Source organism: Mesorhizobium sp. 131-2-1, assembly GCF_016756535.1.
GTDB lineage: Bacteria > Pseudomonadota > Alphaproteobacteria > Rhizobiales > Rhizobiaceae > Mesorhizobium.
Genome location: NZ_AP023247.1, coordinates 2,179,160 through 2,289,829 on the forward strand (window position 1 = coordinate 2,179,160; position 110,670 = coordinate 2,289,829).

Below are 110,670 nucleotides of genomic sequence, written 5' to 3' on the forward strand. Positions count from 1 at the left end.
GATGACGATGCGGGCGCCGAACTGCTGCGGCACCTTGCGGCTCGGCGTCGACGGCAACTGGTCGCTGACCAACTCGGCGAGCCCCAGGATGGTGGAGATGCCGACGGCGATCCAGTGGCCCATGAAGCTGGCCCAGGTGCCGGCGACCGGCAGCCAGCCGAGCCAGGCACCCCAAGCGGTGACGGCAAGTGCCGTTCCTGCGCGGAGCCCGGCAACGACCCCGATCAGCAAAGCAAGCAGATAAAGCATGATTGACCCCCTCGATATCAGGACCTCGCACAGTCCGGCGCGAGCAAGCTAGCATAGGCGGTACATTTGGCCAGCCGGCTTTCGCCCAACAAAGGATTGTGCTTTGGCAGTAGTTCGATGGAGATGCAGCCATGACGGCAAGTGAACGCATGAAGATGGCGGCGGGCGAGTGGTACACTTGCCTCGATGCGGAACTGGAAGCGCTGCGCATTGCCGCGCGCGATGCGGTGTTCGAACACAACAGCCTGCCGCCCCGGCAGCGCGGCGATATCGGGCCGGCCTTGCGGTCATTGTTGGGAGGCGCGGGCGAGGGGGCGCGCATCGAAGCGCAGTTCCATTGCGCCTACGGGTTCAACCTCTTTCTCGGCGATGGCGCCTTCCTCAACGCCGGCTGCACCATCCTCGACACGGCGCCGGTCCGCATCGGCAAGGGAACGCTGCTCGGTCCCAATGTGCAGATCTATTGCGCCGAGCACCACCGGGAAGCCCCAGGGCGGCAGGCTGGCCTGGAGATCGCAAGGCCGGTCGCGATCGGCGACAATGCCTGGATTGGCGGCAGCGCGATCATCCTTGGCGGCGTCACGATCGGCGAGGGCGCCATCGTCGGCGCCGGCGCGGTGGTGACGCGCGACGTGGCCGCGAACACGACGGTCGTCGGCAACCCGGCGCGGGCGATCGCGAAGCGCTGAACGACCAGAGAGAGCTATCTACAGCAATGGCGAGTAAGTCATCCGGTCCGGCGGAACATTCCTCGAGAATTCGCGCCTGTATTGCATCGGCGAGGTCTTGAGCCGCGCCGAAAAATGCTGGCGCAGCGACGTGGCGCTGCCGAAGCCGGCCTCGAAGGCCACCGCTTCCATCGATTTCTCCGTTCCCTCCAGCAGCCTTTGCGCCAGCGCCACACGCTGATCGGCCAGCCAGTCGCCGAAGCTTGCGCCGATCGATTTCTGGAAGCGTCGCGTGAAGGTGCGCCGGGTGAGCCCGGCCGCATCGGCGACGCTGTCGAGGCTGTGCGCCTCGCCGAGTGTCGCCCGCACCTTGTCGAGGGCCTGCGCGAACCGGTCGGCGGTCGGGGTCGGCGCCACGGGGCGTTCGATGAACTGCGCCTGACCGCCTTGCCGATGCGGCGACAGCACGACATGCCGGGCGAGCCGCAACGCTGCCTCCGCGCCATAGCGGGCACGCACGATATGCAGGCAGCAATCGAGTCCTGCGGCGACGCCGGCCGATGTGACGATGTCGCCATCGTCGACATAGAGCACGTCGGCATCGACGGCGATGTCGGGATGAAGTGCCTGCAGCCTCTCCGTATAGGCCCAATGCGTGGCCGCCTTTCGTCCGCCGAGCAGTCCCGCGGCGGCGATGGCGAAGGTGCCGAGACATAGCCCGACGACCAGCGCGCCGCGGCGGTGGGCGCGGACCAGCGCCTCCCTCATCGGCTCCGCAAGCGGAGCGTCGAGATCCTTCCAACTCGGGATGATGACGATATCGGCGTCGTCCAGCGCGGAAAGGCCGTGAGGCACGGCGATGCTCAACCCGGCGTCGGTCTGGATCGGTCCCCGTTCGATGGCGCAGACGCGGAAGTCGAAGCGCGGCAAGCCTAGCCTTGTGCGGTCCGTGCCGAATACCAGGCAAGGCACGGAGAGGTGGAACGGGCTGATGCCGTCGAAGGCGATGACGGCGACGATCGGATCGGCCATGGGATCTCCGAGGGACACAGCTGGATTGTCCCAATTCTTTCGAACGATGTCAATCGGGACACTTTTGGCACGCCGGAGCCTGGCCTAGGCTCCTTGCATCAACCCGGTCGAAAGGAGATCGCCATGTCCGCACCAGCCAATACCGCCCAGCCGCGCCGCGCGCTTGTCGTCATCGACGTCCAGAACGACTATGACGGCGGCAACCTCGCCATCCAGCATCCGCCGTTCCGCGACAGCGTCGTCAATGTGGCGCGCGCCATGGACGCGGCGGCGGAAGCCGGCGTCAAGGTCGTGGTCATCAAGCAGATGGCTCCCGAGACCTCGCCGATCTTCGCCAAGGGCAGCCATGGCGGCGAGCTGCATCCCGAGATCGCCAGGCGAAACCGCGACCACTATGTCGAGAAGCTGCTGCCCAGCGCCTTCGCAGGCACCGACCTTGAGGCGTGGCTGCGCGCCAACGCCATCGATACGATCGCCGTCGCCGGCTACATGACGCACAATTGCGATCTGTCGACCATCATCCACGCCGTGCATATGGGCTTTTCGGTCGAGTTCCTCGCCGACGCCAGCGGCTCGGTGCCCTACGCCAACAGCGCCGGCTATGCCTCGGCCGAAGACATCCATCGCGTCGTCACCATCATCCTGCAGTCGCGCTTCGCGGCGGTGCTGAAGACCGCCGAATGGGTCGACTGCCTGAAGACCGGCGCCCTGCCGGAACGCGACACGATCTTTGCCTCGAACCAGCGCGCGCTGGCGCGCAATGCCGCGTAGTCGGGCTCAAATCCGCAAATGAAAAGGGCGCCGCGAGAGCGGCGCCCTTTGGTTTTTCGCAACCGAAAGAATGCCTAGAACAGGCCTTCGATCTGGCCGGCCTCGTTGAGGAAGATCTTTTCCGAGGACGGCGCCTTGGGCAGGCCGGGCATGGTCATGACCTCGCCGCAGATGATGACGACGAAGCCGGCGCCGGCCGAGAGCCTGACCTCGCGCACCGGCACGGTGTGGCCGGTCGGCGCGCCGCGCAGGTTCGGATCGGTCGAGAAGGAATACTGGGTCTTGGCCATGCAGACCGGCAGGTTGCCGTAGCCGGCCTGCTCCCAGGCATGCAGTTGGTCGCGGATCGACTTGTCGGCGATCGCCTCGTCGCCGCGGTAGATGCGCTTGACGATGGTGTTGACCTTCTCGAACAGCGGCATCTCGTCGGGATAGAGCGGCGAGAACTGCGAGGCGCCGGATTCGGCGATCTCGACGATCTTCTTGGCCAGGTCCTCGATGCCGGCAGAGCCCTGGGCCCAGTGCTTGCACAGGATCGCCTCGGCGCCCTGCGCCTTGACGAAGTCCTTCATCGCCTGGATCTCGGTCTCGGTATCGGTGGTGAAGTGGTTGATCGCCACCACTGCCGGCACGCCGAATTGCTTCACGTTCTCGATGTGGCGGCCGAGATTGAGGCAGCCCTTCCTGACCGCCTCGATATTCTCCTTACCGAGGTCTTCCTTCTTGACGCCGCCGTTCATCTTCATGGCGCGCACGGTGGCGACGATGACGGCCGCGGCCGGCTTGAGGCCCGCCTTGCGGCACTTGATGTCGAAGAATTTTTCCGCACCGAGGTCGGCGCCGAAGCCGGCCTCGGTGACGACATAGTCGGCGAGCTTGAGCGCCGTGGTGGTGGCGACCACCGAGTTGCAGCCATGCGCGATGTTGGCGAACGGGCCGCCGTGGACGAAGGCCGGGTTGTTCTCCAGCGTCTGCACCAGGTTGGGCTGCATGGCGTCCTTCAACAGCACCGCCATGGCGCCGTCGGCCTTGAGGTCGCGGGCATAGACCGGCGACTTGTCGCGGCGGTAGGCGACGATGATGTCGCCGAGGCGCTTCTCGAGGTCCTTGAGGTCGGTGGCGAGGCACAGGATCGCCATGACTTCCGAGGCGACGGTGATGTCGAAGCCGGCCTCGCGCGGGAAACCGTTGGCGACGCCGCCGAGCGAGCAGATCATCTCGCGCAGCGCGCGGTCGTTCATGTCCATGACCCGGCGCCACACGACGCGGCGGATATCGATGCCGAGCTCGTTGCCCCAGTAGATGTGGTTGTCGATCAGTGCCGAGAGCAGATTGTGCGCGGTGGTAATGGCGTGGAAGTCGCCGGTGAAGTGGAGGTTCATGTCTTCCATCGGCACGACCTGCGCGTAGCCGCCACCGGCCGCACCGCCCTTGACGCCGAAATTCGGGCCGAGCGAGGCTTCGCGGATGCAGACGATCGCCTTCTTGCCGATGCGGTTGAGGCCATCGCCCAGGCCCACGGTCGTCGTGGTCTTGCCTTCGCCGGCGGGCGTCGGGTTGATGGCGGTGACGAGGATCAGCTTGCCGTCCTTGTTGCCCTTCACGGACTTGATGAACTCGGCCGAGACCTTGGCCTTGTCGTGGCCGTAGGGCAGCAGGTGCTCGCTCGGAATGCCGATCTTGGCGCCGATCTCCTGGATCTGTTTCTTCTTGGCGGCGCGCGCGATCTCGATGTCGGACTTCACTTCGGCCATGACGGCTTTCCTCTGGATTGGTCGGTGGAGGGGACGGGTTTGATCAACTGTGCATGTTCGAGACGCCGCGCGGACGCAAGGGCATGTTCTAACCCTGTCGCTGCCACGGCGTCAACTTTCATGCAACTATGTTTCCTGCGAAGAAAGAGTGTTCCTGCTGCCGGGCCTCTTCCGGTCGGTTGTTTCGAGCCCGGTCGTTGCGCCGTATAGAAGCCAGAGCGGATGCCGCGCCGCCGTCTCAAAACAGCCGCGCAATGCACGGAATGCGACAGCGACGACGGCGCAAATCCGCCAGCGCCCCCCGGGGCAGGGATGCGGTTACTGCGTCAGCACGTTGCTGATCTCGACCATGTTCGAGCGCACCCTGAGGACATAGAAACCCATGGTGGTCAGGTGCGTCGGCAGCAGCCAGCCGTCCTCGCGGCCATTGGCGATGATGAAGGGCTGGATGCGCAGCGCCGAGACAAATTGCGAATCCATCGTGTCCCACAGGTTCTGCAGGTGCTTTTCCTTGATCACGTCGTCGAAGTCGGCCTGGGCGCCCTTCATCAGCCCGTAATAGCCATAGAGCTGGCCATAGGCGAACCAGAAGCGGTCGTCGGCGCGGGTATCGAACCAGCCAGCGTTGTGGTTTTCCGCGCGCTCCTTGAGGATGGCCGAGGTCGAGCCGATGTCGGACGAGATGCGGTCGACATACTGCTTCAGATTGTCGGCGCGCGCATCGAACGTCGCCTGGCAGGTGGCCAGCCTTGCGTTGAAGGAGCGCAGCTTGCGCACGGCGTCGCGATAGTAGCTCGGCGTCGGCGTCTTGGGGCCGAACGGGTTGAGGCCGAAATACCAGGTCTCCTCGTCGAACTGCAAATTGCCGCGCGCATCCTGGAGATCGGCATCGATCTGTGAGGTCGTGCGCACGCGGCCCAGATTGTCGGCAAGCTCGGTCGCCGTACGCCTCACCGCCTGGTTGATGCCGCGCTGGAACGAGGCCTTGTTGTCCATCCACGGCGTATGGTCCCAGTCGATGCCGAACAGGCCGAGCTTGTAGAGGATCATCGACGAGATCCAGGCATTCTGGTTGACATTGAAGTCGGTAAGGTCGGCTGCCACCTGGGCGATCGCCGAGTTGCCGCAGGTCTTGGCGGTATCGGTGCCGGCGCCGGCGGAGACTTGCTCGCCCGCTGAAATGCCACGCTTCTCGAATGTATATTTGTCGACGTAGTTGGGGTCAAAATTGGTCCACCACTGGGTGGCGTAGAAGAAATTGGCATAAAGGCCGGCCAGCACCAGCAAGGCCAGGCCGACCACCGCTTTCAGGATCCAGCCGCGCTGGGTGTACCAGCGACCGGCCCACATGAACGGCCACAGGATGATGCCGACGAGGAGACCGATGCCGCGGCCGATCCACTGGAAAATCCGGGTGAAGAAGTTCACGATCGGATCAAGCATGGCTGTGTCACCCCTCAATCAGTCAAGCCGTAGAGGCGCGTGCGAAACGCCGCCTTGTCTTTCAAATATGTGGTTTTCAGAACGTCCACAACATGCGATCGCCAGGCGTCGCTGAAGCCGTCATAGTCTCTGTAGAAGCCGGGCTTGTTGAAGACGTAACGCGAGACGAAGTCCTGCGGCACGAAGTCGGAGATCAGCTGGTTGGTCAGCCAGGCGTCCGGATGATCGGGCTTGGCGCGGATCACCAGGAAACGCTGCTGCGGGAACACGTCCTCGATCTTGAGATGGCCATACTGGGCGATCTCGCGCTTGGCGGCGTTGAGGAAGGGGAAATTGCCGTCCTTGGTGATCAGGTCGGTGTGGCCGTGGATCCAGGTCTGCAGCCAAACCTTGTCGACGTCGGTCAAATTGCGGTTAGGCTCGGTGTCGCGGATCAGCGCGCGCACCACCATTTCGGCGCGATGCTCGAGATAGCCGGAGGACTCGATCCAGGAGGCGCGGGGCAACTCGATGCGGCCGGTCGCGGCGAGGAATTTGAACACCTTGTCGGCGTCCCTGATCGATAGGTAGCTCACCTGCCACGGCCGCGAGCGGCGGAAGCCGGGCGCAGCCGGGTCACTGATCACCGTCGTCATGTCGGGATCGACGAAGACGTAGAGGCCGCCGAAATGGCTGGTCCAGTAGGCGTTGTGGCGGAAGATCACCTGGTCCGGCACCAGCGCATTCTCGCGGATGTCGCCGCAGACCTTGGCGAGCTCCACCATGCGCTGCAGCATGGCATTGTCGCGCCAGGCGTCGGGCTCCTGCTTGAGCCGGTCGACCAGCTTGCCGAGCTCGGCCGCCTTGCCCAGCACATCTTCGGCCGACAGCACCTTGAACTCGACCTGGTTGATCGACAGCAGGTCCTCGATGTCGTTGACCTGGGGAACGGAGTCCTCGATCTCGCCGTAGATCACGTCCTTGATGGTCAGCGCGTCGATGGCGCGCTGGTTCTTGGACATGAACTCGAACATCAGCTGCGAGGTGTTGGAGAAGGCGGTGTGGACCACCGGCAGGTCGATCTGCGACGGGGTCAGGATGATGAAGCGGCGGTTGACCTCATTGGGGTCGAGATAGTCGTAGTCGCCGCATTCGTCGGCGACCTCGGGCGAGAAGCCGGTGCGGTCGATCTGGAAGCTCGTCAGCTTGGTGGGACTGAGGCCGAAGGCGACGAGCGCCTTGTTGTAGCGCTGGATGAGATGCGGCTCGTCGACCGTGAGCAGCCTGCCGTAGATCAGCTCGTTGTCACGCAGAAGGTCGGGTTTCTTGGCCATTATTCCTTCTCCCCGTTCACGGGGAGAAGGTGCCCGAAGGGCTGATGAGGGGCGCGACCTCTCCTTCTCCCCTTGTGGGAGAAGGTGGATCGGCGCGAAGCGCCGAGACGGTTGAGGGGTGGGTGACGGAGTGCCGTCGGCGCCAAGCTGGAACATCCCTCATCCGTCGCCTTCGGCGACACCTTCTCCCACAAGGGGAGAAGGGGGCGTCGGCGTGCTTTACGCATTCCATAGCCCCTTCTTCTTCATCTCCTCGATTTCGCGCACGGCGCGGTCGCGCAGCCGGGTGTCGCGGATCATCTTGGTCACCGCGGCGTCGTCGGACTTGTCGGAGTAGCGGAATTCCGAGTCGGCGTAGCGGTTGATCTCCTGCATGACCATGTCCATCGAGAACGGTCCGCGCAGTTCCTCGATCATCGCCTTCTTGTCGTCGTAGCCCTTGTGCATGAAGGCTTCGGGCTTCTCGAACCATTCGTCCGGCAGCTCGATGTCCATGGCGCGCATCTTGATGGCGTCGGTGACGTTCTTGATGGCGCGGCCGGTGAAGCGCGGCTCGGCATCCTTGATCATGTGCAGGTAGGTGCCGATATCGGCCATCGATTTCGGCGTGCCGTTCTCCTTCATGTAGCGCTCGTAGACCTTGATCAGGCCGTCTTCCTGCGGCTTCTCGTGCTCCTCATAGGCCTCGGTCACGGCGCGCTGGATTTCCTGCGCCGCATAGAGCTTGTGGTCGCCGAGCGGAATCTTGTGGTTCTTGCCGGCGAGCAGCACGAAGATGTCGATGTAGTCGTCGCGGCTCTGCGGCCCGTCGACCAGCCAGCGGGCGCCGGCGCGCTGGCGCAGCGCGTCGTCGACGTTTTCCGGATAGTTGGAGAACATGCCGAAGGCGCAGTTGCCGCGCACCACCGTGCCGGCGCCGGCAAAGGCGTCCATCAGGACGCCGGTGATCTCCTGCTGGCCGGCCGATGCCCGATCGTCGGAGCGCCGCGCCGCCACCTGGTCGATGTCGTCGATGGTGCCGAAGCCGATGACGCGCGGATTGAGCACGTTGTTGATGAACTGGCGGCAGTTCTGGCCGGATTTGCCCTGGTAGGACGAGATCTGGTCGACACCGAAATTCTCGTAGGCGAAGGGATAGCTGGCGACCTGGCAATAGTCGTTGACGAGGCCGGCGATCATCTGGATCAACGTCGTCTTGCCGGTGCCCGGCGCGCCGTCGCCGATGAAGGTGAACAGGAAGCCGCCGAGTTCGACGAAGGGGTTCAGCTCGCGCTCGAAATCATAGGCCATCAGCATCTTGGCGAGCCTGACCGACTGGAATTTGGCGATGTGGTTGCCGACGACCTCTTCAGGCTTCTTGAAGGTCATCACCAGCGGTTTCGAGCGCTTGCCGGGCGCGACATCGAAGCCGTCGAGGGTGAAATCGTCGACATCGATGCGGATATGGGCGTTCTCGAACGGACCGATGCCGTCGAAGCGGCCTTTTCGCGCCAGGAGGCCGTCGATGGCGACGCGGGCGAAGGCGCGCGCCCGCGTCGTCAGGTCGGCGTCGTCCTTGGAACCGGCGATCGCCTTGTCGAGGCCGGCGATGATTGATTTGACCGCGTCCTGCTGGGTGTCGAACAGGAAGTCGGGCTCAGCGATGTCATTGGGCGCCTCGCCGTCGCTGTCGATCAGCTGGAACAGGTAGGAAGCCAGGCTGAAGGCGGAGATGTAAGCCGAGGCCGACAAGAGTTTCTTGAAGGTCGCGGCTTCGTCACCTTCGAGCGGTGCGCGGGCGTTTTTCGCCTGCAGGCTTTCAAGATCCGAGCCTTCGGCGAAGACATCCGAGATGGCGAGCGCGATCGCCAGGCCGCGCCGGGCGCGGAACAGAAGCGTGTGCTGCGGAATGGTGAGCAGCTGGTCGTCGGGGTGGACGGCGGCGACCGTCTTCGACAGCTCGACCTCGCGCGTGCGGCGCACCGAACCGACCGAGACCGTCGAGACGAAGCGGCGATTGGTGCCGGCGAGCGCTGTGCCGGATTCGCGTGACGGGTCCTCCAGCACGACGATGCGGGTGATGAAGCTCTGCGCCGTGGCGCGGTGCTTTTCGATCGCGGCTTCCGAAATCGTGGTCAGGCCGGTGTCCATGAAGGATGCTCCGCGGTTTGACGGTCAGACGTCGCTGATGACCTGTCCGTTGGACAGGATGTGGACCTTGTAGCCGGAAAAGATCTTTTGCGCCTCGCCGGCGGCATAGAGCGCTTGATAGGCCTCGTGCGGGATCAGCGCATGGTTCTCGTAGCTCGACACGCCCTGGCGCGCGGCTTCCAGATCGTCCGTGTTGATGAAGAATTCCTGCGTCGTCTTCTCGCTCGAAAACAGGCCCTTGCGGCCGGGTTTCTCGGACTTCGAAAACACTTCCTGGATCGTCCAGGTGAGCAGCCAGGCGTTTTCCGGCTTGCGCACCTTGGCCAGCACTTCCGTCACCGTCGAATTGTTGTCGGTGATCCCCGCCGAGTAGAAGGGGCCGAGCACGACGCGCCGGAGCTGCTTGGGATGCAGCGGCTCGAAATCCTTGTCGAGATTGACCGCGATGGTCGCCGGCGACAGCGTGTAGGCGGAATTCTTCTCGGTGAAATCGTCGAAGCGGTGGGCGAGCTCGGGGTTGAGCAGGCCGTCGACCGGCAACGGGATGTCGACCTTCTCATTGAGCTTGCCGTTGGCATCGACCAGCTGGCGCACCATGCTCTCCGAGGAGTCCTCCACCGTCACCATGTAGATCAACGGCAGGTTGGCGCTGCCGTCGAAGCAGGCCCAGTGGACCAGGTAATAGGGCCGAAAGGTCTTGGGGTTGACCGAGACCTTTGCCGTCTGCGCCAGCGTGAACGGGCCGAAGGTCTGCTCGCTCCTGACGTCCTCCAGATAAAGCCGCTCGGCCATCGACTTCTGCAGCGCCTCGGGGAACTCTTTGTGGCGCAGGATGAAGTCGGCCATCTCCTCGCGCAGTTCGCCGGCCTGCGGGATGTTGGCCAGCCGGCTCTCTGCCTGGCGACGGTCGTTTTCGAGTTCCAGCAGGTTCTGGAACACCGGATAGCCGCTGTCGGCGCGCGAGATGCGGAACGTCTCCATGAAGCCGAGCCGGTTGCGCCAGCAGGCAAAGGATTTGTCGAGCCGGGCGATGTACTCGGCGACGATCCTGGCGACGATGCCATGCCGGTAGAGCGGCGAGCGATCGTCGCGCATAAACACTTCCAGCCCGCTCAGTGCCGCCGTGATGGCGGAAAAATAGCGCGCCGCCGCTTCATTTTCGGGGGTCATGGGACTGCCTTGGAGACGAAAGCCTGCCGCCAACTATTGCTGCACGTAGTTGGCGGAATTGTGCTTCTTCATCACCTCGTCGAAGCGGCGCGCGAAGGCATCGTCGGCGAGCTTCTTGCGGCGCTGGATGTCGGCCGAGGCCACCATGTTCTTCTCGTGCATTTCGAGCAGGTCGCCAATGTGCTTCTGCGACGCGGCGCCAATGCCGGCCATGGTTTCCTCGGCGGTGTTGTCGACCTGGCTGCCCAGCGTGTTGATCTTATGGGCGACGTCCTGCTGGGCGGCGGTCTTCAGCGAGTCTTCCAAGGCCTTGTAAAGGACGATGCGCTGCTCGGTGTCGATGGTCAGCTTGTTGATCAACGTCGACTGCGCCGCGATTTGGTTGTTGAGCGAATCGACGAAGGTCTGGAACATCGAGGTGTAGCGCTCCAGCGTCTGGCTTTCGGCCAGCAATTCCTGCTCCTTGGCCTGCTTCTCATTGTATTCCGTGGCCATTTTCGAGCGCTCGCCCTCAAGCTGCGTGCGCTCCTTCTGGCTGGTCGAGGCAGCGATCTTGTTCTCGATATCGAGCAGCATCGGGTTGAGCTCCTCGATGCGCTTCTGCACCGCCTCGAGGTTGGACATGGTGGTCTTACGGCGCTCGATCACCTGCGACAGGCTGGCCTCGGAGGTCTTGTAGCGATGGTCGAGCACTTCCTTCTGCGCCTTGAGGATGCCGACGATGGTGTCGGACTTGGCCAACAGTTCCTGCAGGTTGCCCGCCAGCGACATGTTGCGAACGCGGTCGGTGCGCATGCGCTGCTTGCGCTGGGCCGAGAAGACGCCGACGAAGTTCTCCCAGCCGGTGTAGTTCTTCATGCTCTCGAATTCGGCGCCGAAGACGTTGGTGGCGTCCTCCAGGCCGATGATCAGGTCGGCGATGTTGCCCTCCATGACCTTCTGCTGCTTGAGCACATCCTCGATGCGGGCGTTTTCGATGTCGAAATTGGCGTCGCCGATCTTCTTGTCGGCCTGGGCGAGCGTGTCGAGCACCGTTCCGGACTGCTCGATCTTCGTGCGCATGTCCTGAACGACCTGCTTGGTCTTGGCAATCTCGGCATCGAAATTCTGCAATGTCGCCATAGGGGCCTCCCGCATCGGCATCGGTTTCGTGTCGGCGCGAATATATGTGGAGCATCCGGGGATTGAAAGACGCAAGACAAGAGGCGCCGCGAAAACAAAAGGTTTCGTTTCTGCCTTGAAAGACAATCGAACCATGCGCATGGCGAGACTAGCAGCCGGCCGGCGCATTTTTCTTGCAGTTCGACTTTCACGCGGGCGGGTCACTGGCGAAGCATTCGCTTCCCGCCGGAAGTGTCGTCTTGATATTCGGCAAACAATTGCGGTGGCCCCCCGGCGGCGGCGGCCGGACGGAGACCTGCTGCGGGAGCTCAGGGCTTGGGGTCGGCCTTCAGATAGGCAATGACGTTGGCGATGTCGGCGTCGTTGGTCAGACCGCTGAAGCCCATCTTGTTGCCGGGCACCTTCAGCTTGGGCGCGCGCAGGTAGAGCGCAAGATTGGCCTCGTCCCAGACCAGGCCGCCGGCGCCGGCATCCTTCATGGCCTGCGAATAGTTGAAATTCGCGGCCGTGCCGGCGGTGCGGCCGACGACGCCCAGAAGATGCGGACCGACCTTGTCGTGATCGGTCGTCGCGTCGTGGCAGGCCATGCAGCGGTTGAAGACCTTCTTGCCAAGCGCGGCGTCTCCTGCGGCGTGAGCGGCGCCGATGCCGGCGAAGACAAGGATAGCGGCAGACGAAATGGCTCGAAGCATGGCGGACTCCTGGCTGAAGGCACCCTGAATAGGACCCATGCCTTAACAAACGCCGCACATGATGGCGGGATTGCGGAAACGGCGCTCAGTCCGGCCGACGCGCCATCAGATCCGCGGCGGCTTGCAGGATTTCGCGGCCGATCGCGGCCGAAGAATGCCTTTCGCGCACGAAGGCCCGGCCAGCAGCGGCCATTTCGGCGGCTGCCTCGGGCCGAGCGGCGAGAGCCAGGATCTTTGCGGCCAGTTCGCCGGCGTCGCGGGCGGCAAGAAAATGCCTGCCGGCCTGCAGGCCGAGCCCCTCGACGGCCTTTTCGGTGGCGCAAACGACCAGCCCCGCCGCCATCGCCTCCAGCGCCTTGATGCGGGTTCCGCCGCCGTAGCGGAGCGGGATCGGGGCGTAGCCGGCGGAGGCGAGCAGGTCGGGCAGCCTCTCAGGGTTTTCGACAAGGCGAAGGTCGTGTTCCGCGCATACCCGGCGCACGAGATCGTCCGGGGTCTTGCCGGCAATGGTGATCGACCAGTCGTGGCCCGACGCCGCGAGGCGTGGCGCCATCCTGCGGCCGATCTGCTTTACGGCGTCGATGTTGGGGAAGTAGCCGAGATGGCCGACGAAGCAAAGGCGGAGCGCCTCATAGCGACGGCTTGTTACCGGCAAGGAAAGCACGCTTTCATCGGGGATCGGGTTGGCGATCACCCTGACGTCGCCTGCCGGGCCTAGCGCCGACAGCAGCGCCCGGTCGATCTGCGAACAGACCCAGACCTGGTCGGCCACCGCTGCCGCATGGCGGTCGGCGTCCCGCGCCAGCTCGATCCTGCGTCTGTTCTCGCGCAAGTTCCGCAGCCGCTTCAAGACCGGCAGCCCGGTAATGCCGTCCGCCACTGTCTTGGAATCGATGTCGTGCAGATCGATGACGACGCGCGCGCCATGTCGTGGCGCCAGGTCAAGCAGTTGTGCCAGCACGATGTTCTCGATCACCACCAGATCGGGTGCGAAGGCTCGCCAGAGCGCGCTGGCTTCGGCCAGTTCGTCGGCCGGCATTATGCGCATGGTCGGATGTGGCCTGTGACTTTGCCAGGTGCCGTTGCGGCGCGCCGACTCGATGACGAGGTGCTTGACATTGGGGAGCGAGGTTTGGGTCGGCGAGCCGGCGAAGCTTACGGTCAGTACCTCGCCGAGCGCCGAGAGCGCCCGCGCATTGGCGGCGCTCCTGATCTCGCCGCCGGACAGCGGCGGAAACGGACAAGTGAGCGTGAACTGTAGGATTTTCATGTTGCCCCCGCGCACGATAGTAGTCTGAGCTGCATGAGGCCGGAATAGCGCAAGTCGGCCGGGTCAGGCCCTGGTGAAGCCGATGAAGTCGTCGGGCGTGGCGCGGCCCATTTCCTCTTCCCAGTGGCGCCGGCAAAGCGAGACATAGACGTCCTTGCCGATCGCGACCTGCTCGCCCTGCCTGGCCACCTTGCCGTCGGGACCCAGCCGCACGACCATCGTCGCCTTGCGGCCGCAGCGGCAGATGGTGCGCACTTCGCGCAGATCGTCGGCGATCGCCAGCAAGGCGCGCGAGCCGGAAAACAGCTTGCCCTGGAAATCGGTGCGCAGGCCGTAGCACATGACCGGGATGTTCAGCCGGTCGGCGATACGGGCCAGTTGCCAGACCTGTTCCTCCTCGAGGAACTGCGCCTCGTCGACGAAAATGCAATGAACCGTGGTGTGCTCATGGTGCTCGGCGACCCGGGCGAAGAGGTCGTCGCCATCGCGGAACATCTCGGCCTCGGCCTCGAGGCCAATGCGTGACGAGATCAGGCCGCCGTCGCCTTTGCGATAGTGGCCGGCGACGAACAGCATCGTCGTCATGCCGCGCTCGCGATAATTGTAGGACGCCTGCAAGAGCATCGTCGTCTTGCCGGCATTCATCGTCGCGTAGTTGAAGTAAAGCTTGGCCATGCCGCCCTTTAAGGTGTGTCGGTATTCAGGTGATGCCGGCCTGCAAACGACGGCTTTCTGCGCTTCCGGTGCTCACGGACCCAAATGTCCGCTGCGCTCCGGTTCTCGAAACCACCGTTTTCGGCTCGGCCTGACCTGAATCTCGGGACACCTTAAGCCGACTTGTCGCGGCGCGGGGAGGGGGCGCCCGCGCATTCCCCTGAAAAAGCCGCCGGCCATCAAAAAAGCGGCAGCCGTGTCGCTGATCGGCCAGTGCGCGCCGTTGATCGTGATTGCCTTAGTGCTTGAAACCGCTTCAGAATGGTGTTTGGCTGACGAAACCAAGGCGGAGACACAAACCGTAACTTCGCCGTGCCAAAAAGAATTGCAATGGGAGAATATCTATGTCGCGTATGAATTCCTTCGTCGCCGGGCTCGGCCTGGCGGCTTTCCTGTCCACCACCGCTGCCTTTGCCGGCGATCCTGAAAGCTGCAAGGCAGTGCGCCTTTCCGATGTCGGCTGGACCGACATCCAGGCCACGACCGGCGTCGCTTCGGTGCTGCTCACCGCGCTCGGCTACGAGCCGCAGACGATCCAGCTGTCGGTCCCGGTCACCATGGCGTCGCTGAAGAACAAGGACCTCGATGTCTTCCTCGGCAACTGGATGCCGTCGATGACCAACGACATCAAGGACTACACCGCCGACGGCTCGGTCGAGACGATCAGCACCAACCTGACCGGAGCCGGCTACGGCATCGTCGTGCCGACCTATGTGGCGGACGCCGGCGTCAAGACGCTGACCGATCTCGGCAAGTTCAAGGACAAGTTCAACGCCAAGATCTACGGCATCGAGGCCGGCAATGACGGCAACCGCATCATCCTCGACATGATCAAGAACCCGAAGGACAATCTCGAAGGCTTCGAACTGGTCGAGTCCTCGGAGGCCGGCATGCTGACGCAGGCCGAGCAGTCGATGAAGAACAATGAGTGGATCGCCTTCCTCGGCTGGACGCCGCATCCGGTGATGGGCGCCATGAAGATCACCTATCTCGACGGCATGGGCGACAGCGGCTTCGGCGCCGCCACCGTCTTTACCAACGTGCGCAAGGGCTACACCACCGAATGCCCGAATGCCGGCAAGTTCATCGCCAACCTGAAGTTCAACCTGGACATGGAAGGCGAGATGATGGACGCCATCCTCAAGGGCGGCGATGCCAACACGGTCGCGACCGACTGGCTGAAGAAGCATCCGGACGCCATCGCGCCCTGGATCGCCGGCGTCACCACCTTCGACGGCGGCGACGCGGCCGCCGCGATCAAGACCGCGCTCGGGAGCTGAGCCGGCTTTGGGTTCGGCATGACCGATCAAGAAGGGCAGCCATCTGGAAAAGGCTGCCCTTTTTCATATGCTGTGGGACAATGACCGTCCGACAAGGACGGCGAAGGCCGAGAGGGGCAGATGGATCCGATTTCGAAATTTCTGGTCGCCTACAAGATTCCCATAGGTCCCTGGGGAAAAGCCTTCTTCGGCTTCCTCACCGACAATTTCGACACCGTCTTCAGGGCCTTCTCCAACGGCCTCAATTTCCTGCTCGACGGGCTGGTCGATATCCTGCTGATCCTGCCGCCTGTGCTGCTGGCGCTGGTCATCGCGGGCATCGCCTGGCTCCTGCAGCGCTCGCGGCCGCTGGCCATTGCCGTCTTCATCGGCCTGATCTTCATCATCAACCAGAATCTGTGGAAGCAGACGGTGCAGACGCTGGTGCTGGTGGTTGCAGCCGCCGCCATGGCGATGGCCATCGGCGTGCCGCTCGGCATCTGGGCCGCGCACAAGCCGAAGGTCTACCGCATCATGCTGCCGGTGCTGGACCTGATGCAGACGCTGCCGACCTTCGTCTACCTGATCCCGGTGCTCACCCTGTTCGGCCTCGGCAACGCGCCCGGCCTGATCGTCACCATCATCTTCGTCATCCCGACCGCGGTCCGCCTCACCCATCTCGGCGTCGTCTCGGTGCCTAAGGCGATCATCGAGGCCGGCGAGGCGTTCGGCGCCACCAAGAGCCAGCTTCTGTGGAAGGTCGAGCTGCCCTCGGCGCTGCCCACCATCATGGCGGGGCTGACGCAGTCGATCATGCTGTCGCTGTCGATGGTGGTGTTCGCCGCGCTGATCGGCGCCGGCGGCCTCGGCACGGAAATCAACCGCGCGCTCGGCTCGCGCCGCATCGATCTCGGGCTTGAAGCCGGCCTCGCCATCGTCGTGCTGGCCATCGTGCTCGACCGGATGACGCGTATCGGTGTTGGAGGCAAGAAATGACCGTCGCCGTTGATTTCAAGAATGTCGATATCGTCTTCGGCGCCGACCAGGCTGGTTCGCTGGCATTGATCGACGGCGGTGCGACCCGCGCGGAGATCCTCGAAAAGACCGGCAATGTGCTGGGCTGCGCCGGCGCCAGCCTCACCGTGCATGAGGGCGAGATCTCCGTGCTGATGGGCCTGTCGGGCTCCGGCAAGTCGACCCTGCTCCGAGCCGTCAACCGGCTCAACGTGGTGTCGCGCGGACAGGTCCTGGTCAAGGACGGCGACCGCACGGTCGACGTCGTCACTTGCGACGAGGCAACGCTTCGGCGCTTGCGCCAGAAGCAGGTGGCGATGGTGTTCCAGCAATTCGGCCTCCTGCCGTGGCGGACGGTGGAGGAGAATGTCGGTTTCGGCCTCGAACTCGCCGGCGTGCCGGAAGCCGAGCGCAAGGAGCGGGTGAAGAAGCAGCTGGAGCTCGTCCATCTCGACCAGTGGTCGAAGAAGTACGCGCACGAGCTCTCCGGCGGCATGCAGCAGCGCGTCGGCCTGGCCCGCGCCTTCGCCACCGAGGCGCCGATCCTGTTGATGGACGAGCCGTTCTCAGCGCTAGACCCGCTGATCCGCACCAAGCTGCAGGACGAATTGCTGCAGCTGCAGGCGGAGCTGAAGAAGACCATCATCTTCGTCAGCCACGACCTCGAGGAGGCGCTCAAGATCGGCAGCCACATCACCATCATGGAAGGCGGGCGCATCGTGCAGACCGGTGCGCCGGAAGACATCGTGCTCCGGCCCGCCAACGACTATGTCCGTGACTTCATCGCCAATGTGAATCCGCTGTCGGTGCTGACGGCCTGGAACGTCATGCGCGACCGCCGCGACCTCGAACATGGCGAGGATGGCTGGGTGTGGCTCGACCGGCGCAAGACGACGCGCTTCAAGATCGACGATCACGGGCTGGTGGCGGCCGCCGAACGCGACGGCAAGCCGGCGGTGTGGGTTTCCTGCGCCGATGTGGAGCGGCAACCGGAGGAGACCGCGCAAGTGTTCTGGGCGACGCCTGGCACCTCGCTGAAGACGGTGATGCTGGCCATGCACCGCTCGCAGACGGCGCCGGTGGCGCTGTTCGACGAGCAGTCGCGCTTCGTCGGCGCGATCGGCATCCGCGACGTTCTGAGCGCCGTGCTGCGGCGCTAGGCTTGTAGCCGTCAGAAGCCGTCCTCGGCCCGGCCCGGCTGCAAAAGCGGTCCGAGCATGCAGTGTTGCCAATTGTCTATACTCGCGGGGCAGGGCACAGCCCATGCCCCGCGCAACCTTGCCTTTCGCCCGTGGCGAGCGCAGAATCCAGCTTCCGCAGGCGCAGGGGACGGCATGACATCCACGCCGCGCAAGGGGACCTGGTCCGTTGTAGCCGCCGCGGCTTTCGCAGCGATGCTGTTTGGCGCTGGCGTCGCCTTTTCCCAGAGTTTCACCGTCGGCAACGGCCAGACCGCCGGCCAGCAGACGATGAACAATGCCCGCGACACCGGATCTGTCGCCACCGGTGGAACGATCCAGACGTTCAACGCCGGCGAGAACGCGGTGCAGATGCTTGGTTCCGGCCAGCGCCTGACCAACGCGGGCAGGATCGGAACGTTTGGCGGCAACGCCTGGGATGTGAATTCGCAGGGAGACGACGCGACCATCATCAACAACGGTCTCTTTCTCGCGGTGGGCGATGCGTCGATCGGCATCGTGTCCGCGGGCAGCAATGCCAATATCGTCAACAACGGCTCGATCGAGGCCGTCGGCAACAACGCCACATTCGGCATCATCAGCGATGGTTCCGGTGCCAAAGTGGACAACCGAGGTTTCATCGGGGTTTCCGGTACTGCGTCGGTAGCCATTATCGGCGACAAATCCGACCTGACCGTTTCGAACAGCGGCGCCATCGAAGCCGAAGGTTTCGCTGCCTCGGGCATCCTATGGGGAAGCGTCGGTCCCTTGAATGATGGGCTGCGACTGACCAATTCCGGTTCGATCACGGTTTCCGGAGATGCATCCACCGCTATTGGCGCCGGGGGCAATGACATCGCCATCACCAATACCGGCGATGTCTACGCGTCGGGAACCTCCTCGACGGGCATCCTCACGCTGTTCGGCAACGCGGCGATCACCAATTCCGGCTCGGTGATCGTCAGCGGGGCGAATTCCGTCAGCATCGCGGCAACTGGCCCGAGTTCTGTCATCACCAATTCAGGACGCGTCTTCAACGACCAGAGCGCAGCGATCTTTTTCGGCTCGTCCGACGCGACGCTCAACTTGTTGGGGGGCACAGCCATCCAGGGACCTATCGTTTTCAGCGGTTCCGGAAACACGGTGAGCTTCGGGCCGGGGTTGAACGCGGTCATGTCCTTTTCGGGAAGCGGGCTTCCGCAGACCATCCTGACCGGCGGCCGGCCCTTCGTCGCCAGTGGCGGCACGATAGCGGTTGTCGACATCACCGGGTTTGCCAGCAGCGCGCCGCTGGTCGAAGACCTTGTCGACGGCATAGGAAGCGTCGCCGAAGCTCGGATGTTCGCCCCGCAAGCCGACATGCTTGCGCCGCGCAACGGTCCAGACGCGTGGCTCGCCACCTTTGGCGGGATCCGCTCGCAAGCCGGCTCCGGTCCATTCGCCGGCTTCAGCCAAGCGCTGGGCGGCGTGGTCGCCGGGGCCGAAAGACACTCGGGCGACGGCTTTCTGGGCGGCGTGTTCGTTGGAGGCGCCGCTGGATCGACCGAGGTCGACGACGATGCGCAGGAGGTCACGCATCGCAGCGTATTTGCTGGTGCCTATCTCGACTATGACGGAGGCGCGCATTTTGCGGGGGTGACTTTCATTGCCGGTGTGCTCGATGAACTGAGTCGCCGCCGCGTCGCGAACAACCTGGTGCTCGGTGGCGTCGAGACAGCGCGCGCCGACTTCAACGGCATCTTCGTCAGCCCGGCGGTTACGTTCGGCACGCGGCTGCCGGTCGCGGCCGGCACACTGATCCCGAGCATGAGGCTGCGTTATACGGGTCTCTTCGTAGACGATTACACTGAGACCGGTTCCGACGACGATCTGGCGGTCTCACGGCGCGACGTCCATTTGTTCGAGATGCGCGGCCAACTCGCGCTGGCCCTCGCGCCAGTCAGGAAGCAGGGCCAGACCTGGCAAACCACCCTTCGCGCCGGGATCGACGCCTTGGCGCAAAACAGCGAGGACGTATCGGCGACGCTGCTTGGCCAGGACATCTCTTTCGCCGCCGGTGGCCGAAAGACGGTGCTGCGCGGCTTTGCCGGCGCGGACCTCACGGCTGATGTGGGCGCCGGCATGACGCTCGATGCGGGTTTTGAGGCGGGTTACGGGAGCGACAATGCCTTCACCGTGCGGGGGCAGGCGCGCCTGAGCAAGGCTTTTTGAGAGACGCTCGACAGATCCCAGTGGCATTTGCCGGGGCCGTCATGGACCGTGTAGGCCTCCCGGAGGAGGCGCAGTGAGGCGGATCTGGAATTGGCTGTCCCGACCAGGAGCCGCGCAAATCGCGCTTGGCTTGCTGCTGGTGATCGCGATGCGGTCGATCCTCGAATTCTTCAGGATCGGCGGCGGAGTCGGCGTGCAGCTTAGCGGCGAGCAGATCTTCTATATCGAAGGGGCGCTTGCCGCCGTTGCTGCCGGGCTGCCAGTTCTTGTCCTGCATGCCATCGGCTGGCATCGCTGGGCGACCCTATTCGCTGTGGCGGCAATCGTTGCCCTGCTGGCATGGAAGATCGTGGCGCTCTATTGAAGGCCAGCGAGCGGCGGCACTATCCGCTTGGCCGCAAGGCACCGAAATCCTAGACTGCGCATCAGGCTCGCGGATCATTGCGCCCGCGAAAGGCCAGCGAAATGCAGCGGGGTACGTCGTAGCATGATCTTCCGACAACTCTTCGATTCGGTTTCGGGGACCTACTCCTATCTGCTGGCCAGCCGCCGGGGAGGCGAGGCACTGATCATCGATCCGGTGCTGGAGAAGGTCGAACGCTATCTCCAACTGGTCAACGAACTCGACCTCAAGCTGGTCAAGGCGGTGGACACGCACCTCCACGCGGACCACATCACCGGCCTCGGCGCGCTGCGCGACAAGACGCATTGCGTGACCGTGATGGGCGAGCAGACCAAGGCCGATGTGGTGTCGATGCGGCTCGCCGACGGCGACAAGCTCGCCATAGAGGGGCTGGCGCTCGACGTCATCTATACGCCCGGCCACACCGACGATTCCTACAGCTTCATCCTGCCGGACCGGGTGTTCACCGGCGACACGCTGCTCATCCGCGGCACCGGCCGCACCGACTTCCAGAACGGCGATCCGCGCCAGCAATATGAATCGATCTTCGGTCGCCTGCTCAAGCTGCCCAACGAGACGCTGATCTATCCGGCGCATGACTACAAGGGCGAGACGGTATCGACCATCGGCGAGGAGAAGGCGTTCAACCCGCGCCTGCAGGTGAAGTCGGTGGATGAGTATGTCGAGATCATGAACAATCTGAAGCTCGCCAATCCGAAGATGATGGACGTTGCCGTGCCGGCCAACATGAAGGTCGGGCTGCACCAGGATGACATTGCCGGACGCGGCTGGGCCGTCAGCGCGGAGGCGGCGCTGGCGCTCGTCGGACGGCCGGACGTGGCGTTGATCGACTTGCGCGAGAGCGGCGAGCGAGAACGGCACGGCGTCATCCCTGGCGCCATCCATCTGCCCTATCCCAGGCTGCAGGAGAACATCGCCGCCGGCGGCATGCTCAATGAGCTTGCCAGGTCGACCAGCAAGCGGCTCCTGTTCTACTGCGCCTTCGGCGAGCGTTCGGCGATGGCGGTTCAGGCCGCCCAGGACGCCGGCATCGCCAGCGCGCGCCACATCCATGGCGGCATCGACGCCTGGAAGAAGGCGAACGGACCGCTTGTGCGGTAGGTTCCGCGCGGACCGAATTTCAAAAAGATCAATTCAGGCCGATGCGCTTGGCGCCCTGCCGGAACAGGGCCTCGGCGTCCCGGTCGAAGCGGAAGGTGGCGATGAAATCGTCGGCGCGGTAGTCCGGCAGCGTCTTGCGGATGGCGGCGGCGAAAGTTCGTGCCTCGTCCGGCCGGCCGGCCAGCGCCAGGCAATGCGCGGCGATCGCCAGGATGATGATGTGGGCGTTCGGGCGGGCCGCCGCCTTCAGCGCCCATTCCGAAGCCTCGTCGAACTCTCCGAGGCGGGCATGGGCCATGGCACGTGCGCCCATCATGCCGAACAGCAATGGGTCGAAGGGGCTGAGATGGCGCGAGTGATCGGACGAGCCGATCGCCGAGCGCGGATCGCCTGATTGCGAGTGCACGAAGGACAGCGCGTAGTGGCCGAGCGCGAAGTTGGGGCTGAGGTCGACGGCCCGTTCCAGCTCGAGCAGGGAGCCGTCGCGCTCGCCGCGTAGCCACAGCGCCCGGCCCATGGCCCAGTGCGCGGCCGGATTGTGATCGTCGACCAGCAGGCTTTGCCCGGCGCTCTCGAAGGCAAGAGCCGTTTCCCGGTCGCGATCGCCCCAGCGCTGGAAGGCGTTCTGCCAGTGGGTGAAGGAGAGGCCGGCATAGGCGCGGGCAAAGGTCGGGTCCTGCTTCAGCGCGATGTCGAAGAACTGCTGGGCCAGCTCGTTCTCGGCCCGGGTGAAGCGGTACATGTGCCAGAGGCCGCGATGATAGGCCTCCCAGGCGTTGAGCGAATTGGGCGCCTTCAGCATCGCGCGGTTGCGCTCGACCGTGGTGACCTCGGCGGCGATGGAGGAAACGATGCTGTTGCCGATGTCATCGAGCACGACGAAAACGTCGTCCGGCCTATGTTCGAACGTCTCGGCCCAGACGATCCTTGCCGTGCGCACCTCGACCAGCTCGACCGCGACGATGATCCTGCCCGACAGGTTGCGGACAGAGCCGGTTGCGACGTAGTCGACATTCAGCCGGCGCCCGGCATCCTCGGGCGAGATGTCCTTTTCCGCCAGCGCAAAAACCGAGCCGCGGGCGATGACGAAGAAATCCCTGAGCTTGGCGAGGCGGGTGATGATGTCGTGGGTCAAGCCATCGGCCAGCCCGCCGCGAAAATCCGAGGTGCCGGCGTGCTCGACGAACGGCATGACTGCGAGTGAGGCGCGGCGTGTCGCCGATGTCTCCGGCTCGACTGGAAGGACCGGCGGCTGGGGCGCCGCGGACGCCGGCGCGGATCGCGAGGATTGCGCCGCGCCGGACTGACGGGCTCTTATCTCCTGCCATGCCTCGCGCAGGGGGGTAAAATCGAGGTCCTCAGACTCGAAGAGCTGCGCGGCGGCGGTGAGATGCTCCTCGCAGGCGCCGATCTGGCCGCGCTGCGCGCGGTTTTCCAGCAGGGCCAGATGGGCGCGGCTGTCGAAGGGGGCGAGCTCCAGCCATTTGTCGATATAAGCGCACGCCTCGTCGGACTCCGCCGGGAGCAGGCCGATGAGATGCTCCAGAACGGCGACATGGCATGACCTGAAACGGCGGCGCTGTGCCGTCAGCCAGCTGTTGAAATGCGGGCTGCGGTCGAGCTCGAGCCCGTCGAGGAAATCGCCGGCGAAAAGGTGCGAAAGCGTCCTGAGCCGCTCGAGGCCGAGCGTCTCGATGCCCTCCGCCACCGCCGCGGCAGCTTCCACGGCATCGACGGAGACATTGGCAAGACGAAGCGCGACCGTGTCGCCTTCGGTCTCGATCCTGTGCAGGCCCGGCTCGTCGAGCGCGCCGCGCAGCTTGCTGAGGCACCAGCGAAGCTCGCCGCGCGGATCGTTCGGCACATCCCATAAGAGCTCGCACAGGCGGCCGCGTCCGACCGGGCGCGGTGCCAACGCCAGATAGGCAAGCAAGGCACGCAGCTTGCGCGAGGACGGCAACGTCACGGGAAGGCCATCGCGTGAAATCGCCAGCTGCCCGAGCAATCGTACGGACAGGCCAACGGCCGCCCCGTTCAGGCTGGCCCGGGCGGACTCAACGCGCGTTTCCACGCTCTCTCCCACGCTCTCTCCCACGCTGACCAAGCTGTCCATGTTCTATCACCAAACCTGACAGGGCGCAGCCGGCAGCGAATTTCCATGCCGGACAGAGCCTTTGCCGAACCATCGGCACGTCAACTTAGCGCGGCAAGGTCTCGAAACCTCGCCGCCGAGCCCTCCGGTTTGTAACCGGATCGTGAGGATCAAGAGGAGACCAGACATGTTGCAGCAGTTGAAGATCAGGACCACCGCCGGACGCGGCCGTTTGTTCGACAGCATTCTCGACACGGTCGGCGATACGCCGGTCATCCGCATCAACAATCTCGGCCCGGGTCATGCGACGATCTATGTGAAGGCCGAGTTCTTCAACCCGGGCGCGTCGGTCAAGGACCGGCTGGCGCTCAACATCATCGAGGAAGGCGAGCGCAGCGGGGCGCTGAAGCCGGGCCAAACCGTGGTCGAGGCGACCAGCGGCAATACCGGCATCGGGCTCGCCATGGTCTGCGCGCAGAAGGGCTATCCGCTGGTGGTGACGATGGCCGACAGTTTTTCCATCGAACGCCGCAAGCTGATGCGCATGCTGGGCGCCAAGGTGGTGCTGACGCCGCGCGCCCAGAAGGGGTTCGGCATGTACAAGAAGGCCGTCGAGCTCGCCGAGGCCAATGGCTGGTTCCTGGCCCGCCAGTTCGAGACCGAAGCCAACGCCGCCATCCATGAGGCGACGACGGCGCGCGAGATCATCAACGATTTCGCCGGCTCGCGGCTCGACTACCTGGTGACCGGCTACGGCACCGGCGGCACGGTGGCCGGCGTCGGCCGAGTGCTGCGCAGGGAGCGGCCGGATGTCAGGATCGTGCTCGCCGAGCCCGCCAACGCCCAGCTGATCGGCAGCGGCAAGGCGCAGCAGCGCGGTGCCGGCGGCGCGCCAGCCGCGAGCCATCCGGCCTTCGAGCCGCATCCGATCCAGGGCTGGACGCCGGATTTCATCCCCAACGTGCTGCAGGAGGCGGTCGACAAGCACTATTACGACGAGGTGATGCCGATCGCCGGCCCGGAAGGCATCAAATGGGCGAAGGCGCTGGCGCAGCAGGAGGGGATATTCACCGGCATTTCCGGTGGCGCCACCTTCGCGGTGGCGCGCCAGATCGCAGGCACGGCTCCGGCCGGCTCGGTGATCCTGTGCATGCTGCCCGATACCGGCGAGCGCTACATGTCGACGCCACTCTTCGACGGAATCGAGGCCGAGATGGACGCCGACGAGATGGCGCTGTCGCGTTCGACGCCGAGCTGCCAGTTCGACGCCTAAAGACAGAAACCTGGCGCCGCCGTCCTTCCGGTGGCGGCGCCACAAGTTCAGATTCCGGAGAAAATCACATGGACACCCTGGGGGAGGCGTCAACAACCGCGGCCGTGGACGAAACGCTCGATCCGCCTGACTGGGCGGATGTGCAGGCCCTGTCGCACCGCATCATGGACGACGCCATGGGCTATTTGCGTGATGTCCGCGAGCGCCCGGTATGGCAGGAGATGCCGGCCGAGGTGCGGGCCTTCTTCACGGCGCCGCTGCCGCGCTCACCGTCGCCGCTCGCCGACGTCTACGGCGATGTCTCCCGCAATGTCATGGCCTATCCGATGGGCAACGTCCATCCGCGCTTCTGGGCCTGGTACATGGGGTCCAGCAACTTCACCGGCGCGCTCGGCGATTTCCTGGCGGCGATCCAGGGTTCCAATCTCGGCGGCGGCAACCATGCCGCCGGGCTGATGGACAGCCAGGTGGTCAACTGGTGCAAGGAGATGCTGGGCTTCCCGGCTTCCGCCAGCGGCACGCTGGTCAGCGGCGGCTCGATGGCCAACATCATCGGTCTCACCGTGGCGCGCAACACCAAGGCCGGCATCGACGTGCGCGAGCATGGCGTTGCCGCCATCCCCAGGCCGCTGCGTTTCTACGCCTCGGACCAGGTCCATTCCTGCCATCGCAAGGCGATGGAAGCGCTCGGCCTCGGCAACCGCGCGCTGCGCCGCATCCCGACCGATGCCGGCTTGCGGATCGACATCGCGGCGCTGCGGACGGCGATCTCAGAGGATCGCGCTGCCGGTTTCAAACCCGCCTGCGTCATCGGCACGGCGGGCACGGTCAACACCGGAGCGATCGACGATCTGCAGGCGCTCGCGGCGCTGGCGGCGGAGGAAGACCTCTGGTTCCACGTCGATGGCTGCATCGGCGCGCTGATCGCCATTGCGACCGGGAACGCCTCGCTCGTTGCCGGCATCGAGCAGGCGCATTCGATCGCGCTCGACCCGCACAAATGGCTGCATGCGCCGTTCGAGGCCGGTTGCGCGCTGGTTCGCGACGCCGAGGCGCACCGCGGCACCTTCGCCGTCACGCCGGAGTATCTGGAATCGGCGCCGCGCGGCCTCGCTTCCGGGCAATGGCTGCATGACTACGGCCTGCAGACGTCGCGCGGTTTCCGCGCCCTCAAGGTGTGGATGGCGCTGAAGCAGCATGGCGTCGAGAAATTCGGCCGCCTGATCGACCAGAACATCGCTCAAGGCCGCTATCTCGCCGGTCTGATCGCGGCCGAGCCGGCGCTCGAACTGACCGCGCCGGTCACCATCAACATCGTCTGCTTCCGCCATCGCGGCGGCGGCCTGTCCGGCGAGCGGCTGAAGGCGCTCAACACCGAGATCATGCTGCGGCTGCAGGAAGAGGGCATCGCCGTCCTCTCCGACACCACGGTGCATGGCCAGCATTGTCTGAGGGTGGCGATAACCAATCACCGGACGCGGCGCGAGGACCTTGAGATGCTGGTGCGCGAAACGCTTCGCATTGGAAAAAACATCTAAGCTGCAGCGTCGCCGGATCGTACAGTGCGCGGCCAGGATGTGTCATTCGGGCAGGCCGGCCAGCCGCAGCGCCTCGACATATCTGCCGAAATAGTCCGGTCTGATCAACCCCACGCGATGCTTGAGGCTGGAAAGCGTCAGTTCGGGATCGAGCAGCAGCGAGCGCGCGATATGCTTGCTTGCGGCATCCAACCTGCCGGCCATGGCATTGCTGGCGGCCGCGACGCGCAGGCCAGTGAGATAATATGGCTGCGCGCGGGAAGCCGCCTCGGCAATTGGCCAGGCGGCTTCGTTGCGGCCGGCCACGAAATGGGCGAATGCGGTGAAGCACTGCATGAAGAAGCTCAGCGGATCGAGCGGGCTTAGCCGACTTGCCCGCGACAGATGCTCGATGGCGATGTCCGGATCGTCGTGGCAGGCCTTGAGGCAGCCGCTGGCGCTCCAGGCGGCCGCGCAGTTCGGGTTCAGCACGAGCGCACGGTCGACCAGTGCCGAGCCGGCCTCATAGTCACCGATGACATAGCCCAGCGCCAGGCCGCTGAAGGCCAGCGCCACCGCGTCGTCCTGGCCGGCAATGGCGACGTTGCCGGCCAGCCGGGAGACCTCGGCGGCCTCCTGCTGCGGGTCAGTCATCCAGCCATTCGCCATCCGCCAGAAATAGCACCAGGCGGCAGCGCCTTGCGCGGCGGCAAAATCGGGGTCGAGCTCGATGGCCTTGTAGAATTGCGGCAGTGCCTCCTCCAGTCCCTCCCGCGTCCAGCGGTAAAGGCTAGCCATGCCGCGCAGATAGTGATCGTAGGCGTCGAGACTTTCAGTGGGTTTGCGCTTGGCGCGCGCCATCTCGGCCTGTTCGAGCCTGGGCGAGATTGCACCAATGACGCTGGAGGCAACGAGGTCCTGCAGTTCGAACACCTCCGAAACGCTGCCTTCGAAGCGGTCGGCCCAGAGATTCACTCCCGACGCCGCCTCGATGAGTTGGCCGGCCACGCGCAGCCGGCTGCCGGCCTTGCGGACGCTGCCCTCCAGCACGTAGCGCACACCGAGCTCCCGCGCTACGCGCGTGACGTCGACCGCGTGGCCCTTGTAGGCGAAGGCGGAGTTCCGCGCGATCACGAACAGCCAGTTCACATGCGATAGCGCCGTCGTGATCTCCTCGACCACGCCGTCGGTGAAATATTCCTGCTCAGCGTCGCCGCTCATGTTCTGGAACGGCAGGACCGCGATCGACGGCCTTTCCGGCACCGAAACGGTAGGACGGGGCGGCTCCGCCTTCGCGTCCAGGCGGGATGGTTCCACCTCGGGCGGGCCGCCGTCGGCTGTCGGCTCCTTCAGGCGCTCCATGCTCGGCGCTTCGATGCGTTCGACCAGCGCCCGCGTCGCTTCTTCGGGTTCGACGCCGAGCTCGCGCTTCAGTGCTTCCTTGCAAGCCAGGAACTGGCGGAAGGCATCGTTGGTCTTGCCACGGCGCTGGAAGATGCGGATCAGGGCGCGATGGGCCTGCTCGGCGCATGGGTCGAGGCTCACCAGCCGTTCGGCCAGGGTTTCACAGGCCTGTTCCTCGCGCGAACCCAGCTCCGGCAGGAGGCTCAGCCGCTCGGCCAGGTCCAGCGCCTTGCGGGTGTAGTTCGCCCGAAACGGCGCAAGCCATTCGTCGATCTCGTGCGGGAATGACAGCCCGTCGAGCAGGTCGCCTCGGTAGAAGTCGGCCGCTGCCGCGAGGCTCTCACCGTCATCGGCCTGGATCTTCCGGTCGAAAATCCAGATGTCGGCTTCATCGGCATTCGCCGCCAGCCAGATGGTGTCGGCATTGCCTTCGATGCGAATGGTCTCGTCGCCGGTCGACGGAAACAGCCGCCTGATGTCGACCAGGGCCTGGCGCAGGCTATTTCGTGCCTGCTGCTCGCCGCTGCCGGCCCACAGCATCGCCGCCACCCGCTCGCGGCGAAGGCCCTTGGGGCCAGCCAAAACGAGCGCGGCAAAGAGCAGCGACGTCTTGCGCGTCGCGAAATGCAAAGGCTGCCCGCCTGTAGAGGCAACCTCGATGTCGCCAAGCAATCGGATATGCACCCCGACCCCCCGAGAAACAGCCTCGGATAGAATATCACGTCCAGCGGTCGACTTAACGACGATTTAGCGCTGCCATCCGCGGTTTTTCCCGCGGTTTCACGCCTGCATGAACGTTGGCAAAGCGCGCCGGCGGGACATTGCCCTCGTGAGTTCCAAAGAGGGAGAACTACAATGACCTACATCAGCCTCAGGACCATCCAGCCGACCTCCCGTTTTGCCGGCACGCTCGCCACTCGTGTCGCAACCGTCTTCGCCGGGCTTCGGCGCCGGTATCAGGATGCCATGCAGCGCAGGGCTTTGGCCGGTCTGTCGATGTCTGAACTGAAGGACTTCGGCTATCCGGCCGATGAAGCACCCGCCGATGTCGCGGCCCGCGGCCGCATCGCCGGGCGCAATCCGCTGCGGTGACCCTTGCCTAGGCGCACTTCTGGAATTGCCTTGCAGTCTCCTATCATCCCGCGCCGCCGGGAAGCGACGCGCCAGGCAGATAAAGCATGACCGGCCGGATCTCGTAGACGGCGGTGGGATTGACACGCTTCAGGTCGCGCGCCGTGGCAATCGCCTCGTCCCGGTCGGCGCAATCGAGGACATAAAGCCCCAGCAATTGCTCCTTCGTCTCGGCAAAGGGACCGTCGATCACCATGCCGTCACCTGGACCGCGCAGCGTGACGGCGTCGGCAGTCGCTCCCAGCCTTGCCGCCGGCCCAAGCTTGCCCTCGCGGGTCAGCCTGGCGTTGATCTCGAGCAGATCGTCCATCAGCGCCGCATCCTCTTCGGGTGTCCAGGACTGGACGGTTTGTTCGACGTGGTAGGCGAGGATGGCATAGAACATGGGCGCGATTTTCCTCATGACGGAGCGGGCCGCACTATCACAAGGATGGCGTGACTGATCCAGTCCCGCCGCCGATCTGGCCGCCGCCTGCTGACTCAAGCTGCCAGCGGCAAGCGCAGCTCCGTCAGCAGGCCGCCTTCGGGATGGTTGGAAAGGCTGATTTCGCCACCGGCGGCGCGGGCGATGTTACGGGCAATGGTCAGGCCGAGGCCAAGCCCGCCGGTCTGGCGGTTGCGCGACTGCTCGATGCGGACAAACGAGCCGAACACCGCGTCGAGCTGGGCCTGCGGGATGCCCGGGCCCTCGTCGCGGATGAAGAGCGTGACCGTGTGCTCTGACCGCTGCAGGCTGAGATGCGCCTTCTTGCCATAGGTCACGGCGTTCTGGACGAGATTGGTGACGCAGCGCTTCAGCGCCACCGGACGGGCAATGCAGATCATGCCGCGCGGCCGCGTGTCGTCATGATCGAACGAGACCTCCTCGAAGCCGTCGGCGATCGCTTCCACCAGCGACCAGAAATCGATGCGCTCGGCCTTCTCCTCGGTCACTTCGAACTTGGCGAAGTCGATGACGGAGCTTGCGATGCTCTCGATGTCGGCAAGGTCGTGGGCGAGCGCTTCGCGCGCCGGCGACTTGCGCAGCAATTCGAGGCGCAGCCGCATCCTGGTCAGCGGCGTGCGCAGATCGTGCGCCAGGGCCGCCGCAAGATGCTCGCGGTCCTCGACATAGTCGCGCAGCCTGCTCTGCATGGCGTTGATCGCCTTGGCGGCGGCGCGGATCTCGCGGCTGCCGGTCTCGGCGATCGGCGGGCTCTTCAGGTCGTTGCCGATCCGCTTCACCGCGGTTTCCATCATCCGGTAGGGCGCGGTCAGCCGGCGCAGCGACCAGATCGACATCGCGACAACCAGCCCGGCAATCAGCGAATAGAGCGGAAGGCTGTCGAAGCTGAGGATCGGCCCCACCGGGGTGATCGGTTCGGTGAAATTCAGCCATTGGCCGTCGGCGAAGCGCAGCGACGCCGTCAGCTTGTCGCTCTGGGCGAAATCCGCCGCCAGCACCAGAAGGTCGCGCTCGACCTGGCCGACGTCCTTGTTGGGAACCATGCCGCCGGGAGCGTCGGCTTCCTGCGTTGCCGGATCGCGCCTTACGCGCGCGTCGGTGATGCCGAACTTCGACAGGCGGCCGACAAGGATGTCCTCCAGCTCAGCGAGCTCGTCATCGCCGGCGATCGAGGAGGTGACGGCGGGCGTATCCGAAACGGTGAGCGCATAGGTGGCGTTGAACAGGCCGGACGCGGTCGCCTTGCGTTCCTCGGGGGTGGCGTCATGCATCAGCTGCACCAGCGAGAAGGCGCGGTCGTTCAGCCGGTAGAGATCGACCACGTCGTTGGCGGCGGCGCGGTCGCGCGAGACGATGTAGAGCGTCGCGACCTGGCTGATCAGCAGGCCGGCGATGACGATGAGCAGCACCCAGACAGGCAAAGTCTGCGGCAGGAAGCGTCTCATTCGGTGGTCGTCTCGGGCAGGAACTGGTAGCCGCCGCTGCGCACGGTGAGGATCAGTTTGGGCGTCTTGGGGTCGTCTTCCATCTTGCGCCGCAGCCTGCTGACCAGAATGTCGACGCTGCGGTCGAAGCTGTAGCCGGTGTCGCCGCCCGACAGCTCGATCAGCTGGTCGCGGGTCAGCACACGCTGGGCGCTCTTGACGAAGGTCTGCAGGAGGTTGAATTCGGCCATGGTCAGTTCGACCCTGACGTCGCCGGGCGCCGTCAGCCGGCGGCGCGAGCAGTCCATCGTCCAGCCGGCGAAATGATAGACCTGCTTGGCGGCCGGCCGGCGCGGCTCGGCGGAACCGTTGCGCCTCAGCACCGCGCGGATGCGGGCGAGCAGCTCGCGCGGATCGAACGGCTTCGGCACATAGTCGTCGGCGCCCATCTCCAGCCCAACGACCCGGTCGGTCGTCTCGGTGACCGCCGTCAGCATGATTATCGGCGTCGTGTAGTTGGCGCGGAGCTCGCGGCAGAGCTCCAGCCCGCTCTTTCCCGGCAGCATTACGTCAAGCACGATGAGGTCGACCTGCGAGCGGCGCAGGATCGCCTCCATCTCGGTGCCGTCGGCGGCGACCGTGGTGCGCAGCCCGCGCTTCTGGAAGAACTCCTGAAGCAGGTCGCGTATGCCCTTGTCGTCGTCGACGATCAGTATGTGTGCGTCGGATTTCACGGGAACCCTGTGATTCTGGTGGCCTGCGGTTAGTGTGACACCACCCACACGATAGAATTCCGGCCATATCTTGGCCAGTGGCGACGATCGTTCGCCAGGCTGGATTCACCAGAAACAATCCAGAAACAAAATTCTACAGTCGGGAAAAACTCCTGAAAAATTTCAAAGGCATAACTGGTGTCGTGGCGGTCAGGTCAACGCCTGCGACGCTAGTCTCCGGAGTAACGGACAAGACCAATGCAGAGGTTCACGATCAGCTTGATGGGTGCGTTGCTTAGCATTTCGCTCGTCACGGCAGCGGTTGGAGCCTCCAACGCAAAGGTTACGCCGATAACCCGGGCCGAGCGGTGCAGCGATCTCAGCCATCAAGTCGACGAAGCCCTCGAAACCCATGCCGCGGCAACGCAGGTCACCGCGGCGAAGGCACTTCAGAGAAAGGGAAACCGGTTCTGCGCCAACAAGAAGCAGGCGCAGGGAATCCGGATGCTCGCGAACGCTTTGAAGCTGCTTGGAGTGACACCGATCGACCCGGTTCAGTGACGCTCAAATTCCGACCCGCATGAAAAAAGGAAGTGAAGCCATGAAAAAGTCCCTCCTCTCCGCCCTCGGCCTCGGCATTGCTCTGGCCTTCTCGATGCCGGCTCTCGGCAACGCCGCCGCGACCACGACCGCTGCTCCGGCTGCTTCGACGACGACCGCTCCGGCGGCCGCCGCGCCGGCCAAGGCTGCTCCGAAGAAGGTTGCCGCCAAGAAGGTCTGCAAGGTGACCAAGACGCACAAGTGCCCGGTGAAGAAGGCCAAGAAGGCTCCGGCGAAGAAGTCCTGATCCGCAAGCCTGTTTCTTGCAAATCAAGGCCGCTTCAGCCGGGCATCGGCTGGGGCGGCCTTGGCTCGACTGGCGCCGCCGGGCCGGCAACACGATCGCATCCGGCCCGGTGCGCTGAAACTGGTCTCACAAACAATGATCCTTAACCTGGTCGCAATGCCGACCCAGTAGGACAATCCGCATGAAGAAGCGGCTTTCGTCCATTATGCGTTCAATGGCGCTTGGCGGCCTGGTCGTCACCGGCCTGGCCAGGGTGCTGATCCTGTTCACCGCGAGCCCGGTGCCGGACCCGGCCAGCGGGCGAACCGAGCCTTCGCTGTTCGCGCCCGAGATCTCCGCCAACTGGGATTACATCACGCCGCTGCAGACCTGGCTGCTGATCGTGCTGACGGGTACGACCCTGATTGCCGCCGCAGCCTGGGCGGTCGCCGCGTTCATGGAACGCCGGGCCGACAGTCCGTCCGCTGGCCGCATCGCCGGCCGCCACGGCCGTTGAACGGCGCACGACAGTTCCCACATAGATTCGTGAACGGCCGCGCCGTCGCCAGAAATGGACGGTCACGCTCGCGCATGACAGAGTAAGTACCTTCCTCGCAGTCGCCGGGTTTCCGATGCCAGAAACCGTCACCAAGCCACGCACCAGGACGAAGCCGCAGACCGAGCGGCCAAAGCTCTACAAGGTCATCCTGATCAACGATGATTTCACGCCGCGCGAATTCGTGGTGACGGTGCTCAAGGCCGTGTTCAAGCTGAGCGAGGATCAGGCGCAACGGGTGATGATCACCGCGCACCGGCGCGGCGTCTGCGTCGTCGCCGTCTTCACCAAGGATGTCGCGGAAACCAAGGCGACGCGGGCCACCGATCCCGGCAAGGCAAAGGGCTATCCGTTGCTGTTTACCACGGAGCCGGAGGAGTAGGGCAGGCGGACCTTTGCCTTCTCCCCTTACAAGGGGAGAGGTAGAGGCGCTACCGCCCCTCGCGATACCACATCGAGCCCATCGCCAGCAGCAGCATGCCAAGGCCGAGGAAGCCGCCGAACAGCGGCACGCGCGAGACGGCCTTGAGCACGCTGTCGTCGGTGGTGCGCAGGCCGATCCAGTCGGCGCCGGACGCGGCGCCTGAGGAGCGGACCGGAACGATCGAGGGCAGCGCCACGCCACCAGTGAGGCCACCCAGAGCGGATGAGGCAGCGAGCCGGCGCACGCTGCCGCCGGTCGCCTCGACCGGCGCCTTCAGCCGGTCCTCTGTGGAGATGACATCGGCGAATTCCGGCGCGTTGATCGGCCCGACATGGGCAAGCGCTGTGAGGTCGCCATTGCCGACCTGGTAGAGGCCGATCTCCTTTGTCTCGACACTGCCGAGGAAGATGCCGGGCTCGGATTTCTCGAGCTTGACGATCAGCGCCTTGCCTGACGGCGTGATGACCTGCGCCGGGCCGGGGTCGTCGCTCATCGTCTGGCGGCGGATTTCCAGCACCATGCCGCGTCCGTCGGCGGTCAGCCGTTCCTCCTCGAGTTCCGGCTCTTTCATCAGCCAGTGGGCGATGCGACGATAGAGCTGGACATGCGGGCCGCCGCCCTCGAAGCCGCGCGCCCACAGCCAGCCCTGGTCGGAGAGCAGCATGCCGACGCGGCCTTCACCCTTGCGGTCGAGCAGGAGCAGCGGCAAATTGTCGGCGCCCTTCATCACCACCTCGCCCTCGGGGTTCTTGACGCCGATGGTGCGGAACCAGCGGCTCCAGTGCGGCGGCTCGGTATTGGAGCCGTCGAGCCCGCGCGTCACCGGATGGCGCTGGCCGAGGTCGGTGAGGCGCGGATAGAAGGCCTTGTCGACGACCTCGCCGTTCGGCATCGCCGGCAGCGCCGACATCAGCGGCGTGCGGGCGATCGAGCTTTCGCCGGCATATTCCGGACCGGCGGCGATCAGCAGCGCGCCGCCCTTTTCGACATATTCGGAGATGTAGTCGTAATAGAGGATCGGCAGCACGTCGCGGTGCTGGTAGCGGTCGAAGATAATCAGGTCGAAATCCTTGATCTTCTCGACGAACAGCTCGCGCGTCGGGAAGGCAATCAGCGACAATTCGTTGATCGGCGTGCCGTCCTGCTTCTCCGGCGGACGCAGAATGGTGAAATGGACGAGGTCGACCGACGCGTCCGACTTCAACAGGTTGCGCCAGGTCCGCTCGCCCGCATGCGGCTCGCCGGAAACGAGCAGGACGCGCAGATTCTCGCGGATGCCGTCGACCAGGGCGATGGCGCGGTTGTTGGCGTCGGTCAGTTCGTCCGGCTCGTGATCGATGGCGAGCTCGACGATGTTGCGGCCGGCATTGGGAATGGTGACCTGCAACGGCATCGTCTGGCCGATCGTGGCGCGCTCGACGGACACCTGCTCGCCGTTGATCAAAACGCGGACATCGACCTGGCCGGACTGATCGCCGGTGGCGATGACACGGTAGGTCATATCAAGCGGCTTGCCGACGAGGCCGAAGCGCGGCGCGTTCTCGAAGCGTATGCGGCGGTCCTTCTCGTGGTCGTTGCCGGTGATGAGCGCGTGCAGCGGCGCATTGAAGTCGGCCGCGCCGGCGGGCGCGTCATGCACCTCGCCGTCGGTGATCATGACGGCGCCGCCGATGCGCGATGGCGGTACGTCGCGGAAGGCGCCTTCGAGCGCGCTGAACAGCCTGGTGTCAGTGCGCTCCTCGGCGGCATCGGACTTGCCGGCCTCGACCACGCGCACGTCGAACTGCTTGAAGCGGGCAAGGCGCTGCTGCAGCCCGGCGAGCGCTTCATCGGTCTGTTTGGTGCGTTCGCCGATGTCCTGGCTCTGGCTGCGGTCGACGATGATGGCGACGACGCTCTTCAGCGCGTCGCGCTCCTCGTCGAGGAACACCGGGTTGAGCAGGGCGGCGCCGAGTGCCAGCAGGGCGGTGAAACGCAGGACCGAGCCGCGCTGGCGGAACCACAGGCCGGCCAGCGCCAGTAACGCCAACGGCGCCAGCACGGCGGCAAGCCACGGCCAGGACAGAAGCGGTTCGAAGGAGATCGACCAGTTCATGGCTTACTGCCCCAGCCGTTCGAGCAGGACAGGCACATGCACCTGGTCGGATTTGTAGTTGCCGGTCAGCATGTACATCATGATGTTGACGCCGGCGCGCAGCGCATAGATCCGCTGCATCGGGTCCGCCGGCACGGTCGGCAGCAAGGGGTCGCCGTTCTCGTCGACCGCCCAGGCGCCAGCGAAGTCATTGGCGGTGATCAGGATCGGCGAAACGCCGTCGCCGACGCGCACCGGACGGTTCTCGGCGTTGCTGGCGTCGAGCGAGGCCTCGACCCAGAGCGGGCTGCCGTTGAACCGCCCGGGGAACTCCGGAAGGATGAAGAAGGATTTGGTCAGCACATGGTCCGACGGCACTGGCTCCAGCGGCGGCACGTTGAGATTGCCGAGGATGTCGCGCAGCCGCTCCGTCGCCGGGCTGGTCGAATTCGCGCCGATGCCGTTGGCGAACTGGTCGCGGGTGTCGAACAGCACCGTGCCGCCCTGCTGCATGTAGGCGTCGATGCGGGCGATCGACGCTTCGCTCGGCATCGGGGCGGCGGGGTCGATCGGCCAGTAGATCAGCGGGTAGAAGGACAATTCGTCCTTGGCGATGTCCACGCCGGCCGGCGCGCCTGGTTCCAGCGCGGTCTTCTCGATCAGGAAGCGGGTCAGGCCCTCCAGCCCTGCGCGGCTGATCGAATCGACGCCAGGCTCGCCGGTCAGCACATAAGCGATGCGGGTTTTCGAGATGTCCTCGATCGCCTGCGTGTCGCCGGGCCTGGCGTCGTCGGCGCGGGCGCGATCGGCATGGCCGGCCAGCGCACCTAGCCCGATAAGCAAGGCAGCCGCCGTTGTCGCGGCGGCGCGACGCGGCCGGCGCGACAGCAAGCCGCCCATCCAGAACACCGCCAGCGTATCGAGCACCATAAGCACCAGTGCCGCGGCGACGAGGGCCCCCTTCAGATTGCGCGATTCGTCGAAGGCGTACTGGATGGTGGTCACCGGCAGCGAGACGTTGGGCCTGGCCAGCGGTGCAAAGGTGCTGGCAGTATCGAGCAGATTGTGGGCGAACACACCAGTCTCGGAGCCGTAGAGGCCCGGCGGGTTTTCGATCGTCACCGGCAGCGGACCGGGGCCCGGCACCAGCGGACGTGCGTCCGGCGTCGGCGGCACCAGCGTGCCGTCGGCGGCGATCATGCGATAGGGCGCGAGCGAGGTGGCGGCGGCTTCGGCATTGGCGACCGCGGCGCCCTGGTTGCGCGACAGTTGCACGATGCGCCTCAGCATCTCGACGAAACTGCCGGAGATCGGCAGGTTCGACCAGGTCGCCTCGGGCGTGACGTGGAACAGCACCAGCGTGCCCTTGCCCTTCTTCAGCCCGGTCACCAGCGGCGTGCCGTCGGCCAGTGTCGCCCAGGTACGCTCAACGATGTCGGGCGTCGGTTCGGCCAGAACCTGCCGGGTGACAGTCACCTCGGCCGGCGGCGCAAGATCGGCGAAGGGGCCGTTCTTCGGGAATTCGGTGACCGGCTGTGGCGTCGTCCAAGACAGCGCGCCACCCAGCGCGCGTTCGCCGGTGCGCAGCCTGACCGGTAGCAAGTCGTCGTCATTGCCGGCGGCGGCCAGCCGCGAGCCGGCGAAACGCACCAGCGTGCCGCCCTTGTCGACCCAGTCGACCAGCTTTGGCCGGACCTGCTCGGGGATGGTGCCGACATCGGCCATGACGATCATCGCCGGCTTCTGGGCAAGCAATTGCGGGATGGCGTCGGCAAGGTCGACGCTCGACGGCTCGACCAGGTCGGCGAAGGGCTGCAGCGCACGACGGATGTAGTAGAGCGGCGACAGGAGCGGCTGCGCCTGGTCGGCCTCGGACTGCGACAACAGTCCGACGCGGCGGCGCTTGGAGCTTTCGTCGAGCACGCGCACGGCGCCGGCCTGATGCTCGCCATCGAGCGCGATCGAGGCGAAGTCGTTGCGCAGTTCGAACGGCACGGCCATGGTGCCGATGGCCGTGGACTCGCCCGGCGAGAAGGTCAGCGTCGCATCGGCGATGCGGCGGCCCTTGTCGTCGAAGGCGCCGGCGGTGACCTGCGCGGGCGCCGGATCGCCCGGCGCGCGGATGGCGGTCAGCGCGAAACCGTCGACCTGGTTGTCGGCGCCGGTCAGGCCGGTCAGCGAAATCCGGTCGGAGGTGGCCCAGACCAGGCGTGTGGCGTTCCTCGACAAAAGCGTGTTGAAGGCGGCTTCGTCGCCTTGTGCGGCGAGCCCGTCGGCGAGCACGGCGACACTGGCGCCGGGATGGCTCTCCAGGCTTGCCGCGACGCGGGCATAGACGGCGGGGCGGTCGGTCGGGATCGGCCGCGGTTTGGCCGCGCGGAGCCGGTCGAGCGCCGTGGCGGCATCGAAGGGGCCGATTTCGGCATTGGGCTTCTCGGCGGTGAAGGCGATGATGACCGGCACGCCGTTCGAGCCGGCGTCGGCAATCAGCCGTTCGGCGGTGGCGACGCGCTTGCCCCAGTCGGCGGCACTTGCCCAGTCATTGTCGACGACCAGCGCCAGGGCCGAACCCTCGGCGGGCAGCTTTTCGCGCGGGTTGAAAACCGGTTCGGCAAGCGCCGCGACGACAAGGGCAGCCATCAGCAACCTCAGCAGCGTCAGCCACCATGGACTCTGCTGCGGCGTCTCCTCGCGCGTCAGGACGCGGGCGAGGATCTTCAGTGGCGGGAACACTTCCATCTGCGGCTTGGGCGGGGTGAGCCGCAACAGCCACCAGATCACCGGCAGCGCCAGCAGGCCCCAGAGCACCATGGGCGCGCCGAAGGAAAGCGGCAGCCAGCTCATGCACTGACCTTTCCGACGTGGTTACCGGCGGCAGTCAACCCGGTATGACCGCCGATGGCGGTCAACCTTGCATGACCGCCATCGGCGGTCATCGCCATATGGATGCGTACCAGCGCCTCCGAGGCGAGGCGGTCGGTGTGGTTGACGGTAAAGCTCCAGCCCAGCCGCCTGCACCAGCCGGCCAGTTCCTGGCGTCGGGCGTTGTAAAGTAGGCGGTACTCATCTGCGAACATCTCGGCGCGGCCGGCGGTCAGCTTGTCGCCGGTCTCGGGATCGGTGAACTCGGTGCGCCCGGCATAGGGGAAGGTTTCCTCGGCCGGATCGGCGACCTCGATCAGATGGGCGCGCACGCCGTGGCGGGCGAGCACGTCGAGCCAGGCCATGGTCTCCTCGACCGGGTCGAGGAAGTCGCTGACGAGGACGACGTCGGAAAAGCGGCGGATGCCGGAGAGGTCGGGCTTGGCCGGCAGCGCGCCGGCATGGCCGAGCTGGGCCGCAATGCGCTCGGCGCCGTTGCGGGCGGTGAACGGATCGGTGAGGCCCGGCCAGGCGATGCGTTCGCCGCTGCGCGACAGAAGCTCGGCCATGGCCAGCGCCAGGACGAGCGCCCGCGATTCCTTGGAAACAGTGGCGCCGGCCGATTTGTACAGCATCGATGGGGAGGGATCGGCCCACAGCCACACCGTATGGGCCGCCTCCCATTCACGGTCGCGCACATAGGTGTGGTCGTCGCGGGCCGAGCGGCGCCAGTCGATGCGCGAGGAATCGCCTTCGACATAGGGTCGGAACTGCCAGAAGTTCTCGCCGATGCCGCGCTTGCGGCGGCCATGCCAGCCGGCGATCACGGTGTTGACGATGCGCCGCGCCTCGACCAGCAGGTCCGGCACCAGCGAGGCCCGCAGCCGGCCACGGGCGAGCGCATCGCGCGTCGCAACCGGTGCCTGGACCTCGCCAATTCGTGCCATTAGATGCCTTTTGCCAGTTTCGCCACCACGTCACGCACAGACGTGCCCTCGGCGCGGGCGGCGAAGGTCAGCGCCATGCGATGTTGCAGCACCGGCTCGGCGAGCGCCCTGATATCGTCAACCGACGGCGCCAGACGTCCATCATAGAGCGCGCGGGCTCGGGCGCAAAGCGTCAGTGCCTGGCTGGCGCGCGGTCCAGGACCCCAGGCGACGAGCTTGTCGGTTTCGGCATGGCCCTGGCCGGGGCGGGCCGAACGCACCAGCTTGAGGATCGCCTCGACCACGCTTTCCGGCACCGGCATGCGCCGGATCAGCGTCTGGATCTCCTTCAGCCGTGCCGGCTGCATGACATTCTGAGCCTTGGCGTCCTCGACGCCAGTGGTTTCGAGGAGGATGCGGCGCTCGGCCTCGATTTCCGGATAGAGGATGTCGACCTGCATCAGGAAGCGGTCGAGCTGCGCCTCGGGCAGGGGATAGGTGCCTTCCTGCTCCAGCGGGTTCTGCGTCGCCAGCACGTGGAAGGGCGAGGGCAGGTCGTGGCGCACGCCGGCGATGGTGACGTGGTATTCCTGCATCGCCTGCAGCAGCGCCGACTGGGTGCGCGGCGAGGCACGGTTGATCTCGTCGGCCATCAGCAACTGGGCGAAGATCGGGCCGGAGATGAAGCGGAAGGAGCGCTTGCCGAACTCGTCCTGCTCCATCACCTCGGAGCCGAGGATGTCGGAAGGCATCAGGTCGGGGGTGAACTGGACGCGGCGGGAATCGAGGCCGAGCACGACGCCCAAGGTCTCGACCAGCTTGGTCTTGGCGAGGCCCGGCACACCGACCAGCAGCGCATGGCCGCCGGCAAGCAGCGCCACAAGCGTGCGCTCGACGACCGCATCCTGGCCGAAGATGACGCGGCCGACGCCGTCGCGGACTTTTGAGATGTCCGCCAGCGCCTTCTCGGCCTCGGCGATCATGTCCTTTTCGCTGATCGGGCTTTCCTTGATCATCACGCTCATGCCGTTTCGATCCTTGTGCTGGAAACACCGGCTTGCACTGTCTGTGCCGCAGAATGCCGCGATTCGGCCTCGCCTGGCGCCTGCATTTGAACTTAAATCACAGACTTAGGCTGACAAGCGGAACAACAGTGACTATTTCGTGACCATGACGGAGCTCACAGAACATCGTGAACAGGGCCTGACCAGCGCCACCGAGGCGCGCGGGCTGGAGGCGCTGATCTCGCGGGCGACACGCGCCGGCAAGGGGCCGGCGCCGGTGGAGCGCTGGAATCCGGACTTCTGCGGAGATCTCGACATGGAGATCAGGGCCGACGGCACCTGGTTCTACCTTGGCACGCCGATCGGGCGCACGCCGCTGGTGCAGCTTTTCTCCACCGTGCTGCGCAAGGATGAAGACGGCAGGACCTATCTGGTGACGCCGGTGGAAAGGGTGGGAATCCGCGTCGTCGACGCGCCCTTCGTCGCCGTCGAGATGGATGTGTCCGGCGCCGGCGACGATCAGGTCATCACCTTCCGCACCAATGTCGGCGACCTCGTCGAGGCCGGTCCCGGCCATGCGCTGCGCTTCGTCGATGAGGAGGCTACCGGCGGGCTGAAGCCTTATGTGCTGGTGCGGGGACGGCTGGAGGCGCTGGTGGCGCGGCCGGTGATGTACGAGCTGGTCGAGCATGGCGAGGAGATCGACATCGACGGCAGGATGATGTTTGCCGTGCGCTCCAGGGGCGAGATTTATCCGATCATGCCCGCCGAGAAGCTGAAACGGCTGAGCGCGTGATGGACCAGGTGACGCCGGCGCCGTTCTCGACCGTGGATTTTCGCCAGCGCGTCGCCGCCCAGGCAGACGCCCACGCCGGCGACGATTATGGCGATCATCGCTTCAACCCCGGCCATCCCAGGCTGAAGCACGCAACGCCGTTGCGCGATGCCGCCGTGCTGATCCCTGTGGTCGATCATGGCGCGGACGCGACGGTGTTGCTCACCAAGCGGGCGGAGAAGCTGCGCAGCCATTCCGGACAGGTGGCTTTTCCCGGCGGAACGATCGATCCAACCGATCCCAATCCGGAAGCGGCAGCGTTGCGCGAGACGTTCGAGGAGATCGGCCTCGACCGCGATCATGTCGAGATCATCGGCCGCATGCCCGACTATGTTGCCGGCAGCGGCTATCGCATCGCGCCGGTGCTGGCGGTCGTGCGGCCAGGCTTTACGCTCTCGCTCAATGCCGACGAGGTCGACGCTGCCTTCGAGGTGCCGCTCTCCTTCCTGATGGACCCGGCCAACCACGCCAGGGACAGCCGCATGTGGAACGACCTCGAATGGTTCTTCTATGAGATGCCTTATGGCGGCCAGCGCATCTGGGGCGTCACTGCCGGCATCATCCGCACCCTCTATGAAAGGCTCTATGCTTGAGTGCTCCGGTATCGCTCGCGGGCAGGGCCGACTGGCTCAATGAAAAGCACCTGCAACGCCTGCTGGCCGCCCTGGCCAAAGGCGGCGAAGAGGTGCGCGTCGCGGGCGGTGCCGTTCGCAACACGCTGCTTGGCCAGCCGGTTGCCGACATCGATATCGCCACGACAACACTGCCCGAGGAAACCGTCCGCCGGGCCGAGGCAGCCGGCTTCAAGACGGTGCCGACCGGCATCGAGCATGGCACCGTCACTGCGATCGCCGGCGGCAAGGCCTATGAGGTTACCACGCTGCGCGCCGATATCGAGACCGACGGCCGGCGAGCCAAGGTGTCGTTCGGGCGCGACTGGAAGCTTGATGCCGAGCGGCGCGATTTCACCATCAACGCGCTCTACGCCGAGGCCGATGGAAGCGTCGTCGATCTGGTCGGCGGCGTCGCCGACATCGCTGCGCGCCGGCTGCGCTTCATCGGCGACGCGGAAGCGCGCATCCGCGAGGACTATCTGCGCATCCTGCGCTTCTTCCGCTTCTTCGCCTGGTATGGCGACGGCCGGCCCGATGCCGAGGGGCTGAAGGCCTGCGCGCGGTTGAAGGATGGGCTCGGCCAGCTTTCGGCCGAGCGCGTCTGGTCGGAATTGAAGAAGCTGCTGGCGGCGCCCGATCCCTCGCGCGCCTTGCTGTGGATGCGCCAGGCCGGCGTGCTGACCAGCGTGCTGCCGGAAAGCGAGAAATGGGGCATCGACGCCATCCATGGCCTCGTCCGGACCGAGAAGGACCTGGGCTGGACAGCCGACCCGCTGCTGAGGCTGGAAGCCATCGTGCCGCCTGACGCGGCGCGGCTGAAGACGCTTGCCGAGAGGCTGAAATTCTCCACCGTCGAGGCGGACCGGCTCAAGCATTGGGCGCTGACGACGGCGCCCCAATCCAAGGCGACCGAAGGCGAGTTGGCGAAAAGACTCTATCTTGGCGACCGAAACGGCATCGCCGACCGGCTGCGGCTTGCGCTGGCTTCCGCGCGAGCGCGGGCGGCTGATGACAACCAGGCGCTGATCGATGCCGGCGGCTTCTCGCGCCTGCTTGCCTTCGCGTTGAAATGGGAAAAGCCGGTTTTCCCGATCAAGGGCGCCGATCTCACCGAACTCGGCGCGTCGCCCGGACCGAAACTCGGCGCGATTCTGAAAAATCTTGAGAAGGAATGGATCGGGTCCGGCTTTACCCTTGATCGCGACGCGCTGATCAAGCGCGCCGCAAAGGCACTCGAAGCCTAGATCGCAATTCGATCCGGCTTACCTGATCGAAGCGGGAGCCAGCGCGCGTGAAAGGCTGGCTTCGCCCTTGCCATAGACGGCAGCATTGTAGTTGACCAGCGTGTCGGTGCGAGCCGTGTTGAGCAACTGGTTCGTGATCTGTGTCGGCGTTGCCGTGGTGAATTTGCTGCCCACGATCGCGGCGTAGCCGGAAATGATCGGCGCCGCGAAGGAGGTGCCGTAGAGGCCGGTCTTGCTGCCCTCCACGCCAACCACCAGGAAGTGGCTCTGCACGAGCGGGTTGAAGCCGGCGTAGTTGGAGTACGAGGCAAGCTGGGCCTTGCTGGACGTCGTACCGTTGGTGGAGAGCGCGCCGACGAAGATCGCTGAGGCTTTGCCAACCAGCGCCAGGTCGAGATAATCCTGCTGGCCATTCTTGATGCCACCGACGGCGACCGCATCGTTGCCAGCCGCCTTCGAGACGACGGCCGACCCCCTGGTGGCATAGGAGATGATCGAGGCTTCCTCAGGAGCCCAGCCGATCTGACTGACGCTGTAGCCCGACCTGGCGTACATGCCGTAGCTCAGATTGAGCACGTTGAGGCCCGGCGCCAGGGTGACGGCTGAACCCGTCGAGAAGTCCTTCGACCTGATGGTTGCCAGGGGCGCGACCAGGCTGGCCTCCTGGCGGGTCCATTCGCCGTGACGCTGGGTTTGCACCCCGAGGCCGAAATTGCCGGAGAAGCGCGACGAGCTGCTGAAGTCGTCAACGATGGTGATCGTGACGCCCTTGCCCTTGTAGCCCGCGGCCCATGCAACGCCGACATCGGGGGTCATCCAGCTCTGCACTGCCTGCGTCGCCGGCGCGGCCGGGATCGTGGCGCTCACACATATGGAGCCGCCGCCATGGCAGAGCGCGGCCGTCTCGTCGGCGTCGAGGGCTTCCTGCGCCGATGCGATCGGCGCCGAGAGGATGGCGAGCGCGGCGGCGAGGCCGAATTTCCAGTGGTTGGCTGACATGTTCTTACTCCAGTCAAACAGGAACCAGGACGGACGATTGCGAGCTTCGAGGCGGGTTGGCTTGCTCATGTCAGCCTCCAGGCTCAGAAAGTAACACGGTAGTTCAGCCAGAGACGCATGGTCTCCGGTTTAGCGTTAACCAGATATTTCAGGGTTTGCTCAGGTGCCATCTCGGTGGCCGCGAGCCGGCAGTTGACACTGTAGGTGCCCAAATCCCCATAGTCGGCCACGCATGGCTTTTCGTTGAGGTTCCCACCGATCGTCGAGGTCAGCGAGAAGGACAGGGTGCTGCTCGCAGTCGGATGCGTCTGCGTCAGGAAGCCCAGCTTGAAGCTGGGTGCGATGCTGTACTTCTCGGCTTTTTCTCCGGTGCCGAACCCCCACAGAATACCGGTGTTCTCCGTCAACTGAGTGAGAAAGTCGACGTGGAGATCGACCCAGCTGGCGTGATACCACTGATTGAACGAAACCCAGGATCCGCTCTGCAACTCATAGCCGCCGTCGCCGAGGCTCCTGGCACGGTCGCTGAGCGGCGACCCCTGGTGCATGTCGATCAGTGAAGTCGTAAACTCCTGGGCGGTCGCGGAAGACGCGCCGAGGAAGGCCGACAGCAGCAGTGCCATCGCGCGGTAACTGCGCCGATTACCGGACCTTTCGCGCATGCGCGAAAACCTCGCCCCACCGTTTCCGGACCAGCGCCTGACGGCGACGGGCTTTTTTTGCGGCCCCTGTACCCGGTTCATTGGCCCGACAATGGCACGACTAGCGTTACCATCGGGTTATCCAAGCAGGTGCGAATATAAGTATTTGATTGAAATATTTGCGCTGTCCGACAGCCGTGGCCGGCAGGCGGAGCGGGATGCTTTCGGATGCGGCATCCCGCTTGCTCCGGCCGTCGGCCGGGTGCGCGAACCGTGATCCGGTCCGCCGGAAGGTTTTACGCCGCGTCGCGGACCTTCTGGATTCGCGAGCGGATCGCCTCGATCATGGTCTCGCGAATGGTCGTTTCGCCATGCGTCTCGCGCATATGCTCGACGGCGCGGCGCATCACTTCGGCCTCTTCTTCGGCGCGTGTATGCCAGTCACAGCCGGGCACGAGCGATCCGCAGTGGAATTCCTTCATCGGATTTTCCTTTCCTCCTCGGAGCGCCGACGAACATCCATGCTCCGGCGCTCCCATGTGTGCACAACCTCGGCCGAAAACCGTGGGCTTTCGGGTCGCACACCAGCGAGCAATCATAACACGGTTCCCTGGTTTTGGTTGCATGGAGCACCGCGCGGCGCTCGGGCGCCGCCAAACGTACCTTGGCGATTCCGATCGCGGCAGAGCCGAAAAGGGCGGAGCAGCGCTGCTCCGCCCCTCTTACGCCATCCGGAGCAAGGCCGGACTTACCCGCCTAGCTCCAGCGAGCGGGCCGTCACTTCATGATCTTGACTGCCTCGGCAATCTTGTTCTTGCCGCTCATGTCCCAGGAAACGCGGACCTTCTCGCCAGCCTGCAGGCCAGGATCCTTGAAGGCCTTGGACAGCGTAAAGGTGGATCCGTCATCCAGAACGAGGCTCATGGCCGTTCCATCGAAGCTCTTCACCGTACCCGTGGTATGCTTGACCGCCGCGAACGCGGCGCCACCAGAGGCGAGAAGAGCGGCGGTTGCCGCCGTCACAATAAGCTTGCGCATGGCATGTTCTCCTGGAAAATGCGGGCACCCAGGTTGGCAAGGCACCCCACTCAATCATGGGCCGTCCGGTCACGTCGAGTCGCGGCTCAGAGGGGGAAGAACCGCCGGCGTTTCCCGACCCGGAAACGACAAATAGCCCTGATTTTTCAAATGCCTATTAGACCAAAAAGATAATCGAGGCGCCACATTGCGCGCCCAGATTCGGCGAATGGGACGTCATTACGACTCACGCCCCGCTCACCAATATTTTACGGCCATCTGACCTCGGGCGGCAGGCTGGACAGGATCGAGGCGACATTGCCGCCGGTCTTCAGCCCGAAGATGGTGCCGCGATCGTGAAGCAAGTTGAATTCGACGTAGCGGCCGCGCCGGATGAGTTGTTCGTCACGGTCGCCGTCGGTCCAGTTGTCGTTGAAATTGCCCCTTACCAGGTGTCCGTAGACGACCAGAAAAGAGCGCCCGACATCCTGGACGAAGTTGAAATCGGCGTCCCAACCGCCCTTGCCCTCGGCCGAATGCAGCCAGTCGAAGAAGATGCCGCCGACGCCGCGCGGCTCGTTGCGGTGCGGCAGATAGAAATACTCGTCGCACCAGGCCTTGAATTTGGCGTAGTCGGCGACGCCGGCGTTCTTCTCGCAGGCGAACTGCATGGCGCGGTGGAAGGCGAGCGTATCCGGGTCGTCCTGGACACGACGTCGGTCGAGCACCGGCGTCAAGTCGGCGCCGCCACCGAACCACTGGCGCGAGGTGACGACCATGCGGGTATTCATGTGCACGGCCGGCACGTTGGGGTTCCACGGATGCGCGATCAGCGAAATGCCGCTTGCCCAGAAGCTTGGATCCTCCTCGGCGCCCGGCATCTGCTTCCTGAATTCCGGTGAGAACTCGCCGTAGACGGTCGAGGTGTGGACGCCGACCTTCTCGAAGACGCGGCCATACATCATCGACATGGTGCCGCCGCCGCCCTTGCCCTCGTCGCGCTCCCAGGGAGTCTGCTCGAAATGGCCAGGCGACCATGAAACCAGCGGGCCGGTCAGATCCTGCTCGACCTGTTCGAAGGCGGCACAGATGCGCTCGCGCAACGCTTCGAACCACAGGCGGGCCTTCATCTTCTTCTGCTCGATGTCGGCCGGCAGGCCCACCGGTATTTCAGGTCGTTCCAAAATCAGGTCTCCAGTCGCGGACGATAAAGGACTCGTCTTTTCCGGGCGCGATCCCTAATCTCTTGGGGGCAAGGGTCAAGTCCCCGTCCAACCATGGTGCAAGGAGTTTCCTTCGTGCGCACCCCGGCAAGACCGCCGCTGGATGGCTTGAAGAAAAGGCTCGACCGTTCGCGCGCCGAGCGCGAGCGCATGCCGCGCGACGGTTTCCTGCGCGAAACCTTCGTCCTGCCGCGCTCCGATGCGCGGCTGAAAGCCAAGGAATGGTTCGAGCGCTTTCCCAAGCAGGCCTACTGGACCGAGATCGAAAGCTGGTTCGAGCGGCCGGGCGACGTCATCGAATTCACGATCAGGCGGCTGCCGGCGGCGGACTGAGAGCGGCGGCCCCAGAGGGATGATCAGGGCGCTATCAGCCTGCGCGCGCCGGTGCCCTCCCGCGCCAGCCGGTCTTCCTTGTTCCTGAGCGGGCATTTGTCGATCGACATGCAGCCGCAGCCGATGCAGTCGGTCAGGCCGTCGCGCAGCTTCTTCAACTGGTTGATTTTGTGGTCGAGACCGTCGCGCCAGGCCGTAGAAAGCAGGTTCCAATCCTCGCGCGTCGGCGTGCGGCCCTCGGGCAGGGATTGCAGCGCCGTGGCGATCTCGGCCAGCGAGATGCCGACTTCCTGGGCGACGCGGATGATCGCCACGCGCCGCAGCACGTCGCGGCCATAGCGCCGCTGGTTACCCGCCGTGCGGTGGCTGCGGATCAGTCCGCGCGCCTCGTAGAAATGCAGCGCCGATACCGCCACGCCGCTGCGCATTGCCACCTGGCCGACCGTAAGTTCCGTTGCTGGAGCCATGTCCCACTTTCCGCTTGACCTCAAGTAAGGTTGAGCTTGTAGCGAAGAAATCCTGATCGGGCAAATGCAGGAGAAGGCGATGTGCGCCTGGACGAGACTGACTGGAGAAGCCGTCGCCGTCGGCGATGGCAGGGATGGCGGAATGCGGATCCTATCCGAGCTGGCGGATCGCTTCGCCCGCGATCATGGCGACGGACAGCGCGACATTGATGCTGCGCGCGCCCGGCCGCATCGGGATGGTCAGTCGCGCATCCGCCGCATGATGGACCGCATCCGGCACGCCTGCGGATTCGCGGCCGAACAGGAGAATATCGCCGTCGGCGAAGGCAAAGTCCGTATAGGCGGAAGCGGCTTTGGTGGTCAGCAGCACCAGCCGCCGCGCGTTGGCCGCGCGCCAGTCCTCGAAGGCGTTCCAGTCGACATGCCGGGTCAGATCGGCCATTTCGACGTAATCCATGCCGGCGCGTTTCAGCGCCCGGTCGGAGAGCGGAAAGCCGGCCGGCTCGATGATGTCGACGCCAAGGCCGAGGCAAGCGGCGAAGCGCAGGATTGTCCCGGTGTTGCCGGCGATGTCAGGCTGGTAGAGCGCGATGCGGAGACGGTCGTTCATTTCCGCGCCCTTCTAATAAGTGGCAGAACAGCCACACGGATTTCCAAGTTTCGGAGATTGCTGGACTGGCGGGTGGTCATTTCCTGCGAAGTCGAGTATACGCCTCTCATTGTCAACCCGAACCGATGGAGGGGGTATTCATGATGACCATGCACATCCAGCACCCCTCCTGGGGCCTAATGCGCCCGACGGCGGTTTCGGTTCGACGATTCTCCTGACTCTCTAAGACTTGATCGCACCGATTCCCGCCGAACCCAGTTTTCGGTTTTCGAAGGAATCCTGCGATGTTTTTCAAACGCCCAAAGAGGCCCGACGCCCCACCTGACCGTGTCCGGACCGACGCCTTTCGTCGCGTCCTGACCGACACAATGCGCGCCTCCGGTCGAATGCCGGAGGTCGAGCTTGTGTCACCCTTTTTATCGCATTTGCACATGGAGGATGGACCGATGTTCGATCCCTACAAGATACCGGGCTCAAGAAGCCTGCACGAGCGCAAGATGGCGACCTGGGCGCTGCTGATCGGCGAGACTTACTCGTCGGCGGTGCACGCCCAGACGCGCCGGCGTCCGCATCGCGGCATGCTGCCGGATGTCGATTTTTCGTGCGCGGTGCCCGATCCCAGCCGGCCTTCGCTGGTGCGCCGCATCATCAGGCTGGTCCGGCCCGGCACGAAAGGCCGGGCAGGCGCCAGTTTTTCATCAGGAAAGTCTGGGGCGTCAGGATCGTCGGCCGAGCCTGTCGGCGAAAAGCCTTCGACACCCTATATTGCGCGAAGCAGGACCGATGGCCCGGGTGATTCCGGGCCATCGGTCCCTGACGCTGTGCGGACTGGGGACTTCTCCCGTGCCGCGTGAGCGGCAAACAGATTTATGAGCATCACAATGTTTAGCTGGTTTGAAAAAAGGCTCGATCCGTTCCCCGCGGCGGAACCGGTCGAGCCACCGAAGACGCTGGTGGCCTTTTGCGTGCACTACACGCGCGGCGCTTGGCCCTACATCATCCTGGATGCGATCCTGGTGGCGGCTATTGCCTTTGCCGAAGTGTGGATGTTCGGCTTCCTCGGCCGCATCGTCGACTGGCTATCGGCGCAGAACCGCGAAACCTTCTTGCAGACCGAGAGCTGGAAGCTCGCCGGCATGGCTTTCATCGTGCTGTTCGCGCTGCCGGGCACGGTATGGCTGCATTCGCTGCTCAACCAGCAGACGCTGATGGGCAATTACCCGATGCGCATCCGCTGGCAGGTGCATCGCTACCTGTTGAAGCAGTCGATGGCCTTCTACCAGGACGAGTTCGCCGGCCGCATCGCCACCAAGTTGATGCAGACGGCGCTCGCCGTGCGCGAATGCGTCATCAAGCTGATCGACGTGCTCAACTACGTCATCGTCTATTTCATCGGCATGCTGTTCATCGTCGGCTCGGCCGACTGGCGGCTGGCGGCGCCGCTCGCCGCCTGGCTGGTCGGCTACATCGGGCTGTTGCGCTACTTCATCCCACGGCTCGGCAAGGTCGGCGAGGAGCAGGCCAATGCGCGCTCGACCATGACCGGCCGCGTCGTCGACAGCTACACCAACATCCAGACGGTCAAGCTGTTTTCGCACGCCCGCCGCGAGGCGTCCTTCGCCAAGGAGGGCATGGGCAGCTTCCTCGATACCGTCTACCGTTCGATGCGGCTGGTGACGGTGCTGTACGGCCTGCTCTACATCCTCAATGCGCTGCTCCTGTTCTCGGTCACGGCGCTGTCGCTGTGGCTGTGGCTCGGCCAGGCGGTGACGATCGGCGCCGTCGCCGTGGTCATCGGCCTGGTGCTGCGGATGTGGGGCATGTCGCAGTGGATCATGTGGGAGATGTCGGGCCTGTTCGAGAACATCGGCACGGTGCAGGACGGCATCCAGTCGATCTCGCTGCCGCGCCTTGTCGAGGACAGGCCGGACGCGAAGGCCATTGCCGTCTCCAGGGGCGAAATCCGCTTCGAGGACATCCGCTTCCACTATGGCAAGCAGAAGGGCGTCATCGAGAACCTGTCGCTGACCGTGAGGCCGGGCGAGAAGGTCGGCATCGTCGGCCGCTCGGGCGCCGGCAAGTCGACGCTGGTCAACCTGCTGCTGCGTTTCTACGATTTGGAGAGCGGCAGGATTCTCATCGACGGCCAGGAGATCGCTGCGGTGAAACAGGATTCGCTGCGCGCGCAGATCGGCATGGTGACGCAGGACACCTCGCTGCTACACCGCTCGGTGCGCGAGAACATCCTCTACGGGCGGCCGGATGCCACCAATGAGATGCTGGTCGAAGCGGCCGGGCGGGCCGAGGCGCTCGACTTCATCGGCGGGCTAATCGACGCCAACGGCCGCACGGGTTTCGACGCCCATGTCGGCGACCGCGGCGTCAAATTGTCCGGCGGCCAGCGGCAGCGCGTCGCCATTGCCCGCGTCATGCTGAAGGACGCGCCGATCCTCATTCTAGACGAGGCAACGTCGGCGCTCGATTCGGAGGCCGAGGCGGCGATCCAGGAGAACCTCTACAAGCTTATGCAGGGCAAGACCGTCATCGCGATTGCGCACCGGCTGTCGACCATCGCCGCGATGGACCGGCTCGTCGTCATGGACAAGGGCCGGGTCATCGAGGAAGGTTCGCACGAGGATCTCGTCGCCAAGGGCGGGCTCTACGCGCAGCTCTGGCAACGCCAGTCGGGCGGCTTCCTGCTAGACGAGGCGCCGGCCGAGGCCGCCAACGACGTTGTCGCCAACGACATCGGGGCCAAGGGTCAAGCTGCAGAATGATGGCCACCGCATGATGACAGCCGTCTATCGCTGGTTCGAGCGCTGGGTCTACCCATTCCGTGAGCCGGCGAATCTTCGGCCACCCGCCGGGGTCGGCGGCTTCCTCTGGCACTATGTCGGACAGGCGAAGCTCGCCTTCTTCACAATGCTGGTCATTGGCGGCATCGCACCGCTGGTCGAGGCCGGGCTGTTCTACTTCGTCGGGCGGCTGGTCGATATCCTCGACCAGCTTCCCGGCGAGCGCAGTTGGCACGCGCTGTGGACCTCCGCCGGGCCGGAGCTTGTCTTCATGGGCGCGATGGTCCTGATCATCCGCACGCTCGTCGTCGGCCTGTCGGCACTGGTCGATGAGCAGACGATCACGCCCGGCTTCTACAATCTGGTGCGCTGGCAGGCGCACCGCCATGTCTCGCGCCAGTCCTACGCCTTCTTCCAGAACGACTTCGCCGGCCGCATCGCCACCAAGGTCTGGCAGGCGGGGCAGGCGACCGGCGACCTGATGGAGAGCTTCATCGAGGTCATCTGGTTCATGATCGTCTATACGGTGACGACGCTGGCGCTGGTCGCCGGCCTCGATCTCAGGCTGGCGGTGCTTGTGGTGATCTGGATCGCCGCTTTCGGCTTTCTGGCCAAGCGCTATCTGCCGGCGATCCGCAGGCACGCCGAGGCGACCGCCGAGGCCGGCTCGATGATCAACGGCCGAATCGTCGATTCCTATTCCAACGTGCAGACGCTGAAGCTGTTTTCGGCCGATGGCGACGACCGCTATATCCGGAGCGGTTTCGACATCTATCTCGATGCGCTTCGTCCGTTCACGCGCCGACTGACGGGCGTGCGCATGGCGCTGACGACGCTGTCGGGCGTCATGATCACCACCATCGCCAGCTTTGCCATCTATCTCTGGGTCGAAGGCTCGATCACCGTCGGCGCCGTCGCCTTCACGCTTTCGCTCGTCTTGCGGCTCAACATGCTGCTGGGCCGGGTGATGATGCAGCTCAACGGCATCCTGAGGAATCTCGGCGTGCTGGAGAACTCCAAGGCGCTGATCTCGCAGCCGCTCGGCCTCACTGACGCACCGGACGCCAAGGAACTGATCGTGGCCGGCGGCCGCATCGATGTGAAGAACGTGACCTTCCACTACGGCAAGGGGACTGGCGTGCTCGACGGCATCGACCTCGTCGTGAGGCCCGGCGAGAAAGTCGGGCTGGTCGGCCCGTCCGGCGCCGGCAAGACGACCCTGGCCAACCTTATCCTGCGCCTCTACGACCTCGAGGGCGGCAAGATCCTGATCGACGGCCAGGACATCGCGCAGGTCACACAGAATTCGCTGCGCGCCAATATCGGCGTGGTCAGCCAGGACACGGCCCTGTTCCACCGCTCGCTACGCGACAACATCAAGCTCGGCATGCCGGACGCAACCGACATGCAAGTGATCGCCGCGGCGCGGAAAGCGGAGGCGCATGAGTTCATCAAGGGGCTGCGCGACAATCGCGAGCGTACCGGCTACGAGGCATATGTCGGCGAGCGCGGCGTGAAATTGTCCGGCGGCCAGCGCCAGCGGGTGGCGATCGCCCGCGTCTTCCTCAAGGACGCGCCGATCCTGATCCTCGACGAGGCGACGTCGGCGCTCGATTCCGACATCGAGGCGGCGATCCAGGAGAACCTGGCCAGGCTGATGGAGAACAAGACGGTCATCGCCATCGCGCACCGGCTGTCGACGATCGCGGCGCTCGACCGGCTGGTGGTGCTCGATGGCGGACGCATCGTCGAACAGGGCACGCATGACGAGCTGGTGGCGCTGGACGGCCTCTATGCGCGGCTCTGGAAGCGGCAGTCCGGCGGCTTCCTGTTCAACGAGGAAAGCGTGCTGGAAGAGACGCGGCCGGCGGAGTAGGAAGAGGAATGTCGGTTCGGATGCCTTCGAATTTCGGACGAGCGGGCGCGCAGGAGAGCGCGCTCGACCTGCTCGGCCACGAAATCCTCGCCGAGAAGGCGGCGGCGCTCGGCCGCGCCGGCCAGCGCGTCGAGGAGACGCTGGCGAGACTGCGCGAGAATGGCGGCGATGAGGAAAGGCGGCCCCGGCTGCTCAAGGATGCCGCCGAGGCCGTTCATGCCTACTTCATCCAGCGCGAGCTCTGCGGGCTGCGCAAGCACGATGCGGTCATCCGCGAATACAATATCCCGAGAGCGGTTCTGGTCAGGCTCGGCGCGAAATAGGGCCCGACGGTCTATTCTAGCCACTCGGTGACGAAGCTGCCGTTCTCGTGGATATCGATTGTCTCCAGCGGACCGGGACCGAGATTGGTGAATTTGTGCGGCGTGTTGGGCGGCACGATCAGGATCTGGCCGGTGAATGCCTCGATTTCCTTGTCGCCGATCGTGAACAGGCCATTGCCCTGGCGGACAATGAATATCTCGCTGTACGGGTGCCGGTGCAGGCGCGGACCGCCGCCGGTGCCGGGCAGATAGTTGAAGATCAGGCAGCTGTTCGAACCCCAGGCGCCGCATTCGAGCTCGCCTTGCCAACGGTCGGGCATCCTGGCCCATTTGTCGCGGTCGATGACATGCGCCATCACGGCAGGATAAACCGAGCCGGCGCCCGCTGTCGAGGCAAAGGCGCAGTGTCGGTTTGCCGTTGTTTTTCCGCTTGTTTCCCGGTCCTTGGTGATCCTTTGGCACGGCATCGTCCAGCCCCGGATTTTACCCCCGCGACAATCTGACCTTGTGCCTTCACCCGACTGGACAAAAACAGGCTTCACGCATAAACCGAACTCCAAATGCCGGAGGAATTCGCTAGCCTGTTCGCCATGCGCTGTCGGGCCGGCGCGATTGAGCGGGGACAAGGCTCGGCCGCCGGCACGGAAGAGGCGAAAGGATCAGGCACCCGTGAGCGCAACCGAAACCCACGATCCCAACCGTCGTGATTTCCTCTATGTCGCCACCGGCATGGCCGCCGTGGTCGGCGCGGGGGCTGTCGCATGGCCGTTCATCGATCAGATGCGCCCCGACGCCTCGACGCTGGCGCTGGCCTCGGTCGAAGTGGACGTCTCCTCGCTGACGCCGGGCTCGTCGCTGATCGTCAAGTGGCGCGGCAAGCCGGTCGTGGTGCGCAACCGCACCGAGCAGGAGATGAAGGACGGCGAGGCCGTCAATCTCGCCGACCTGAAGGACCCGATCGCCCGCAACGCCAATCTGCCGGCCGACGCGCCGGCTACCGACGCCAACCGCACGACGCCCGGCAAGGAAGCCTGGATGGTCATGGTTCAGGTCTGTACCCATCTCGGCTGCATCCCGCTTGGCCAGGAAGGCGATTTCGGCGGCTGGTTCTGCCCGTGCCACGGCTCGGTGTACGACACCGCCGGCCGCATACGCAAAGGCCCGGCGCCCGAGAACATGGCGGTGCCGGTATTCAAGTTCATTTCCGATACCAAGATCCTTATCGGTTGAGGCAGGGGATATTTCGATGAGCGAGGGACACTCGACCTATACGCCCAAGACCGGTATCGGACGCTGGTTCGACGCCCGCATGCCGCTGCCCAGGCTGGTCTATGACAGCTTCGTCGCCTATCCGGTGCCGCGCAACCTCAACTACATGTGGACGTTCGGCGGCATCCTGTCGATCATGCTGGCGTCGCAGATCCTGACCGGCATCGTCCTGGCGATGCACTACACGTCCGACACCACTCTCGCCTTCGATTCGGTCGAGAAGATCATGCGCGACGTGAATTCGGGCTGGCTGCTGCGCTATCTCCATTCCAACGGCGCCTCGTTCTTTTTCGTCGCCGTCTATATCCACATCTTCCGCGGCCTCTATTACGGCTCCTACAAGGCGCCGCGCGAGTTGCTGTGGATCCTCGGCTGCATCATCTACCTGCTGATGATGGCGACCGGCTTCATGGGCTACGTGCTGCCGTGGGGGCAGATGAGCTTCTGGGGCGCCACCGTCATCACCGGATTCTTCAGCGCCATTCCGCTGGTCGGCAGCTGGATCCAGGAACTGCTGCTCGGTGGCTTTGCCGTCGACAATCCGACGCTGAACCGCTTCTTCGCGCTGCACTACCTGCTGCCGTTCATGATTGCCGGCGTCGTGGTGCTGCATATCTGGGCGCTGCATGTCGTCGGCCAATCGAACCCGACCGGCATCGAGGTCAAGTCGAAGACCGACACGGTCGCCTTCACGCCCTATGCGACCATCAAGGACGCGTTCGGCATGCTCGTGTTCCTGTTCGTCTTCGCCTATTTCGTCTTCTACCTGCCGAATTTTCTCGGCCACCCGGACAACTACACGGTGGCCAACCCGCTGAAGACGCCCGCCCATATCGTGCCGGAATGGTACTTCCTGCCGTTCTATGCGATCCTGCGCGCCATCACCTTCAACATCGGGCCGATCAACTCCAAGCTCGGCGGCGTGCTGTGCATGTTCGGCGCCATCGCCATGCTGTTCCTGGTGCCGTGGCTCGACACCTCGAAGGTGCGCTCGGCGGTCTACCGGCCCTGGTACAAGCTGTTCTTCTGGCTGTTCGCGGCCGACGCCGTCCTGCTCGGCTGGCTGGGCTCGCAGCCGGCGGAAGGCAGCTATGTCTTCATGGCGCAGATGGCGACGCTATTCTACTTCGCCTTCTTCCTGGTTGCGCTGCCGGTGCTCGGCCTGATCGAGACGCCGCGCAGGCTGCCGAATTCGATCACCGAGGCGGTGCTGGAGAAGAACAAGGGCGGCGCCGGCCATCCGGCTGGCGCGAACGCCGCGCCGGAAACCAAGGGCTGAGAATCTAAGGGGATTTGGGTATGAAAAAGATTCTCACCTCGCTGGCCCTGCTCGGCCTGGTGGTCGCGGGCACTTGGATGACAAGTGCAGGCGCCATCGCCGAAGAGGCACATAACGCGGCGGCACCGACGCATTTCCCGATCGACGAACCGAAGGAAATGAGCTGGAGCTTCGCCGGCCCGTTCGGCACCTATGACAAGGCCCAGCTGCAGCGCGGCCTGAAGGTCTACAAGGAGGTCTGCTCGGCCTGCCATTCGATGAACCTGGTGGCGTTCCGCACGCTGGAAGGGCTCGGCTATTCGGAGGCGCAGGTGAAGACGCTGGCCGCCGAATACACGATCCATGACGGTCCGAACGATGCCGGCGACATGTTCGACCGTCCGGGCAAGCCGTCCGACCACTTCCCGGCGCCGTTCCCGAACGAGCAGGCGGCAGCATCCGCCAATGGCGGCGCCGCGCCGCCCGACATGTCGCTGCTCGCCAAGGCGCGCGGCGTCGAGCGCGGCTTCCCGCGTTTCGTCTTCGATATCTTCACCCAGTACGCGCAGGGCGGTCCGGACTACATCCACTCGCTGCTCACCGGCTATGACCAGACGCCGCCGGCCGGCATGGTGATCCCTGAGGGCACGCACTACAATCCGTACTTCCTGTCCGGCGTGTCGCTGAAGATGCCGAAGCCGCTCTCTGACGGCCAGGTGACCTACGACGATGGCTCGCCGCAGACGGTGGACCAGTATTCCCGCGACGTCTCGGCCTTCCTGATGTGGGCGGCCGAGCCGCATCTGGAAGACCGCAAGAAGACGGGCTTCCGCGTGCTGGTGTTCCTGGCGCTCTTCGGCGCCCTGGTCTACATGACCAAGCGCAAGGTATGGGCTGACGTGGCGCACTGAGCCGCGGCAGGTTGCAAGGTTTGAAAAGGGCGCCGGAAGGCGCCCTTTCGCATTTCACGAACTGGTGAAGAGCCCGGCCATGTCACATGGCCGTCACCGCATCTGGCGATCCTGAATTGCTCTCACCAAAGGATCGCACCCCATGAAAAGATTCGCACCGCTTGCAGCCGTGCTGCTTATCCTTGTCGCCGGCACCACCGTCCGCGCCGAGGACGCCCAACCCTTCGTCACCAACAAGGACATCGACCTGACGATGATCCTGCCGCCGCCGCCGGCCAACGATTCGGCTGAGACGAAAGCCGAGCTCGGCGAGGTGCTGACGGTGCAGGTGACGCGCACCCCGGAAATGGAAAAGCGCGCCATTGCCGACGCCGAAGAGAACGTCTGGCGCTTCGCCGACGTCATGGGGCCTAAGTTCAACAAGGAGATGCTGCCGAAGTTCAGCGCCTTCTTCGACCGCGTGGTGGCGACCGAAGGCGCGGTCGTCGATCCCGCCAAGGACGTGTGGAAGCGTCCGCGCCCGCATCAGCTCAGCGATCTCGTCAAGCCCGTGGTGAAGCTGTCGAACTCCGGTTCCTGGCCATCGGGCCATGCGACCGTCGGCACCATGATGGGCATCATCCTGTCCGACATGGTCCCGGAAAAGCGGGCAGAGATCATGGCGCGCGCCGCCGACTATGCCCACAACCGCATCGTCGGCGGCATCCACTATCCGTCCGACATCGAAGTCGGCAAGATTTCCGGCAGCGTGATTGCCGCGGTCCTGCTCAGCCGGCCGGATTTCAAGGCCGAGTACGAGGTGGCGCGGTCGGAGCTGCGGTCAGATCTCGGCATGTGATTTCGCCATCCGGGCCGCTTCGGCAAGGGCGCTCACGGGCGCCCTTTTGCTTGTTCGGGCGCGGACGGTGAAAGAGCGTTATAGTGACCAACTCGAACGCGGAGTAACTTGCCAGCTAGGGAGGCCGGGCCATGCCGGGCGATGCGCTGCACTCGGATGAGGAGGAGATCAGGGCCATCATCCGCCGCCAGTTCGCAAGTCTGACCTGGACCGAGAGCGCCGCGCGGGGATGGGGTGATTTCGCCGATGATTTCCTGGCCGACGCCAAGCTTCATCCGGCCGCCCGCCCCGCAAGGCCGATCACGGTTGCCGATTTTGTCGAACGCATGCGCGGCCTGTCGCAGACAACCCTGAAGACGTTCCAGCAAGAGGTGCTTGGCGTCGAACTCAGGATCTTCGGCAACATCGCGCTTGCCAGCGTCGCCGGTCAGGTGACGGAGAACGACAGCGACACCAGCCGCTCGGTCGAGATGCTGCTGCTGGTGAAGAGCGAGGGGCGCTGGCAAATCGCCGCGCAGGCATGGGACAAGGCAAGCGATGCCAATCCTTTGCCGGATGAGCTTGTCTCGGGCGCCACATCGCGGTAGCCGTTGCTGGTTGCGTCGGGTTCAGCACCGGCAGCGGAACATGGATCACCCGGAGAGCCACCCCTCATGAAATCGTCGCTCGAAGACACGCTGCTTGCGGCGATCCGCACCATCCCCGACTATCCGAAGCCGGGCATATTGTTTCGCGACATCACGACCTTGCTCGGCAATGCGCGCGCTTTCCGCCGCGCCATCGACGAGCTGGTGCATCCCTATGTCGGGCTGAAGGTCGACAAGATCGCCGGCATCGAGGCGCGCGGCTTCATCCTCGGCGGCGCCGTCGCCCACCAGCTTTCGGCCGGTTTCGTGCCGATCCGCAAGAAGGGCAAGCTGCCCTACGAGACGGTGCGCGTCGCCTACAGCCTTGAATACGGGCTGGACGAGATGGAGATGCACAAGGACGGCGTCGGGGAGGGCGAGAAGGTGATCCTGGTCGACGACCTGATCGCCACCGGCGGCACGGCCGAGGCCGCGGTCAAACTGTTGCGCCAGATCGGCGCCGACATCGTCGCCGCCTGCTTCGTGATCGACCTGCCGGATCTAGGCGGGCGCGAGAAGCTCGAGGCACTCGGCGTGCCGGTGCGGACGCTGATCGGGTTCGAGGGGCATTGAGGGGGCGCTTCCCTTCTCCCCCTGTGGGAGAAGGTGGATCGGCGCGCAGCGCCGAGACGGATGAGGGGTGCTGGAGGAAACGAGGCGCTGGAGACCCTCTCGCCGTGCACCGGACCTTCGATTTTGGATGACCGTGTCGCCAAGCTGGAACACCCCTCATCCGACCGAGCTTCGCTCGGCCACCTTCTCCCACAGGGGGAGAAGGGGAGGCAGCACTACCCGACCTTCACCAGCACCGCGCTGTCGAACTCGATGACCTTGCCGCCGGTTGTATCGAAGGCTTCGCAGCGCAGCGTGAGCAGGTTCCAGCCGGGGCGCCGGGCAAGCGGGCGGTGAGCGAGCGCGGTGCGCGTGAAGGTCACGGTCTCGCCGGCATGGACCGGCTTCAGCCATTTCAGGTTCCTGAAGCCCGGCGAGGGGCCGAATTCGGGCTGCGGACCCGGCCCCGTCCAGCGCACGCCCTCGGTCTCCATCCGCTTTTCCAGATTGTACTTCATCCAGGTGGCGGCGGTGTGCCAGCCAGAGGCGCATAGGCCGCCGAGCACGCTCTTCTTCGCCGCCACCTCATCGACATGGAAGACCTGCGGATCGTATTTGCGGGCGAAAGCCTTGATCTCGTCCGGCTCGAATTTATGCGAGCCTAGCGTGACGGTATGGCCGATGAGGAAGAACTCGTCGAGGGTCACGCCGCGGCCTCCCGGGTCAGGAACATGCCGGTGTTCTCAAGCTCGAAGACGCTTTCGCCGCGCTGGTTGAACAGTTCGCTGCGCATGGAGACGAGGCCGAGCTGGGGCCGCGACTTGGACTGGCGCTTGGCGAGCACGGTGACCGCGCCGCTGAGCGTGTCGCCGGCCAGGACCGGCTTCTTCCATTTGACGTGGTCGATGCCGGGCGAGCCTTGCGACGTCGAATCGAGCAGGAAGGCGTCGCACAGCATGCGCATGAACATCGCGCAGGTGTGCCAGCCCGAAGCCGACAGGCCGCCGAGGATGCTGGCCTTGCCGGCGGCTTCGTCGAGATGCATCGGCTGGGCATCGAACTCGCTGGCGAATTCGACGATCTCGGCAGCGCTCACCAGCTTGGTGCCGAGGTCGAGCGAGGCGCCCTCGACGAAGTCCTCATAGGCCCAGGTCTTTGCGGTCATGTCGGCAATCCGATTAATCCTAAAGATCGGGCAACCCGGATGCAGGCCGGCGGCGATTTGGTCAAGCCCTTTTCTCGCAAGCCAACCAAAGGCCGCTGACGCCGCGCCTGCGCTCAGAGCCAGCCGCGGCGGCGGAGATACCAGAAGGGCAAGCGACATCCACACATGGCCGATGGCGAAGCCTAGCCGGGCAAGATCCGCAAGTGCGCTCTAGCCTTGGGCAAAGCACCTGCCGTAGAACGGCCCACAGGGAGGATATTATTATGGGATTGTTTGATGTCGATAAGTTGATGGCCGGGAACATTGCTCAGCTGCGAACAGAGAAAGAGTTCTTCAGCTCACTCGCGTCCCATCCTGGTGAGATCGGACGCCTGAATGAGACCCATCTTGTTCGGATGCTACGTAGGTACCTGCCGGCGAGATTCGGGATAGGAACTGGCTTCCTTGTCTCGGGTGGCGAAAACGGAAGGATGAGCCCACAGTGTGACATCATTGTCTACGATGCGCTCAACAACGCACCGTTCTACTCCTCCGAAGCATGGCAAATCTACCCAATCGAAATGGTGTACGGCGTTATCGAGGTAAAGACCAAAATAAAGAGAGACAATCTCAAAAGTGCTTTCGTTAACTGCCTTGACATACGAAAGATGTGTAGGACTCCAAATGGAGAGCCAAACAAGAAATACCTTCGGCAATTGCCTGCCGAACGGAAGAGGTCGGTGCAATACGAGAGAAAATCATCGGACCTACCTCCGCGATTTTTTGTTTTCGGGTACGAGGGCCCGGCTGACGAGACACTAGCGGAGATGTTTCAGGACATCACGAAGGAGGTGGAGCACGCTCATGTGCACGGGCTTTGCGTTTTGAACGAGGACAGCGGACTGTTCCTGGAACATGAGGCCTATCGAAAGCCGGAGCAGCGAGTGTCGGCCATCAAAGAAAATGGGCTTTGGCACTTTCTAATGGAGTTGCCCAAACGGCTAAGTTCGATGCTTCCGGTGGTTCCGCTCAAGGTTGAAAAGGATGGCTCCAGTATCCCTCTCCCTGACACATACTTTTACAGGCGAGACGCATTCGAACTGGTGGATCTGCAACACTACCGTTCGTTCGCGACCTGGGAGACTTTTTCATCCGGCGATAGCCCTGCGTGGAGCCCTCGGGAGGGGGGTTGAAACTGACGTGCGCAGCGTGATGTAGCCCGGCAGCGATTTAAGCCCTTTCTGGTAAGCCATTCCCCCCTCGGGGCGGCGATGGAAAGCGGTCAGAGCCAGCCGCGGCGGCGGAAGTACCAGAAGGGCAGGATCGCCGACAGCACCATCATGCCGATGGCGAAGGGATAGCCGAGCTCCCATTTTAGCTCGGGGATGATGTCGAAATTCATGCCGTAGATCGAGGCGACCAGTGTCGGCGGCAGGAAGATGACGGCGGCGACCGAGAAGATCTTGATGATGGCGTTCTGCTCGATCGAGATCATGCCGAGCGTCGCGTCGAGCAGGAACGAGATCTTCTGCGACAGGAAGGTGGCGTGGTCGGCGAGCGACAGCACGTCGCGCGACAGGGTCTTGATGCGGGCGCGGATGTCCTTGCTCATCTTGGTCTGCGTCGCGACATGGGCGAGGAAGCCGGCCAGCCGCTGCAGCGAGATCAGGCTGTCGCGGATCGAGGAGGCGATGTCCTCCTTGCGGCCGATGGCCTTGAGCAATTCCTGGAAGTCGCGGTTGCGCTTGGAGACCTTGGTCGACCTCGCCTCGAAGATATCGCGCGAGATCGCTTCCACGTCGCGGCCGGCGCGCTCCAGGATGTCCGCGAGGCGGTCGACGATCGCCTCCAGCAGGCCGATCAGGACGGTGTCGCCGCTGGTGCAGCCGGTCGCCACCTTCTCGGCGCGCAACGGAAAGGTCTTGAAGGCCTTCGGCTCGTGATAGCGCACGGTCACCAGCCGGCTGCCGGCCAGCGCGAAGGTCACCGGTGACATCAGCGGGTCGTCGGCCTCGGTCTGGGCCGGCAGCGTCGCGGTCATGAAATAGGCGCCGTCCTCGATGTAGAGGCGGCTGGAGATCTCGATCTCCTCCATCTCCTCGCGCGTCGGGATGGCGACGCCGAGCCAGCTCTCGATGGCGGCCTCTTCCTCCTTGGTCGGATTGAAAAGATCGGCCCAGACGACCCTGTCGCCATTTGCCAGAAGGTCATCGACTAGACGCAGCCGATCATTGTCCACGACGAAGGCCTTGATCATCGCCGGATCTCCCTTGCTGGATCGAAGAGATTTTCGTTCGAAGCGTCGTCAGGATTGCATGGGCTTCGAGGAGCCCGCGAGCACCAGCCGATTAGACCTGTGGCATCATGAGGTCAAGACAGGCAGCGGAGGCGGCCGGAAGGGCCGCGACCGTGCCGGACGCGCGAAACCGCGACTGTCAGGTGTTGAACTTGAACAGCATGATGTCGCCGTCCTGGACGACATATTCCTTGCCTTCGTCGCGCGCCTTGCCCGCCTCCTTGGCCGCCACTTCGCCGCCCAGCGTGACGAAGTCGTTGTAGGCGATGGTCTGGGCGCGGATGAAGCCGCGCTCGAAATCGGTATGGATGACGCCGGCCGCCTGCGGGGCCTTATCGCCTTTGTGGATCGTCCAGGCGCGCGTCTCCTTCGGCCCGACGGTGAAATAGGTGATCAGGTGGAGGAGCTCGTAACCGGCGCGGATCACCTTGTTGAGGCCCGGCTCGTCGAGCCCGAGCGAGGCAAGGAACTCCATTTCCTCCTCGTCGGAAAGCTGGGCGACTTCTGCCTCGATCGCCGCCGAGATCACCACCGTGCCGGCACCCTGCGCGGCGGCCATCTTCTCCACCGCTTTGGTGTGCTCGTTACCGGTGGCGGCGTCCGCCTCGGCGACGTTGCAGACATAGAGCACCGGATGGGAGGTGAGCACGTTCAGCCCCTGCAGGATGCGCAGGTCCTCGGCTGAAATGCCCTTGAGCAGGATGCGGGTCGGCTTGCCTGCCTGCAGCAGCTCGAGCGCGGCCTCCATCATCGGCAAAACGGTGGTCGCTTCCTTGTCCTTGCTGCCGGCGCGCTTGCGGATCTGCACGATACGGCGCTCCAGGCTGTCGAGGTCGGCCAGCATCAGCTCGGTCTCGACCGTCTCGGCGTCGGCGACGGGATCGATGCGGCCCTCGACATGGGTGATGTCGTCGTCTTCGAAGCAGCGCAGTACGTGGACGATGGCGTCGACCTCGCGGATGTTGGCGAGGAACTGGTTGCCCAGCCCTTCGCCCTTGGAGGCGCCGCGCACCAGGCCGGCAATGTCGACGAAGGAGATGCGGGTCGGGATGATCTCCTTTGACTTGCCGATGGCGGCTATCTTCTGCAGGCGCGGATCGGGCACCGCCACCTCGCCGGTGTTTGGCTCGATGGTGCAGAACGGATAGTTGGCGGCCTGCGCCGCCGCCGTCCTGGTCAGCGCGTTGAAGAGCGTCGACTTGCCGACATTAGGCAAGCCGACGATGCCGCATTTGAAACCCATTTTTGTCCAGTCCTATCGGGAAAGCGAAATTTGATCAGGGCTATGGGCGATAGGGGCGACAAAGGTCAAGCCCTTCGGCGCGATCGCGCGCCGGTTCAGCCCTTGCCGCCGAACAGCTTCTTCAGCATGGCGGCCATCGGGCCAGTTTCGGGAAGCTTGGCCGGAGCCTGCTGCGGCCTTGCCTGGCGAATATGGCTTTGCGCCTTGGGTGGCGGGCGATCGTCATCGCCGGTTGGCGTCAGCTTGTCGCGCAGGGCGAGCGTCACGCGGTTCATGAAGGAATTGTCGTCGCCCTTGGCAAGGAGTGCGGCATCGTCGGCCATCGTGCCCAGCAAGACCTCCAGCCATTCGCGGTCCGCCTTGGCGAAATCGCCCAGCACATGGCCGTGCACCATTTCCTTGACGCCCGGATGGCCGACGCCGATGCGCACGCGGCGATAGGCCTTGCCGACGTGGTCGTCGAGCGAGCGGATGCCGTTGTGGCCGCCGGAACCGCCGCCGACCTTGACCCGAACCTTGCCGGCGGCAAGGTCGATCTCGTCATAGAAAACGGTGAGCGCGGAAGGGTCCAGCTTGTAGAAGCGCAGCGCCTCGCCGACCGCCTGGCCGGACAGGTTCATGAAGGTCTGCGGCTTGATCAGGAGGATCTTCTCGCCGGCGAGCGTGCCTTCGGCGATCAGGCCCTGGAATTTCTTCGACCAGGGCGAAAAGGAATGGCGGCGGGCAATCGCGTCCACCGCCATGAAGCCGACATTGTGCCGGTTGCCGGAATATTTCGCGCCCGGATTGCCGAGGCCTGCGAACACAAGCATCGTCGTCTCCGGGCGGGAAAGATTACTTCTCTTCGGCGGCCGGAGCCGCTTCGGGCGCTGCAGCCTCGGCCGTCTCTTCGACCTCCGGCTTCATCGCCGAGGAGCCGGCAATGGTCGCGATGGTGAAGTCGCGGTCAGCGATGACCGGCTTGACGCCGGCAGGCAGGGCAACCGCCGAGATGTGGATCGAATCGCCGATATCCGTGCCGGTGAGATCAATGGTGATGAATTCCGGGATCGCATTGGCCGGGCAGTGGAACTCGACTTCGTGACGCACGATGTTGAGCACGCCGCCGCGCTTGATGCCGGGCGACTTGTCCTCATTGATGAAGTGGACGGGCACGTCGACATTGACCTCGGTGTCCTTGCCGATGCGCAGGAAGTCGACATGGACAGGGAAATCCTTGACCGGGTCGAGCTGGAAGTCCTTCGGCAGGACCTGGATCTTCTTGCCGCTGACGTCGATCGTGGCGATCGTGGTCAGGAACCCGCCGCCATGGATCTTGTAGTAGACGTCCTTGTAGTTGAGGGCGATCGCCAGGGGAGGCTGCTTGTCGCCGTAAATAACTGCAGGCACTTTACCGTTGCGGCGAACTGCACGGGCGGACCCCTTACCGACCTGTTCGCGCGCTTCGGCCTTGAGCTCGTAAGTATCGTGGCTCATGGCATTTCCTTTCGCGTGTTATGGAGCGTTCACAGTGGGCCAGGGCCCGGCCGTAAACGTCGAAAGCCGCCATGACCGTGCACGATCCGGTCCAAAATCGGTTTGGGGATCATACAGGCCCGCCGGCCTTCCGCCGCGTTGCCTCCAAGGGTGTCTACGCGGGTGGCGGCTCTATAGCGGAAGGCGGGCGCAGGCGCAAGCGGTTGGTCTGGAAGGCTTTCACGACATTTCCAATGTCGAAAGCATACAGTCAAAAAAGTCCGTCTGTCCGGATGTAGCGTCGGTCAAGCTTCAATCGTCCTGCGGCAGTTGTCTCAACCAATCCGTGAGGATCCGATATGAAACTCCTGTTCAGCCGCAATCCCAATCCTCGCCTCGGAGTCGCGACGGCGCGCCATCTCAAGGCGGACGTTGCGTTCGAATTCGCCTCACCCATGGCATCGGGGCAGGCCGAGCGCTATCGCGTGCTCAACCCAAATCTGACCTTGCCGATACTGGTCGGCTCCGGATGGAGCCTGTGGGAGGCGGACGCCATCGCCTGCCGACTCTCCCGCGAGGTGGGCTCGAATTTTTGGCGCGGCGGGGACGATGAGCCGGACATGATCCGCTGGATAAGCTGGGGCAAGGAAAACTTCACCAGAGGCTGCGACATGGTGCATTTCGAGCGCGGCACGAAGCAGCGTTGGGGCTTGGTCCTATCGACCAGGCCCTGGTCGATGAGGGGTTCAGGGTTTTCCACGCGGCTGCCGCCATCCTCGACCCCGTGCTCGCGCAAAGGGAGTGGCTGGTCGGAAATTCCGTCTCCTATGCCGACTTTCGCATGGCGACGTTCCTGCCTTTCAACGACGCTGCCGGGCTACCGCTCGACGACTATCCGTCGATACGCCGCTGGTATGATCAACTCGAGGCGATCGATGCATGGCGCGACCCTTTCCGGGGACTCGAGGCGCCGCCATTGCCGCGCGTGAAGAGTTACATCTCTGACGGTCGGTCCGGGACCGCGGTCTGATCGGCACCGAGCGCCTCGCGCAAAGCCCAGACCTTCTGGGTGAGGGTATCGATCTCGGCGAATGTCATCCCGGAGCGCTCGATAAGCGTTTCACCCAGACAGTTGCATTGCGTGAGCAGCGCCCGCCCGGCGGCGGTCAGATCGACCTGCACCTGGCGCTCGTCCGCCTGGTTGCGCCGGCGGCTCACCAGCCCCGCCTGCTCCATGCGCTTGACCAATGGCGTGACAGTGCTCGATTCCAGCGCCAGCCTGCGCGCGATCGCGCCGACCGACATGCCGTCCGCCTCTCCCAGGGCGTTGAGCACGAGATATTGCGGGTAGGTGATCCCCATCTCGTCGAGCATGGGCTTGTAGGTGCGGTTGATCGCCATGCTCGTGGCGTAGAGGGCGAAGCAGAGCTGATTGTCCAACGGGAGAGGCACGGCGAATTCCTTTTGCCGACTGAGCATTTCGATATTTACCACGAAAAATGATATCGCGATATATATTTTTTGTGGACAGGGGTTTCGATCTGCGCTAACCACATCGTTGTCGCGATATTGATTATCGCGAAAATATTCAATGGAGATTGAGATGACCAAGCCCGGCAGCAGCACGATCACCACCAAGGACGGAACCGAGATTTTCTACAAGGATTGGGGAACCGGCCAGCCTATCGTCTTCCATCACGGCTGGCCATTGAGCAGCGACGACTGGGACGCCCAGATGCTGTTCTTCCTATCCAAGGGCTACCGCGTCATCGCTCATGACCGGCGCGGCCATGGCCGTTCGACCCAGACGGATACCGGCAACGAGATGGACACGTACGCCGCCGATGTCGCCGAACTCGCTGCGCATCTCGACCTCAAGAACGCCATCCATGTCGGCCATTCGACCGGCGGCGGCGAGGTGGCACGCTATGTTGCCAAGTACGGAGCTGGCGGTCGCGTCGCCAAGGCGGTGCTGATCGGCGCCGTGCCGCCGATCATGCTCAAGACCGCGGCCAATCCCGGCGGCCTGCCGATCGAGGTGTTCGACGGCTTCCGCTCCGCCCAGGCCGCCAACCGCGCCCAGTTCTTCCACGATGTTGCGGCCGGTCCGTTCTACGGCTTCAACCGTCCCGGCGCCAACGTCTCGCAGGCGGTCGTCGAGAATTGGTGGCGCCAGGGCATGATGGGCGGCACCAAGGCGCATTATGATTGCATCAAGGCTTTCTCGGAAACCGACTTCACCGAGGATCTGAAGGCAATCGACGTACCGGTGTTGGTGATGCATGGCGACGACGACCAGATCGTGCCGATCGCGGACTCCGCGCTTCTCTCGATCAAGCTGCTCAAGAAGGGCGAGCTCAAGGTCTACAAGGGTCTTCCACACGGCATGGCGACGACCCATGCCGACATCATCAACGCTGACCTGCTGGCCTTCTTCAAGGCCTAATACTGTCCACCTGGAACAGGCAAGGCACCCGCCGTCAGGCGGGTGCCTTGTGCTTTCATCGAAATGTCCGCCGGCCTATTTGGCGAGAAAACCAGTGATCAGCTTGACGGTGGCGTCGGGGTTTTCCTCCATGATCCAGTGGCCGGAGGCGGGCACGATGCCGCCCGTGACATCGGTCGCAACAAGCCGCAGGGTATCGGCCTGCGTGGTGCCGGCGGATTTTTCCCCGCCAACTGCCAGCACCGGCATGGTCAGTTTGCCGCCGGTGGCGAGCATCGCCTGGTTGTCGATCGCGTCCTGGTCAAAGGCCTTGAACTGCTCGAAAGCGTCATGCATCGCATGCGGGCGGGCATAGAGTTTGGCGTAGTGCTTGCGCGTTGCCTCGTCGATTTTCTTGGGGTCGGCCGACAGCTCGTTGTAGAAGCGGTCGAGATAGATGCGCTCGCGCCCCGCGACCAGCCGCTCCATGTCCGGGCCACGGAAGTTGAAGTGCCAAAGCAGCGGGCTTTGCTTGATCTTTTCCCAGTCGCCGATGCCGGGCAGCGGCGCATCGATGATGACCCATCTGGTGATGCGCTTGGGATATTGCGCGGCCAGTGCATAGCCGACCATGTTGCCAATGTCGTGCGTGACCAGATCGGCCTTGTCGATCTTCAGGGCATCCAGCACGCCAGCGATGTCGACTGCCTGGTTCTTCTTGGTGTAGCCAACGTCCGGGTGGGCGGACAGCCCCATGCCGCGCAAGTCCGGCACGATGACGGTGTGGTCCTTCGCAAGCGCCACCGCCGCCGCGCCCCACATGTCTCCGGTATCGGCAAAGCCGTGCAGCAGCACGACCGCGGGACCCTTTCCGCCGACGCGCACATAGAGTTTGGTGCCGTTGGTTTCGACGGACCGCGTCTTGAAACCCGGTGGAAAAGGAACGATGCGTGCCATGGCCGGCACGGAAACAAGAAGCACACCCAACACGGCCAACACGATCTTGCGCATATCATTCTCCAGAGACGTCGGAGGCCCCAAGCCTTCAGCGATGCCTTCTCGTAGCAGGCTTTTCACCCGGCGTATGGCGAAGAATAAAAGAGGGCGCAGCAAATGCCGCGCCCTCGCATCACATCCGAAAGATGAGCTGACTTTTAGCGGGTCGCCGCCTGGGCCTTCCTGGCTTCCTTCATGTTGGGCAGGAACACCGTCAGCAGGCCGAGCAGGGGCAGGTACGAGCAGATCTGGTAGACGAAGTCGATGCCTTTCACGTCGGCGACGACACCGAGCACGGCGGCGGCGATGCCGCCCATGCCGAAGGCGAAGCCGAAGAAGATACCGGCGATCAAGCCGACCCTTCCAGGCACCAGTTCCTGCGCGAAGACGACGATGTTGGAAAAGGCCGACGACAGGATCAGCCCGATCAGCACCGTCAGCACCATCGTCCATTCGAGGTTGGCGTAAGGCAGCGCCAGCGTGAAGGGCAGCACGCCGACGATCGAGAACCAGATCATCGCCTTCTGGCCGTAACGGTCGCCGAACGGGCCGCCGAGCAGGATGCCCAGCGCCGAGGCGCCGAGGAACAGGAACAGCATGACCTGCGACATCTGCACCGAAACGCCGAACTTATGGATGGCGTAGAAGGTGTAGTAGCTGGAGATCGAGGCGATGTAGGCGTTCTTGGTCAGCACCAGCAAGGTCAGCACCGCCAGCGCCCACATGACCTTGCGGCGCGGGAAGGGCGAGACGAAGCTTGCCTGCTTGCGGCTGGCCAGCGAGGCGCGCAGCCGGCTGTACCAGCTGCCGACCTGCCACAGAACGATGATGCCGATCAGCGAGCCGACGGCGAACCAGGAGATGCTGGCCTGGCCGAAAGGCACGACGATGAAGGCGGCGAGCAGAGGTCCCATCGCCTGGCCAAAATTGCCACCAACCTGGAACAGCGACTGGGCGAGTCCGAAGCGGCCGCCCGACGCGAAGCGGGCGATGCGCGAGGATTCCGGGTGGAAGATGGCCGAGCCGATGCCGATCAGCGAGGCGCCGATCAGGAGCAGCCAGTAGTGGCCGGCATGCGCCAGCACCACCAGCCCGACCAGCGACGAGGCCATGCCCCAAGGCAAGGAATAGGGCATCGGCCGCTTGTCGGTCACCATGCCGATCACCGGCTGCAGCAGCGACGCCGTCACCTGGAAGGTGAAGGTCAGAAGCCCGATCTGCCAGAAGTCGAGGCCGTAATTGTCTTTCAGAAGCGGATAGATGGCCGACAGCAGCGACTGCATGATGTCGTTGACGCAGTGGCAGAAGCTCACCGCAAGAATGACGGTGAAGGCCGTCGCTTGCGCCGAAGTGTGGCTGGCCGGCGCCGATGTGGCGACGGCGGTGGCTGTGGTGTCGGTCAAGGCATGCTCCGTGGTCTTCTTGGCGGCGATCCGCAGGCAGCCTTATAGGACGGTTGCAACGCGACTTCTTTCGTGGTTTGGTCCAATAGTTTCGCAAGTGGGCCATAGCCGATGCCGCATGGCAGGGAAATTTTCAAGGGCGACGCCGCAGAACTGGGGCGCCTGCACCAGAGCCGCTGGCAGTGGCTGGAGGAGGCCGTCGGCCCGGCGGTGGCGCTGCCGACCGAGTATCCGGATGGCTATCACGTGCCGCAGCACCGCCACAGCCGCTGCCAGCTCCTGCATGCGCTTGTCGGCGTCGTGCTGGTGACGACCAAACACGGGCGCTGGATGGTGCCGCCCGACCACGCGATGTGGATTCCCGCCGGTATCGAGCATTCCGTCGAGATGCTGGGCGACGTCTCGATGCGCTCGGTCTATGTGATGCCGAACGCGATTGCCGGGCTGCCCGAAGGATTGCGTGTCGTCGGCATCACCGAATTGATGCACAGCCTGATCGTGGAATCGGAAAAGCTGCCGCAAGGAGGTGAGCTGGAAGGGCGCGGCGGGCTAATCATGGGACTGTTGCTGCATGAGATCCCGAACCTGCCGGAACGGCCGCTTGGCCTGCCTTTCCCGTCGGATGCGAGGCTGGCGGCGCTTTGCCGGCGCTTCGTCGCCTCTCCCTCGCCGCATGCAACGATCGACGAATGGGCGGACGCAGCCGGCATGAGCCGCCGCACCTTCACCCGCGCGTTCCATCGCCAGACCGGGCTGTCGCTGTCGACCTGGCGCCAGCAGGCCTGCCTGTTCGCGGCGCTGCCGCGGCTTGCCGACGGCGAGCCGATCACCAGGGTGGCGCTCGACCTCGGCTATGACAGCGTGCCGGCCTTCATCACCATGTTCAAGCGCATGCTGGGGACCTCGCCGCGCGGCTATATGCGCGGCGCGCGCGATGCCGGTGGAGCCCTGCGCCGCGTCGGCGGTCCCATTGCCGCTTGAGGCGGCAGCGTCGAGCTGACGCCGTGACCTCCGTCTGAATTCAGTGCATCTTCCATAACTGATTGCAAGATGCAATCAGTTATGGTTGTTTGCGAGATGACAAAGGGAGGAGTCCGATGGCCACGATCGTCTATGCCATGTTGACGTCGCTGGACGGCTACATCGCCGGGCGGAGCGGCGACATTGACTTGCCGATCCCCGAAGAAGAATTGCACCGGCATTTCAACGACGAGATGAGGCGGACATCGATCGCGCTGTGCGGGCGCAGGATGTATGAAACCATGCGCTTCTGGGACAGTCCGGAGCGAGAGACTTCCCCTGACGAGGTGGAGCGGGATTTTGCCCGCGCTTGGCAAGAGACGCCGAAGATCGTGTTTTCGACAACGCTTCGAGAGGTCGGGCCTAATGCCCGGCTGAAGAAGGGCGATGTCGAGGCGGCGGCAATATCCTTGAAGGCCGAAACGGATGGCGAAATCTCCGTCTCCGGCGCGGAGCTTGCCGCGCATCTCGCACGCGCAGGCCTCATCGACGAGTACCGGCTCTATGTGCATCCAGTCGTGCTCGGCGGCGGCAAGCCATATTTTCTGGCCGGCCTGTCGTTGGCCTTGAAGCCGCTCGGCACGCAGAGCCTTGCACAGGGCGTGACGCTGATGCGCTACGCGCCGGCTGGTTCGTAACTAGTCGAACAGACTCGACACCGACTCCTCGGTCGCGGTGCGCGAGATCGCCTCGCCCATCAGGTCGGCGATCGAGATGACGCGGATGTTGGGGGCGTCGAGCACGCCTTGAGTCGGCTGGATGGAATCGGTGATCACCAGTTCCTGCAGTTTCGAACCGGCGATGCGGGCAACGGCGCCGCCCGAGAGCACGCCATGGGTGATGTAGGCGGTGACGCTGGTGGCGCCGTTGGCGAGCAGTGCATCGGCGGCGTTGCACAGCGTACCGCCGGAATCGACGATGTCGTCAATCAGGAGGCAATCCTTGCCGGCGACCGCGCCGATGATGTTCATGACTTCGGATTCGCCCGGACGTTCGCGGCGCTTGTCGACGATGGCGAGCTGTGCATCGAAGCGCTTGGCGAGCGCCCGTGCCCGCACCACGCCGCCAATGTCGGGCGAGACGACGACGACATTGGCGAGCTGCTTGTATTTCGCCTTCACGTCGCGGGCCATCACCGGCACGGAGAACAGATTGTCGGTCGGGATATCGAAAAAGCCCTGGATCTGGCCGGCATGGAGGTCGAGCGTCAGCACGCGGTCGACGCCGGCGCGGGTGATCATGTTGGCAACCAGCTTGGCCGAGATCGGCGTGCGGCCGGAAGCGCGGCGATCCTGCCTGGCATAGCCGAAATAGGGGATGACCGCCGTGATGCGCCGGGCCGAGGAGCGCATGAAGGCATCGATCATGATGAGCAGTTCCATCAGGTGATCGTTGGTCGGGAAGGAGGTGGACTGCAGGATGAAGACATCCTCGCCGCGCACGTTTTCCTGAATCTCGACGAAGATCTCCTGGTCGGCGAAGCGCCGGACGCTGGCCTTCCCCAGCGGGACGTTGAGATAGCGGGCGACCGCTTCGGCCAGCACCCTGTTGGAATTGCCCGCGAAAAGCTTCATGCACCGTTCCTGGTGGAGGAGGGAGAGACCGGACAGACTCTCATGAGCCTTTTAGCGGGCTTTTAGCGGCCCGTGCCGGTATTGCAAGCCTCGTCATCCGGAATCCGTCGGCTAAGGTCAAAAACGCCGCAGGCGATGAAAGCCGGCAACAGCTCAGCCGGCCTGTCCGCCGAGCCATGCGGCGAACTGGTCGATCGTCTGGTCGGCGATGCCCTGCATGGTTGCCGGCGCGACCGCCGTCCAGCCGTCGCCGCCCTTGATCGAAGGCGCCTTCTGCTGGCCGTTGATGCGGTGCAACCGGTTGCCCGAGGGGTCGTAGATGTCCCAGACATAGATGACCGTGGTGTCGCTGCCTTCCGAAATCGCCGAGAAATAGCCCTTCAGCACATGCGTGGCTGTCTGGTCGGTGCTGCCGGCGAGCGTGATTCCGCGCTGCCTGGCGCGCGTCTGAAGCTCGGCCGTGAGTGGCGCGGCTGCTTCCACCGAGGCGCCGACGATCGGCGCCACCTGCAGCCGGGTCTTGGACAGGACGGCGGCGCTTTGGCCGGACGCGGCAGGCGCCGGCGATGAGGCAGCCGGGGCTGCCGTCGAGGGCGCCGGCACGGTCGTGGTCGCCGTGTCGCTCTGGGTGGCCGGCAGCGTCTGCGCGGAGGTCGCGGGCGGGGTTATCGCGGAGGGTTCCAGCACGTCCTTGGCATTGGTGCAGGCGGCCAGCGCCAACGCGGCAAGCAATGACACGGTCGTCACCTGCGATCGTCTCATCTGCCTGAAAACTCCCTGGCGAAGAACGCCCCTCGCGAACCTGCCATTATGGATTCACTGTACGATCAAGTCGAGATCATGGCGCGACAGCGGCTTCGGCTGCGATTCGGTGGTGAGGTAGGTGCGGCCAAGGGTCATCGCCGTCTCGGTTTCGGAGTCCATGATGATCATGTGGGCGAACAGCGTCATGTTGGGCGCGATCGGCTCGGGATTGCCCTGATAGAACATCGGCATGTCCATCCAGGACGGGGTGAAGCGGGCGCCGACCGAGTAGCCGCAGGCATTCAGCCGGTGCTTGGTCAGATTGTGGGCTTCGAGCGTTCGGGCATGCGCGTCGAAGACATCGCCGAAGGTGTTGCCGGGCGTCATTGCCTTCTCCGCCGCCAGAAGGGCGGCGCGCGAGGCATCGAACAGCTCCTGGTGGCGCTTCGAGGCCTTTCCGGTCAGCACCGTGCGCATCATCGGTGCGTGGTAATGGTGGAAGACGCCGGCCCATTCGAGCGTCAGCTGGTCGTTCTTGGTCAGCTTGCGGCGCCCGGCCTTGTAGCGGCAAAGCAGCGCGTCGGCGCCCGAGCCGATAATGAATTCATTGGCCGGGTAGTCGCCGCCGCCGGCAAAGACCGCGCCCTGCATGGCGGCGAGGATCAGCGCCTCGTCGCCGCCCTGCTTGATCAGCGGCAGGGCCGCATCCAGCGCGTCGTCGGACAGGCTGGCCGCCTTTTCCGCCTTGGCGATCTCGGCCGGGCTCTTGAACAGGCGCAGCCGGCCGACGATGCCCGAGGCATCGGCGATCTGGCCGAAGGTCTGCAACTGCTCATCGACGCGGCGGCCGTTGTAGGCGGTCAGGCCATGGGTGTCGTATTCGACGCCGATGCGGGCGCCGAGCAGGTCGAGCTCGTTGAGCAGGTTGCGCAGGTCGATCGCCGGGTTGGCGCCGTCGCGGTCGGTCCACAGGACGATGTTGTCGATGATCGAGGTGTGGCGCGCCTGCCTGAGATCGGCCGAGCGCGTCAATAGCGTCATCGAGCCGTCGGCCTTGACCACCAGGCATTGGAAGAAGCAGAAGCCGAACGTGTCGTAGCCGGTCAGCCAGTACATGCTCTCCTGCGCGAACAGAAGCACGGCGTCGAGCTTCTTCTCCGTCATCTCGATGATCAGCCGGTCGCGCCGCGCGTCGAATTCCGATCGTTCGAAGTGCAGCGCCATTATTCTTTCTCCAAAACAATTGCTGAAACCTGGCGCCCGTAATCCGCTTCCTTGCGATGGGTGGTGCGCCGGTAGGAATAGAAAAGGTCTTCTTCAGTGTAAGTGCAGCGGCCGAGACCCTCGGCGGTGACGCCTGCCTTTCTCAACCGGTCGACCGTGTAGAGGTTGAGGTCGAACAGCGCATGGCCGGGTTTGGCCGATGGCGCGAAATAGCTGATGTTGCCGGCATCGGCGTCGACGAAACGCGAGATGAATTCGGGGCCGACTTCGTAATTATCGGGTCCGATCGATGGTCCCAGGACAGCGACGATGCGCTCGCGGCGGGCGCCGAGGCTTTCCATCGCGGCAACAGTGTTCTCGAGCACGCCGGCGAAGGCGCCCTTCCAGCCGGCATGCGCGGCACCGACGACCCGCGCCTCGGCGTCGGCGAACAGCACCGGCCCGCAATCGGCCGTCGAGGCGCCGACGGCGATGCCCGGCCGGTCGGTGACGACGGCGTCGGCCAAGGGACGAGGGCCGGCAAACGGCTCCCTGGCGATCACGACATCGGGCGAGTGGACCTGATGCGCGGTCAGCAGATGGTTGGCCGGCACTCCCATCCATTCGGCGACGCGGCGCCGGTTCTCCATGACGCGCTCCTGATCGTCATTCGAACCGGTGCCGATGTTGAGGCCGCGATAGATGCCGTCGGAGACGCCGCCGATGCGGGTGAAGTAGCCGTGGCGGATGCCCCTGGCTTTCGCCGCGTCGAGCAAGGGTGAGCGAACAGGATCCGGTTTGGTCTGATTGAGCATGGATGGGTTTGTTGTCCGCGCCGGCGATTTCGTCAAGGTGAAGTTCGGACAAGAGCCCGTTGCGCGACAGGGTTCGCAACCGGGCCGGCCGCCTTCGCTCAAGAGACGGGGCTAGCCCTTGGCAGGATTTTCAGGACCTTGAACAGCTTGCCCATCGCATCGGGTCCTGCCAGCCGCTCGACGGCGTCGGAAATGGCATGCCGCGACTTTCCATCCGCCGTGGCGCCCAGCAATCCCGCCCGTTCGAGCAGGCCCATGCCGAGCAGGAAATCGCCCTGCGTGGTCGTTTCGATATCCAGGCCGTGCGCCCGGGCGGTCGCGGTCAGGGCAGCGAAATCGACATGCGCGGTCAGGTCCGCTTCGCCCGGATTGGCCAGCACGTTGTCGTGATCGTGCCTGCGCAGGGCCTGCAGCGTGTCGCCGATGCCGGGCCGGAGATAACCGTAGTCGATGAAAAGGCCGGCGCCGCCGTGGCCCGCTATCTGCTCGGCGATGGTTCCCATCAGCGCAGCGCGGGCCGGCGCAATCTCGACGATCGCGCCTTGCGGCGCATCCTTGGCGTCGTCGGGCAACAGTGACGGATCGACCGAGCCGGCGCCGGCGAAGAAGCGCAGGCCATCGTCATCGTCAAGGCCGATCATCCGCTCGCGCCAGCCGGCGCCACCGCGGACGAACTGGTGGATGGGCACGGCGTCGAACAGTTCGTTGCCGACGATGAAGAGTGGCGCCTTCGGCAACGTTTCGACGGTTTCGTGCCATTCGAGCCGCACTGGCTGGTCGGCAAGCGCGCGCTGCTGGATCTCGGCCAGGCGCGGGCTGGTCTCGATCATGGCGAAGCTGGCGCCGGCCGCGAAAGCGGGATCGAGGCGCGAAAAGGTGCGCAGCATGTCCTTCATCAGCGTACCGCGGCCAGGGCCGATCTCGGCGACGGTGGCGGGCAGCGGCCGGCCGGCCGCCTGCCAGGCCTGGTAGAGCCAGACGGCAACCAGCTCGCCGAACATCTGGCTGATCTCCGGCGCGGTGACGAAGTCGCCCGCCGCGCCGAAAGGCTCGCGCGTGGTGTAGTAGCCGTCCTGCGGGTCGAACAGGCACAGCGCCATGTATTCGCTGACAGGGATCGGCCCCACCGCGCCGATGAGATCGACGATGCGGGTCTTCAGCCGTGTCATGCCGCTTGCGGTTGCGTCGCCGGCCTGGCGGTGGCCATCGCCCAGATGCCGGCCAGCACCATGGGCGTGGACAGGATCATGCCCATGGTCAGCCAGTTGGTGCCGAGCAGATAGCCGAGCTGCTGGTCGGGTTCCCGGAAGAACTCGACGAAGATGCGCGACAGGCCGTAGCCGCAGATAAAGGCGCCGCCGACGAAGCGCGGTGTCTTCAGCTTGAAACGGGAATGGGTGAGGAAACGCAGGACGAGGAACAGCACCAGGCCTTCGAGCAGGGCCTCGTAGAGCTGGCTCGGATGGCGCGAAAACGGGCCGCCATTGGGGAACTCGACGGCCCATGGCACGTCGGTCGGCCGGCCCCAGAGCTCGGAGTTGATGAAGTTGGCGACGCGCACGAGGCCTAGCCCGACCGGCACGCCGGCCGACACGACGTCGAACAGCGTCCACGTGCGGATGCCGCGTTTGAAGGAAAACAGGGTCATGGCGAGGATGACGCCGAGCAGGCCGCCATGAAACGACATGCCGCCTTGCCAGACGGCGACGATATCGAGCGGATGCGCGATGTAGCGCGGCAGGTCGTAGAACAGCACATAGCCGCTGCGCCCGCCGACCACGACGCCGATCGCCGCCCAGACGATGAAATCGTCGAGATCCTCCGGCTTCATCGGCAAGGCGCCGTCGGGCCAGAGCCTTGCATTGGTGACGAGGCGCTTGGCGTACCACCAGGCAAAGAGGATGCCGACTATGTAGCCGACGCCATACCAGTGCACCGCCAGCGGCCCGATCTGGACGATGACCGGATCGATGTTGGGGAAGGGCAGGGAGGCCAGCGGCAACAGGAAATATTCGCTCAACAGGGTCTCCCGCGTAGGGTCTGGTTTCGGGCGCGGACCATGCGGCAGGGTTTTGGCAGGGTCAAGGCAAGGTGGTGGTTGCCTTGGCCGCTGCAGATGGTGGAGCTCAGCCTCAAGGCTTGCCGGCGACCATTTGCCTTAGAGCGTCGTTGATCCTGTCCTGCCAGCCAGGACCATCTTCCTGGAAGTGGTCCAGCACGGCTCGATCGATCCTGATCGAAACAAGCTCTCTGACGTTCGGTGCGGCCGAGGGTTCGCGAATTGGGGCCGCCGGTTTTTTGACCGGCTTGAAGGCAGCTTCCGCGGCTGCCATCGGATTTGTCGGTCGGCGCGGGGGCGTTGCCATTGGTTGACCCTGACTGAGAGCGACTCGTGCTTGACGCAAGTCGAGTTGAAAGCACTACAATAGGCGACGTGGCGCCATCACGTACAGGCTAGGCCGGCGAGGTGCGATGCCGCAGCCACCGCAACGTTCTTGCATTCCGCGCCGCGCGCCACTACGTCAAATCGAGCAAGCGAGGATTTGCCATGTCGACCGGACCGAACCGCATTCTCGATGAATTCGCCAAGCTGATGACGGACGCCGCCGGCGCCGCGCAGGGCGTGCGGCGCGAGGTGGAGACGGCCTTCAAGGGCCAGGCGGAGCGCATCCTCAATTCCATGGATGTGGTGCAGCGCGAGGAATTCGAGGCTGCGCGCGAGATGGCCGTGAAGGCGAGGGAGGACAACGTCCTGCTCGCCGCCCGCATCGAGGCGCTCGAGGCCAGGCTTGCCGAACTCACCGGCCAGGCCGCACCAGCGGCGGCGGCAAAGGCCAAAACGAAAAAATAATCGTTAAACTTTTCCACAAAGCACAATCCGAAAAAGCGCTTTGCCGTGAATCGCTTACCGGCATTGCATGAATCATCGCGACAGCGCCTTTCCACATGCGAATGACGCAGTGCGAAAAATTGGGCTGGTCACGCGACTCCCGATCAATAGACTGAATTTGTTGCATGATTCGAAGCAGGGTCATGCGCCGGGCGGTGGGGTCCGGTCTGGGGTCTTTGCGTTTGAGAAGTTCCTGGCCGTCCGAGTTCTAGACAAGATTGTTCGTCGTGTGTGCCCCGCGGAGCGTGCGGCGCTCCCCTGAACACAGGAAGCATCCATGGAACTTCTCGAACTCGAATTCTCTCGCGAAATCCACCCGGTGGACGTCATCGAGCAGGTGGCTCACAACAATGACTGGTCGTTCGAGCGCGCCGGCGACGACGAGATTTCGATTTCGGTGGCGGGAAGCTGGACCGACTATCATGTCTCCTTCTCCTGGATGGAGGATTTCGAGGCGCTGCACCTGGCCTGCGCCTTCGACATCAAGGTGCCTGAGGCGCGCGCGCTGGAGGTGATGCGGCTGCTGTCGCTGATCAACGAACAGATGCTGTTCGGCCATTTCGACCTGTGGGAGCAGGAAGGCGCGATCATGTTCCGCCAGTCGCTGCTGCTTGCCGGCGGGGTCGAGCCGTCGAGCCAGCAGGTCGAGGTGCTGCTGTCGTCGGCGTTGGAGGCCTGCGAATGCTATTTCCAGGCGTTCCAGTTCGTGGTCTGGTCGGACACGTCCGCCAAGGACGCGCTGGCTGGCGTTCTGTTCGAGACCTACGGCACAGCCTGAGCGAAATCAGGATCCGTCATGAGTTCGAGTGGCGCGCGCCAGCCGGAGATCAGCTTCGCCGATTTCGACCGGGTCGACATCCGCGCCGGCACTATCATCGAGGCCGAGCCCTTTCCCGAGGCGCGCAAGCCGGCAATCAAGCTGAAGATCGATTTCGGCCCGGCGATCGGGGTGAAGAAATCGTCGGCGCAGATAACCAAATACTATGCACCGGAGACATTGATCGGCCGGCAGGTGTTCGCGGTGGTCAACTTCCCGCCGCGCCAGATCGGCCCGTTCATGTCGGAAGTGCTGACGCTCGGTTTCCCCGACGAGGAGGGCGCAGTTGTGCTCGGCGCCATAGAGCGCAAGGTGCCGGACGGCGGGCGGCTCTTCTAAAATCAGCGGGCAGGCCGCCGTCATTTACGCAGTTCTGCCAGGAAGCCCCGGCAAGCGCCATCATTGCGCCGCAGCCGGCCGGATTGAGGCGATAGCTGGGGGCCGAAACGCGCCGAGAATGGTCCCGACCGTTGCGGCCGAGAGCACGAGATGCAGGACGTCGAACGGCCAGGCGAGTCCGAAATGCATCAGCATAAGGATGGAGTGCGACGCGCCATCCGCGGGAATTAGGATCAAGCCCGCGGCCAGGATCAGCCCATATTTGAGTATGGCAACTGTTGCGAGAACGATGAACATTATGGCGACGAAACGCAGATGATTGCCGTCGAGCGCACGCCAGCAGCCGATTGGATCAAACGATCCCGTCCAGAGAAAATCGCCGACGAACAGATAAGTCCAGGCAAATACCAAACCACCCGCGAACAGGTTGAAGGCGCCCATCGCCGCGGCCCAGGGCGCGATGTCCTCAGGGCTGAGCGGCAGGTCATGTGTGGCCAGCAGGCCGGCAACAAGCAGTCTGTGCTCGCCGTCGACCGCAAAGCCGCAAACAAGCTGGATGGCCGCAAGAAGCAACGCAGCCAGGAGGATCCGCCGGCTGAGCTCGAAGCGCAGGCCCGGGATGGCGAAGCGTTTGACACTTTCAATGCCGCGCCGAACGACGACACGGCCGTGCTCGGGCGCGTTTGCCATGCGGTCCAGAACGAACGCAAGGACCATCGCCGAGAAAGGCGCGGGAACAATCAGAGAAAGCCAGGTCCTGGGGTCAAAGCCTCGCGATAGAAGCCAGAGAAGCCAGGCGGGCGCCTGCCCCTCGGCAAAAAGAACGAGGGCAAGCGCCGTCAGACAGAGCGTCGTGAGAAAGCAGGGAAACCAGGCGGCCACGAAGAGTGGCCAGGCATTCGCACGGCAATAGCCGAACACCCTCGCAACGGTCTTGCCGATGCGCAGGAGGCGACGTTTCGGCGATACCGCAGGCAATTCGTCCAGCGTTGAAATCGGCGTCAATCCCGCAGGGAACTACACAGGCAGAATAATGCACCGCGAGGACCTTTCGCACAAGCTCTCGCAAGGAGCAGATCGCGGGCACAAAGTTCGCCGGTGCGCGATCTCCCGGGATGTCTCAACAACTTCGCGCGGAAGACTTGCCCAAAGGCATTGGCAAATTGCCGAAGTTTTTAATCATCTGAGGAAAACGCACGAGCGGGCGGCGCTGCAGAGGCTACACAACTGCCTCCGGTCCGCATCGCCGAGCCTGCCATTCTCGGCTCGGCTGACCTGAATCTCACCGCATCCGGCGCGCCGGCTCGATCAGGCTGCCAGCTTGCGCGTTGTTCCCAGCGCTTCCTCGACCGTGTCGAGGAACATCTCGGCGCAGGCCTTCCAGCTGTAGCGCATGGCGCGCTGGCGCGCTTCGGCGCGGTCGACGTGAAGCGCGGCAAGGGCTGCCTCGCGCAGGTCTTCCGACACCGCCCCGCCGACACCGTCGCCGACGATGTCGATCGGGCCCGTCACCGGATAGGCGGCGACGGGTGTGCCGCTGGCCAGCGCCTCGATGATGACGTTGCCGAAGGTGTCGGTCCGGCTTGGAAAGACGAAGACGTCGGCCGAGGCGTAGATCTCGGCCAACTCGTCATTCGGCCGGTGGCCGAGGAAATGGGCGTTGGGATAGCGCGCCTTGAGCTTTGCCAGCTCCGGTCCCTCGCCGACGACGACCTTGCTGCCGGGCAAATCGAGGTCGAGGAAGGCGCCCAGGTTCTTCTCGATCGCGACGCGGCCAACGCAGAGGAAGACCGGGCCGGCGAACCCCATGTCCTTGCGCTTGTCCGGCCGGAAATGATCGGTGTCGACGCCGCGCGTCCACGGCCTCAGCTTGTTGAAGCCGCGCCCGGCAAGGTCGTCGGCCAGCGATTGGGTGGCGACCAGCGTTCCCTGTCCGGAATTGTGGAAATCGCGCAGCCAGCGATAGGCCCAACTCTCCGGCACCGGCAGTCGGGCGCTGAGATACTCGGGAAAGCGTGTGTGATAGCTGGTGGTGAACGGGCGGCCGGTGTTTCGACAATAGCGCCGGGCCATGAAGCCCAATGGGCCCTCGGTGACGATGTGGATGTGGTCGGCCTTCCGCTGATCGATCAGCCGCGCGACATTGCCGGGCGTCGTCAGCGCCAGCCGGATGTCTGGATAGGTCGGCAGCGGCAGGGTGCGGAAGATGTTCGGGGTCAGGAAATCCAGCTCGACGTCGAAGGCCTTCAGCGTTTCGGCGAGCCGCTCCAGCGTGTGGACGACGCCGTTGACTTGCGGGCTCCAGGCGTCGGTGACCATCAATATGCGCATGGCGCCCCTTTGCCGGAAAGGTCGTCTTTTACCTTTGTGCGATGACGGAACGGCGACCAGGCGGCAGCCTGCGCCTCGCTCAAGCGCACCCTCAAGGGTACGGGCTCGAATGGGGGCGGCAGGGTCGAATCAACTGTGGTCGCGCGCTTCATGCGCGCTCTTCACCATGGTTTCATGACGAGCGGATGAAGCCGTAGTTCTTTGGCGCTAGGCAGGAACCCTGATCACCGCGCGCAGGCCGCCGAGAGGACCGTCCTCCAGCGAGATGTCGCCGCCATGGCTGCGGGCGATGTCGCGAGCGATGGAGAGCCCAAGGCCGGTGCCGCTGGCGTCGAGATTGCGCGCCTCGTCGAGCCGCAGGAAGGGCTTGAACACCTCCTCGCGCTTTTCCGGCGGGATACCCGGCCCGTCGTCGTCGATGGTGACCAGAAGCGAGCCGCCTCTGTGGTCGGCGTTGATCGCCACGGTCTTCGCATAGCGGAAGGCATTGCCGATGACGTTGGACAGCAGCCGGGCGAAGGCGTTCGGCCGCACATGCACGTGCGGGTCGCCGACGAGCGTCGTCGACAGTTTGCATTTGCGCAGCGCGGCCTCTTCGCCGAGCTTCTGGAAATAGGCGTCGAGATCGAAACGGCCGGGGTCCTCCGACGCCTCGCCGCGGGCGAAGGCGAGATAGCCCTCGAGCATCGACTGCATGTCGTCGATATCCTGGTCCAGCGCCGCCTTGGTCTCGGCCTTGCCGCCGGCCAGCGCCAACTGCAGCTTGAAGCGGGTGAGGATGGTCCTGAGGTCATGGCTGACGCCGGTGAGCATGGCGGTGCGCTGCTCGATCTGGCGCTCGATGCGCTCGCGCATCTGGATGAAGGCAAAGCCGGCGCGGCGGACCTCCTCGGCGCCGCGCGGTCGAAAATCGCGCGGCATCGGCCGGCCCTTGCCGAAGCTCTCGGCGGCCTCGGCAAGCGTCAGGATCGGCCGGATCTGGTTGCGCAGGAACGGGATCGCGATCATCAGCAGCACCCCTGAGGTGCCGACCATCCAGATCAGGAAGATGTGGGTGTTCGAGGCATAGGCCTGACTGCGGCGCACGAAGACGCGCAGCACCTTGCCCTCGAGCTGGACGCGGACCTCGACGACGTTGGAGTTGCCGACCGTGTCGATCCAGAAGGGGCGGTTGATCTGCCTGGTGATCTCCGACGACAGGGCCGTGTCGAGAATGGAGAAGAACGGCTTCGGCCCGGGGGGCGGCAGCGGGTCGGGCGGCAGCAGATCCACTTTCAGCTGCATGCGGTCCTGGGCGATGCGGATGATGTTGGCGTAGTCGGCGTCGTGCGGATAGGTCTCCATCATGTCGATGATGGCGGCGATGTCGGCGATGGTCGCCTGCGACAGGCGCTGGGTTACCGTCTGCCAGTGGCGCTCCATGAAGACGAAGGCGACGACAGACTGCAAGAGGATCATCGGCGCGATAACGATGATCAGCGAGCGGGCGTAGAGCCGCTTCGGCATGTAGAGCGCGACCAGGCGCCAGAAGCGGTTCCAGGCGCGCGGCATCGCCTTCAGCAGGCGCGTCGCGCGACCGCTCAAGCCGTCATTTCCCGGCCTTTCCAGTTGCGAGGTCGCCATCCGCCCTTCCGCTCGTCAACGGCCATTCAGCAAAGGGCCTCACAAATATTCTATTCCACGCTGAGCCGATACCCAATACCGCGCACCGTTTGCAGCCAGACCGGGTTGGACGGATCGCGTTCGATCTTGCGGCGCAAGCGGTTGATCTGGACATCGATGGTGCGCTCGCCGACGTCGGACTCGTCGCCGACCAGTTCATGGCGCGGTATGGTCTCGCCGGCGCGCGCGGCGAAGATCGCCAGGATTTCCTGCTCGCGGTCGGTCAGCTTCAGCGCCTCGCCGCCACGCTTCAGCTCGCGTCTGGCGATCTGGAAGGTATAGGGGCCGAACACAAGCTGCTCGACCTTGGGAGTCGCCACCGGGCCGCCACGGCGCAGGATGTTGTTGATGCGCAGGATCAGCTCGCGCGGGTCGAAGGGCTTCGGCAGATAATCATCGGCGCCAGCCTCCAGTCCGGTGATGCGGCTGTCGGTTTCGGACAGCGCCGTCAGCATGAGGATCGGAACGTTCTTCTCTGCCCTGAGCGCCTTGGTGAGGTCGACACCGGTTTCGCCCGGCATCATCACGTCAAGCACGAGCAGGTCGAAATCGAGGCCGGCAAGCTTGCGCCGGGCCTCGCCGGAATTGCCGGCTACGGTGACGCGAAAGCCGTTTTCGGACAGGTATTGCTTGAGCAGGTTGCGGATACGGGTGTCGTCATCGACCACAAGCAAATGCGGCGCGTCATCGTCCGGTGCTGTCGGATGATCAACCCTCTCAATGGTCTCCATGGCTTTTCCCCGATATTTTCGCAGGCACAATGTCGATCTGCGCTCTTAGTTCCGGATTGACCATCGCTTCGAGGAAACGTTCGATCGAGGCGCGGTCGGCGGCTCCGGAATCCTCCAATGCAGCACGGATGCGGCGTGACTGTGGCCGCGCCAGCGCCAATGCCAGGGCGCGACCCTTGGCGGTCGGGTAAAGTTCGCGCTGGCGGCGATCGCGCGGACCCTGCAACTGGACGATATGGTCGGTGTCGATCAGCTGCTTGAGCACGCGCGCCAGGCTTTGCTTGGTGATCTTGAGCACGTCGAGCAATTCGGCGACCGTGAGCCCCGGCCTGCGGTTGACGAAATGCAGCACACGGTGATGGGCGCGGCCGAAGCCGTAGTCGGCCAGAATCTGGTCCGGATCGGAGGTGAAGTCGCGATAGGCGAAGAAAAGCAATTCGATGATGGCGAAGTCGATGCCGTCCTCGTCGGTGATCGCGGTCCTGATCGGTTTCCCGGCGGCGTGGCTTTGATCCGTCATCTTGTCTCCATGCGAAGGGGAATTATGTCAGTACTATTGACGTAATTTCCCGGCAATGGTAATTTCTGACAAGCTTTTCGGCGGATTGCGAACGAAAAGGCAAGGGGAGGCCGTTTTTCCGGAACTTCCTGAGTTTGCCATACATTTGATATCCGCCTACGCTTCCGGACACCGGCCGCGTGCCGCGGCTGATACGACAACGATGTGCGGACTTGCGTCCGCGGGAGGTTTGCATGGCATCCGTTCCTTTCGACCAATTGGACGGCTTCATCTGGATGAACGGCGAGTTCGTCGCGTGGGCCGACGCCAAGATCCATGTGCTGACCCATGGCCTGCACTATGCCAGCGCCGTGTTTGAGGGCGAGCGCGCCTATGGCGGCGAGATATTCAAGCTCACCGAGCACACCGAGCGCCTGCATGAATCGGCGCGTCTGCTCGGCTTCAAGATCCCCTATACGGTCGCCGAGCTCGATGACGCCTGCCGCACGCTGCTGAAGAAGCAGGGGTTCCAGGATGCTTATGTGCGCCCGATCGCCTGGCGCGGCAGCGAGCAGATGGGTGTTTCGGCGCAGAACAACCGCATCAACTGCGCCATCGCCATCTGGCAATGGCCGAGCTACTTCGATCCGGCGCAGAAACTGAAGGGCATCCGCCTCGACGTCGCCGAATGGCGCCGGCCCGATCCGCGCACCGCGCCGTCCAAGTCGAAGGCCGCCGGCCTCTACATGATCTGCACACTCTCCAAGCACGCCGCCGAGGCAAAGGGCTATGCCGACGCCATGATGCTCGACTGGCGCGGCCAGGTCGCCGAAGCGACCGGCGCCAATATCTTCTTCGTCAAGGACGGCAAGATCCACACGCCGAAGCCCGACTGCTTCCTCGACGGCATCACCCGCCGCACCGTCATCGGCCTCGCCAAGGAGCGTGGTCTGGAGGTGATAGAGCGTGCCATCATGCCGGAAGAACTGGAAAGCTTCGAACAGTGCTTCCTCACTGGCACGGCTGCTGAAGTGACGCCGGTTTCGGAGATCGGTCCATACCGATTCGAGGTTGGCGAGATCGCCAAGACGCTGATGAATGACTATTCTGCTGCAGTGCAACCAAAGCAGGCGATCGCCGCAGAATAGCGATAGTCACAGCTTTTTTGTCTTGCAGGGGCGGTTTTCGGGCCGCCCCTTTTATTTAAGCCTCAGTGCATTTGACTTTCGAACAATTCAGCGTCTCATGATGGCGTCGGCCCCGGGAGGCTGACAGTCATGGAGGGACTGCTAATATGGACATGAACACGCTTCTTCCGATCATTGTTCAGGTGATTACGGGTATCATCGGTGGTCAGGCAGTGGGCGCGGCGCTGAAGCAAGCGGCGTTGGGTCAGCTTCCCAAGATCCTGGGCGGAGCCATCGGCGGCGTCGGCGGCGCGGCGATCCTGGGCAGCCTGCTCGGCGGCGGCACGATCGATCCGGCAGCGGCGGCTGCGGCGGCAGGCGGACTGGGCAGCGCGTTGAATCTGCCGAACATCGTCGGCGGCGCCGGCGGCGGCGCCATCCTGACCGGCATCATCGGCGCGGTTCTGAACGCAATGAAGAAGTAGCCACGAGGCCTCGGTCTTGTCACATGGGCGGCTTCGGCCGCCCTTTTCGTTTTCGGCCCCCAGCATTGCCGCCGGCGGTGGACGCCGTTGGCCTCAGCCTCTACATCGGGGAGGACACAGCGAAAGGACGATCATGGGTCAGCTCAACGCCGGCATCGTGCCGGTCACGCCCTTCCAGCAGAACTGTACGATCCTGTTCGACATGGACGACAGGCAAGGCGTGGTCGTCGATCCCGGCGGCGACATCGATAGGGTGCTGGCGGTGCTGAAGGACAATGACATCAGGGCCGGCGCGATCTGGATCACCCATGGCCATATCGACCATGCCGGCGGCGCGATGGAGTTGAAGGAAGCGCTCGGCGTCGACATCATCGGCCCGCACGAGGCCGACCGGCCGCTGCTCGCCAATCTCGAAAACCAGGCCAAGCGCTTCGGCATCACCGATAGCGTGCGCAACTGCGTGCCGGACCGCTTCCTCACCGAGGGCGAGACGGTCTCGTTCGGGGAGCACACGTTCGAGGTCCTGCATTGCCCCGGCCATGCGCCGGGCCATGTCGTCTACTACAACCGCGCGGCCAAGTTCGCCCATGTCGGCGACGTCCTGTTTCGCGGCTCGGTCGGGCGCACCGACCTGCCCGGCGGCGACCACGCCGCGCTGATCGCCTCGATCAAGGAGAAGCTCCTGCCGCTCGGCGACGACATCGGCTTCATCTGCGGCCACGGCCCCGGCGGCCGCTTCGGCGAGGAGCGTCGGACCAACCCGTTCCTGACCTGAATCTCAACACACCCCGCACCGGGCAACGGACCGGAAATCGGCTCAAAACAAAAAGCGCTGGCCTTGCGGTCAGCGCTTTTTGTTTGGGGCAGGGAAGCCCTAGTTAGCGACGCAGAAGTGCTGCTCGCCATCATTGCCGGTGAAGGTGCCGGTGCGGGAATTGAAGGTGCGATAGCGGTCCGAGCAGTATTCATACCAGTCGCGCGTCCACGGCTCGGCGTAGCGGTCGGCATAGACGACGCGTGGCTGCGCATAATAGCGGCGAACCGGAGCCGGCCGCACATAGCGGTAGTCATAGTCGTCGTAGCCTGGCTCGTAATAGCTGTTGTAGCGGGGCTGCGGGTTGCTCAGCGCACCGGCGATCAGGGCGCCAGCCGCAAGGCCGACAACGCCGGCGGCGAGGGCGTCGCCATGGTCATGATGATGACGGCGCCAACGCCAGTCATCGGCATGGGCCGCCGGCAGGGAAGCCAATGTGGTCGCGGCGATGCCCGCGGACAGAATGGCGGTCTTGAGAATTCGGTTCATCGTTGGTCTCCTTCACGCCGGCCCGTGTATTTCGGGGGGATACGAACCGGCTTTAGCGAAGGTTAATAAAAGACCGTGGCTGAACGGAGGCTGAACGGAATTCGACCCGACAGGTCGATTGCAGGCGGCAAAATCATAGGCTCGGCGAGAGCGTACTCGCCTCATCAGCCTCCGTCAGATCTGTCTTCGACCGGCCTAGCCGATCGACAGGTTGACGGCCTTCGGACCCTTGCCGCGCTTATCCGGCTCGGTGTCGAATGTCACTTTCTGCCCATCCTCAAGACCGGGAAGACCCGACGCCTGCACGGCCGAAATATGGACGAAGACATCCTTCGCGCCATCGTCCGGCGTGATGAAGCCGAAGCCTTTGGCATGATTGAAGAACTTGACGGTGCCGGTCTGCGGCATGGGAAGCTCCTTTGATCCCATAAAGTCAGTCTCGGGCCGGCAAATGCCCGAGTGGAAATTTGTCCTTTATTTTAGCGCTATCGGCAAGAGAAAGTTTTTGCGCCGGGCGGCAGGCATCTATGGGGCGCTTTGCGTCCGTGGCGCTTTGCGCGCTGCGATTTGAATTATTGTTTTGGTGCAGGCTGTTAGCTCAAGTGCGCGGCACCCTTTGGATGCCTTGCGTCAGGCATGGAAAAGGCGCGACGGTAACCCGTCGCGCCTCGGAGAATTCAGCTCCGGCTCGGAAGCCGGTTCACGACCTTCGCAGCGCCCATCGCTCCTCCGCGCGGGCCGATGCTTAGGCCAACCGATCAGGCGGCGCGGAGATTGACCGCCTTCGGACCCTTGCCCATGCGGTCGGGCTCGACGTCGAAGGTGACCTTCTGGCCATCGACCAGCGTGCGCAGGCCCGAAGCCTCGATCGCCGAGATGTGGACGAACACATCCTTGGCGCCGCCGTCAGGCGTGATGAAGCCGAAGCCTTTGGTGGCGTTGAAGAACTTTACGGTGCCGGTCTGGGCCATTGGGGGAAACTCCTCTCACCCGTGTCAGTCTTAATATGGTTTGCCCGCCGCTGGCGCCTTGGGCATGTCCCGGTGGTTGCTTCGGCAGTCATGCATTGGCGCATGGTCAAACCCCCCGCCGAAAAACGGGGCCGTCAGAGATTCACATTATCGGGGAAAGGTCGTCCAAAACGTTCCGCTCTCCGGGTCGCAAATGCCCGAACACGGAATTTATCGCACGGAAACGTGATGGTTGCAAGACAGCGCCGCGGGTGGGCCCGATGGGCGCACCCGACGCAGCGCCTCGATAGACCCGGCCCCATGCCCGGTCATCGGCCAGAGCCCGGCCACGCATGGTCCAGCGGCCTCTGCCGTATGGCTGGACAGCGCCTGCGGCAGCGCCATGTCGTCCGCAAACGGGGGTTGCATTTGTCAGAGGAATGGCGAGGATCGGCAGGCGCGTTTTGCGCGGGAGCGGGGTCCATTGCACTCTGATTTGCGCATGATCTTCGGAGCCATGCGCCGGGAGGTTTTCATGAAATTTCTTGCGACGCTTTTCTCGCGACAGGGCTTTGCTCTCCTGTTCCTGTCGGCACTGCTTGCTGCCTGCACGGTGGTGGTGGACGAAGGACCGGGGCCGCGCCCGCGGCCGCCAAGGCCGGAGCCGCAATTCTGCACCAGGGAGTATGAGCCGGTCTGCGCCCGACGCGGCGGCGACCGCCAGACCTTCGCCAATGCCTGCCTTGCCGATCGGGCCGGATATCGCATCGTGCGGGATGGCCCATGCCGCGACGGTGGAGGTGGCGGCGGTGACGAGCCGACATTCTGCACCCGCGAATACGCTCCGGTCTGCGGCCGCCGCGGTGGGCAATTGCGCACCTTCCCGAATGCCTGCGAGGCCCGCGCCGCGGACTATCGCATCGTCGACGAGGGGCCGTGCTGAGAACACAAGACCTCACCGTCCCGGGCGGCGAGGTCCCTGCAATGGCAGAGCCCATCTCCTTTTGCCGAGGAGATGGGCAATTCCATCAGCGACCGGCGAAGCTCGTGCGTCTTGAAACTGCCGGCCGCATGGCTTAGGTCCGGCAAGCGGACAAACACGGCAGGTTTCCCATTAACAGAGATCAGAGAAGAGCGGCAAACGCGGGTTCCAGGTCGGGTTCGGCGAGCCCGCTCGATCCCTATGTGCAGAAGGCACTGCAACTGCATCAGACGGGGCGTCGCCAGGAAGCCGAGGCGCTCTACCGGCAGGTGCTGGCGCAGAAGCCGGACCATGCCGCGGCGCTGCATTTCCTGGGGCTTTTGCTGCATCAGACCGGCAGGAGCGACGAAGGGCTCGACCTCCTCGAACAATCGGTGACGCTGCAGCCCAAGAATGCTGATTTCCTCAACAATACGGGCACGGTCATGCGAGACCTCGGCCGCGTCGCTGCTGCCGCCGATTTCTTCCGCGGCGCGGTCGCCCTGCGGCCCGACCAGCTTGCTGCACGCGACAATCTCGGCTCGGCGCTGAAGCAGCTCGGTCAGTTAGAGGGCGCCGAAGACATCTATCGCGGCACGATCGGGCGCAACCCGTTCCATGCGCGCGCCCGTGTCGGGCTGGCCGAGACGCTACAGGAGGCGGGACGGCTGGACGAGGCGATCGCGGTGTTCCACGAGGCGCTGGCGATCCGGCCGAAGGACGCCGACCTGCTATACGGGCTGGGCGTCGGCATGATGGAGAAGGGCAAGCTGGACGAGGCCGCCGGCCTTGCCCGGCAGGCGCTGGCGATCGATCCCGCAATGGCCAGGGCCTGGCTGCTGCTGACGCAGGTCAAGCGGCAGACCGAGCGCGACGCCGAGCTCGCCGGCATGGAGGCGCAGCACGCCAAGGCGCCGCAGGGAAGCCTGGCGCGCATGCAGCTTTCCTTCGGCCTCGGCAAGGCCAATGACGACCTCAAGGACTATGCCCGCGCCTTCGACTATTTCGCCGAGGGCAACGCCATACGCCGTACCGGCATCGACTACGATGCCGCCAGAACACGCGACGAATTCGAGGCGATGAAGGCGACCTTCGACAAGGCCTTCTTTGAAAAGCACAGGCCGAGCGCCATCGCCGACGACACGCCGATCTTCGTCGTCGGCATGCCGCGTTCCGGCACCACGCTGGTCGAGCAGATCATCGCCAGCCATCCGCAGGTCTATGGCGCGGGCGAGCTCAGCATCCTGAAGACGGCGGTCGGCAAGCAGTTCCCGCTCACCATGAAGGGCGGCCTTCCGCAAGGCATCGCCGACATGGCCGACAAGGCCTTTGCCGAGGCGGGCGAGGCCTATCTCGACATGCTGCACGCCCGCTATCCGGGCTTCCGCCATGTCACCGACAAGATGCCCGGCAACTTCCTGCTGGTCGGCTTCATCCATCTGATGCTGCCGAAGGCGAAGATCATCCATTGCGCGCGCGACGCGGCGGCGACCTGCCTGTCGATCTACAAGGTGCATTTCCGCGGCGACAGCCACCGCTATGGTTACGACCTCGGCGAGCTCGCCGACTTCCACAATCTCTACACCGACATCATGGCGCATTGGCACGATGTGCTGCCGGGCGTCGTGCACGATGTGCACTATGAGGATTTCGTCGCCGACCAGGAAAGGCAGACGCGAGCGCTGATGGCGCATCTCGGCCTGCCCTGGGACGACAAGGTGCTGTCCTTCCACGAGACCGACCGTCCCGTGCGCACGGCCTCCGCCGCGCAGGTGCGCCAGCCGATGTACCAGGGCTCGGTCGACCTGTGGAAGCGCTATGGCGACAGGCTGAAGCCGCTGCTCGACAAGCTAGGCTGAACAATCAGGCCAATGCCTTGAGCTGATCGGCTTGCACCTTCTGCTCGTAGCACAGAAAGACGTTGCCATTGCCAAAGGTCTGCGATCGGCTCAGCTTGATGTCGAGCCGTTTGCCGATGCCTTCGAACATCGTCCTGCCGGAGCCGAGCACGACCGGGACGATGACGAATTGGTATTCGTCGATCAGACCTTCCTCGGCCAATTGGGCGATGAGATTGCCGCTTCCCAGGATGGTCATATGATTGCCCGGCTGCTGCTTCAGTTCCCGGAGCTTCGCGGCTGGACCGCTTTTGACCAACTCGGTGTTGTTCCAACTGGCTGTGTCGAGCGTGCGGGAAAACACGACCTTCGGCATGGAGTTCATTCGTTCGGCGACCACCGGCGCGATCTGTGCGGCCAGTGGCGTTGGCCAGAACTGGATCATCAGGTCATAGGTGACGCGGCCTAGCACCAGCATGCCGCCGCCCTTGGCATTGTTGGCGACGAAGGCGTTCCATTCCGGGTCCTGGCTGTGCGCCCAATCCATGGCGCCGTGCCCGTCGGTAAAATAGCCGTCGAGCGATATGCTGTTGAAAACGATCAGCTTGCGCATAAGTCGGTCCTATTTTTTCGAGACATCGAGACGAGTTTCGCGTTCTGCCGTTGCATCGGAATGCCCGGTCTACAGTTCAATGAACGGCTGGAAGCCGCCGAAGATCATGCGCTTGCCGTCGAAGGGCATCGTCCCCCAGTCGGGCTTGAAGCGGTCATCAGCCATCACCTTGGCCATCACCGCATCGCGGCTCTGCCTCGATTCATAGACCGCCCAGGCGAAGACGACGATCTCGTCTTCCTTGGCCTGAACGGCACGCGGAAACGAGGTCAGCTCGCCATAGGGCACATCGTCGCCGATACATTCGACATAGGCGAGCGCGCCGTGTTCCGTCCATATTGGGCCTGCGAGGTTGGCCAGCTTCTTGTAGTCGTCGAGCTTTGCCTTCGGCACGGCCAGCACGAAACCATCGACATAGGACATGGGGTTCTCCTTGGCGCGGAGCGCCTGAACTTCGTCATCCTCGGGTCTGCGCCGCGTCGCTTCGCTCCTTGCTCCGCCCGTGGATGACGAAGCGATGGGTCAAAGCTCGATGAACGTCTGGAAGCCGCCAAAGATCATGCGCTTGCCGTCGAACGGCATCGTCGGCCAATCGGCTTTCAGCCGCTCGTCGACCATTATCTTCGCCATCACTTCGTCGCGCCGTTTTCGCGACTCGTAGACAACCCATGCAAAGACGACGACCTCGTCAGCCTTGGCCTGCACGGCGCGCGGGAACGAGGTGAGCTCGCCATAAGGCACGTCGTCGCCGATGCATTCGACATAGGAGCGCGCGCCGTACTCCATCCAGATGGAGCCGGCTTGCCCAGCCATCTTCTTGTAGTCATCGAGATTTGCCTTGGGGACGGCGAGCACGAAACCATCGACATAGGACATCGCACTTCTCCTATGCCTTCTTGACCGGCGCGTTCATCGCCCACTCGACACCGAAGGGGTCGCGCATGTTGCCCCACTGGTCGCCCCAGAACATCACCTGCAGCGGCATGACGACCTGGCAGCCGGCGTCGACGGCGCGCTTCCACCAGGCCTCGATGTCGTCGCTGCCGAGATGCAGCTGCATGGTGCAGCCCTGCGGCTTCACGGGCGCCATGCCGTGCTCGGGATAGAAATCGGAGATCATCAGCGTCGAGCCGTTGATGTGGAGATGGATGTGCATGGTGCGGCCCTGCTCATCCGGCGGATAGAAGAACACCTGCTCGGCGCCAAAAGCCTTCTTGTAGAATTCGGCGGCCTTGAAGGCGCCGTCGAGCTGCAGATAGGGGGTCAATCCACCGAGCACTTTGGCGGCCGGCTGAACGGGGGTCTGGTCGGTCATTGTCTGCTCCTCTTTGCGTTTGGTCTGGCCTTGCGGACCACAGGACGGCCGAGGGGGCCGCGATCCTACACGGTCTCGGATTTTTTTCGAACCGCCGAAACCGCGCCGGGCTGGTCGCCTGTCAAATCACCTTGGCCGAGCAGGTTACCGCGCCGGCGCGTCGGCTGTTCTGCGCGTCGAAGATTTCCGGAAAGCCGATGTCCTTGCGCAGTTCGGCAGGCAGCGAAAGCAGGATGCGCTCGCTGCGGTAGCGGGCGCGCGCATCCGCGTACCGGGTTGCGATGCGACCGATGGATGACAGGACCGACATGATCAATTCTCCCTGGTTGACGCCGGCATCATCGTGTCGGCATCCCAAGGACGTGAGGCGTCCCGGCGATCCGACAGATCGCCGAGACTTTTTCGATCGGATTTTCAATCGCCCGTTTCGGCCACCGCGCGGAAGAAGCCCTCAGGGTCGTCGACCTCGGTCAGCCGGCGTTTCTCGACCAGCCAGAAGCGGTTGCCGACGGCGCGGATGAAGGCGCGGTCGTGCGAGGCGAGAACGCAGCTCGCCTGATGCGCCAGCAGTTCCGCCTCCAGCGCTTCCTGGCCGTCGATGTCGAGGTGGTTGGTCGGCTCGTCGAGCAGGTAGAAATTGGGATTGGCGAGCCTGAGCGCCAGCATCACCAGCCGCGCCCTCTGTCCGCCCGACAAAAGCCCGATCCGGCGCGCCTGCATGTCGATGCCGACGCCGGCGCCGGCGAGCAGCGAGCGGGCGCGCTGCTCGCCGATGTCGAATCTCCGCGTGAGCATCGCCAGCGGCGTGTCGTCACCGCTCATGCCCGACAGAGCCTGGTCGTTGTAGCCCAGCACCGTCGACGGCGTCACCTTCACGTTCCGCGCCGTTTCCGGCTCGGCGACGGCGTTGCGGATCAGGGTGACGAAGCGCGACTTGCCGACGCCGTTGCGGCCGAGCAGCACGATGCGGTCGCCCTGGCAGATGTTGCGCTTGCCAGTCCGGAACAGCAGCGTGCCGTCAGGTGTCTCCACCGCCGCGTCGTCCAGCGTGATCAGCACCTTGGCATGGGTGCCGCTGTTGGCGAGCCTGATCGCGCCCGCCGAGCGCTCGCGATGCGCCGGCATGGCCGCCTCTTCCAGCTTCTCCGCCCGCTGGTTGAGCTGCTTGGTCTTGACGGTCAGAAGATCGCTGCCGGAATTGATGCCGAAGTTGTTGAGCTTGGCCGCCTGGCGGCGCAACTGCTGCGCGACCTTCATGTCGCGCTCGAACTTGCGTGCCGTCGAGGCGTCCACGTCATCGAGCGCCTCGCGTGCCCGCGAATAGGGCAGCGAGAACACCGGTGACTGCTCCGGGCGCAGGAACAGCGTGCGGTTGGTGGTGGCGTCGAGGAAGGCGCGATCATGGCTGGCGATCACCACCGGCACTTCGCGCGGCAGCGCGTTCAACCAGCTCTCCAACTGGCCGATCTTCGCCAGGTCGAGATGGTTGGTCGGTTCGTCGAGGAGCAGCATATCGGGATCGGTGACCCAGGTACGGGCGATCAGCGCCAATCGCTGCCAGCCACCGCTCAAGGCGCGCATTGGCCGCTCTCGCATCGCTTCGGGCACGTCAAGGGAGTCGAGAACGACATCGACCCGCCACAGCTCGCTGTCGGCCTGCTCGGCCGGCAAGGCATCGGCCACCACCTGATGGAAGCTGCGGCCGAGAAGCGCGTCGGGGACGGACTGCTCGACATGGCCGACGCGCAGACCGCGCGACCGGGTGATGTCGCCGGAGGTGGCTTCCATTTCGCCGGTCAGGCATCTGAGCAAGGTGGACTTGCCGCGGCCATTGGCGGCGACGATGCCGAGCCGGTCGCCAGCGCCGATGGCGAGGTCGAGGTTGGAGAAGAGCGGCGCACTCATGGTGACGCCGAGGGATTTGAGGCTGATCAGGGCCATGTCGATTTCTCAGGTCTGCCGGGAACCGGCTGATGCACTTTGACGGTGCGCCGACAGGCCATCAGGCCAAGCTCAGCAGCACCACGAAGGGCAGACCAAAAATCGAAGCGGGAAAAACCCGGACCGTCCTGGTCAGCCCTGCAAGCAAGCTCGCAGGGCACAGACAGGGCCGCGCTGACGGTGGTGATCGATAAACACGCAGCCCTCCTTTCTGGACGTTCGAGTACCGGGGAATGGCTACACCAGGGGTGGGGGTGGTGGCAAGGGTGGGCTAGGAGGTGCCCCCCTTCTCCCCTTGTGGGCCTGTTGCGTAATTGGCTGGTTGTGATTCTCTGAGGGCGGAAGCCGTGGAGAGTCGCAATGGCGGTGAAGCAGACAGGTCAGTTGAGCTTGGCGGAGGCGTTTCTTGGCAGCAAGCTTCCAGGTGGCGCTTCGCCACTCGATCGGCTGTCTGGTCTGGTGAAGTGGTATCGCTTCGAGAAGCTGCTTGTCGCGCTGCGCGATGGCGGGCCGGGACGCGCGGCCTGGCCGCCGCTGGTGCTGTTCAAGGCGCTGCTGCTGCAATCGCTCTATGGGCTGTCGGATCGCGAACTGGAGGAAGCGCTGGGCGACCGGTTGTCGTTCCGCCGCTTTGTCGGGCTTGGTCTTGAGGAGAGCATCCCCGATCACACGGTGCTGTCACGCTTTCGCAATCTGCTTGTCGGCGAAGGGTTGATGGAGAAGCTGTTTGGCGAACTGGACCGACAGCTGGAGAAAGCCGGTGTGATCCTGAAGCGTGGCACGATGCTGGATGCCACGCTGATCGATGCCGTCTCGGCGCCGCCGACGCCGGAGCGGGTGTCGAAGGACGCAGACGCTCGCATAACCGCACGCAAGGGCAAGGGCGGCCTCACCTTCGGCTACAAGGCTCATGTCGGGGTGGATGAGGGATCGGGCCTGATCCGCACGGTGATCACTACACCGGCCAACGTCAACGACACAGTGCCGGCCGATCGCTTGATCTGCGGCGACGAGAAGACGGTGTGGGCGGATGCCGCCTATGACACCCATGCCCGCCGTGCCCGGCTCAAGGCTGAGGGCAAGAAGGTGCGCATTGCGCGCCGCCCCAACAAGCATCATGCGCTGCCGGCGCGGCTCAAGCATTACAATCGTCTGATCGCCAGACGGCGAGCGGCGGTGGAGACCACCTTCGCCACGCTCAAAAACCGCATGAGGCTGACCACGATCCGTTATGTCGGACTGGCCAAGGCTGCTGGTCAGGTGACGATGGCGGCGATCGCCTTCAACATGCGCCGATGGGCCGCCATCACGGGATAGGTGCGCCTAGCGACCGGCCAAAGGGCCGGACCACCACCCTTAAACCCCAAACCAGAAGCCCAATCCCAGAAGCAAAGCGAAAGCCAACCGCGAAATCGCTCCGCAAGCCTCTCCCCGCTAACTACGCAACAGGCCCCTTGTGGGAGAAGGTGTCGCCGAAGGCCACGGATGAGGGGTGCTCCAGGGAACGCCAACGTCTCACTCCGCTGGAACACCCCTCATCCGTCTCGGCGCAAAAGCGCCGATCCACCTTCTCCCACAAGGGGAGAAGGGGAGGCTCTCTACTGGCCAGGCCGCCCGGATTTGCCCGGCCGTCGCTTTTCACGACGAGCATCGGCCGGATCTTCGTAGGAACCGATGCCGGCGCGCTGACGGACAATTGGCTTGGGGTCGCGTTCCGTCGCGCCCCCCTCTGCCCTGCCGGGCAACTCTCCCACTAGGGGGGAGATCGGCTGCGGCTTCGCTGGCACTTTGCCCTCAACCGGCTTCTCGGTCCGGCGCACCGTCATCTCGTCCAGAGAGTTCTTCTTGAACAGCGGCTTGGTGGGCTCATCCGGAATGCCGAAGTCTGATCCGTGAGCCTCTTCGGCCGACTGCTTCTTGAACAGCGAGCGCGACACCGCGCCGGCCGGCGTCGGCATGTCGGTGCCCGGGCCCATGGCGTCGAGCGACGGCTTGCGGAAGAGGTTGGACCGGGCGGCTTTCGCCGCGTCTTCGGCGGCGCGTGCCTCATCGAGCTTGCGGAAACGCTCCTGCTCCTCCGCCGTACGATGTTTCGCCACGCCCTTGTTGTGCTTGCCCTTTTCGCGGCCCGAGGCGGGGCTTTGGCCTTCCACCTCGCGCGCCAGCGGATCGTCGGAGATCGCCAGTTCCATCTCGCGCAGCCGCTTGATCTCGTCGCGGATGCGGGCGGCCTTCTCGAAGTCGAGATTGGCGGCGGCGTCGCGCATCTGCTTGTCCAGCGCCTCGAGATGGGTTTTGAGATTGTTGCCCATCATCGCGCCGGCATCGTCAGTGAACTGCGAGATGTCGGCGCGGACGTGGTCCTTCTCGTAGACCGAATCCAGGATGTCGGCGATGCGCGACTTGACCGATTCCGGCGTGATGCCGTTGGCGGTGTTCCACTCCATCTGCTTCTCGCGGCGGCGGTTGGTCTCCGCCATTGCCCGCTCCATCGAGCCGGTGATCTGGTCGGCATAGAGGATGACCTTGCCGTCGACGTTGCGGGCGGCGCGGCCGATGGTCTGGATCAGCGAGGTTTCCGAGCGCAGGAAACCCTCCTTGTCGGCATCGAGGATGGCGACGAAGCCGCATTCCGGAATGTCGAGCCCCTCGCGCAACAGGTTGATGCCGACCAGCACGTCGAAGGCGCCGAGGCGCAGGTCGCGCAGGATCTCGATGCGCTCCAGCGTGTCGATGTCGGAGTGCATGTAGCGGACGCGAATGCCGTTCTCATGCAGATATTCGGTGAGGTCCTCTGCCATGCGCTTGGTGAGCACCGTGACCAGCGTGCGGTAGCCGGCCTTGGTCGTCTCGCGGATCTCGCCGACGACATCGTCGACCTGGCTCTTGGCCGGGCGCACCTCGACGGGCGGGTCGATCAGGCCGGTTGGGCGGATGACCTGCTCGGCGAAGACGCCGCCGGACTGCTCCAGTTCCCAGCCGCCGGGGGTCGCCGAAACGGCGACCGACAGCGGACGCATGGCGTCCCATTCCTCGAAGCGCAGCGGCCGGTTGTCCATGCAGGACGGCAGGCGGAAACCGTACTCGGCCAACGTCGCCTTGCGACGGAAGTCGCCGCGATACATGCCGCCGATCTGCGGCACGGTGACGTGGCTTTCGTCGATGAAGATCAGCGCGTTGTCGGGCACATATTCGAACAGCGTCGGCGGCGGATCGCCGGGCTGGCGGCCGGTCAGATAGCGCGAATAGTTCTCGATGCCGGCGCAGGAGCCGGTCGCCTCGAGCATCTCCAGGTCGAAGCGGGTGCGCTGCTCCAGGCGCTGCGCTTCCAGCAGACGGCCAGCCTTTTCAAGCTCTTGCAGCCGGTGCTTGAGCTCCTCCTTGATCGACTTGATGGCCTGATTCAAGGTCGGGCGCGGCGTCACATAGTGCGAATTGGCGTAGATCTTGACGCTCTTCAGCTCGCCGGTCTTCTGGCCGGTCAGCGGATCGAACTCGGTGATTGACTCGATCTCGTCGCCGAACAGCGAGATGCGCCAGGCGCGGTCTTCCAGGTGGGCCGGAAAGATCTCGATTGTGTCGCCGCGCACGCGGAACGAGCCGCGGACGAAATTGATGTCCTGGCGCTTATATTGCTGGGCGACGAGGTCGGCGAGCAGGGCGCGCTGGTCGAGCCGGTCGCCGATCTGCATCTGGAAGGTCATCGCCGTGTAGGTCTCGACCGAGCCGATACCGTAGATGCAGGACACCGAGGCGACGATGATGACGTCGTCGCGTTCCAGCAGCGAACGCGTTGCCGAATGGCGCATGCGGTCGATCTGCTCGTTGATCGAGGATTCCTTCTCGATATAGGTGTCGGTCCGAGGAACATAGGCCTCGGGCTGGTAGTAGTCGTAGTAGGAGACGAAATACTCGACCGCGTTCTCGGGGAAGAATTTCTTGAACTCGGCGTAGAGCTGCGCGGCCAGCGTCTTGTTCGGCGCCAGGATCAAAGCGGGGCGCTGCGTCTCCTCGATCACCTTGGCCATGGTAAAGGTCTTGCCGGAGCCGGTGACGCCGAGCAGCACCTGGGTGCGGTCGTTCTGGTCGACGCCCTCGACCAGATCCTTGATCGCCGTCGGCTGATCGCCCGCCGGCTCGAAATCCGAGACCATCTTGATGGCGATGCCGCCTTCGGATTTTTCCGGCCGAGCAGGGCGGTGCGGCGTCCAAAGCTGGCCATCCTTGTGCAGCGGATTGCCGGACTCGATCAGCGCCGACAGCGCCGCCACCGTGGCGGTGACGCCGCCCGAGGAAACCGACTCGGCGTCCTCCAGACTGATGTCGAGGCCGGCCACCGGGTTGAGGCCGGCGGCCGTGCGTTCCTTCGCCGACGCAGCACCCCCCATCGACGTACCGCGCGCCGTGCGCCCGGGCGCGGAGGAGCGCTCGGGGATCTTCTTCGGCGTTTTTGTCTTCGGCTGTTTTTCCGCTTCCAGCTCGATCTGCCCGGCCCAATCGGCGATCGAGCCGGTCAGCGGCGCGCCAGAGAATTGCGCCTGCGGCGCTTCGGCAAAGCCGCCGGGCTCGAGCGGTTCGGCGGCATCGAGGAATTCGGTCAGCGGGCTGCGCCGCTTCGGCGCGCCACGGTCGTCCTGCGCCTGCGACGGCGTTTTCTTTTCGGGGAGTTTGGCCATGGCCCGAATATGGGAGGACTCGCCCGAAATGGAAAGAGCGGAGTGACGAGGCATGCGCCCGCCACCGATGCTGCTGACAGAAGGCTGTCAGGAGCGGTGTCGGGCCCATGCCCTCAATTGAACCACAGCGCGAAGGTCAGGAAGCCGGCGCCGCCGAACTCGCGCTGGATCTGATCGAAATCCTGGCTGGTCAGGATCCTGCCGTCCTCGAAGTAGGGCGCGATGGCCGGGCCGGTGATCGACAGCACCAGATCGAATGTCTTCGGCTCGTCGAAGAAGCGCTTCATGTTGATGCCTTTGCCGGTGATGCGGAAATGCGGCAGCAGCACACGGCCCTCGAGCAGGTCCTCGGCCATATCGAGCGTGGCTAGCCAGGCCGTGACCTGTTCCTCGCCGACCTCGAGGCCGGTGAGCGGGTTTGGGCCCTTCTGCTGCGGGCCGGGCAGCCATTCGTGGTCGTTGTCGGTCTCGGCGCGGATCGCCTTCCAGTCCTCGCGCGACAGCCGGATCATCTCCAGCAGGTGGCGGCGCGCGGCCTGCCGCCGTTCCGGCTCGACCACCGGCCAATTGACGAGATGCACCAGCGAGATGAAATCGGCGAAGCGCCATTCCGAGGCAAAGATGGAGCCGCTCATGCCGCCGTCCGGCGGCACCAGCACGTCTTGCAGCGGCAGTTTCGCGCGCGGGAACAGCATGTGGAACGAGCCGTCGAACATGGTCTTGAAATCATGCGCCAGCCAGAAATCGGCCTGCGCCATCAGGAACTCGGCGTAGCCCTGCAGCCAGTAGCCATCGGCGCGATCGAAGCGGAAGGTGAGTGACGGCGCTGGCCCGTCCGGCGCGCTGCCGCGCGAGAGCGCCGCCATGATCGCGGCGGCGCTCTCGTCCGGGGCGATATTGCCGTCCTCGTTGAGATCGATGCCGAGACGAGTGAGGTCGATGACCATGCCGATATCGGCATCGGCCGGCACGGAGCCCAGGGTTGCGGCGGATTTCTCCAGCCGGTCGCGGAAAGCGACCAGTATGGCGCGGAACTCTTCGTAGGTGAGCGGCTCGGGATTGGGGTTGTCCGGCACGGGCAGCCGCATCAGCGGCAGCATGAAGGATTGCGGGCTTTCGAAACCGTGGCGATGCAGACCGTTGGCCAGGATCTCCAAAGCGGTGAAAAATTCGCCGGCGCCGGCGGCGTAGGCCGATGCCGGATCGCCGGGCGCGGCTGTCTCCAGCGCGGCCAGCGCGCTGTTGCGGTCGGCGACGGTTTTGGCCTCGAACAAGGCAGCGGAATCCGGGGCAGCGGCGCCGGTAGAGACAAGCGGCAGGAGCAGCAAGAGCGCTGATGCGGCAAGGCTCGACAATCGCTTCATGTGGTTCCTCCCGTCCGGTCTCCCATCGGCGACAATACACGGAATCGCGGCGCTTCGTCTGCTGCTTCCTCCTGCCGGGTAGACGGTCTACACAGGGCAAACGATTGAGCTTGGCGTGTCGAACTATCCGCTCTCCTACAAATTGTCCTGGCTGCCGCGTTTCCTGGGGCCATCGCTCGGCGGCGATGCCCGAGGTTTTGCGCCACAGGCCGCGACCCTGATCGAGCCGTCGCCAGCGCGGAAGGTGCGGCTGGCCTTCATCGGCGACATCTCGGCCGTCGCCAACCGCATCGCGCCGGAGTGCGATCCGGCCGTCGCGGCGCTGCTCGCCTCAGCCGACCTGGTGGTCGGCAATTGCGAAAGCCCCGTCGTCGAGCGGCCGCACGCGGTGGTGGGCACAAGGCTTGGCACGCACCATGCAATGACGGAACGCTTTCTCGCCGACGCCTTGGCGGCAGCCGGCATTGCCCGTGAAAAACTCGTCCTGTCGTTGGCCAACAACCATGTGCTCGACCAGGGCGTGGCGGGTTTCGAGGAGACCGTACGGGCGCTGAAGCGGCTTGGCATCCGCACGATCGGCACCGTTGCGAAGCGGCCGGTCGAGCGGTTCGCGGCGGGACCGCTGAGCATAGGCCTTTTCGCCTTCACGCAGTGGCGCAATGCCGATGCCGCGCTGTTCGCGAGTCGCGTGTCGATGCGAAGCGATCCGGGGCCGCGCGATGCCGTAGGGAGCGTCGATCTCGTCTGCGCCGTGCCGCATTGGGGCTGGGAGTTCCGGCATTTTCCAAGACCGGAGACACGGGCGCTGGCCAGGCAGCTGGCCGGGCAAGGCGTCGGGCTGATCGCCGGGCATCATGCCCATGTCGTGCAGCCGGTAGAGCGGATCGGCAAGACGCTTGTCGCCTATGGGCTCGGTGATTTTCTCGGCACCGCCTTTGCCCGCCAGCCATGGCCTGGCCGCATCGGCTCCATTCTCGCCGTCGATGTCAGCGCCGACCTCGGCATGCGAGGGGCCATAGCCGCCTACCGGCTGCATCCCTTCATGCGGCAGCGCGTCGGCGACCGTGAGCGGCTGGTCCCCGTGGAAATGCTCAAGGGCCGGCTGCGCGGCAAGGTCGAGGGCCGGCTGAAGGCGATTTTCGGCGACCCCGCCGAGGCCTGACGACTTTTGCGCAAAAGCCGCTATCATGGCCGCACGAGGCACAGTTTCTGCGGTGGGGGCGGCAATGGAAGCGGCGGACTTCATGCCGAGCGAGGCGGTGATCGCCGGCATCAGGAAAGACATCGAGGCCTATGAGGCGAGGCGGGCATCGACCTACCGGCGGGTCCGCTGGCGGGTGCCGTTGTTCGTCGGCCCAGTGTTGGTCTTCGTGGCGCTTGTGGCCTGGCTGTTCAACAAGGTCGCCGATCCCAATGAGCAATGGTTCTCGACGCCGCACGTCTTCCTCTACATCGGCGGCTTCGTGTTCGCGGCGATACTCTATTTCCAGGCAATGACACCTGCAACCAGACTGCAGCAATCGTTCCGCGACACGCTCTTGCCGATGATCTTCGGCTTCGTGCGGGACGTGCGCTACCAGCATGGCGTTCGGCCGAATTCCTTCGACCGGCTGCCGACCGAGACTGTCGGGGCGTTCAACCGGCAAAGCTTCGACGACATCATAGCGGGTCGCTACGAGGATTTTCCCTTCGAACTCTACGAGGCGAAGCTCACGGTAGGATCCGGCAAGAGCGAGCAAACGGTCTTCAAGGGCGTCGTCGTTGCCTTTGAAACCGTCGAGCCGTTTCCCGGCATCCTGGTTGCGGCACGCAAGGCCGGCAAAGTGGTGGGTTTCTTCCGCAGCATGTTCTCCGGCAAGCTGCAGGAACTGGCCAGCGGCGTGCCGGAGCTCGACGCGACCTACGAGTTCCGCACCGACAATCTTGACGCGGCGAGGCCGTTGGTTACCGGGCGCCTCGCCAGTGCGCTGACCTGGCTCGGCGAGACATGGCCGCACGACCAGGCCCGCGTCGCGCTCAACGGCAGCGACGGTTTCCTGCTCATGCCGCGAAGCAAGGACTTCTTCGAGCTGCCGGACATCTCGGTGCCGATCGACTACCAGAGCCACATCGCGCCGATGATCGCCGATCTCGGCGCGATGCTGGCGACGGCGTCGCTGGTGCGCAAGGTCGGCGCGCCGGACGAGGCTGCTGGCTAGCTCTCAGCAGTCGAAGCCGTAATTGCTGCGCAAATCATCCGCATCCTGCGCGGACATCTTCTTCAGCATGACGCAAACGGTGTAGCTGCCGACCTGATGGCCGTTCCTGGTGTAGCCCCAGTCGGAAATGTCGTCGCGGGAGAATTCGATATACTGGCCGAAGGCGACATTGCGGACCAGCTCAGGCTCGTTGGCCAGGATGCCGGCAAACCCGGTGGCGGTGCGCTTGAAGGGGATGACCCAGAAATGCTCCGTCGCATCTCCGTCGACGATCTTCACCTTCAGCTTGAATCTGTCGGTTCCCGGCGGCGGTGCTGCGGACAAGGCAAGGAAGTCGTCCAGGGTGGCCCGGGCCTGTTCTATCGCCGCCGTCATCTCCGGATCGTCCGCGGCGACGGCCACGGTCTTGTCACCGGCCTGGTCGGCGCTTTGCGCCTGAACACCAGCGGGAGCAAGCGCCAGCATCACGGATAACGCAGCTCGGATTGTGAACTTCATGCGATGCCCCCTCCGCCCCGGAAGGTCGGCATCATCATGCATCAAGTCCCGGTTTTCAACCGAAGCGCAGCTTCATGCCGAGGATGGCGATCACGAACAGGAAGGTGACGCCATTGGCAAGGATGACCGGCCAGGAGCCGATCAGCAGGCCGTAAAGCGTCCACAAGAAGACGCCGGTGGCGATCGAGCCGGTGGCGAACAGCGAGATGTCGCCGGCGCGGCGTTCGCGAGCGACCTTGGCGACCTGCGGAATCCAGCCGAGCGTGGTGATGAGTGCGGCAAACGCGCCGATGATTTCAATTGCGGGATGCAAGGTGGGGACTTTCGAGCAAGCACCTGATGTGCGGTGCGTCCTATGGCAGATCGATCGAACTCTGGGAAGCCGTCGATTCGGCTGGACCAATCAAACGAAGCGGGGCGCAGGGGGGCGCCCAGCTTTGAGCGGTTACAGTCCGCTCGGCACGATCCCGGCCAACCAGTCCGCCGAACGTTTCGCCATGCCGACCGTCGCTGACGCGGCGCGGCTGAGGTCGGTCTTGACCACGGCGTAGCCGGCCTTGGTGCGGTAGAGCACCGCGCTGCCGCCATTGACCGCAGCTTCATAGGCGACCGGTTTCGCGGCTTCGGTTTCCGCTACCGTCGCCGGCGAGCCGACGGGGACGCTGGGGCGGTGGCTGAGCTCGGGCGGCAGTGGATCGACCGTGACCTGCCTGGGCGTAAGTTCGGGCTTCGACGCCGTCGCCGCGAGCTCGGAGGAGGACGACGAGCCCTTGGCTCGGCAGATGCCGGAGACCAGCGGATAGTCGAAATTGCGCTCGTGCAGCATCTGGCTTTTCATCGCCGCTTCGCAATCGGCGATCGTCGCCCATTTGGCCGGCGTCTCGCCGATATATTCGCAAAGCTTGGCGTCGCAGTCGCAGCCGACGATGGTCATGGCGACAAGGGCGGTCTTGATCACGGTCTTGTCCTTCGGATTCGTTCCCAAATGATCAGTCGCCGGGGAACAAGGCGGGATTTGGCCGCGATTGTGAATTGTGCGTGACGGAATGTTTCCGAGGCCCCGGCTGTGACCGAAAAGCCTCAGCCTTCGTAGACGTGCTCAAGCCTGGCGCCGGACTTGATCAGTGCCGGCAGCACTATGTGCAGCTTGCGCACGGCGATCGTCAGGCCGGTGCGGCGCGTGTCCGGATCGGCCGGGAGCGGATAGCTGAACAGGGTTCGCGTCCCTTCCGGCGCGGCGACCTCGGCTGGCGAAAGCACGGTGAGCATGATCTCGTCATTGCCGCCGATCTCGACGAAGGACACGCCCTTCTCGATCAGGCGCGGGATCATCTCGGTGAGCGGCTGGCCGGGCCTGGTGACGAAGACAGTGCCATCGGCGCCGAAATCATGCTCGAGCAAAGTGTCCGGCTCGTTGCGCGTCGCCTCGCCGACCGGCCCCTTGGCCCAGACATGGATGCCGGCTGGATCGGAGGCGGGGGCGAAGGCCACGCCGACGAACCCTGCATAGGCCTGCTTGACGGTGTCGGCGAGGCCGTAGGCGAGTTTGCGCTCACCGCTGCGGACGGCGCCGTCGCCGGGCGCCGGCTGGACGCCGAACAGTCCGGCTCGCTTTTCGGCATAGGGGAATCGGTACCACGGCGCCCGGTCGAGGAAGCTGGCGTATTCGCTTGCCATCCTGGCCTGGTAGTTGTCGGTGGCGGTGCGCTTGCCGGCGATCGCCTCGGTGATGCGGCCGACCGTGTTCTCATAGGCCCATTGCAGCGCCTGCTCGATCGTCTGGCTGGTGCCGGTGATGACAGGCATCCGGTGATCGGCGATGTTGAGCTTGCCCGGGCTGGCTCGGATCATCGTCGCATAGTCCTGCCAGAAGCGGCCGATATAGGACCAGTAGGGAAAGCCGCTCGGCTGGTTCCTGTCGACGAAGCCGGCATAGTCGCGGGCGGTGTAGACGCCTGTCCATTGCGGGTAGGCGAGATAGGTCGCTTGCCGCGGCCGCTGGTAGCCGGGGATCTCCGCGCGGACCTTTTCGGCAAGCGGCTTCGGCGGAGCGCCGTCGGCGACGCCCGGCAAGGGCGCGAGTGAGGATGTGGTCAGGAAACCGTAGGCCAGTCCGACCACCGGGACCAGCACGACGATGACGGCCAGCCAGAGGATCGTCTTGACGATGCGCCTCAGCCAGCGGAACAGGAACATGGCCGGTCAGGCCGTAGCGAAGGGGTCGTGGCTGCGCCTTGCTCGCCATGGCCGCGAGAACCACGGCCGCCCCGGCGCAAGGGCGATGGCAGGCCTCCAGGACAGCGTCATGAAGCATCCCCCTTCAATCGACATGGAACGTTAGCCGATTCCGGCGCTCGTTGCAGCCCATGGGTATGGCTGAAAGACGCGCGGGCGAGTTGAGGCCGACGAAAGATGCGCCGCACCGTTCGACGGCAAGGCGCGTGGGGACCGAAGGCCGCGAAGGGATAGCCCAAAAAACAGTCGGCGCTGGGATTTCTCCCAGCGCCTCCCTGTCAGATCAGGACACGGTCGCGGCAGCAACTCCCGAAAGATGTCGCGCCATGCCGGCCTTGATTTTGACGGTCCTGCCAGTCGCCACCCGAGGGCAGCGCCCGTTCCAGACCACGCCGATCTCCACCCTTGCGGGCTTCGCCCAGCGTGCCATCGAAGGTTTTCACCGGCCTTCATGGCAGCATCGGTCCGCCGTTGGCGTTCGCACGCTTTCCGCGGCCCCGCCGACATCCGTCCCTCCAACAGGCAAGCCTGCTCTCGTTCTAGACCGTACGGGCCTCAGGAAATCCGCCGTTCCGCTTTTGCCTTTCGGCTGGGCGATCGGTAGCCGCCTGAGATGGGTTTAACGTACGCCGGGTAAGGGTTTTGGGGAACCGCCCCCAGCCTGTGGATAGCGGGATTATCGGGGACCAAGCCGAGCGGTGGAGAGATTTTTTCGGGAAGCCGACCAAAGAGGCGCGAAACGCGGCGGCGTGGCGGCCATCTTGCGATGATACGCATTGCCGGACATTCCGCGCTTGCCCCGCAAGGCGGCGCGGGCTTCAATACCGGCAAAGGATTCCAGGCGCAAGCGCTCCTGCCATTCCTAGATCAGGATAACGTTTCGTTGAATCGTCATCCCGATCTGACGCTTTGTTGGAGCATGATCTTTTCCGAAAACCGGTTCCCACTTTTCGGGATCATGCTCTGGGGGAGGTTGCTTGAAGGTCGGAGTGGTTCTCAATCCGATTGCCGGCGGTGGCCGGCTGAAACGGCACTGGCCGGAGGTCAGCGCTTCGTTGAAGAAGCATTTCGGCGATTTCGAGCTGCGCGAGACACAGGCCGAAGGCGACGCCGAAAGGCTGGCGCTCGACCTCGCCGCCTGCGGCTTCGATCTGGTCATCGCGGCGGGCGGCGACGGCACGGCCAGCGAAACGGCAGACGGTCTGCTGCAGGCCTTCGATGAAACCGGCCGAACCTGCGAGCTCGGCCTGCTGCCCTGCGGCACCGGCATCGATTTCGCTCGCGGGCTCGGCCTGCCGGGCGACATCGACGCCACGCTCAAGCACATCGCCGACGCCAAGCCGCGCAAGGTCGATGCCGGGCGCATCTGCTACATCGACGATCATGGTGCGCTGGCCAGCCGCCACTTCATCAACATCGCCAGCCTAGGCCTCTCCGGCGCGACGGATCGAGCGGTCAACGCCGACAAGCGCAAGGGTCGGGTTTCGGCCAAGGCGCTGTTCTTCTGGCGCACCGTGGTGGAGTTCGTCCGCTACCGCTTCCAGGACGTCAGGATCACCGTCGACGATGGCGCTCCGGTCGAGGCGCGCATGGCGCTGGTGGCGGTCGCCAACGGAAAGTTTTTCGGCGGCGGCATGATGATCGCGCCCGATGCGGAACTCGGCGACGGCGCCTTCGACATCGTCATCCTGCGCGCGGCGAGCAAGCTGAGGCTGATCCTGGACATCCGGTTGCTTTATGGCGGACGGCACCGCAACCACCCGGCGATCACCATCCTGCGCGGCAAGAAAGTGGTTGTCGAACCGCTCGGTGATGTGGAAAAGAACGGCGCGCTGGTCGACATAGACGGTGAGTCGCCGGGCCGCATACCGGCGACGTTCGAGATCCTGCCCGGCGCGCTGACGCTCAGATACTGAATCAAGATGTTGAGGTTCTGATTCAGGCAGTTGACGGCTTGATTCCGACCAGCCGCCCAATTCGCTGAAATTGCTTGTAAAGTTTAGCCGCCTCAGATTTCCAGCCTGGCCGGGAAGCCAGGCGCGCGCAGGTCCGTTCCGACCGTGTCCTCTAGCAGTTTGACGATCATGGTCGACCAGGCGCCACCGCCATAGGTCTCCTTGCCCTGTTCGAAAATCGCGTTGACGCGGGAAGCGAGATCGAGCGGCACGCCGAAATCCTTGCCCATATTAAGCGCGAAGCCGAGGTCCTTCAGCGCCAGGTCCATGGTGAAGCCGATGTCGTATGAGCCGTTGAGCACCAACTGGCTTTCGGTCTCATGGACGAAGCTGTTGCCGGAGGAAGCGACGATGGCGTGGTACGACTGGGCGAGGTCGAGCCCGCCCTGTTTGGCCAGCATCAGCGCCTCGCCGGCGGCGACGAGATGGATGAAGGCCAGCATGTTGGTGATGACCTTGATCACCGCCGCCGAGCCGACCGGTCCCATCAGGAACGACTTGGCACACATCGCCTCGATTGCCGGCCGGTGCCGTTCGTAGAGCGCCGCATCGCCGCCGACCAGCGCGGTGATTTTTCCAACCGCCGCCAGATGCACGCCGCCGGTGACCGGGCATTCGAGTGTCTGGATTTCTTTCGCCGAAGCAAGTGCAGCGAGCCGGAGGATATCGTCGCGGCCGTTGGTCGACATCTCGATCCAGGTGCCGCCGGCGGGCAGTCCGTCCAGCAGCCCGTCGGGGCCGGCAAGCACCGCTTCGCTGACCTTGGGCGAGGGCAGGCAAGAGATCGCATTGCCGGCGCCGGCGGCGGCTTCGGCCGGGCTTTTCGCGGCCGTCGCGCCGAGCGCGACCAGGCGCTCGATCGCCACCGGATCGCGATCGAAGACGGTGACCGCGAATCCGTTGCGGACCAGGCTGGCGGCGAGATGGCCGCCGAGATGGCCAAGGCCGATGAAGGCGTAAGCGGGTCGCGCGGTCACGGCATCAACGGCGTCTGCATCATCTGCAGATGCAGGTCCTTGCCGCTGTAGGGATGCGCCTCGCAAACCGCCTCGTTGAGCTCGACGCCGAGGCCGGGCTCCTTCGACGGGATGACGTTGCCGTGCTGCCATTCGATCTTCTTCTTGAGCAGCTTCTCGTGAAAACCGTCCCACTGCTTCAGCGATTCCAGGATGAGGAAGTTGGGTAGCGTCACCGCCAGCTGGATGTTGGCGGCGCCGACGATCGGCCCGCAATAGCAGTGCGGCGCGACCTGGATGTGATAGGCCTCGGCCATGGCGGCGATCTTCTTGGTCTCCAGTATGCCGCCGGAACGGCCGAGGTCGGGCTGCAGGATGGTCGCGGCGCGGTTCTCGATGACGCGGGCGAACTCGAATTTCGTCGTTAGCCGTTCGCCGGTGGCGATCGGAATGGATGTGCCGCGCGCCACCTGCGCCATCACTTCCGGCATGTCCGGCGGCACCGGCTCCTCGAACCACAGCGGATCATAGGGCTCGATGGCGCGGGCGAGACGCAGCGCCCCCGACGCGGTGAACTGACCGTGGGTGCCGAACAATATGTCGGCCCTGGTGCCGACCGCCTCGCGGATCGCCTTGACCATGCGGGCGGAGAGATCGATGTCGATCAGGCGCGGCTGATGGCCGTCGAAGGCGGTGTAGGGGCCGGCCGGGTCGAGCTTCACCGCGTTGAACCCCTGCTTGACATATTCGAGCGCGCAAGCGGCGGCCAGGTCGGGATCGTTGTAGACATTCTTGCCGCGTGCGTCCTCCGAATGGACGCTGCCGGTGTGCGGGTAGAGATAGGTGTAGGAGCGCAGCGTCTCGTGCACCTGGCCGCCAAGCAATTTGTAGACCGGCTTGTTCGCCTCCTTGCCGATGATGTCCCAGCAGGCCATTTCCAGCGCCGAGAAACAGCCCATGCCGGAGACGTCGGGGCGCTGGGTGAAGCCGGAGGAATAGATGCGCCGGAACAGGTTCTCGATGTCGTGCGGGTCGCGGCCGACAAGATAACGCTCGGCCATGTCCTCGATCATCGTGGCGGTGACGTGGCCGGAGAAGGTGGCGTTGTAGGCCTCGCCATAACCGACCACGCCGCCATCAGTGGTGAGCTTGACGAAGATGAAATACTTGCCGCCTATGCCGGGCGGCGGGTTGCCGACAACCCAGGTCTTGACGTCGGTGATCTTCATTTCTGATCCTCCAGAACCAGTTCGGCGCCTTTCCATCCGGTAAGGATCGAGGCGGCGTTGGTGTTGCCGGTGATGTTGTCGGGAAAGATCGAGGCGTCGATGACGCGCAAGCCGCTGAGCCCGTGCACCCTGAGGCGCGGATCGACGACGGCGCGCGCTGCGTCAGGCCCCATGCGGCAGGTCGAGACCGGGTGGTAGACGGTGCCCGAGCGTTTCCTGAAATCCTGAATCAGGTCGGCATCGGAAGTGATTGAAGGACCGGGCAGAACCTCTTCCTCGATGATCTCGGCCATTGCCGGCATCGAGGCGATTTTCCTGACGAACTTCACCGCCGCCAGCATCTCGTCGACATCGGCATTCGTCGAATACGCGTTCGGCGTGATCCGTGGATAGTCGCGTGGATTCTTCGAGCGGATCATGATCTCGCCACGGCTCGAAGGACGGCAGTTCGAAAGGCCGATCGAAAAGCCCGGCCACGGGTCGGGGGTCAGGATCGGTCGCTCGCCGCTCTTCGGGATGACGGTGGAGAAGGCCTGGAAATAGAGCTGCATGTTGGGGCGCGAAAGGGCCGGGTCGGTGCGGAAGAAGCCGCCGGCATTGTTCATCGACAGCGACAGCGGACCCGAGCGCAACAGCACGTATTGCATGCCGACCAGGAGCTTGCCCCACCAGGGACGCAGGATCTGGTTGAGCGTCGGTAGCTTGCCCTTGAAGGTGTAGTTGATGCCGACATGGTCCTGCAGGTTCGCGCCGACATTCTCGTTGGCGTGGACGATCGGAATGCCGAGGCCGCCGAGCAGCGCCGACGGGCCGACGCCTGAG

112 protein-coding genes and 1 pseudogene (2 of these 113 only partly in view) are annotated in these 110,670 nt (G+C 64.3%); 46 read left to right on the top strand and 67 right to left on the bottom strand.

Annotated features, from left to right (window positions below; all coding sequences use genetic code 11):
- Window positions 1–249: the 5' portion of a DUF4126 domain-containing protein gene (locus JG743_RS10595; RefSeq protein ID WP_202300142.1), read on the bottom strand. It extends 213 nt beyond the left edge of the window; the window shows 249 of its 462 coding nt (coding positions 1–249); it begins with the start codon at window positions 247–249; its stop codon lies beyond the left edge, outside the window.
- 131 nt (window positions 250–380) lie between these two features.
- On the opposite strand from JG743_RS10595, the gene JG743_RS10600 reads away from it, so the two are divergent.
- On the top strand, window positions 381–938 hold the full coding sequence (locus JG743_RS10600) for a sugar O-acetyltransferase (RefSeq protein WP_202300143.1): 558 nt from the start codon (window positions 381–383) through the stop codon (window positions 936–938).
- An 18-nt stretch (window positions 939–956) separates the two neighbouring features.
- Here JG743_RS10600 and JG743_RS10605 read toward each other — a convergent pair whose 3' ends face one another.
- A complete protein-coding gene (locus JG743_RS10605; protein ID WP_202300144.1) occupies window positions 957–1,949 on the bottom strand; it encodes a helix-turn-helix domain-containing protein in 993 nt (330 codons plus the stop codon).
- A 123-nt stretch (window positions 1,950–2,072) separates the two neighbouring features.
- On the opposite strand from JG743_RS10605, the gene JG743_RS10610 reads away from it, so the two are divergent.
- Complete coding sequence (locus JG743_RS10610) at window positions 2,073–2,720, top strand: cysteine hydrolase family protein (RefSeq protein ID WP_202300145.1); 648 nt, start codon at window positions 2,073–2,075, stop codon at window positions 2,718–2,720.
- Between the two features lie 74 nt (window positions 2,721–2,794).
- On the opposite strand, the gene JG743_RS10615 is transcribed toward JG743_RS10610, so the two are convergent.
- The 9 genes from JG743_RS10615 to JG743_RS10655 all read right to left on the bottom strand — a co-directional run bounded on the left by JG743_RS10615 (window position 2,795) and on the right by JG743_RS10655 (window position 14,289).
- Window positions 2,795–4,474 (bottom strand): formate--tetrahydrofolate ligase, encoded by a 1,680-nt coding sequence (locus tag JG743_RS10615; RefSeq protein ID WP_202300146.1) that lies wholly within the window; start codon window positions 4,472–4,474, stop codon window positions 2,795–2,797.
- A 318-nt stretch (window positions 4,475–4,792) separates the two neighbouring features.
- Window positions 4,793–5,917, bottom strand: a complete 1,125-nt coding sequence (locus tag JG743_RS10620; RefSeq protein ID WP_202300147.1) for a DUF2333 family protein — start codon at window positions 5,915–5,917, stop codon at window positions 4,793–4,795.
- A gap of 14 nt (window positions 5,918–5,931) precedes the next feature.
- The gene (locus JG743_RS10625; RefSeq protein ID WP_202300148.1) at window positions 5,932–7,230 is read right to left on the bottom strand and encodes a DUF6638 family protein; all 1,299 of its coding nucleotides are present in this window, start codon (window positions 7,228–7,230) and stop codon (window positions 5,932–5,934) included.
- A gap of 219 nt (window positions 7,231–7,449) precedes the next feature.
- On the bottom strand, window positions 7,450–9,360 hold the full coding sequence (locus JG743_RS10630) for an ATP-binding protein (RefSeq protein ID WP_202300149.1): 1,911 nt from the start codon (window positions 9,358–9,360) through the stop codon (window positions 7,450–7,452).
- A gap of 24 nt (window positions 9,361–9,384) precedes the next feature.
- Complete coding sequence (locus JG743_RS10635; RefSeq protein ID WP_202300150.1) at window positions 9,385–10,530, bottom strand: hypothetical protein; 1,146 nt, start codon at window positions 10,528–10,530, stop codon at window positions 9,385–9,387.
- Between the two features lie 33 nt (window positions 10,531–10,563).
- The gene (locus JG743_RS10640; RefSeq protein ID WP_202300151.1) at window positions 10,564–11,652 is read right to left on the bottom strand and encodes a hypothetical protein; all 1,089 of its coding nucleotides are present in this window, start codon (window positions 11,650–11,652) and stop codon (window positions 10,564–10,566) included.
- 308 nt (window positions 11,653–11,960) lie between these two features.
- Window positions 11,961–12,344 (bottom strand): c-type cytochrome, encoded by a 384-nt coding sequence (locus JG743_RS10645; RefSeq protein ID WP_202300152.1) that lies wholly within the window; start codon window positions 12,342–12,344, stop codon window positions 11,961–11,963.
- A gap of 85 nt (window positions 12,345–12,429) precedes the next feature.
- Window positions 12,430–13,614 (bottom strand): glycosyltransferase, encoded by a 1,185-nt coding sequence (locus JG743_RS10650; RefSeq protein WP_202300153.1) that lies wholly within the window; start codon window positions 13,612–13,614, stop codon window positions 12,430–12,432.
- 63 nt (window positions 13,615–13,677) lie between these two features.
- Window positions 13,678–14,289 carry a thymidine kinase gene (locus JG743_RS10655; protein ID WP_202300154.1) on the bottom strand — a complete coding sequence of 204 codons (612 nt, stop codon included), beginning with the start codon at window positions 14,287–14,289 and terminating at the stop codon, window positions 13,678–13,680.
- A 383-nt stretch (window positions 14,290–14,672) separates the two neighbouring features.
- On the opposite strand from JG743_RS10655, the gene choX reads away from it, so the two are divergent.
- The 6 genes from choX (at window position 14,673) to JG743_RS10685 (ending at window position 21,515) form a co-directional block, all read left to right on the top strand.
- Entirely contained in the window at window positions 14,673–15,608 is a 936-nt protein-coding gene (gene choX, locus JG743_RS10660) for a choline ABC transporter substrate-binding protein (RefSeq protein ID WP_202300155.1), read from the top strand.
- A gap of 120 nt (window positions 15,609–15,728) precedes the next feature.
- The gene (choW, locus tag JG743_RS10665; protein ID WP_202300156.1) at window positions 15,729–16,583 is read left to right on the top strand and encodes a choline ABC transporter permease subunit; all 855 of its coding nucleotides are present in this window, start codon (window positions 15,729–15,731) and stop codon (window positions 16,581–16,583) included.
- Window positions 16,580–17,761 (top strand): choline ABC transporter ATP-binding protein, encoded by a 1,182-nt coding sequence (gene choV, locus JG743_RS10670; protein ID WP_202300157.1) that lies wholly within the window; start codon window positions 16,580–16,582, stop codon window positions 17,759–17,761. Before choW ends, choV begins: the two co-directional genes overlap by 4 nt.
- A 174-nt stretch (window positions 17,762–17,935) precedes the next feature.
- A complete protein-coding gene (locus JG743_RS10675; RefSeq protein ID WP_202300158.1) occupies window positions 17,936–19,990 on the top strand; it encodes an autotransporter outer membrane beta-barrel domain-containing protein in 2,055 nt (684 codons plus the stop codon).
- Between the two features lie 73 nt (window positions 19,991–20,063).
- Window positions 20,064–20,354 (top strand): hypothetical protein, encoded by a 291-nt coding sequence (locus tag JG743_RS10680; protein ID WP_202300159.1) that lies wholly within the window; start codon window positions 20,064–20,066, stop codon window positions 20,352–20,354.
- A 123-nt stretch (window positions 20,355–20,477) separates the two neighbouring features.
- Window positions 20,478–21,515: an MBL fold metallo-hydrolase gene (locus JG743_RS10685; RefSeq protein ID WP_202300160.1), complete on the top strand. Its 1,038-nt coding sequence runs from the start codon at window positions 20,478–20,480 to the stop codon at window positions 21,513–21,515.
- Window positions 21,516–21,543: 28 nt separating this feature from the next.
- On the opposite strand, the gene JG743_RS10690 is transcribed toward JG743_RS10685, so the two are convergent.
- Entirely contained in the window at window positions 21,544–23,628 is a 2,085-nt protein-coding gene (locus JG743_RS10690) for a transcriptional regulator (protein WP_202300161.1), read from the bottom strand.
- A 166-nt stretch (window positions 23,629–23,794) separates the two neighbouring features.
- On the opposite strand from JG743_RS10690, the gene JG743_RS10695 reads away from it, so the two are divergent.
- Together JG743_RS10695 and JG743_RS10700 are read left to right on the top strand one after the other, a co-directional pair.
- A complete protein-coding gene (locus JG743_RS10695; protein WP_202300162.1) occupies window positions 23,795–24,880 on the top strand; it encodes a PLP-dependent cysteine synthase family protein in 1,086 nt (361 codons plus the stop codon).
- A gap of 68 nt (window positions 24,881–24,948) precedes the next feature.
- The gene (locus JG743_RS10700) at window positions 24,949–26,418 is read left to right on the top strand and encodes a pyridoxal phosphate-dependent decarboxylase family protein (RefSeq protein ID WP_202300163.1); all 1,470 of its coding nucleotides are present in this window, start codon (window positions 24,949–24,951) and stop codon (window positions 26,416–26,418) included.
- Window positions 26,419–26,460: 42 nt separating this feature from the next.
- On the opposite strand, the gene JG743_RS10705 is transcribed toward JG743_RS10700, so the two are convergent.
- Window positions 26,461–28,431, bottom strand: a complete 1,971-nt coding sequence (locus JG743_RS10705; protein ID WP_244673103.1) for a BTAD domain-containing putative transcriptional regulator — start codon at window positions 28,429–28,431, stop codon at window positions 26,461–26,463.
- Between the two features lie 225 nt (window positions 28,432–28,656).
- On the opposite strand from JG743_RS10705, the gene JG743_RS10710 reads away from it, so the two are divergent.
- Window positions 28,657–28,893 (top strand): hypothetical protein, encoded by a 237-nt coding sequence (locus JG743_RS10710; protein WP_202300165.1) that lies wholly within the window; start codon window positions 28,657–28,659, stop codon window positions 28,891–28,893.
- 43 nt (window positions 28,894–28,936) lie between these two features.
- Here JG743_RS10710 and JG743_RS10715 read toward each other — a convergent pair whose 3' ends face one another.
- From JG743_RS10715 to JG743_RS10725, 3 genes are all read right to left on the bottom strand, one after another.
- Window positions 28,937–29,317 (bottom strand): YciI family protein, encoded by a 381-nt coding sequence (locus JG743_RS10715; protein ID WP_202300166.1) that lies wholly within the window; start codon window positions 29,315–29,317, stop codon window positions 28,937–28,939.
- A gap of 95 nt (window positions 29,318–29,412) precedes the next feature.
- Window positions 29,413–30,822, bottom strand: a complete 1,410-nt coding sequence (locus JG743_RS10720; protein ID WP_202300167.1) for an ATP-binding protein — start codon at window positions 30,820–30,822, stop codon at window positions 29,413–29,415.
- Complete coding sequence (locus JG743_RS10725; protein ID WP_202300168.1) at window positions 30,819–31,535, bottom strand: response regulator; 717 nt, start codon at window positions 31,533–31,535, stop codon at window positions 30,819–30,821. Before JG743_RS10725 ends, JG743_RS10720 begins: the two co-directional genes overlap by 4 nt.
- 237 nt (window positions 31,536–31,772) lie before the next feature.
- Between JG743_RS10725 and JG743_RS10730 the strand changes: the two genes are divergently transcribed.
- The 4 genes from JG743_RS10730 to clpS all read left to right on the top strand — a co-directional run bounded on the left by JG743_RS10730 (window position 31,773) and on the right by clpS (window position 33,278).
- Window positions 31,773–32,075: a hypothetical protein gene (locus JG743_RS10730; RefSeq protein WP_202300169.1), complete on the top strand. Its 303-nt coding sequence runs from the start codon at window positions 31,773–31,775 to the stop codon at window positions 32,073–32,075.
- Window positions 32,076–32,115: 40 nt separating this feature from the next.
- Window positions 32,116–32,361 (top strand): hypothetical protein, encoded by a 246-nt coding sequence (locus JG743_RS10735; RefSeq protein WP_202300170.1) that lies wholly within the window; start codon window positions 32,116–32,118, stop codon window positions 32,359–32,361.
- A gap of 181 nt (window positions 32,362–32,542) precedes the next feature.
- A complete protein-coding gene (locus JG743_RS10740; RefSeq protein ID WP_202300171.1) occupies window positions 32,543–32,857 on the top strand; it encodes a hypothetical protein in 315 nt (104 codons plus the stop codon).
- A gap of 115 nt (window positions 32,858–32,972) precedes the next feature.
- The gene (gene clpS, locus JG743_RS10745) at window positions 32,973–33,278 is read left to right on the top strand and encodes an ATP-dependent Clp protease adapter ClpS (protein ID WP_202300172.1); all 306 of its coding nucleotides are present in this window, start codon (window positions 32,973–32,975) and stop codon (window positions 33,276–33,278) included.
- 49 nt (window positions 33,279–33,327) lie between these two features.
- On the opposite strand, the gene JG743_RS10750 is transcribed toward clpS, so the two are convergent.
- From JG743_RS10750 to JG743_RS10765, 4 genes are read right to left on the bottom strand one after another with little or no spacing between them, the layout of a single operon-like run.
- Complete coding sequence (locus JG743_RS10750; RefSeq protein WP_202300173.1) at window positions 33,328–35,415, bottom strand: hypothetical protein; 2,088 nt, start codon at window positions 35,413–35,415, stop codon at window positions 33,328–33,330.
- A 3-nt stretch (window positions 35,416–35,418) separates the two neighbouring features.
- Window positions 35,419–38,238 carry a DUF4159 domain-containing protein gene (locus JG743_RS10755; protein WP_202300174.1) on the bottom strand — a complete coding sequence of 940 codons (2,820 nt, stop codon included), beginning with the start codon at window positions 38,236–38,238 and terminating at the stop codon, window positions 35,419–35,421.
- Window positions 38,235–39,203 (bottom strand): DUF58 domain-containing protein, encoded by a 969-nt coding sequence (locus tag JG743_RS10760; protein WP_202300175.1) that lies wholly within the window; start codon window positions 39,201–39,203, stop codon window positions 38,235–38,237. The genes JG743_RS10755 and JG743_RS10760 overlap by 4 nt, the downstream gene beginning before the upstream one ends.
- The gene (locus JG743_RS10765; RefSeq protein ID WP_202300176.1) at window positions 39,203–40,207 is read right to left on the bottom strand and encodes an AAA family ATPase; all 1,005 of its coding nucleotides are present in this window, start codon (window positions 40,205–40,207) and stop codon (window positions 39,203–39,205) included. The genes JG743_RS10760 and JG743_RS10765 overlap by 1 nt, the downstream gene beginning before the upstream one ends.
- 145 nt (window positions 40,208–40,352) lie before the next feature.
- On the opposite strand from JG743_RS10765, the gene JG743_RS10770 reads away from it, so the two are divergent.
- Genes JG743_RS10770 through JG743_RS10780 form a run of 3 tightly spaced genes read left to right on the top strand, consistent with a single transcriptional unit; the run spans window position 40,353 to window position 42,879 of the window.
- The gene (locus JG743_RS10770) at window positions 40,353–40,982 is read left to right on the top strand and encodes a DUF1285 domain-containing protein (protein WP_202300177.1); all 630 of its coding nucleotides are present in this window, start codon (window positions 40,353–40,355) and stop codon (window positions 40,980–40,982) included.
- Window positions 40,982–41,614: a CoA pyrophosphatase gene (locus tag JG743_RS10775; RefSeq protein ID WP_202300178.1), complete on the top strand. Its 633-nt coding sequence runs from the start codon at window positions 40,982–40,984 to the stop codon at window positions 41,612–41,614. Before JG743_RS10770 ends, JG743_RS10775 begins: the two co-directional genes overlap by 1 nt.
- Complete coding sequence (locus JG743_RS10780; protein WP_202300179.1) at window positions 41,611–42,879, top strand: CCA tRNA nucleotidyltransferase; 1,269 nt, start codon at window positions 41,611–41,613, stop codon at window positions 42,877–42,879. Before JG743_RS10775 ends, JG743_RS10780 begins: the two co-directional genes overlap by 4 nt.
- Before the next feature lie 18 nt (window positions 42,880–42,897).
- Here the strand turns inward: JG743_RS10780 and JG743_RS10785 are convergent, their stop codons facing one another.
- From JG743_RS10785 to hemF, 5 genes are all read right to left on the bottom strand, one after another.
- Window positions 42,898–43,947: a S8 family serine peptidase gene (locus JG743_RS10785; protein WP_244673104.1), complete on the bottom strand. Its 1,050-nt coding sequence runs from the start codon at window positions 43,945–43,947 to the stop codon at window positions 42,898–42,900.
- Window positions 43,948–43,961: 14 nt separating this feature from the next.
- Window positions 43,962–44,501 (bottom strand): hypothetical protein, encoded by a 540-nt coding sequence (locus tag JG743_RS10790; protein WP_244673105.1) that lies wholly within the window; start codon window positions 44,499–44,501, stop codon window positions 43,962–43,964.
- A gap of 314 nt (window positions 44,502–44,815) precedes the next feature.
- The gene (locus JG743_RS10795; protein WP_202300181.1) at window positions 44,816–45,001 is read right to left on the bottom strand and encodes a DUF1059 domain-containing protein; all 186 of its coding nucleotides are present in this window, start codon (window positions 44,999–45,001) and stop codon (window positions 44,816–44,818) included.
- Between the two features lie 295 nt (window positions 45,002–45,296).
- Window positions 45,297–45,557: a DUF1344 domain-containing protein gene (locus JG743_RS10800; protein ID WP_127392127.1), complete on the bottom strand. Its 261-nt coding sequence runs from the start codon at window positions 45,555–45,557 to the stop codon at window positions 45,297–45,299.
- A gap of 248 nt (window positions 45,558–45,805) precedes the next feature.
- Window positions 45,806–46,720 (bottom strand): oxygen-dependent coproporphyrinogen oxidase, encoded by a 915-nt coding sequence (gene hemF, locus JG743_RS10805; RefSeq protein ID WP_202300182.1) that lies wholly within the window; start codon window positions 46,718–46,720, stop codon window positions 45,806–45,808.
- A 114-nt stretch (window positions 46,721–46,834) separates the two neighbouring features.
- Between hemF and JG743_RS10810 the strand changes: the two genes are divergently transcribed.
- Window positions 46,835–47,092, top strand: a complete 258-nt coding sequence (locus tag JG743_RS10810) for a hypothetical protein (protein WP_006202578.1) — start codon at window positions 46,835–46,837, stop codon at window positions 47,090–47,092.
- A 23-nt stretch (window positions 47,093–47,115) separates the two neighbouring features.
- Here JG743_RS10810 and soxR read toward each other — a convergent pair whose 3' ends face one another.
- Together soxR and JG743_RS10820 are read right to left on the bottom strand one after the other, a co-directional pair.
- Entirely contained in the window at window positions 47,116–47,559 is a 444-nt protein-coding gene (soxR, locus tag JG743_RS10815) for a redox-sensitive transcriptional activator SoxR (protein WP_202300183.1), read from the bottom strand.
- Between the two features lie 151 nt (window positions 47,560–47,710).
- Entirely contained in the window at window positions 47,711–48,169 is a 459-nt protein-coding gene (locus tag JG743_RS10820) for a tRNA (cytidine(34)-2'-O)-methyltransferase (protein WP_202300184.1), read from the bottom strand.
- 446 nt (window positions 48,170–48,615) lie between these two features.
- On the opposite strand from JG743_RS10820, the gene JG743_RS10825 reads away from it, so the two are divergent.
- From JG743_RS10825 to JG743_RS10840, 4 genes are read left to right on the top strand one after another with little or no spacing between them, the layout of a single operon-like run.
- Window positions 48,616–49,023 (top strand): hypothetical protein, encoded by a 408-nt coding sequence (locus JG743_RS10825; RefSeq protein WP_244673106.1) that lies wholly within the window; start codon window positions 48,616–48,618, stop codon window positions 49,021–49,023.
- 27 nt (window positions 49,024–49,050) lie between these two features.
- Entirely contained in the window at window positions 49,051–50,946 is a 1,896-nt protein-coding gene (locus JG743_RS10830) for an ABC transporter ATP-binding protein (protein WP_202300186.1), read from the top strand.
- Between the two features lie 10 nt (window positions 50,947–50,956).
- Window positions 50,957–52,840, top strand: coding sequence for an ABC transporter ATP-binding protein (locus JG743_RS10835; RefSeq protein WP_202300187.1), 1,884 nt, complete (start codon window positions 50,957–50,959; stop codon window positions 52,838–52,840).
- 8 nt (window positions 52,841–52,848) lie between these two features.
- Window positions 52,849–53,163: a DUF6665 family protein gene (locus JG743_RS10840; protein WP_202300188.1), complete on the top strand. Its 315-nt coding sequence runs from the start codon at window positions 52,849–52,851 to the stop codon at window positions 53,161–53,163.
- Between the two features lie 11 nt (window positions 53,164–53,174).
- On the opposite strand, the gene JG743_RS10845 is transcribed toward JG743_RS10840, so the two are convergent.
- On the bottom strand, window positions 53,175–53,519 hold the full coding sequence (locus JG743_RS10845) for a cupin domain-containing protein (RefSeq protein WP_202300189.1): 345 nt from the start codon (window positions 53,517–53,519) through the stop codon (window positions 53,175–53,177).
- Window positions 53,520–53,832: 313 nt separating this feature from the next.
- On the opposite strand from JG743_RS10845, the gene petA reads away from it, so the two are divergent.
- From petA to JG743_RS10875, 6 genes are all read left to right on the top strand, one after another.
- Entirely contained in the window at window positions 53,833–54,393 is a 561-nt protein-coding gene (gene petA, locus JG743_RS10850; RefSeq protein WP_202300190.1) for a ubiquinol-cytochrome c reductase iron-sulfur subunit, read from the top strand.
- A gap of 16 nt (window positions 54,394–54,409) precedes the next feature.
- Window positions 54,410–55,711, top strand: a complete 1,302-nt coding sequence (locus tag JG743_RS10855) for a cytochrome b (protein ID WP_202300191.1) — start codon at window positions 54,410–54,412, stop codon at window positions 55,709–55,711.
- Between the two features lie 20 nt (window positions 55,712–55,731).
- The gene (locus JG743_RS10860; protein WP_202300192.1) at window positions 55,732–56,601 is read left to right on the top strand and encodes a cytochrome c1; all 870 of its coding nucleotides are present in this window, start codon (window positions 55,732–55,734) and stop codon (window positions 56,599–56,601) included.
- 142 nt (window positions 56,602–56,743) lie between these two features.
- Window positions 56,744–57,439, top strand: a complete 696-nt coding sequence (locus JG743_RS10865) for an acid phosphatase (RefSeq protein WP_202300193.1) — start codon at window positions 56,744–56,746, stop codon at window positions 57,437–57,439.
- Between the two features lie 131 nt (window positions 57,440–57,570).
- Window positions 57,571–58,026 carry a hypothetical protein gene (locus JG743_RS10870; RefSeq protein ID WP_202300194.1) on the top strand — a complete coding sequence of 152 codons (456 nt, stop codon included), beginning with the start codon at window positions 57,571–57,573 and terminating at the stop codon, window positions 58,024–58,026.
- A 66-nt stretch (window positions 58,027–58,092) separates the two neighbouring features.
- Window positions 58,093–58,638, top strand: a complete 546-nt coding sequence (locus JG743_RS10875; protein WP_202300195.1) for an adenine phosphoribosyltransferase — start codon at window positions 58,093–58,095, stop codon at window positions 58,636–58,638.
- 215 nt (window positions 58,639–58,853) lie between these two features.
- On the opposite strand, the gene JG743_RS10880 is transcribed toward JG743_RS10875, so the two are convergent.
- Both JG743_RS10880 and JG743_RS10885 read right to left on the bottom strand, forming a co-directional pair.
- The gene (locus tag JG743_RS10880) at window positions 58,854–59,324 is read right to left on the bottom strand and encodes a MaoC family dehydratase (RefSeq protein ID WP_202300196.1); all 471 of its coding nucleotides are present in this window, start codon (window positions 59,322–59,324) and stop codon (window positions 58,854–58,856) included.
- Complete coding sequence (locus JG743_RS10885; RefSeq protein WP_202300197.1) at window positions 59,321–59,782, bottom strand: MaoC family dehydratase; 462 nt, start codon at window positions 59,780–59,782, stop codon at window positions 59,321–59,323. The genes JG743_RS10880 and JG743_RS10885 overlap by 4 nt, the downstream gene beginning before the upstream one ends.
- A 263-nt stretch (window positions 59,783–60,045) precedes the next feature.
- On the opposite strand from JG743_RS10885, the gene JG743_RS10890 reads away from it, so the two are divergent.
- Entirely contained in the window at window positions 60,046–60,954 is a 909-nt protein-coding gene (locus JG743_RS10890) for a DUF6602 domain-containing protein (protein ID WP_202300198.1), read from the top strand.
- Window positions 60,955–61,043: 89 nt separating this feature from the next.
- Here the strand turns inward: JG743_RS10890 and corA are convergent, their stop codons facing one another.
- The 4 genes from corA to JG743_RS10910 form a co-directional block, all read right to left on the bottom strand.
- A complete protein-coding gene (gene corA / locus JG743_RS10895) occupies window positions 61,044–62,018 on the bottom strand; it encodes a magnesium/cobalt transporter CorA (RefSeq protein WP_202300199.1) in 975 nt (324 codons plus the stop codon).
- Between the two features lie 178 nt (window positions 62,019–62,196).
- Window positions 62,197–63,300, bottom strand: coding sequence for a redox-regulated ATPase YchF (gene ychF / locus JG743_RS10900; RefSeq protein ID WP_202300200.1), 1,104 nt, complete (start codon window positions 63,298–63,300; stop codon window positions 62,197–62,199).
- Window positions 63,301–63,395: 95 nt separating this feature from the next.
- Window positions 63,396–64,112: an aminoacyl-tRNA hydrolase gene (gene pth / locus JG743_RS10905; RefSeq protein WP_202300201.1), complete on the bottom strand. Its 717-nt coding sequence runs from the start codon at window positions 64,110–64,112 to the stop codon at window positions 63,396–63,398.
- Window positions 64,113–64,134: 22 nt separating this feature from the next.
- On the bottom strand, window positions 64,135–64,776 hold the full coding sequence (locus tag JG743_RS10910) for a 50S ribosomal protein L25/general stress protein Ctc (protein ID WP_202300202.1): 642 nt from the start codon (window positions 64,774–64,776) through the stop codon (window positions 64,135–64,137).
- Window positions 64,777–65,114: 338 nt separating this feature from the next.
- On the opposite strand from JG743_RS10910, the pseudogene JG743_RS10915 reads away from it, so the two are divergent.
- Window positions 65,115–65,785 (top strand): annotated as a pseudogene (locus tag JG743_RS10915) (glutathione S-transferase family protein).
- Here the strand turns inward: JG743_RS10915 and JG743_RS10920 are convergent.
- On the bottom strand, window positions 65,749–66,207 hold the full coding sequence (locus JG743_RS10920) for a MarR family winged helix-turn-helix transcriptional regulator (RefSeq protein ID WP_202302566.1): 459 nt from the start codon (window positions 66,205–66,207) through the stop codon (window positions 65,749–65,751). The pseudogene JG743_RS10915 and the gene JG743_RS10920 overlap by 37 nt on opposite strands.
- A gap of 151 nt (window positions 66,208–66,358) precedes the next feature.
- On the opposite strand from JG743_RS10920, the gene JG743_RS10925 reads away from it, so the two are divergent.
- Window positions 66,359–67,201, top strand: coding sequence for an alpha/beta fold hydrolase (locus JG743_RS10925; protein WP_202300203.1), 843 nt, complete (start codon window positions 66,359–66,361; stop codon window positions 67,199–67,201).
- Window positions 67,202–67,276: 75 nt separating this feature from the next.
- Here the strand turns inward: JG743_RS10925 and JG743_RS10930 are convergent, their stop codons facing one another.
- Window positions 67,277–68,191, bottom strand: a complete 915-nt coding sequence (locus tag JG743_RS10930; RefSeq protein ID WP_202300204.1) for an alpha/beta fold hydrolase — start codon at window positions 68,189–68,191, stop codon at window positions 67,277–67,279.
- 143 nt (window positions 68,192–68,334) lie between these two features.
- Window positions 68,335–69,579: an MFS transporter gene (locus tag JG743_RS10935; protein ID WP_202300205.1), complete on the bottom strand. Its 1,245-nt coding sequence runs from the start codon at window positions 69,577–69,579 to the stop codon at window positions 68,335–68,337.
- Between the two features lie 111 nt (window positions 69,580–69,690).
- Here JG743_RS10935 and JG743_RS10940 point away from each other — a divergent pair, with 111 nt between their 5' ends.
- Together JG743_RS10940 and JG743_RS10945 are read left to right on the top strand one after the other, a co-directional pair.
- On the top strand, window positions 69,691–70,560 hold the full coding sequence (locus JG743_RS10940; RefSeq protein WP_202300206.1) for an AraC family transcriptional regulator: 870 nt from the start codon (window positions 69,691–69,693) through the stop codon (window positions 70,558–70,560).
- Between the two features lie 116 nt (window positions 70,561–70,676).
- The gene (locus JG743_RS10945; protein WP_202300207.1) at window positions 70,677–71,237 is read left to right on the top strand and encodes a dihydrofolate reductase family protein; all 561 of its coding nucleotides are present in this window, start codon (window positions 70,677–70,679) and stop codon (window positions 71,235–71,237) included.
- Here the strand turns inward: JG743_RS10945 and JG743_RS10950 are convergent, their stop codons facing one another.
- The 7 genes from JG743_RS10950 to JG743_RS10980 form a co-directional block, all read right to left on the bottom strand.
- Window positions 71,238–72,173 carry a ribose-phosphate pyrophosphokinase gene (locus tag JG743_RS10950; protein ID WP_202300208.1) on the bottom strand — a complete coding sequence of 312 codons (936 nt, stop codon included), beginning with the start codon at window positions 72,171–72,173 and terminating at the stop codon, window positions 71,238–71,240. It lies immediately after the preceding gene.
- Between the two features lie 153 nt (window positions 72,174–72,326).
- Entirely contained in the window at window positions 72,327–72,935 is a 609-nt protein-coding gene (locus JG743_RS10955) for a hypothetical protein (RefSeq protein ID WP_202300209.1), read from the bottom strand.
- A gap of 54 nt (window positions 72,936–72,989) precedes the next feature.
- Window positions 72,990–74,141: a M24 family metallopeptidase gene (locus JG743_RS10960; protein ID WP_202300210.1), complete on the bottom strand. Its 1,152-nt coding sequence runs from the start codon at window positions 74,139–74,141 to the stop codon at window positions 72,990–72,992.
- Window positions 74,141–74,935, bottom strand: a complete 795-nt coding sequence (gene pgeF / locus JG743_RS10965) for a peptidoglycan editing factor PgeF (protein WP_202300211.1) — start codon at window positions 74,933–74,935, stop codon at window positions 74,141–74,143. Before pgeF ends, JG743_RS10960 begins: the two co-directional genes overlap by 1 nt.
- Window positions 74,936–75,033: 98 nt before the next feature.
- Window positions 75,034–76,104 carry a class I SAM-dependent methyltransferase gene (locus JG743_RS10970; protein WP_202300212.1) on the bottom strand — a complete coding sequence of 357 codons (1,071 nt, stop codon included), beginning with the start codon at window positions 76,102–76,104 and terminating at the stop codon, window positions 75,034–75,036.
- Entirely contained in the window at window positions 76,101–76,955 is an 855-nt protein-coding gene (gene lgt / locus JG743_RS10975) for a prolipoprotein diacylglyceryl transferase (protein ID WP_202300213.1), read from the bottom strand. Before lgt ends, JG743_RS10970 begins: the two co-directional genes overlap by 4 nt.
- A gap of 112 nt (window positions 76,956–77,067) precedes the next feature.
- Entirely contained in the window at window positions 77,068–77,301 is a 234-nt protein-coding gene (locus tag JG743_RS10980) for a BrnA antitoxin family protein (protein WP_202300214.1), read from the bottom strand.
- A gap of 182 nt (window positions 77,302–77,483) precedes the next feature.
- Here JG743_RS10980 and JG743_RS10985 point away from each other — a divergent pair, with 182 nt between their 5' ends.
- From JG743_RS10985 to JG743_RS10995, 3 genes are all read left to right on the top strand, one after another.
- Window positions 77,484–77,786 carry an accessory factor UbiK family protein gene (locus JG743_RS10985; RefSeq protein ID WP_202300215.1) on the top strand — a complete coding sequence of 101 codons (303 nt, stop codon included), beginning with the start codon at window positions 77,484–77,486 and terminating at the stop codon, window positions 77,784–77,786.
- Between the two features lie 316 nt (window positions 77,787–78,102).
- On the top strand, window positions 78,103–78,603 hold the full coding sequence (locus JG743_RS10990) for a YbjN domain-containing protein (RefSeq protein WP_202300216.1): 501 nt from the start codon (window positions 78,103–78,105) through the stop codon (window positions 78,601–78,603).
- A gap of 18 nt (window positions 78,604–78,621) precedes the next feature.
- A complete protein-coding gene (locus tag JG743_RS10995) occupies window positions 78,622–78,981 on the top strand; it encodes a tRNA-binding protein (RefSeq protein ID WP_202300217.1) in 360 nt (119 codons plus the stop codon).
- A 60-nt stretch (window positions 78,982–79,041) separates the two neighbouring features.
- On the opposite strand, the gene JG743_RS11000 is transcribed toward JG743_RS10995, so the two are convergent.
- The 5 genes from JG743_RS11000 to JG743_RS11020 form a co-directional block, all read right to left on the bottom strand.
- On the bottom strand, window positions 79,042–79,986 hold the full coding sequence (locus JG743_RS11000) for a hypothetical protein (protein ID WP_202300218.1): 945 nt from the start codon (window positions 79,984–79,986) through the stop codon (window positions 79,042–79,044).
- A gap of 303 nt (window positions 79,987–80,289) precedes the next feature.
- Entirely contained in the window at window positions 80,290–81,312 is a 1,023-nt protein-coding gene (locus tag JG743_RS11005) for a glycosyltransferase family 4 protein (RefSeq protein WP_202300219.1), read from the bottom strand.
- A gap of 207 nt (window positions 81,313–81,519) precedes the next feature.
- Window positions 81,520–82,935 carry a sensor histidine kinase gene (locus JG743_RS11010; RefSeq protein WP_202300220.1) on the bottom strand — a complete coding sequence of 472 codons (1,416 nt, stop codon included), beginning with the start codon at window positions 82,933–82,935 and terminating at the stop codon, window positions 81,520–81,522.
- A gap of 50 nt (window positions 82,936–82,985) precedes the next feature.
- On the bottom strand, window positions 82,986–83,705 hold the full coding sequence (locus tag JG743_RS11015; RefSeq protein ID WP_126058697.1) for a response regulator: 720 nt from the start codon (window positions 83,703–83,705) through the stop codon (window positions 82,986–82,988).
- The gene (locus tag JG743_RS11020; protein WP_126058698.1) at window positions 83,692–84,225 is read right to left on the bottom strand and encodes a MarR family winged helix-turn-helix transcriptional regulator; all 534 of its coding nucleotides are present in this window, start codon (window positions 84,223–84,225) and stop codon (window positions 83,692–83,694) included. Before JG743_RS11020 ends, JG743_RS11015 begins: the two co-directional genes overlap by 14 nt.
- A 233-nt stretch (window positions 84,226–84,458) precedes the next feature.
- Here JG743_RS11020 and JG743_RS11025 point away from each other — a divergent pair, with 233 nt between their 5' ends.
- From JG743_RS11025 to JG743_RS11035, 3 genes are all read left to right on the top strand, one after another.
- Entirely contained in the window at window positions 84,459–85,352 is an 894-nt protein-coding gene (locus JG743_RS11025) for a branched-chain amino acid aminotransferase (RefSeq protein WP_202300221.1), read from the top strand.
- Between the two features lie 146 nt (window positions 85,353–85,498).
- Window positions 85,499–85,816 carry a hypothetical protein gene (locus JG743_RS11030; RefSeq protein WP_202300222.1) on the top strand — a complete coding sequence of 106 codons (318 nt, stop codon included), beginning with the start codon at window positions 85,499–85,501 and terminating at the stop codon, window positions 85,814–85,816.
- 133 nt (window positions 85,817–85,949) lie between these two features.
- Window positions 85,950–86,591, top strand: a complete 642-nt coding sequence (locus JG743_RS11035) for an MBL fold metallo-hydrolase (protein ID WP_202300223.1) — start codon at window positions 85,950–85,952, stop codon at window positions 86,589–86,591.
- 99 nt (window positions 86,592–86,690) lie between these two features.
- On the opposite strand, the gene JG743_RS11040 is transcribed toward JG743_RS11035, so the two are convergent.
- The 3 genes from JG743_RS11040 to JG743_RS11050 all read right to left on the bottom strand — a co-directional run bounded on the left by JG743_RS11040 (window position 86,691) and on the right by JG743_RS11050 (window position 88,090).
- On the bottom strand, window positions 86,691–87,119 hold the full coding sequence (locus JG743_RS11040) for a BA14K family protein (protein ID WP_202300224.1): 429 nt from the start codon (window positions 87,117–87,119) through the stop codon (window positions 86,691–86,693).
- Window positions 87,120–87,314: 195 nt separating this feature from the next.
- Window positions 87,315–87,527 carry a cold-shock protein gene (locus JG743_RS11045; protein ID WP_006202521.1) on the bottom strand — a complete coding sequence of 71 codons (213 nt, stop codon included), beginning with the start codon at window positions 87,525–87,527 and terminating at the stop codon, window positions 87,315–87,317.
- Between the two features lie 350 nt (window positions 87,528–87,877).
- Window positions 87,878–88,090: a cold-shock protein gene (locus JG743_RS11050; protein ID WP_006202520.1), complete on the bottom strand. Its 213-nt coding sequence runs from the start codon at window positions 88,088–88,090 to the stop codon at window positions 87,878–87,880.
- 514 nt (window positions 88,091–88,604) lie between these two features.
- Here JG743_RS11050 and JG743_RS11055 point away from each other — a divergent pair.
- Both JG743_RS11055 and JG743_RS11060 read left to right on the top strand, forming a co-directional pair.
- Entirely contained in the window at window positions 88,605–89,012 is a 408-nt protein-coding gene (locus JG743_RS11055; protein WP_202300225.1) for a Kazal-type serine protease inhibitor domain-containing protein, read from the top strand.
- A gap of 242 nt (window positions 89,013–89,254) precedes the next feature.
- Window positions 89,255–90,889 carry a tetratricopeptide repeat-containing sulfotransferase family protein gene (locus tag JG743_RS11060; protein WP_202300226.1) on the top strand — a complete coding sequence of 545 codons (1,635 nt, stop codon included), beginning with the start codon at window positions 89,255–89,257 and terminating at the stop codon, window positions 90,887–90,889.
- Between the two features lie 4 nt (window positions 90,890–90,893).
- Here the strand turns inward: JG743_RS11060 and JG743_RS11065 are convergent, their stop codons facing one another.
- The 6 genes from JG743_RS11065 to JG743_RS11090 form a co-directional block, all read right to left on the bottom strand.
- Window positions 90,894–91,481, bottom strand: a complete 588-nt coding sequence (locus JG743_RS11065; RefSeq protein WP_202300227.1) for a dihydrofolate reductase family protein — start codon at window positions 91,479–91,481, stop codon at window positions 90,894–90,896.
- A gap of 69 nt (window positions 91,482–91,550) precedes the next feature.
- Window positions 91,551–91,904, bottom strand: a complete 354-nt coding sequence (locus JG743_RS11070) for a DUF1428 domain-containing protein (protein ID WP_202300228.1) — start codon at window positions 91,902–91,904, stop codon at window positions 91,551–91,553.
- Between the two features lie 99 nt (window positions 91,905–92,003).
- Window positions 92,004–92,357 carry a DUF1428 domain-containing protein gene (locus JG743_RS11075; RefSeq protein ID WP_202300229.1) on the bottom strand — a complete coding sequence of 118 codons (354 nt, stop codon included), beginning with the start codon at window positions 92,355–92,357 and terminating at the stop codon, window positions 92,004–92,006.
- A 10-nt stretch (window positions 92,358–92,367) separates the two neighbouring features.
- Window positions 92,368–92,796 carry a VOC family protein gene (locus JG743_RS11080; protein ID WP_202300230.1) on the bottom strand — a complete coding sequence of 143 codons (429 nt, stop codon included), beginning with the start codon at window positions 92,794–92,796 and terminating at the stop codon, window positions 92,368–92,370.
- Window positions 92,797–92,917: 121 nt separating this feature from the next.
- The gene (locus JG743_RS11085) at window positions 92,918–93,106 is read right to left on the bottom strand and encodes a hypothetical protein (protein ID WP_202300231.1); all 189 of its coding nucleotides are present in this window, start codon (window positions 93,104–93,106) and stop codon (window positions 92,918–92,920) included.
- A 104-nt stretch (window positions 93,107–93,210) separates the two neighbouring features.
- Complete coding sequence (locus JG743_RS11090) at window positions 93,211–94,737, bottom strand: ABC-F family ATP-binding cassette domain-containing protein (protein ID WP_202300232.1); 1,527 nt, start codon at window positions 94,735–94,737, stop codon at window positions 93,211–93,213.
- A gap of 360 nt (window positions 94,738–95,097) precedes the next feature.
- Here JG743_RS11090 and JG743_RS11095 point away from each other — a divergent pair, with 360 nt between their 5' ends.
- A complete protein-coding gene (locus JG743_RS11095) occupies window positions 95,098–96,054 on the top strand; it encodes an IS5 family transposase (RefSeq protein ID WP_202292726.1) in 957 nt (318 codons plus the stop codon).
- Between the two features lie 281 nt (window positions 96,055–96,335).
- Here the strand turns inward: JG743_RS11095 and uvrB are convergent, their stop codons facing one another.
- Together uvrB and JG743_RS11105 are read right to left on the bottom strand one after the other, a co-directional pair.
- On the bottom strand, window positions 96,336–99,413 hold the full coding sequence (uvrB, locus tag JG743_RS11100) for an excinuclease ABC subunit UvrB (protein ID WP_202300233.1): 3,078 nt from the start codon (window positions 99,411–99,413) through the stop codon (window positions 96,336–96,338).
- 113 nt (window positions 99,414–99,526) lie between these two features.
- Window positions 99,527–100,777 carry a hypothetical protein gene (locus tag JG743_RS11105; RefSeq protein WP_202300234.1) on the bottom strand — a complete coding sequence of 417 codons (1,251 nt, stop codon included), beginning with the start codon at window positions 100,775–100,777 and terminating at the stop codon, window positions 99,527–99,529.
- 115 nt (window positions 100,778–100,892) lie between these two features.
- Between JG743_RS11105 and JG743_RS11110 the strand changes: the two genes are divergently transcribed.
- Window positions 100,893–101,939, top strand: a complete 1,047-nt coding sequence (locus tag JG743_RS11110) for a CapA family protein (protein WP_202300235.1) — start codon at window positions 100,893–100,895, stop codon at window positions 101,937–101,939.
- 64 nt (window positions 101,940–102,003) lie between these two features.
- Window positions 102,004–102,975 carry a DUF3137 domain-containing protein gene (locus tag JG743_RS11115; protein WP_202300236.1) on the top strand — a complete coding sequence of 324 codons (972 nt, stop codon included), beginning with the start codon at window positions 102,004–102,006 and terminating at the stop codon, window positions 102,973–102,975.
- A 3-nt stretch (window positions 102,976–102,978) separates the two neighbouring features.
- Here JG743_RS11115 and JG743_RS11120 read toward each other — a convergent pair whose 3' ends face one another.
- The 4 genes from JG743_RS11120 to JG743_RS11135 form a co-directional block, all read right to left on the bottom strand.
- Entirely contained in the window at window positions 102,979–103,473 is a 495-nt protein-coding gene (locus tag JG743_RS11120; RefSeq protein ID WP_202300237.1) for a YegJ family protein, read from the bottom strand.
- A gap of 55 nt (window positions 103,474–103,528) precedes the next feature.
- Window positions 103,529–103,786, bottom strand: coding sequence for a SemiSWEET family sugar transporter (locus JG743_RS11125; RefSeq protein ID WP_126058713.1), 258 nt, complete (start codon window positions 103,784–103,786; stop codon window positions 103,529–103,531).
- Between the two features lie 132 nt (window positions 103,787–103,918).
- Entirely contained in the window at window positions 103,919–104,431 is a 513-nt protein-coding gene (locus JG743_RS11130; protein ID WP_202300238.1) for a hypothetical protein, read from the bottom strand.
- 122 nt (window positions 104,432–104,553) lie between these two features.
- The gene (locus JG743_RS11135; RefSeq protein ID WP_202300239.1) at window positions 104,554–105,669 is read right to left on the bottom strand and encodes a hypothetical protein; all 1,116 of its coding nucleotides are present in this window, start codon (window positions 105,667–105,669) and stop codon (window positions 104,554–104,556) included.
- 1,016 nt (window positions 105,670–106,685) lie between these two features.
- Between JG743_RS11135 and JG743_RS11140 the strand changes: the two genes are divergently transcribed.
- Window positions 106,686–107,624 (top strand): diacylglycerol/lipid kinase family protein, encoded by a 939-nt coding sequence (locus JG743_RS11140; protein ID WP_202300240.1) that lies wholly within the window; start codon window positions 106,686–106,688, stop codon window positions 107,622–107,624.
- 92 nt (window positions 107,625–107,716) lie between these two features.
- Here the strand turns inward: JG743_RS11140 and JG743_RS11145 are convergent, their stop codons facing one another.
- The 3 genes in view from JG743_RS11145 to JG743_RS11155 are tightly spaced (each overlapping or abutting the next) and all read right to left on the bottom strand, a layout consistent with a single transcriptional unit that may run on beyond the window.
- Window positions 107,717–108,640 carry an NAD(P)-dependent oxidoreductase gene (locus JG743_RS11145; protein ID WP_202300241.1) on the bottom strand — a complete coding sequence of 308 codons (924 nt, stop codon included), beginning with the start codon at window positions 108,638–108,640 and terminating at the stop codon, window positions 107,717–107,719.
- A complete protein-coding gene (locus tag JG743_RS11150; RefSeq protein ID WP_202300242.1) occupies window positions 108,637–109,848 on the bottom strand; it encodes a mandelate racemase/muconate lactonizing enzyme family protein in 1,212 nt (403 codons plus the stop codon). Before JG743_RS11150 ends, JG743_RS11145 begins: the two co-directional genes overlap by 4 nt.
- Window positions 109,845–110,670 carry the 3' portion of a GMC family oxidoreductase gene (locus JG743_RS11155; RefSeq protein WP_202300243.1) on the bottom strand. The gene runs 791 nt beyond the window's last position, so the window shows 826 of its 1,617 coding nt (coding positions 792–1,617); its start codon lies beyond the right edge, outside the window — the gene reads right to left on this strand; its stop codon occupies window positions 109,845–109,847. The genes JG743_RS11150 and JG743_RS11155 overlap by 4 nt, the downstream gene beginning before the upstream one ends.

What these genes read in the sequence shown, in the direction of transcription:
- JG743_RS10735 (WP_202300170.1), top strand. Translation starts at nt 32,116, where the DNA reads ATGAAAAAGTCCCTCCTCTCCGCCCTCGGCCTCGGCATTGCTCTGGCC.
- JG743_RS11065 (WP_202300227.1), bottom strand. Translation starts at nt 91,481, where the DNA reads ATGCGCAAGCTGATCGTTTTCAACAGCATATCGCTCGACGGCTATTTT.
- pgeF (WP_202300211.1), bottom strand. Translation starts at nt 74,935, where the DNA reads ATGCTCAATCAGACCAAACCGGATCCTGTTCGCTCACCCTTGCTCGAC.
- JG743_RS10855 (WP_202300191.1), top strand. Translation starts at nt 54,410, where the DNA reads ATGAGCGAGGGACACTCGACCTATACGCCCAAGACCGGTATCGGACGC.
- pth (WP_202300201.1), bottom strand. Translation starts at nt 64,112, where the DNA reads ATGCTTGTGTTCGCAGGCCTCGGCAATCCGGGCGCGAAATATTCCGGC.
- JG743_RS10830 (WP_202300186.1), top strand. Translation starts at nt 49,051, where the DNA reads ATGTTTAGCTGGTTTGAAAAAAGGCTCGATCCGTTCCCCGCGGCGGAA.
- choV (WP_202300157.1), top strand. Translation starts at nt 16,580, where the DNA reads ATGACCGTCGCCGTTGATTTCAAGAATGTCGATATCGTCTTCGGCGCC.
- JG743_RS10700 (WP_202300163.1), top strand. Translation starts at nt 24,949, where the DNA reads ATGGACACCCTGGGGGAGGCGTCAACAACCGCGGCCGTGGACGAAACG.
- JG743_RS11050 (WP_006202520.1), bottom strand. Translation starts at nt 88,090, where the DNA reads ATGGCCCAGACCGGCACCGTAAAGTTCTTCAACGCCACCAAAGGCTTC.
- JG743_RS11090 (WP_202300232.1), bottom strand. Translation starts at nt 94,737, where the DNA reads ATGGCCCTGATCAGCCTCAAATCCCTCGGCGTCACCATGAGTGCGCCG.
- JG743_RS11080 (WP_202300230.1), bottom strand. Translation starts at nt 92,796, where the DNA reads ATGACCGACCAGACCCCCGTTCAGCCGGCCGCCAAAGTGCTCGGTGGA.
- JG743_RS11070 (WP_202300228.1), bottom strand. Translation starts at nt 91,904, where the DNA reads ATGTCCTATGTCGATGGTTTCGTGCTGGCCGTGCCGAAGGCAAAGCTC.
- JG743_RS10860 (WP_202300192.1), top strand. Translation starts at nt 55,732, where the DNA reads ATGAAAAAGATTCTCACCTCGCTGGCCCTGCTCGGCCTGGTGGTCGCG.
- JG743_RS10865 (WP_202300193.1), top strand. Translation starts at nt 56,744, where the DNA reads ATGAAAAGATTCGCACCGCTTGCAGCCGTGCTGCTTATCCTTGTCGCC.
- JG743_RS10980 (WP_202300214.1), bottom strand. Translation starts at nt 77,301, where the DNA reads ATGGCAACGCCCCCGCGCCGACCGACAAATCCGATGGCAGCCGCGGAA.
- JG743_RS10710 (WP_202300165.1), top strand. Translation starts at nt 28,657, where the DNA reads ATGACCTACATCAGCCTCAGGACCATCCAGCCGACCTCCCGTTTTGCC.
- JG743_RS10870 (WP_202300194.1), top strand. Translation starts at nt 57,571, where the DNA reads ATGCCGGGCGATGCGCTGCACTCGGATGAGGAGGAGATCAGGGCCATC.
- JG743_RS10945 (WP_202300207.1), top strand. Translation starts at nt 70,677, where the DNA reads ATGGCCACGATCGTCTATGCCATGTTGACGTCGCTGGACGGCTACATC.
- JG743_RS11020 (WP_126058698.1), bottom strand. Translation starts at nt 84,225, where the DNA reads ATGACGGATCAAAGCCACGCCGCCGGGAAACCGATCAGGACCGCGATC.
- JG743_RS10605 (WP_202300144.1), bottom strand. Translation starts at nt 1,949, where the DNA reads ATGGCCGATCCGATCGTCGCCGTCATCGCCTTCGACGGCATCAGCCCG.
- JG743_RS10695 (WP_202300162.1), top strand. Translation starts at nt 23,795, where the DNA reads ATGTTGCAGCAGTTGAAGATCAGGACCACCGCCGGACGCGGCCGTTTG.
- JG743_RS11115 (WP_202300236.1), top strand. Translation starts at nt 102,004, where the DNA reads ATGGAAGCGGCGGACTTCATGCCGAGCGAGGCGGTGATCGCCGGCATC.
- JG743_RS10765 (WP_202300176.1), bottom strand. Translation starts at nt 40,207, where the DNA reads ATGAGCGTGATGATCAAGGAAAGCCCGATCAGCGAAAAGGACATGATC.
- JG743_RS10730 (WP_202300169.1), top strand. Translation starts at nt 31,773, where the DNA reads ATGCAGAGGTTCACGATCAGCTTGATGGGTGCGTTGCTTAGCATTTCG.
- uvrB (WP_202300233.1), bottom strand. Translation starts at nt 99,413, where the DNA reads ATGGCCAAACTCCCCGAAAAGAAAACGCCGTCGCAGGCGCAGGACGAC.
- JG743_RS10690 (WP_202300161.1), bottom strand. Translation starts at nt 23,628, where the DNA reads ATGGACAGCTTGGTCAGCGTGGGAGAGAGCGTGGGAGAGAGCGTGGAA.
- JG743_RS10620 (WP_202300147.1), bottom strand. Translation starts at nt 5,917, where the DNA reads ATGCTTGATCCGATCGTGAACTTCTTCACCCGGATTTTCCAGTGGATC.
- JG743_RS11075 (WP_202300229.1), bottom strand. Translation starts at nt 92,357, where the DNA reads ATGTCCTATGTCGATGGTTTCGTGCTCGCCGTCCCCAAGGCAAATCTC.
- JG743_RS11055 (WP_202300225.1), top strand. Translation starts at nt 88,605, where the DNA reads ATGAAATTTCTTGCGACGCTTTTCTCGCGACAGGGCTTTGCTCTCCTG.
- JG743_RS10840 (WP_202300188.1), top strand. Translation starts at nt 52,849, where the DNA reads ATGTCGGTTCGGATGCCTTCGAATTTCGGACGAGCGGGCGCGCAGGAG.
- JG743_RS11150 (WP_202300242.1), bottom strand. Translation starts at nt 109,848, where the DNA reads ATGAAGATCACCGACGTCAAGACCTGGGTTGTCGGCAACCCGCCGCCC.
- JG743_RS10820 (WP_202300184.1), bottom strand. Translation starts at nt 48,169, where the DNA reads ATGAACGACCGTCTCCGCATCGCGCTCTACCAGCCTGACATCGCCGGC.
- ychF (WP_202300200.1), bottom strand. Translation starts at nt 63,300, where the DNA reads ATGGGTTTCAAATGCGGCATCGTCGGCTTGCCTAATGTCGGCAAGTCG.
- JG743_RS11120 (WP_202300237.1), bottom strand. Translation starts at nt 103,473, where the DNA reads ATGAAGTTCACAATCCGAGCTGCGTTATCCGTGATGCTGGCGCTTGCT.
- JG743_RS10885 (WP_202300197.1), bottom strand. Translation starts at nt 59,782, where the DNA reads ATGACCGCAAAGACCTGGGCCTATGAGGACTTCGTCGAGGGCGCCTCG.
- JG743_RS11010 (WP_202300220.1), bottom strand. Translation starts at nt 82,935, where the DNA reads ATGGCGACCTCGCAACTGGAAAGGCCGGGAAATGACGGCTTGAGCGGT.
- JG743_RS10755 (WP_202300174.1), bottom strand. Translation starts at nt 38,238, where the DNA reads ATGAGCTGGCTGCCGCTTTCCTTCGGCGCGCCCATGGTGCTCTGGGGC.
- JG743_RS10625 (WP_202300148.1), bottom strand. Translation starts at nt 7,230, where the DNA reads ATGGCCAAGAAACCCGACCTTCTGCGTGACAACGAGCTGATCTACGGC.
- JG743_RS11135 (WP_202300239.1), bottom strand. Translation starts at nt 105,669, where the DNA reads ATGTTCCTGTTCCGCTGGCTGAGGCGCATCGTCAAGACGATCCTCTGG.
- JG743_RS10740 (WP_202300171.1), top strand. Translation starts at nt 32,543, where the DNA reads ATGAAGAAGCGGCTTTCGTCCATTATGCGTTCAATGGCGCTTGGCGGC.
- JG743_RS11035 (WP_202300223.1), top strand. Translation starts at nt 85,950, where the DNA reads ATGGGTCAGCTCAACGCCGGCATCGTGCCGGTCACGCCCTTCCAGCAG.
- clpS (WP_202300172.1), top strand. Translation starts at nt 32,973, where the DNA reads ATGCCAGAAACCGTCACCAAGCCACGCACCAGGACGAAGCCGCAGACC.
- JG743_RS11085 (WP_202300231.1), bottom strand. Translation starts at nt 93,106, where the DNA reads ATGTCGGTCCTGTCATCCATCGGTCGCATCGCAACCCGGTACGCGGAT.
- JG743_RS11040 (WP_202300224.1), bottom strand. Translation starts at nt 87,119, where the DNA reads ATGAACCGAATTCTCAAGACCGCCATTCTGTCCGCGGGCATCGCCGCG.
- JG743_RS11030 (WP_202300222.1), top strand. Translation starts at nt 85,499, where the DNA reads ATGGACATGAACACGCTTCTTCCGATCATTGTTCAGGTGATTACGGGT.
- JG743_RS10890 (WP_202300198.1), top strand. Translation starts at nt 60,046, where the DNA reads ATGGGATTGTTTGATGTCGATAAGTTGATGGCCGGGAACATTGCTCAG.
- JG743_RS10775 (WP_202300178.1), top strand. Translation starts at nt 40,982, where the DNA reads ATGGACCAGGTGACGCCGGCGCCGTTCTCGACCGTGGATTTTCGCCAG.
- JG743_RS10770 (WP_202300177.1), top strand. Translation starts at nt 40,353, where the DNA reads ATGACGGAGCTCACAGAACATCGTGAACAGGGCCTGACCAGCGCCACC.
- JG743_RS10750 (WP_202300173.1), bottom strand. Translation starts at nt 35,415, where the DNA reads ATGAACTGGTCGATCTCCTTCGAACCGCTTCTGTCCTGGCCGTGGCTT.
- JG743_RS10960 (WP_202300210.1), bottom strand. Translation starts at nt 74,141, where the DNA reads ATGGCGCTGCACTTCGAACGATCGGAATTCGACGCGCGGCGCGACCGG.
- JG743_RS10800 (WP_127392127.1), bottom strand. Translation starts at nt 45,557, where the DNA reads ATGCGCAAGCTTATTGTGACGGCGGCAACCGCCGCTCTTCTCGCCTCT.
- JG743_RS11045 (WP_006202521.1), bottom strand. Translation starts at nt 87,527, where the DNA reads ATGCCGCAGACCGGCACCGTCAAGTTCTTCAATCATGCCAAAGGCTTC.
- JG743_RS10645 (WP_202300152.1), bottom strand. Translation starts at nt 12,344, where the DNA reads ATGCTTCGAGCCATTTCGTCTGCCGCTATCCTTGTCTTCGCCGGCATC.
- JG743_RS10925 (WP_202300203.1), top strand. Translation starts at nt 66,359, where the DNA reads ATGACCAAGCCCGGCAGCAGCACGATCACCACCAAGGACGGAACCGAG.
- JG743_RS10785 (WP_244673104.1), bottom strand. Translation starts at nt 43,947, where the DNA reads ATGAGCAAGCCAACCCGCCTCGAAGCTCGCAATCGTCCGTCCTGGTTC.
- soxR (WP_202300183.1), bottom strand. Translation starts at nt 47,559, where the DNA reads ATGGCTCCAGCAACGGAACTTACGGTCGGCCAGGTGGCAATGCGCAGC.
- JG743_RS10995 (WP_202300217.1), top strand. Translation starts at nt 78,622, where the DNA reads ATGAGTTCGAGTGGCGCGCGCCAGCCGGAGATCAGCTTCGCCGATTTC.
- JG743_RS10675 (WP_202300158.1), top strand. Translation starts at nt 17,936, where the DNA reads ATGACATCCACGCCGCGCAAGGGGACCTGGTCCGTTGTAGCCGCCGCG.
- corA (WP_202300199.1), bottom strand. Translation starts at nt 62,018, where the DNA reads ATGATCAAGGCCTTCGTCGTGGACAATGATCGGCTGCGTCTAGTCGAT.
- choX (WP_202300155.1), top strand. Translation starts at nt 14,673, where the DNA reads ATGTCGCGTATGAATTCCTTCGTCGCCGGGCTCGGCCTGGCGGCTTTC.
- JG743_RS10615 (WP_202300146.1), bottom strand. Translation starts at nt 4,474, where the DNA reads ATGGCCGAAGTGAAGTCCGACATCGAGATCGCGCGCGCCGCCAAGAAG.
- JG743_RS10990 (WP_202300216.1), top strand. Translation starts at nt 78,103, where the DNA reads ATGGAACTTCTCGAACTCGAATTCTCTCGCGAAATCCACCCGGTGGAC.
- JG743_RS10955 (WP_202300209.1), bottom strand. Translation starts at nt 72,935, where the DNA reads ATGAGACGATCGCAGGTGACGACCGTGTCATTGCTTGCCGCGTTGGCG.
- JG743_RS10930 (WP_202300204.1), bottom strand. Translation starts at nt 68,191, where the DNA reads ATGCGCAAGATCGTGTTGGCCGTGTTGGGTGTGCTTCTTGTTTCCGTG.
- JG743_RS11095 (WP_202292726.1), top strand. Translation starts at nt 95,098, where the DNA reads ATGGCGGTGAAGCAGACAGGTCAGTTGAGCTTGGCGGAGGCGTTTCTT.
- JG743_RS10650 (WP_202300153.1), bottom strand. Translation starts at nt 13,614, where the DNA reads ATGAAAATCCTACAGTTCACGCTCACTTGTCCGTTTCCGCCGCTGTCC.
- JG743_RS11015 (WP_126058697.1), bottom strand. Translation starts at nt 83,705, where the DNA reads ATGGAGACCATTGAGAGGGTTGATCATCCGACAGCACCGGACGATGAC.
- JG743_RS10720 (WP_202300167.1), bottom strand. Translation starts at nt 30,822, where the DNA reads ATGAGACGCTTCCTGCCGCAGACTTTGCCTGTCTGGGTGCTGCTCATC.
- JG743_RS10655 (WP_202300154.1), bottom strand. Translation starts at nt 14,289, where the DNA reads ATGGCCAAGCTTTACTTCAACTACGCGACGATGAATGCCGGCAAGACG.
- JG743_RS10600 (WP_202300143.1), top strand. Translation starts at nt 381, where the DNA reads ATGACGGCAAGTGAACGCATGAAGATGGCGGCGGGCGAGTGGTACACT.
- JG743_RS10985 (WP_202300215.1), top strand. Translation starts at nt 77,484, where the DNA reads ATGTCGACCGGACCGAACCGCATTCTCGATGAATTCGCCAAGCTGATG.
- JG743_RS10825 (WP_244673106.1), top strand. Translation starts at nt 48,616, where the DNA reads ATGTTCGATCCCTACAAGATACCGGGCTCAAGAAGCCTGCACGAGCGC.
- JG743_RS10835 (WP_202300187.1), top strand. Translation starts at nt 50,957, where the DNA reads ATGATGACAGCCGTCTATCGCTGGTTCGAGCGCTGGGTCTACCCATTC.
- JG743_RS10910 (WP_202300202.1), bottom strand. Translation starts at nt 64,776, where the DNA reads ATGAGCCACGATACTTACGAGCTCAAGGCCGAAGCGCGCGAACAGGTC.
- JG743_RS10640 (WP_202300151.1), bottom strand. Translation starts at nt 11,652, where the DNA reads ATGGCGACATTGCAGAATTTCGATGCCGAGATTGCCAAGACCAAGCAG.
- JG743_RS11005 (WP_202300219.1), bottom strand. Translation starts at nt 81,312, where the DNA reads ATGCGCATATTGATGGTCACCGACGCCTGGAGCCCGCAAGTCAACGGC.
- JG743_RS10790 (WP_244673105.1), bottom strand. Translation starts at nt 44,501, where the DNA reads ATGGCACTGCTGCTGTCGGCCTTCCTCGGCGCGTCTTCCGCGACCGCC.
- JG743_RS10845 (WP_202300189.1), bottom strand. Translation starts at nt 53,519, where the DNA reads ATGGCGCATGTCATCGACCGCGACAAATGGGCCAGGATGCCCGACCGT.
- JG743_RS10795 (WP_202300181.1), bottom strand. Translation starts at nt 45,001, where the DNA reads ATGAAGGAATTCCACTGCGGATCGCTCGTGCCCGGCTGTGACTGGCAT.
- JG743_RS10950 (WP_202300208.1), bottom strand. Translation starts at nt 72,173, where the DNA reads ATGAAGCTTTTCGCGGGCAATTCCAACAGGGTGCTGGCCGAAGCGGTC.
- JG743_RS10610 (WP_202300145.1), top strand. Translation starts at nt 2,073, where the DNA reads ATGTCCGCACCAGCCAATACCGCCCAGCCGCGCCGCGCGCTTGTCGTC.
- JG743_RS10940 (WP_202300206.1), top strand. Translation starts at nt 69,691, where the DNA reads ATGCCGCATGGCAGGGAAATTTTCAAGGGCGACGCCGCAGAACTGGGG.
- JG743_RS10715 (WP_202300166.1), bottom strand. Translation starts at nt 29,317, where the DNA reads ATGTTCTATGCCATCCTCGCCTACCACGTCGAACAAACCGTCCAGTCC.
- JG743_RS10875 (WP_202300195.1), top strand. Translation starts at nt 58,093, where the DNA reads ATGAAATCGTCGCTCGAAGACACGCTGCTTGCGGCGATCCGCACCATC.
- JG743_RS10970 (WP_202300212.1), bottom strand. Translation starts at nt 76,104, where the DNA reads ATGACACGGCTGAAGACCCGCATCGTCGATCTCATCGGCGCGGTGGGG.
- choW (WP_202300156.1), top strand. Translation starts at nt 15,729, where the DNA reads ATGGATCCGATTTCGAAATTTCTGGTCGCCTACAAGATTCCCATAGGT.
- JG743_RS11025 (WP_202300221.1), top strand. Translation starts at nt 84,459, where the DNA reads ATGGCATCCGTTCCTTTCGACCAATTGGACGGCTTCATCTGGATGAAC.
- JG743_RS11105 (WP_202300234.1), bottom strand. Translation starts at nt 100,777, where the DNA reads ATGAAGCGATTGTCGAGCCTTGCCGCATCAGCGCTCTTGCTGCTCCTG.
- JG743_RS10760 (WP_202300175.1), bottom strand. Translation starts at nt 39,203, where the DNA reads ATGGCACGAATTGGCGAGGTCCAGGCACCGGTTGCGACGCGCGATGCG.
- JG743_RS10630 (WP_202300149.1), bottom strand. Translation starts at nt 9,360, where the DNA reads ATGGACACCGGCCTGACCACGATTTCGGAAGCCGCGATCGAAAAGCAC.
- JG743_RS10635 (WP_202300150.1), bottom strand. Translation starts at nt 10,530, where the DNA reads ATGACCCCCGAAAATGAAGCGGCGGCGCGCTATTTTTCCGCCATCACG.
- JG743_RS10685 (WP_202300160.1), top strand. Translation starts at nt 20,478, where the DNA reads ATGATCTTCCGACAACTCTTCGATTCGGTTTCGGGGACCTACTCCTAT.